112 protein-coding genes and 3 tRNA genes (2 of these 115 cut by a window edge) are annotated in these 114,445 nt (G+C 68.5%); 50 read left to right on the forward strand and 65 right to left on the reverse strand.

What is annotated here, in order from left to right; translation table 11 throughout:
• The 3 genes from ABIC53_RS06740 to ABIC53_RS06750 all read right to left on the reverse strand — a co-directional run.
• On the reverse strand, positions 1-1,205 hold the 5' portion of the coding sequence (locus ABIC53_RS06740) for a bifunctional 3'-5' exonuclease/DNA polymerase (RefSeq protein ID WP_354450822.1). 484 nt of this gene lie to the left of the window's left edge; the window shows 1,205 of its 1,689 coding nt (coding positions 1-1,205); its start codon is at positions 1,203-1,205; its stop codon lies off the left edge, out of view.
• Positions 1,206-1,212: 7 nt separating this feature from the next.
• A complete protein-coding gene (locus ABIC53_RS06745; RefSeq protein ID WP_112614118.1) occupies positions 1,213-1,944 on the reverse strand; it encodes a zinc ribbon domain-containing protein in 732 nt (243 codons plus the stop codon).
• Between the two features lies 1 nt (position 1,945).
• Positions 1,946-2,019 (reverse strand) — tRNA-Val (locus tag ABIC53_RS06750).
• A gap of 137 nt (positions 2,020-2,156) precedes the next feature.
• Between ABIC53_RS06750 and aceE the strand changes: the two genes are divergently transcribed.
• The 6 genes from aceE to ABIC53_RS06780 all read left to right on the forward strand — a co-directional run bounded on the left by aceE (position 2,157) and on the right by ABIC53_RS06780 (position 9,750).
• On the forward strand, positions 2,157-4,886 hold the full coding sequence (gene aceE / locus ABIC53_RS06755) for a pyruvate dehydrogenase (acetyl-transferring), homodimeric type (RefSeq protein WP_114587859.1): 2,730 nt from the start codon (positions 2,157-2,159) through the stop codon (positions 4,884-4,886).
• 7 nt (positions 4,887-4,893) lie between these two features.
• Positions 4,894-6,096 (forward strand): PucR family transcriptional regulator, encoded by a 1,203-nt coding sequence (locus ABIC53_RS06760; protein WP_112614114.1) that lies wholly within the window; start codon positions 4,894-4,896, stop codon positions 6,094-6,096.
• Positions 6,097-6,220: 124 nt separating this feature from the next.
• On the forward strand, positions 6,221-7,138 hold the full coding sequence (locus tag ABIC53_RS06765; protein ID WP_354450824.1) for an ACP S-malonyltransferase: 918 nt from the start codon (positions 6,221-6,223) through the stop codon (positions 7,136-7,138).
• A complete protein-coding gene (locus ABIC53_RS06770; protein WP_274177674.1) occupies positions 7,135-8,136 on the forward strand; it encodes a beta-ketoacyl-ACP synthase III in 1,002 nt (333 codons plus the stop codon). The genes ABIC53_RS06765 and ABIC53_RS06770 overlap by 4 nt, the downstream gene beginning before the upstream one ends.
• Before the next feature lie 75 nt (positions 8,137-8,211).
• On the forward strand, positions 8,212-8,460 hold the full coding sequence (locus ABIC53_RS06775; RefSeq protein ID WP_023951379.1) for an acyl carrier protein: 249 nt from the start codon (positions 8,212-8,214) through the stop codon (positions 8,458-8,460).
• Positions 8,461-8,511: 51 nt separating this feature from the next.
• Positions 8,512-9,750, forward strand: a complete 1,239-nt coding sequence (locus tag ABIC53_RS06780) for a beta-ketoacyl-[acyl-carrier-protein] synthase family protein (protein ID WP_114587862.1) — start codon at positions 8,512-8,514, stop codon at positions 9,748-9,750.
• Between the two features lie 158 nt (positions 9,751-9,908).
• Here ABIC53_RS06780 and ABIC53_RS06785 read toward each other — a convergent pair whose 3' ends face one another.
• The gene (locus ABIC53_RS06785; protein WP_274177673.1) at positions 9,909-10,412 is read right to left on the reverse strand and encodes a DUF3145 domain-containing protein; all 504 of its coding nucleotides are present in this window, start codon (positions 10,410-10,412) and stop codon (positions 9,909-9,911) included.
• A gap of 206 nt (positions 10,413-10,618) precedes the next feature.
• On the opposite strand from ABIC53_RS06785, the gene ABIC53_RS06790 reads away from it, so the two are divergent.
• Entirely contained in the window at positions 10,619-10,810 is a 192-nt protein-coding gene (locus ABIC53_RS06790; RefSeq protein ID WP_354450827.1) for a hypothetical protein, read from the forward strand.
• A gap of 53 nt (positions 10,811-10,863) precedes the next feature.
• On the opposite strand, the gene ABIC53_RS06795 is transcribed toward ABIC53_RS06790, so the two are convergent.
• Both ABIC53_RS06795 and ABIC53_RS06800 read right to left on the reverse strand, forming a co-directional pair.
• Positions 10,864-10,937: transfer RNA gene (locus tag ABIC53_RS06795), tRNA-Ile, on the reverse strand.
• A gap of 47 nt (positions 10,938-10,984) precedes the next feature.
• Positions 10,985-11,974 (reverse strand): DMT family transporter, encoded by a 990-nt coding sequence (locus ABIC53_RS06800; protein WP_112614102.1) that lies wholly within the window; start codon positions 11,972-11,974, stop codon positions 10,985-10,987.
• A gap of 43 nt (positions 11,975-12,017) precedes the next feature.
• Between ABIC53_RS06800 and def the strand changes: the two genes are divergently transcribed.
• Both def and glsA read left to right on the forward strand, forming a co-directional pair.
• Entirely contained in the window at positions 12,018-12,584 is a 567-nt protein-coding gene (gene def / locus ABIC53_RS06805; protein ID WP_112614100.1) for a peptide deformylase, read from the forward strand.
• Between the two features lie 4 nt (positions 12,585-12,588).
• Positions 12,589-13,515 carry a glutaminase A gene (gene glsA / locus ABIC53_RS06810; protein WP_274177672.1) on the forward strand — a complete coding sequence of 309 codons (927 nt, stop codon included), beginning with the start codon at positions 12,589-12,591 and terminating at the stop codon, positions 13,513-13,515.
• Between the two features lie 159 nt (positions 13,516-13,674).
• Here glsA and ABIC53_RS06815 read toward each other — a convergent pair.
• The 5 genes from ABIC53_RS06815 to dusB all read right to left on the reverse strand — a co-directional run bounded on the left by ABIC53_RS06815 (position 13,675) and on the right by dusB (position 19,084).
• Positions 13,675-13,747, reverse strand: a tRNA-Asn gene (locus tag ABIC53_RS06815).
• Positions 13,748-13,841: 94 nt separating this feature from the next.
• Positions 13,842-14,609 (reverse strand): ATP-binding cassette domain-containing protein, encoded by a 768-nt coding sequence (locus ABIC53_RS06820; protein WP_112615079.1) that lies wholly within the window; start codon positions 14,607-14,609, stop codon positions 13,842-13,844.
• 53 nt (positions 14,610-14,662) lie between these two features.
• Positions 14,663-16,558: a DNA primase gene (dnaG, locus tag ABIC53_RS06825; RefSeq protein WP_274177671.1), complete on the reverse strand. Its 1,896-nt coding sequence runs from the start codon at positions 16,556-16,558 to the stop codon at positions 14,663-14,665.
• A complete protein-coding gene (locus tag ABIC53_RS06830) occupies positions 16,558-17,931 on the reverse strand; it encodes a deoxyguanosinetriphosphate triphosphohydrolase (RefSeq protein WP_112614094.1) in 1,374 nt (457 codons plus the stop codon). The genes dnaG and ABIC53_RS06830 overlap by 1 nt, the downstream gene beginning before the upstream one ends.
• On the reverse strand, positions 17,921-19,084 hold the full coding sequence (dusB, locus tag ABIC53_RS06835) for a tRNA dihydrouridine synthase DusB (RefSeq protein WP_274177670.1): 1,164 nt from the start codon (positions 19,082-19,084) through the stop codon (positions 17,921-17,923). The genes ABIC53_RS06830 and dusB overlap by 11 nt, the downstream gene beginning before the upstream one ends.
• 57 nt (positions 19,085-19,141) lie before the next feature.
• Here dusB and ABIC53_RS06840 point away from each other — a divergent pair, with 57 nt between their 5' ends.
• Entirely contained in the window at positions 19,142-19,642 is a 501-nt protein-coding gene (locus ABIC53_RS06840; protein ID WP_114587865.1) for a glutathione peroxidase, read from the forward strand.
• A gap of 25 nt (positions 19,643-19,667) precedes the next feature.
• Here the strand turns inward: ABIC53_RS06840 and ABIC53_RS06845 are convergent, their stop codons facing one another.
• Genes ABIC53_RS06845 through recO form a run of 3 tightly spaced genes read right to left on the reverse strand, consistent with a single transcriptional unit; the run spans position 19,668 to position 21,966 of the window.
• Complete coding sequence (locus ABIC53_RS06845) at positions 19,668-20,345, reverse strand: DsbA family oxidoreductase (protein WP_112614088.1); 678 nt, start codon at positions 20,343-20,345, stop codon at positions 19,668-19,670.
• Between the two features lie 46 nt (positions 20,346-20,391).
• Positions 20,392-21,195, reverse strand: a complete 804-nt coding sequence (locus ABIC53_RS06850; protein WP_112614086.1) for an isoprenyl transferase — start codon at positions 21,193-21,195, stop codon at positions 20,392-20,394.
• A gap of 42 nt (positions 21,196-21,237) precedes the next feature.
• Positions 21,238-21,966, reverse strand: a complete 729-nt coding sequence (gene recO, locus ABIC53_RS06855) for a DNA repair protein RecO (RefSeq protein WP_112614084.1) — start codon at positions 21,964-21,966, stop codon at positions 21,238-21,240.
• Positions 21,967-22,002: 36 nt separating this feature from the next.
• Between recO and ABIC53_RS06860 the strand changes: the two genes are divergently transcribed.
• Positions 22,003-22,689: a trimeric intracellular cation channel family protein gene (locus ABIC53_RS06860; RefSeq protein ID WP_112614082.1), complete on the forward strand. Its 687-nt coding sequence runs from the start codon at positions 22,003-22,005 to the stop codon at positions 22,687-22,689.
• A 75-nt stretch (positions 22,690-22,764) separates the two neighbouring features.
• Here the strand turns inward: ABIC53_RS06860 and ABIC53_RS06865 are convergent, their stop codons facing one another.
• The 3 genes from ABIC53_RS06865 to glgA all read right to left on the reverse strand — a co-directional run bounded on the left by ABIC53_RS06865 (position 22,765) and on the right by glgA (position 25,089).
• Positions 22,765-23,016 carry a type B 50S ribosomal protein L31 gene (locus ABIC53_RS06865; protein WP_018186539.1) on the reverse strand — a complete coding sequence of 84 codons (252 nt, stop codon included), beginning with the start codon at positions 23,014-23,016 and terminating at the stop codon, positions 22,765-22,767.
• Positions 23,017-23,100: 84 nt separating this feature from the next.
• Positions 23,101-23,886: an ABC transporter ATP-binding protein gene (locus tag ABIC53_RS06870; protein WP_274177669.1), complete on the reverse strand. Its 786-nt coding sequence runs from the start codon at positions 23,884-23,886 to the stop codon at positions 23,101-23,103.
• A gap of 9 nt (positions 23,887-23,895) precedes the next feature.
• Entirely contained in the window at positions 23,896-25,089 is a 1,194-nt protein-coding gene (glgA, locus tag ABIC53_RS06875; protein WP_274177668.1) for a glycogen synthase, read from the reverse strand.
• A gap of 47 nt (positions 25,090-25,136) precedes the next feature.
• Here glgA and glgC point away from each other — a divergent pair, with 47 nt between their 5' ends.
• Genes glgC through ABIC53_RS06890 form a run of 3 tightly spaced genes read left to right on the forward strand, consistent with a single transcriptional unit; the run spans position 25,137 to position 27,776 of the window.
• Positions 25,137-26,381: a glucose-1-phosphate adenylyltransferase gene (gene glgC, locus ABIC53_RS06880; RefSeq protein WP_112614076.1), complete on the forward strand. Its 1,245-nt coding sequence runs from the start codon at positions 25,137-25,139 to the stop codon at positions 26,379-26,381.
• Between the two features lie 26 nt (positions 26,382-26,407).
• Entirely contained in the window at positions 26,408-27,043 is a 636-nt protein-coding gene (serB, locus tag ABIC53_RS06885; RefSeq protein ID WP_274177667.1) for a phosphoserine phosphatase SerB, read from the forward strand.
• Positions 27,044-27,086: 43 nt separating this feature from the next.
• Positions 27,087-27,776, forward strand: coding sequence for an alpha/beta fold hydrolase (locus ABIC53_RS06890; protein WP_274177666.1), 690 nt, complete (start codon positions 27,087-27,089; stop codon positions 27,774-27,776).
• Between the two features lie 14 nt (positions 27,777-27,790).
• On the opposite strand, the gene ABIC53_RS06895 is transcribed toward ABIC53_RS06890, so the two are convergent.
• Positions 27,791-28,501: a beta-ketoacyl-ACP reductase gene (locus tag ABIC53_RS06895; protein WP_064956815.1), complete on the reverse strand. Its 711-nt coding sequence runs from the start codon at positions 28,499-28,501 to the stop codon at positions 27,791-27,793.
• 103 nt (positions 28,502-28,604) lie between these two features.
• Between ABIC53_RS06895 and ABIC53_RS06900 the strand changes: the two genes are divergently transcribed.
• From ABIC53_RS06900 to ABIC53_RS06915, 4 genes are read left to right on the forward strand one after another with little or no spacing between them, the layout of a single operon-like run.
• Positions 28,605-29,054, forward strand: coding sequence for a DUF4190 domain-containing protein (locus ABIC53_RS06900; protein WP_240309659.1), 450 nt, complete (start codon positions 28,605-28,607; stop codon positions 29,052-29,054).
• A gap of 42 nt (positions 29,055-29,096) precedes the next feature.
• Positions 29,097-29,447: a DUF3099 domain-containing protein gene (locus ABIC53_RS06905; protein WP_114587870.1), complete on the forward strand. Its 351-nt coding sequence runs from the start codon at positions 29,097-29,099 to the stop codon at positions 29,445-29,447.
• The gene (locus ABIC53_RS06910; RefSeq protein WP_112614068.1) at positions 29,444-29,659 is read left to right on the forward strand and encodes a hypothetical protein; all 216 of its coding nucleotides are present in this window, start codon (positions 29,444-29,446) and stop codon (positions 29,657-29,659) included. The genes ABIC53_RS06905 and ABIC53_RS06910 overlap by 4 nt, the downstream gene beginning before the upstream one ends.
• Complete coding sequence (locus ABIC53_RS06915; RefSeq protein ID WP_274177665.1) at positions 29,656-30,582, forward strand: SURF1 family cytochrome oxidase biogenesis protein; 927 nt, start codon at positions 29,656-29,658, stop codon at positions 30,580-30,582. Before ABIC53_RS06910 ends, ABIC53_RS06915 begins: the two co-directional genes overlap by 4 nt.
• A gap of 53 nt (positions 30,583-30,635) precedes the next feature.
• Here ABIC53_RS06915 and abc-f read toward each other — a convergent pair whose 3' ends face one another.
• A complete protein-coding gene (gene abc-f / locus ABIC53_RS06920; protein WP_112614064.1) occupies positions 30,636-32,234 on the reverse strand; it encodes a ribosomal protection-like ABC-F family protein in 1,599 nt (532 codons plus the stop codon).
• 184 nt (positions 32,235-32,418) lie between these two features.
• Here abc-f and ABIC53_RS06925 point away from each other — a divergent pair, with 184 nt between their 5' ends.
• Genes ABIC53_RS06925 through ABIC53_RS06945 form a run of 5 tightly spaced genes read left to right on the forward strand, consistent with a single transcriptional unit; the run spans position 32,419 to position 37,300 of the window.
• Positions 32,419-33,459 carry an iron-siderophore ABC transporter substrate-binding protein gene (locus ABIC53_RS06925; protein ID WP_114587872.1) on the forward strand — a complete coding sequence of 347 codons (1,041 nt, stop codon included), beginning with the start codon at positions 32,419-32,421 and terminating at the stop codon, positions 33,457-33,459.
• A 25-nt stretch (positions 33,460-33,484) separates the two neighbouring features.
• Positions 33,485-34,537, forward strand: a complete 1,053-nt coding sequence (locus ABIC53_RS06930) for a FecCD family ABC transporter permease (protein WP_274177664.1) — start codon at positions 33,485-33,487, stop codon at positions 34,535-34,537.
• Positions 34,534-35,580: a FecCD family ABC transporter permease gene (locus ABIC53_RS06935; protein WP_269266565.1), complete on the forward strand. Its 1,047-nt coding sequence runs from the start codon at positions 34,534-34,536 to the stop codon at positions 35,578-35,580. The genes ABIC53_RS06930 and ABIC53_RS06935 overlap by 4 nt, the downstream gene beginning before the upstream one ends.
• The gene (locus tag ABIC53_RS06940; protein WP_274177663.1) at positions 35,577-36,398 is read left to right on the forward strand and encodes an ABC transporter ATP-binding protein; all 822 of its coding nucleotides are present in this window, start codon (positions 35,577-35,579) and stop codon (positions 36,396-36,398) included. Before ABIC53_RS06935 ends, ABIC53_RS06940 begins: the two co-directional genes overlap by 4 nt.
• Positions 36,395-37,300, forward strand: a complete 906-nt coding sequence (locus tag ABIC53_RS06945) for a siderophore-interacting protein (RefSeq protein ID WP_274177662.1) — start codon at positions 36,395-36,397, stop codon at positions 37,298-37,300. Before ABIC53_RS06940 ends, ABIC53_RS06945 begins: the two co-directional genes overlap by 4 nt.
• Positions 37,301-37,324: 24 nt before the next feature.
• Here ABIC53_RS06945 and ABIC53_RS06950 read toward each other — a convergent pair whose 3' ends face one another.
• The 6 genes from ABIC53_RS06950 to sufB all read right to left on the reverse strand — a co-directional run bounded on the left by ABIC53_RS06950 (position 37,325) and on the right by sufB (position 42,668).
• Positions 37,325-38,503, reverse strand: coding sequence for a MalY/PatB family protein (locus ABIC53_RS06950; RefSeq protein ID WP_274177661.1), 1,179 nt, complete (start codon positions 38,501-38,503; stop codon positions 37,325-37,327).
• A 109-nt stretch (positions 38,504-38,612) separates the two neighbouring features.
• On the reverse strand, positions 38,613-38,942 hold the full coding sequence (locus ABIC53_RS06955) for a metal-sulfur cluster assembly factor (RefSeq protein ID WP_023951434.1): 330 nt from the start codon (positions 38,940-38,942) through the stop codon (positions 38,613-38,615).
• Positions 38,943-38,951: 9 nt separating this feature from the next.
• Complete coding sequence (gene sufC / locus ABIC53_RS06960) at positions 38,952-39,722, reverse strand: Fe-S cluster assembly ATPase SufC (protein WP_112614050.1); 771 nt, start codon at positions 39,720-39,722, stop codon at positions 38,952-38,954.
• A 15-nt stretch (positions 39,723-39,737) separates the two neighbouring features.
• The gene (locus ABIC53_RS06965) at positions 39,738-40,067 is read right to left on the reverse strand and encodes a non-heme iron oxygenase ferredoxin subunit (RefSeq protein ID WP_112614048.1); all 330 of its coding nucleotides are present in this window, start codon (positions 40,065-40,067) and stop codon (positions 39,738-39,740) included.
• A complete protein-coding gene (gene sufD, locus ABIC53_RS06970) occupies positions 40,064-41,248 on the reverse strand; it encodes a Fe-S cluster assembly protein SufD (protein WP_274177660.1) in 1,185 nt (394 codons plus the stop codon). The genes ABIC53_RS06965 and sufD overlap by 4 nt, the downstream gene beginning before the upstream one ends.
• A 1-nt stretch (position 41,249) precedes the next feature.
• The gene (gene sufB, locus ABIC53_RS06975) at positions 41,250-42,668 is read right to left on the reverse strand and encodes a Fe-S cluster assembly protein SufB (protein ID WP_023951442.1); all 1,419 of its coding nucleotides are present in this window, start codon (positions 42,666-42,668) and stop codon (positions 41,250-41,252) included.
• A gap of 245 nt (positions 42,669-42,913) precedes the next feature.
• Between sufB and ABIC53_RS06980 the strand changes: the two genes are divergently transcribed.
• Together ABIC53_RS06980 and ABIC53_RS06985 are read left to right on the forward strand one after the other, a co-directional pair.
• Entirely contained in the window at positions 42,914-43,882 is a 969-nt protein-coding gene (locus ABIC53_RS06980; RefSeq protein WP_354450839.1) for a COX15/CtaA family protein, read from the forward strand.
• Between the two features lie 79 nt (positions 43,883-43,961).
• On the forward strand, positions 43,962-44,438 hold the full coding sequence (locus ABIC53_RS06985; RefSeq protein WP_112614042.1) for a dinucleotide-utilizing enzyme: 477 nt from the start codon (positions 43,962-43,964) through the stop codon (positions 44,436-44,438).
• 279 nt (positions 44,439-44,717) lie between these two features.
• Here ABIC53_RS06985 and ABIC53_RS06990 read toward each other — a convergent pair whose 3' ends face one another.
• A complete protein-coding gene (locus tag ABIC53_RS06990; RefSeq protein ID WP_112615075.1) occupies positions 44,718-45,650 on the reverse strand; it encodes a heme o synthase in 933 nt (310 codons plus the stop codon).
• Between the two features lie 222 nt (positions 45,651-45,872).
• Here ABIC53_RS06990 and tkt point away from each other — a divergent pair, with 222 nt between their 5' ends.
• The 6 genes from tkt to pgl are packed head-to-tail and all read left to right on the forward strand — an operon-like array spanning position 45,873 to position 53,944.
• On the forward strand, positions 45,873-47,951 hold the full coding sequence (tkt, locus tag ABIC53_RS06995) for a transketolase (protein ID WP_112614040.1): 2,079 nt from the start codon (positions 45,873-45,875) through the stop codon (positions 47,949-47,951).
• The gene (gene tal, locus ABIC53_RS07000) at positions 47,948-49,054 is read left to right on the forward strand and encodes a transaldolase (protein ID WP_274177656.1); all 1,107 of its coding nucleotides are present in this window, start codon (positions 47,948-47,950) and stop codon (positions 49,052-49,054) included. Before tkt ends, tal begins: the two co-directional genes overlap by 4 nt.
• The gene (locus tag ABIC53_RS07005) at positions 49,051-50,670 is read left to right on the forward strand and encodes a glucose-6-phosphate isomerase (RefSeq protein ID WP_274178021.1); all 1,620 of its coding nucleotides are present in this window, start codon (positions 49,051-49,053) and stop codon (positions 50,668-50,670) included. The genes tal and ABIC53_RS07005 overlap by 4 nt, the downstream gene beginning before the upstream one ends.
• 13 nt (positions 50,671-50,683) lie before the next feature.
• Positions 50,684-52,231 (forward strand): glucose-6-phosphate dehydrogenase, encoded by a 1,548-nt coding sequence (gene zwf, locus ABIC53_RS07010; RefSeq protein WP_112614034.1) that lies wholly within the window; start codon positions 50,684-50,686, stop codon positions 52,229-52,231.
• Positions 52,228-53,169, forward strand: a complete 942-nt coding sequence (locus ABIC53_RS07015; protein ID WP_112614032.1) for a glucose-6-phosphate dehydrogenase assembly protein OpcA — start codon at positions 52,228-52,230, stop codon at positions 53,167-53,169. Before zwf ends, ABIC53_RS07015 begins: the two co-directional genes overlap by 4 nt.
• 1 nt (position 53,170) lies before the next feature.
• Entirely contained in the window at positions 53,171-53,944 is a 774-nt protein-coding gene (pgl, locus tag ABIC53_RS07020; RefSeq protein ID WP_274177655.1) for a 6-phosphogluconolactonase, read from the forward strand.
• A 71-nt stretch (positions 53,945-54,015) separates the two neighbouring features.
• Here pgl and ABIC53_RS07025 read toward each other — a convergent pair whose 3' ends face one another.
• The 11 genes from ABIC53_RS07025 to ABIC53_RS07075 form a co-directional block, all read right to left on the reverse strand.
• Entirely contained in the window at positions 54,016-54,372 is a 357-nt protein-coding gene (locus tag ABIC53_RS07025) for an RNA polymerase-binding protein RbpA (protein WP_112614028.1), read from the reverse strand.
• Positions 54,372-54,620 carry a preprotein translocase subunit SecG gene (gene secG / locus ABIC53_RS07030; protein WP_036304945.1) on the reverse strand — a complete coding sequence of 83 codons (249 nt, stop codon included), beginning with the start codon at positions 54,618-54,620 and terminating at the stop codon, positions 54,372-54,374. Before secG ends, ABIC53_RS07025 begins: the two co-directional genes overlap by 1 nt.
• 114 nt (positions 54,621-54,734) lie before the next feature.
• Positions 54,735-55,523, reverse strand: coding sequence for a triose-phosphate isomerase (gene tpiA / locus ABIC53_RS07035; RefSeq protein ID WP_114587882.1), 789 nt, complete (start codon positions 55,521-55,523; stop codon positions 54,735-54,737).
• Entirely contained in the window at positions 55,514-56,728 is a 1,215-nt protein-coding gene (locus ABIC53_RS07040) for a phosphoglycerate kinase (RefSeq protein ID WP_112614024.1), read from the reverse strand. Before ABIC53_RS07040 ends, tpiA begins: the two co-directional genes overlap by 10 nt.
• A 5-nt stretch (positions 56,729-56,733) precedes the next feature.
• Complete coding sequence (gene gap / locus ABIC53_RS07045; protein WP_094261864.1) at positions 56,734-57,738, reverse strand: type I glyceraldehyde-3-phosphate dehydrogenase; 1,005 nt, start codon at positions 57,736-57,738, stop codon at positions 56,734-56,736.
• Positions 57,739-57,875: 137 nt separating this feature from the next.
• The gene (locus tag ABIC53_RS07050) at positions 57,876-58,496 is read right to left on the reverse strand and encodes a superoxide dismutase (protein ID WP_023951473.1); all 621 of its coding nucleotides are present in this window, start codon (positions 58,494-58,496) and stop codon (positions 57,876-57,878) included.
• Between the two features lie 156 nt (positions 58,497-58,652).
• Positions 58,653-59,630 carry a DNA-binding protein WhiA gene (gene whiA / locus ABIC53_RS07055; RefSeq protein WP_023951475.1) on the reverse strand — a complete coding sequence of 326 codons (978 nt, stop codon included), beginning with the start codon at positions 59,628-59,630 and terminating at the stop codon, positions 58,653-58,655.
• Positions 59,631-59,671: 41 nt separating this feature from the next.
• Positions 59,672-60,547 carry an RNase adapter RapZ gene (gene rapZ, locus ABIC53_RS07060; RefSeq protein WP_274178020.1) on the reverse strand — a complete coding sequence of 292 codons (876 nt, stop codon included), beginning with the start codon at positions 60,545-60,547 and terminating at the stop codon, positions 59,672-59,674.
• A gap of 33 nt (positions 60,548-60,580) precedes the next feature.
• Positions 60,581-62,479, reverse strand: a complete 1,899-nt coding sequence (gene uvrC / locus ABIC53_RS07065; protein ID WP_274177654.1) for an excinuclease ABC subunit UvrC — start codon at positions 62,477-62,479, stop codon at positions 60,581-60,583.
• A 1-nt stretch (position 62,480) separates the two neighbouring features.
• Complete coding sequence (gene uvrA, locus ABIC53_RS07070) at positions 62,481-65,366, reverse strand: excinuclease ABC subunit UvrA (protein WP_354450845.1); 2,886 nt, start codon at positions 65,364-65,366, stop codon at positions 62,481-62,483.
• 52 nt (positions 65,367-65,418) lie between these two features.
• Positions 65,419-65,865: a MarR family winged helix-turn-helix transcriptional regulator gene (locus ABIC53_RS07075; protein ID WP_205289228.1), complete on the reverse strand. Its 447-nt coding sequence runs from the start codon at positions 65,863-65,865 to the stop codon at positions 65,419-65,421.
• A 60-nt stretch (positions 65,866-65,925) separates the two neighbouring features.
• Between ABIC53_RS07075 and ABIC53_RS07080 the strand changes: the two genes are divergently transcribed.
• Positions 65,926-66,162 carry a hypothetical protein gene (locus ABIC53_RS07080; protein ID WP_447659733.1) on the forward strand — a complete coding sequence of 79 codons (237 nt, stop codon included), beginning with the start codon at positions 65,926-65,928 and terminating at the stop codon, positions 66,160-66,162.
• Between the two features lie 29 nt (positions 66,163-66,191).
• Here the strand turns inward: ABIC53_RS07080 and uvrB are convergent, their stop codons facing one another.
• Both uvrB and coaE read right to left on the reverse strand, forming a co-directional pair.
• Complete coding sequence (gene uvrB, locus ABIC53_RS07085; protein ID WP_112614014.1) at positions 66,192-68,273, reverse strand: excinuclease ABC subunit UvrB; 2,082 nt, start codon at positions 68,271-68,273, stop codon at positions 66,192-66,194.
• Positions 68,274-68,336: 63 nt separating this feature from the next.
• Positions 68,337-68,945 (reverse strand): dephospho-CoA kinase, encoded by a 609-nt coding sequence (gene coaE, locus ABIC53_RS07090; RefSeq protein ID WP_354450849.1) that lies wholly within the window; start codon positions 68,943-68,945, stop codon positions 68,337-68,339.
• Positions 68,946-69,036: 91 nt separating this feature from the next.
• On the opposite strand from coaE, the gene ABIC53_RS07095 reads away from it, so the two are divergent.
• Entirely contained in the window at positions 69,037-69,765 is a 729-nt protein-coding gene (locus ABIC53_RS07095) for a response regulator transcription factor (protein ID WP_354450851.1), read from the forward strand.
• 17 nt (positions 69,766-69,782) lie between these two features.
• Here the strand turns inward: ABIC53_RS07095 and ABIC53_RS07100 are convergent, their stop codons facing one another.
• The 4 genes from ABIC53_RS07100 to ABIC53_RS07115 form a co-directional block, all read right to left on the reverse strand.
• Entirely contained in the window at positions 69,783-70,946 is a 1,164-nt protein-coding gene (locus ABIC53_RS07100; protein ID WP_354450853.1) for a diguanylate cyclase domain-containing protein, read from the reverse strand.
• Positions 70,943-72,619 carry a sensor histidine kinase gene (locus tag ABIC53_RS07105; RefSeq protein ID WP_354450855.1) on the reverse strand — a complete coding sequence of 559 codons (1,677 nt, stop codon included), beginning with the start codon at positions 72,617-72,619 and terminating at the stop codon, positions 70,943-70,945. Before ABIC53_RS07105 ends, ABIC53_RS07100 begins: the two co-directional genes overlap by 4 nt.
• Before the next feature lie 124 nt (positions 72,620-72,743).
• On the reverse strand, positions 72,744-74,201 hold the full coding sequence (gene rpsA / locus ABIC53_RS07110) for a 30S ribosomal protein S1 (RefSeq protein ID WP_023951490.1): 1,458 nt from the start codon (positions 74,199-74,201) through the stop codon (positions 72,744-72,746).
• 233 nt (positions 74,202-74,434) lie between these two features.
• On the reverse strand, positions 74,435-74,965 hold the full coding sequence (locus ABIC53_RS07115; protein WP_354450857.1) for a YchJ family protein: 531 nt from the start codon (positions 74,963-74,965) through the stop codon (positions 74,435-74,437).
• On the opposite strand from ABIC53_RS07115, the gene ABIC53_RS07120 reads away from it, so the two are divergent.
• The 7 genes from ABIC53_RS07120 to ABIC53_RS07150 all read left to right on the forward strand — a co-directional run bounded on the left by ABIC53_RS07120 (position 74,945) and on the right by ABIC53_RS07150 (position 82,111).
• Positions 74,945-75,493, forward strand: coding sequence for a hypothetical protein (locus tag ABIC53_RS07120; protein WP_282502390.1), 549 nt, complete (start codon positions 74,945-74,947; stop codon positions 75,491-75,493). The two genes, ABIC53_RS07115 and ABIC53_RS07120, sit on opposite strands and share 21 nt — an antisense overlap.
• Before the next feature lie 107 nt (positions 75,494-75,600).
• A complete protein-coding gene (locus tag ABIC53_RS07125) occupies positions 75,601-76,185 on the forward strand; it encodes a hypothetical protein (protein ID WP_282502388.1) in 585 nt (194 codons plus the stop codon).
• A gap of 104 nt (positions 76,186-76,289) precedes the next feature.
• On the forward strand, positions 76,290-77,816 hold the full coding sequence (locus ABIC53_RS07130) for a recombinase family protein (protein ID WP_354450859.1): 1,527 nt from the start codon (positions 76,290-76,292) through the stop codon (positions 77,814-77,816).
• Positions 77,817-78,871: 1,055 nt separating this feature from the next.
• On the forward strand, positions 78,872-79,846 hold the full coding sequence (locus ABIC53_RS07135; RefSeq protein ID WP_354450861.1) for a major capsid protein: 975 nt from the start codon (positions 78,872-78,874) through the stop codon (positions 79,844-79,846).
• A 93-nt stretch (positions 79,847-79,939) separates the two neighbouring features.
• On the forward strand, positions 79,940-80,332 hold the full coding sequence (locus ABIC53_RS07140; protein ID WP_354450863.1) for a hypothetical protein: 393 nt from the start codon (positions 79,940-79,942) through the stop codon (positions 80,330-80,332).
• A complete protein-coding gene (locus tag ABIC53_RS07145) occupies positions 80,329-80,598 on the forward strand; it encodes a hypothetical protein (protein WP_354450865.1) in 270 nt (89 codons plus the stop codon). Before ABIC53_RS07140 ends, ABIC53_RS07145 begins: the two co-directional genes overlap by 4 nt.
• 736 nt (positions 80,599-81,334) lie before the next feature.
• The gene (locus ABIC53_RS07150; RefSeq protein WP_354450867.1) at positions 81,335-82,111 is read left to right on the forward strand and encodes a hypothetical protein; all 777 of its coding nucleotides are present in this window, start codon (positions 81,335-81,337) and stop codon (positions 82,109-82,111) included.
• 820 nt (positions 82,112-82,931) lie between these two features.
• Here the strand turns inward: ABIC53_RS07150 and ABIC53_RS07155 are convergent.
• Entirely contained in the window at positions 82,932-83,615 is a 684-nt protein-coding gene (locus tag ABIC53_RS07155) for a DUF6338 family protein (RefSeq protein ID WP_354450869.1), read from the reverse strand.
• Between the two features lie 933 nt (positions 83,616-84,548).
• Here ABIC53_RS07155 and ABIC53_RS07160 point away from each other — a divergent pair.
• Together ABIC53_RS07160 and ABIC53_RS07165 are read left to right on the forward strand one after the other, a co-directional pair.
• Entirely contained in the window at positions 84,549-85,325 is a 777-nt protein-coding gene (locus ABIC53_RS07160) for a hypothetical protein (RefSeq protein WP_354450871.1), read from the forward strand.
• Positions 85,326-85,359: 34 nt separating this feature from the next.
• Positions 85,360-86,298 carry a 5'-3' exonuclease gene (locus ABIC53_RS07165; protein ID WP_354450873.1) on the forward strand — a complete coding sequence of 313 codons (939 nt, stop codon included), beginning with the start codon at positions 85,360-85,362 and terminating at the stop codon, positions 86,296-86,298.
• A gap of 16 nt (positions 86,299-86,314) precedes the next feature.
• On the opposite strand, the gene ABIC53_RS07170 is transcribed toward ABIC53_RS07165, so the two are convergent.
• From ABIC53_RS07170 to trpD, 3 genes are all read right to left on the reverse strand, one after another.
• The gene (locus ABIC53_RS07170) at positions 86,315-87,313 is read right to left on the reverse strand and encodes a PHP domain-containing protein (protein WP_274178018.1); all 999 of its coding nucleotides are present in this window, start codon (positions 87,311-87,313) and stop codon (positions 86,315-86,317) included.
• Positions 87,314-87,361: 48 nt separating this feature from the next.
• Positions 87,362-87,853 (reverse strand): aromatic ring-opening dioxygenase LigA, encoded by a 492-nt coding sequence (locus tag ABIC53_RS07175; RefSeq protein WP_269266583.1) that lies wholly within the window; start codon positions 87,851-87,853, stop codon positions 87,362-87,364.
• Positions 87,854-87,946: 93 nt separating this feature from the next.
• Positions 87,947-88,996, reverse strand: a complete 1,050-nt coding sequence (gene trpD / locus ABIC53_RS07180) for an anthranilate phosphoribosyltransferase (protein ID WP_274177645.1) — start codon at positions 88,994-88,996, stop codon at positions 87,947-87,949.
• Between the two features lie 121 nt (positions 88,997-89,117).
• Here trpD and ctaE point away from each other — a divergent pair, with 121 nt between their 5' ends.
• From ctaE to ABIC53_RS07205, 5 genes are all read left to right on the forward strand, one after another.
• The gene (gene ctaE, locus ABIC53_RS07185) at positions 89,118-89,762 is read left to right on the forward strand and encodes an aa3-type cytochrome oxidase subunit III (RefSeq protein ID WP_112613998.1); all 645 of its coding nucleotides are present in this window, start codon (positions 89,118-89,120) and stop codon (positions 89,760-89,762) included.
• An 18-nt stretch (positions 89,763-89,780) separates the two neighbouring features.
• Entirely contained in the window at positions 89,781-90,581 is an 801-nt protein-coding gene (gene qcrC / locus ABIC53_RS07190) for a cytochrome bc1 complex diheme cytochrome c subunit (RefSeq protein WP_112613996.1), read from the forward strand.
• 36 nt (positions 90,582-90,617) lie between these two features.
• Positions 90,618-91,694: a cytochrome bc1 complex Rieske iron-sulfur subunit gene (gene qcrA / locus ABIC53_RS07195; RefSeq protein ID WP_112613994.1), complete on the forward strand. Its 1,077-nt coding sequence runs from the start codon at positions 90,618-90,620 to the stop codon at positions 91,692-91,694.
• The gene (gene qcrB, locus ABIC53_RS07200) at positions 91,691-93,538 is read left to right on the forward strand and encodes a cytochrome bc1 complex cytochrome b subunit (protein ID WP_354450876.1); all 1,848 of its coding nucleotides are present in this window, start codon (positions 91,691-91,693) and stop codon (positions 93,536-93,538) included. The genes qcrA and qcrB overlap by 4 nt, the downstream gene beginning before the upstream one ends.
• Positions 93,539-93,618: 80 nt before the next feature.
• Positions 93,619-94,026, forward strand: a complete 408-nt coding sequence (locus ABIC53_RS07205) for a rhodanese-like domain-containing protein (protein WP_269266586.1) — start codon at positions 93,619-93,621, stop codon at positions 94,024-94,026.
• Positions 94,027-94,610: 584 nt separating this feature from the next.
• Here ABIC53_RS07205 and ABIC53_RS07210 read toward each other — a convergent pair.
• From ABIC53_RS07210 to ABIC53_RS07230, 5 genes are all read right to left on the reverse strand, one after another.
• Positions 94,611-95,048, reverse strand: a complete 438-nt coding sequence (locus tag ABIC53_RS07210) for a cytochrome c oxidase subunit 4 (protein ID WP_112613990.1) — start codon at positions 95,046-95,048, stop codon at positions 94,611-94,613.
• A 3-nt stretch (positions 95,049-95,051) separates the two neighbouring features.
• Positions 95,052-96,818, reverse strand: a complete 1,767-nt coding sequence (gene ctaD, locus ABIC53_RS07215; RefSeq protein ID WP_112613988.1) for an aa3-type cytochrome oxidase subunit I — start codon at positions 96,816-96,818, stop codon at positions 95,052-95,054.
• Positions 96,818-97,726 carry an aa3-type cytochrome oxidase subunit II gene (gene ctaC / locus ABIC53_RS07220; protein WP_114587897.1) on the reverse strand — a complete coding sequence of 303 codons (909 nt, stop codon included), beginning with the start codon at positions 97,724-97,726 and terminating at the stop codon, positions 96,818-96,820. The genes ctaD and ctaC overlap by 1 nt, the downstream gene beginning before the upstream one ends.
• Positions 97,727-97,835: 109 nt before the next feature.
• Positions 97,836-98,195, reverse strand: a complete 360-nt coding sequence (gene erpA, locus ABIC53_RS07225; protein WP_023951519.1) for an iron-sulfur cluster insertion protein ErpA — start codon at positions 98,193-98,195, stop codon at positions 97,836-97,838.
• A 98-nt stretch (positions 98,196-98,293) separates the two neighbouring features.
• Positions 98,294-99,688 carry a dipeptidase gene (locus ABIC53_RS07230; protein WP_323987506.1) on the reverse strand — a complete coding sequence of 465 codons (1,395 nt, stop codon included), beginning with the start codon at positions 99,686-99,688 and terminating at the stop codon, positions 98,294-98,296.
• 47 nt (positions 99,689-99,735) lie between these two features.
• Between ABIC53_RS07230 and ABIC53_RS07235 the strand changes: the two genes are divergently transcribed.
• Positions 99,736-100,305, forward strand: coding sequence for a DUF3043 domain-containing protein (locus ABIC53_RS07235; RefSeq protein WP_112613982.1), 570 nt, complete (start codon positions 99,736-99,738; stop codon positions 100,303-100,305).
• Here ABIC53_RS07235 and ABIC53_RS07240 read toward each other — a convergent pair.
• The 5 genes from ABIC53_RS07240 to dnaE are packed head-to-tail and all read right to left on the reverse strand — an operon-like array spanning position 100,280 to position 108,005.
• Complete coding sequence (locus ABIC53_RS07240) at positions 100,280-101,323, reverse strand: quinone-dependent dihydroorotate dehydrogenase (RefSeq protein WP_282502384.1); 1,044 nt, start codon at positions 101,321-101,323, stop codon at positions 100,280-100,282. The two genes, ABIC53_RS07235 and ABIC53_RS07240, sit on opposite strands and share 26 nt — an antisense overlap.
• An 11-nt stretch (positions 101,324-101,334) precedes the next feature.
• Positions 101,335-101,817 carry a transcriptional regulator NrdR gene (gene nrdR, locus ABIC53_RS07245; protein WP_269266590.1) on the reverse strand — a complete coding sequence of 161 codons (483 nt, stop codon included), beginning with the start codon at positions 101,815-101,817 and terminating at the stop codon, positions 101,335-101,337.
• Between the two features lie 12 nt (positions 101,818-101,829).
• The gene (hisD, locus tag ABIC53_RS07250) at positions 101,830-103,128 is read right to left on the reverse strand and encodes a histidinol dehydrogenase (protein WP_274177640.1); all 1,299 of its coding nucleotides are present in this window, start codon (positions 103,126-103,128) and stop codon (positions 101,830-101,832) included.
• 31 nt (positions 103,129-103,159) lie between these two features.
• A complete protein-coding gene (locus tag ABIC53_RS07255; protein WP_282502382.1) occupies positions 103,160-104,437 on the reverse strand; it encodes a hypothetical protein in 1,278 nt (425 codons plus the stop codon).
• A gap of 49 nt (positions 104,438-104,486) precedes the next feature.
• The gene (dnaE, locus tag ABIC53_RS07260) at positions 104,487-108,005 is read right to left on the reverse strand and encodes a DNA polymerase III subunit alpha (protein WP_269266593.1); all 3,519 of its coding nucleotides are present in this window, start codon (positions 108,003-108,005) and stop codon (positions 104,487-104,489) included.
• A 47-nt stretch (positions 108,006-108,052) separates the two neighbouring features.
• Here dnaE and ABIC53_RS07265 point away from each other — a divergent pair, with 47 nt between their 5' ends.
• A complete protein-coding gene (locus ABIC53_RS07265; protein ID WP_112613972.1) occupies positions 108,053-108,526 on the forward strand; it encodes an NUDIX hydrolase in 474 nt (157 codons plus the stop codon).
• Positions 108,523-109,119 (forward strand): cyclodeaminase/cyclohydrolase family protein, encoded by a 597-nt coding sequence (locus ABIC53_RS07270; RefSeq protein WP_274177638.1) that lies wholly within the window; start codon positions 108,523-108,525, stop codon positions 109,117-109,119. The genes ABIC53_RS07265 and ABIC53_RS07270 overlap by 4 nt, the downstream gene beginning before the upstream one ends.
• A gap of 33 nt (positions 109,120-109,152) precedes the next feature.
• On the opposite strand, the gene ABIC53_RS07275 is transcribed toward ABIC53_RS07270, so the two are convergent.
• From ABIC53_RS07275 to ABIC53_RS07310, 8 genes are all read right to left on the reverse strand, one after another.
• Positions 109,153-110,073 carry an RluA family pseudouridine synthase gene (locus ABIC53_RS07275; RefSeq protein WP_112613968.1) on the reverse strand — a complete coding sequence of 307 codons (921 nt, stop codon included), beginning with the start codon at positions 110,071-110,073 and terminating at the stop codon, positions 109,153-109,155.
• Between the two features lies 1 nt (position 110,074).
• A complete protein-coding gene (lspA, locus tag ABIC53_RS07280; protein ID WP_439117169.1) occupies positions 110,075-110,653 on the reverse strand; it encodes a signal peptidase II in 579 nt (192 codons plus the stop codon).
• Positions 110,654-110,656: 3 nt separating this feature from the next.
• The gene (locus ABIC53_RS07285) at positions 110,657-111,235 is read right to left on the reverse strand and encodes a DivIVA domain-containing protein (RefSeq protein ID WP_112613964.1); all 579 of its coding nucleotides are present in this window, start codon (positions 111,233-111,235) and stop codon (positions 110,657-110,659) included.
• 121 nt (positions 111,236-111,356) lie between these two features.
• Entirely contained in the window at positions 111,357-111,659 is a 303-nt protein-coding gene (locus ABIC53_RS07290) for a YggT family protein (RefSeq protein ID WP_354450883.1), read from the reverse strand.
• Between the two features lie 6 nt (positions 111,660-111,665).
• Positions 111,666-112,127: a cell division protein SepF gene (locus ABIC53_RS07295; protein WP_112613960.1), complete on the reverse strand. Its 462-nt coding sequence runs from the start codon at positions 112,125-112,127 to the stop codon at positions 111,666-111,668.
• Between the two features lie 31 nt (positions 112,128-112,158).
• Positions 112,159-112,845, reverse strand: coding sequence for a YggS family pyridoxal phosphate-dependent enzyme (locus ABIC53_RS07300; protein WP_274177637.1), 687 nt, complete (start codon positions 112,843-112,845; stop codon positions 112,159-112,161).
• Positions 112,846-112,857: 12 nt separating this feature from the next.
• On the reverse strand, positions 112,858-114,009 hold the full coding sequence (gene ftsZ / locus ABIC53_RS07305; RefSeq protein ID WP_112615065.1) for a cell division protein FtsZ: 1,152 nt from the start codon (positions 114,007-114,009) through the stop codon (positions 112,858-112,860).
• Between the two features lie 194 nt (positions 114,010-114,203).
• Positions 114,204-114,445, reverse strand: partial view of a cell division protein FtsQ/DivIB gene (locus ABIC53_RS07310; protein ID WP_274177636.1) — the final stretch only. 688 nt of this gene lie beyond the right edge of the window; only the last 242 of its 930 coding nucleotides appear in the window; its start codon lies off the right edge, out of view — the gene reads right to left on this strand; the stop codon is at positions 114,204-114,206.

Here is a 114,445-nt window from a genome sequence, read left to right on the forward strand (position 1 = left end):
GCGCGCGGGTACGCGCGGCGCAACGACGGCACCAGCCGCCCGCTGTCTCCGGTCGTCGCGCCGTACATCGCGCCGAGCAGCGCCATCTTCGCCTCCTGACGCGAGGGCACGGTGCCGCGGGCGACGATGCCCTCGTAGAGGTCGCGCCCCCGCGCGGCATCGGCGAGGGCGAGGTCGCCGGACATCGCCGCGAGGATGCGCGGCTCGAGCTGAGCGACGTCCGCGACCACCAGCTGCCATCCGGGGTCGGCTCGCACCGCGGGGCGCAGCATCCGCGGCAGCTGCAGCGCTCCCCCGCCGGACGACGCCCAGCGGCCCGTGACGACCCCTCCCGGCACGTAGACCGGACGGAACCGGTCGGTCGGGATCCATTCGTCCATCCACGCCCAGCCATTGGCGCTCAACAGCCGCATCGCGCGCTTGTAGGCCAAAAGCGGCTCGATGACCGGGTGCTCGTGACGTCGGAGCTCCCACTTGCTCGTCGACTCGACGAGCACACCCACCCGGTGCAGCGAGCGCAGCAGGCGCGGCTGCGAGTCGAGGCTCGCGGTCGGGTCGCCGAGCGCCTTCCGCACCCGGTCGGCCAAGTCGCGCACGAGGCTCGGAAGCTCACCCGGTCGCGGACGGGGGCCCAGCGCGTCCGCGAGGATCGCGTCGTGCACCTCGCGACTCCACGGGACACCGGCGCCATGCAGTTCGACCGCGACGAGCGCTCCGGCGGACTCCGCGGCCGTCAGCAGCCGCAGACGACCGGGGTCGGTCGCGCTCTCGATCGCCCGGGCCTGACGCGCGAACTCCGCCAGCGTCGCGTCGAGGTCATGCGGAAGGGCGTCGGCAGCCGGCTCGAGCGAGAAGAGGACGTCGCGGTCAGACACCGGGTCTTCGGGCGCGGCGTCCCAGGAGGTCGCGGCCCGCAGCTGTGCCGGTTCCGTGACGAGCGAGCTATCACGGAGGATCGCATGGCACAGGCGCAGGTCGTGACACCGCGCCACCCGGACGCCGGCGGCCAGGATGTCGTGGTACCAGGCCGTGGTGTCGGACCAGATCCACCGCGCATCGGGGTCGGCTGCGATCTCACCCGCCAGCTCGCCGGCGGCGACACGGCCGCGCTCGATCACCGCGCCGGCGGCATCCACCACCGCGATGTCGACGTCTCCGTCATTGCGGCGTCCCACCGCGCGCCACCGGGCGCGCGGTGTGGTCATCGACGGGTCACAGACCGGATTCGTCGGTGCGGACGAGGATGCAGCCGCACTCGGGGCACGTCACGACCTCGTCGGCGGCAGCCTGCCCGATCGCCTTGAGGTCGGTTCCGGAGAGCTCCATGTGGCACCCGCCGCACGTGCGGCGCTGCAGGAGGCCGGCGCCCGGCGTCCGCTCGGCGAGCGACTCGTAGCGTGCCAGGAGATCCGCGGGCACCTTGGCCGCGACCGCCGCGCGGTCACGGGTGGCCGCGTCGAGACGGGCCTGGGCGTCCGCGACGGCGGCCTTACCCTCGGCGCTCAACCGCCCGCCTTCGGCATTGACCTCGGCGATCAGGGCCTGCTGTGCGGAGACCGCGGTTTCCGCGGCCTCGAGGCGCTCCATGGCTTCGAGCTGCGCGTCTTCCAGCTCGCTCTTACGGCGGGCGAGCGAAGCGATCTCGTGCTCGAGGCCCTGGGCGTCCTTCGGGTTCGAGGTCGCCGCGAGTCGATCGGCATCGCGAGCCGCTCGAGCGTCGACGACAGCGACGTCCGATGCGATGCGCTTGAGCTCGGCCTCGATGTCGTCGCGATTGCCGAGCAGGCCGGTCAGCTCGACGGAGAGCTCCTGACGGCGTGCGAGCAGCTCGTTGACACGCGCCGCCTGAGCCGGATTGCGCTTCGCGGCCTCCGCTCCGCGCGCCTGCGCGTCGAGGCGGGCGATGTCCAGCAGCAGCAGCTGATCTGCGGGGGTGGCTTTCATGTGGGCCCAGAGAGACTCGAACTCCCGACTCCCTCGGTGTAAACGAGGTGCTCTAACCAACTGAGCTATAGGCCCCTGCTCTCAGTGTACGAGAGCGCCGACCCCTCCGAGCGTGAGTAGGCTGTCGTGCGGTGCTTGTGCGCGCCCGACAATGCCCGCGCCCTGCCCGTGGTGATTACCTGGCACGATCTGCCATACGAGAAAGGTCGCCCGTGACTGTCAACGATCAAGACCCCTACTCCCAGGACGCCCTGGACAGCGACCCGGAAGAGACCGGTGAATGGCAGGAGTCGCTGCGCCAGCTGGTCGATGCGAAGGGCTCGGGTCGCGGTCGCGAGATCATGCTGAGCCTGCTCCAGGCCTCGCACGAGCTGCAGCTCAACGTCCCGCAGGTGCCGGTGACGGACTACATCAACACCATCGCGCCCGAGAACGAGCCGGAGTTCCCCGGTGATGAAGAGCTCGAGCGTCGCTACCGTCGCTGGATCCGCTGGAACGCCGCGGTCACCGTGCACCGCGCCCAGCGTCCCGGCATCGGTGTGGGCGGACACATCTCCACCTACGCGTCGTCGGCCTCGCTCTACGAAGTCGGCTTCAACCACTTCTTCCGCGGTCCCGACCACCCGTCCGGCGGCGACCAGATCTTCATCCAGGGCCACGCCTCACCCGGCATCTACGCCCGCTCGTACCTCGAGGGACGCCTCAGCGAGAGCCAGCTCGACGGCTTCCGCCAGGAGGCTTCGAAGGCGCCCGACGGCATCCCGTCGTACCCGCACCCCCGTCTGATGCCGGACTACTGGCAGTTCCCGACGGTCTCGATGGGTCTCGGTCCGATCAACGCCATCTACCAGGCGATGAACAACAAGTACCTCACCAACCGCGGCATTAAGGACCTGTCCGACTCGCACGTCTGGGCCTTCCTCGGCGACGGCGAGATGGACGAGGTCGAGAGCCGCGGTCAGCTGCAGGTCGCAGCCAACGAGGGACTCGACAACCTCACGTTCGTCATCAACTGCAACCTCCAGCGTCTCGACGGCCCGGTCCGTGGAAACGGCAAGATCGTCCAGGAGCTCGAGGCGTACTTCCGCGGCGCGGGCTGGAACGTCATCAAGGTCGTCTGGGGACGCGGCTGGGACGAGCTGCTGTCGCAGGATGACGAGGGCGCCCTCGTCCGCCTGATGAACACCACCCCCGACGGCGACTTCCAGACCTACCGCGCCGAGGACGGCGCGTTCATCCGCGAGCACTTCTTCGGGCGCGACGAGCGCACGGCGGCGCTCGTGAAGGACTGGTCGGACGACGACATCTGGGGCAAGCTCCGCCGCGGCGGTCTCGACTACCAGAAGGTCTACGCCGCCTACAAGCAGGCGATGGAGCACAAGGGCCAGCCGACCGTCATCCTCGCGAAGACGATCAAGGGCTATGGTCTCGGTCACCACTTCGAGGGTCGCAACGCGACCCACCAGATGAAGAAGATGACGCTCGAGAACCTCAAGCACTTCCGCGACTCGATGCGCATCCCGATCACCGACGCGCAGCTCGAGGAGAACCCGTACCTCCCGCCGTACTACCACCCGGGCGCCGAGGACGAGACGATCCGCTACATGCTCGAGCGTCGCCGTGAGCTCGGCGGTTTCCTGCCGCAGCGTCGTACGAAGCACGCGCCGCTGACGCTGCCCGGCGACGAGTCGTACGCGCTGCCGAAGAAGGGCTCGGGCACGCAGGAGATCGCCACCACCATGGCGTTCGTCCGACTGCTCAAGGACCTGCTGCGTGCGAAGGACTTCGGCCACCGCATCGTGCCGATCATCCCCGATGAGGCGCGCACGTTCGGCATGGACGCGTACTTCCCGACCGCGAAGATCTACAACCCGCACGGGCAGAACTACACCTCGGTCGACCGCGAGCTGCTGCTGGCGTACAAGGAGAGCCCGCAGGGTCAGATCCTCCACGTCGGCATCAACGAGGCCGGCGCCGTCGCGGCGTTCACCGCGATCGGAACCTCGTACGCCACCCACGGCGAGCCGCTCATCCCGGTCTACGTCTTCTACTCGATGTTCGGATTCCAGCGCACCGGCGACGCGCAGTGGGCCGCGGGCGACCAGATGGCCCGCGGGTTCATCATGGGCGCGACGGCCGGCCGCACGACCCTGACCGGCGAGGGCCTGCAGCACGCTGACGGCCACTCGCACCTGCTCGCTTCGACCAACCCCGCCACTGTGTCGTACGACCCGGCCTACGGGTACGAGATCGCCCACATCGTTCGTTCGGGTCTCGAGCGCATGTACGGCGGGAACCACCCCGACCCGAACGTCATGTACTACATCACGCTCTACAACGAGCCGCTGGTGCAGCCGAAGGAGCCTGAGGATGTCGACGTCGACGGCATCATCCGCGGCATCCACCGCGTGAGCGTCGGCGAGGGCGACGGGCCGCGCGCGCAGCTGCTCGCGTCGGGCGTCGGCGTACCGTGGGCCTACGAGGCGCAGAAGCTCCTCAAGGACGACTGGGGTGTGATCGCCGACGTCTGGTCGGTCACGAGCTGGACCGAGCTGCGTCGTGACGGTCTCGCCGTCGACGAGCACAATTTCCTGCACCCGACCGACGAGCCCCGCACGGCCTTCGTCACGCAGAAGCTCAACGACTCCGAGGGCCCGGTCGTCGCGGTCAGCGACTTCATGCACGCCGTGCAGGACCAGATCCGGCCGTGGGTGCCGCGTCGCTTCGCGACGCTGGGCGCGGAGGGCTTCGGCTTCTCCGACACCCGCCCGGCCGCTCGACGGTTCTTCAAGATCGACGGGCCGTCGATCGTGGTGCGCACACTCCAGGCTCTGGCCGAGGACGGCGTCGTGGACCGCGGTCTGTCGGCGCAGGCGATCGAGCGCTACCGTCTGCACGACGTGACGGCGGGCACGAGCGGAAACGCGGGCGGCGAGAGCTGACCCTTCGGTGACCGACGACAGCTCGAAGGCGGAGACACTCGCGTGGCTCCGCCGGATCTCGGGTGATCTGGCCACAGCCACGATCAATCGGCTCGAGGAGACGCTGCCCTGGTACGCCGAGATGCCGCCTGCGCGCCGGTCCTCCGTAGGACTGGTCGCGCAGGCGGGCATCACCTCGTTCATCCAGTGGTACGAGGATCCGACCTCGACCCCGCGCATCGCGGCCGACATCTTCGCCGCGGCTCCGCGCGAGCTGTTGCGCAGCGTCAGCCTGACGCAGACCCTGCAGCTCGTGCGGGTGACCGTCGAAGTCACCGAGGAACGGGTGGCGCACCGCGGCGACGATGTCCGCGAGGCGATCCTGAAGTACTCGCGTGACGTCGCTTTCGCAGCGGCAGACGTGTACGCGCGCGCCGCCGAGGCGCGCGGGTTGTGGGATGCCCGCCTCGAGGCGCTCGTCGTCGATTCCATCCTCACGGGTGAGACCGACGAGGAGCTTCCGAGCCGGATCGCCGCGCTCGGCTGGCACGGGCACGGTGCGGTCGCCGTCCTCGTCGGCACCGCTCCCCCGCAGTTCGACGTCGACCAGCTGCGCCGTGCCGCGCGCAAGATGGGCGTCGACGTCCTCGTCGGCGTTCAGGGCCTTCGCCTGGTGATCGTGATCGGGCGTGCCGACCTACCAGGCCGGGCGGAGCCGGTGCCCGAGCTGACCTTCCTCGAGATAGCGGCGAGACTCGAGCCCGGTTTCGGCCCGGGTCACCTGGTGCTCGGCCCCACCGTGCCCGCCCTGGTCGATGCGAGCCAGAGCGCTCGCGCGGCTCTCGCCGGCTTCGCGGTCGCGAGTGCCTGGCGTCATGCGCCGCGACCCGTCGAGGCCGACGATCTGCTTCCCGAGCGCGCGCTGGCCGGCGATCCCGTCGCCAAGGCAACTCTGGTCGAACGGATCTATCGTCCGCTGCTCGCCCACTCTGCGGACCTCGTCGCTACCCTGTGGAGCTACCTCGACAACGGTCGTTCCCTCGAAGCGACGGCCCGCGAGCTCTTCGTGCATCCGAACACCGTCCGGTACCGGCTGAAGCGCGTGTCGGACGTCATCGGCTGGGACGCGACCGGGCCCCGTGAGGCGCTCATCCTGCAGACTGCGCTCATCCTGGGCTCTATCGGCAATGACCTCACGAGACGACGCGCGCCGCAGTCGCGCCGGAGCTGACGAGGCCGCGCCTCCGTCGGACGCTCCTCATGACCCGTCGACTGTACGGTCGACACAAAGGTTCGCCGCATTGTTGTGCGATCGTCGCCAGCGGTCGACCGACTGAACTTGGAAGGATGTAACAGTGATCATCGCCGTGTTCCCCGGGCAGGGGTCGCAGTCCCCCGGCTTCCTCGCCCCGTGGCTCGAGCTGGAGGGTGCGCGTGAACGCCTCGAGCGCTTCTCCGAGCTCGCCGAGGTCGACCTCGTCGCCGCCGGTACCGAGTGGGATGCGGATCGCATCCGAGACACCGCCGTGGCCCAGCCGCTCATCGTCGCCGCCAGCCTGCTGTCGTACAGCGCGCTCGTCGCCGACGGCGCTCGCCCGGCAGGCGTCGCCGGCCACTCGGTCGGCGAGATCGCGGCACTCGCCGCCGGCGGCGTGCTGAGCGACGATGACGCGATGCGTCTGGTCGGACTCCGCGGCCGCGCCATGGCGGATGCCGCGACCCGCGAGCAGACCGGCATGAGCGCCGTGCTCGGCGGCGACCAGGATGCCGTCGTCGCCCGTCTGGAGGAGCTCGACCTCACCCCGGCCAACTACAACGGTGGAGGACAGATCGTCGCGGCCGGCGCACTCGACGCTCTCGCGAGCCTCGCCGCCGAGCCCGCCGCTGCGACCCGGGTCATTCCCCTCCAGGTCGCCGGCGCGTTCCACACGCGGTACATGGCGCCGGCCGTCGACACGCTCGCCGCGGCGGCATCCGCCACCTCGGTGAACGACCCCGACCTCACGCTGTGGTCGAACCGCGACGGCGCCGTCGTCGCCGAGGGCCGTGACGCTCTCGACCGTCTGGTCGCCCAGGTCGCGTCTCCCGTGCGCTGGGACCTGTGCATGTCCTCGTTCGCCGAGCACGGCGTCACCGGCATCATCGAGTTCGCCCCCGCCGGCACCCTCGTGGGCCTCGCGAAGCGTGCTCTTCGCGGCGTCCCCTCGGTCGCCGTCAAGACCCCCGACGACCTCGTCGCCGCATCCGCTCTCATCTCCGGAGGTGCCGCATGACCGCCGCCATTCGCCAGGCCACCGGCCCCGCTCACACCCGCATCTACGCGTACGGCGCGGCTCGCGGTGAGAACGCCGTACCCAACGACGACCTCGTCGGACCGATCGACTCGAGCGACGAGTGGATCCGTCAGCGCACCGGCATCGTCACTCGCGTGCGCGCGGACAAGGAGACCACCGTCATCGACTTGGCCGCGGATGCCGTGGCCGAGGCGATCGAGCGCAGCGGCGTTCCCGCCGACCAGGTCGACGCCGTCATCGTCTCGACGATCTCGAACCCGAAGCAGACCCCGTCGGTCTCGGCGATCGTCGCCGACCGCGTCGGGGCGAACCCGGCGGCGGCGTACGACGTCAACGCGGCGTGCGCAGGGTTCTCCTACGGAGTGACTCAGGCCGACGCGCTCGTTCGCGCGGGTGCGGCCCGCTACGTCGCCGTCGTCGGCGCGGAGAAGCTCAGCGACATCGTCGACCCCACCGACCGCACGATCTCGTTCCTGCTCGGCGACGGCGCGGGCGCGGCGATCATCGGGCCGAGCGACACCCCGGGCATCGGTCCGACGGTGTGGGGCTCGGACGGGTCGAAGGCCGACGCCGTCGGCATGAACCACACACTCGTGGAGTTCCGCGACGGGACTGCGCCGTGGCCGACACTCCGGCAGGAAGGCCCGACGGTGTTCCGCTGGGCGGTCTGGGAGATGGTCAAGGTCGCACGGCGAGCCATCGAGGAGGCCGGCATCCAGGCGGGCGACCTCGCCGCCTTCATCCCGCACCAGGCGAACATGCGCATCATCGACGAGTTCGCCAAGCAGCTCGGGCTGCCCGAGACCGTCGCGATCGGTCGTGACATCGAGACCACCGGCAACACGTCGGCGGCATCCATTCCCCTCGCCACGCACCGCCTGCTCGAGGAGAACCCCGAGTTGAGCGGCGGTCTGGCCCTCCAGATCGGCTTCGGCGCGGGGCTCGTCTTCGGCGCGCAGGTCGTCGTCCTTCCCTGATCGGGCGGGTCCCCGCACCTAGACTGAACAGCGGCCCGCGTCCGGGTCGGTCCAGAGATAACAAGGAGAAACCCCATGGCATTCAGCAACGACGAGGTCCTCGCAGGACTCGCCGAGCTCATCACCGACGAGACCGGCATCTCGGCCGACGAGGTCGCCCTCGAGAAGTCCTTCACCGACGACCTCGACATCGACTCGATCTCGATGATGACGATCGTCGTCAACGCCGAGGAGAAGTTCGGCGTCACCATCCCCGACGAAGAGGTCAAGAACCTCAAGACCGTCGGCGACGCCGTCACCTACATCACGTCCAACCAGGCGTAACCCCCACCGGCGGGGGCACACGCCCCCGCCGGGGTTCCACCGAGGAGATCCATGAGCACCCCGCGTATCGTCGTCACCGGAATCGGAGCGTCGTCGCCCCTGGGCGGCACCGCACCCGAAAGCTGGGAAGGCCTGCTCGCCGGCCATTCCGGCACGCGCACACTCGAGCACGAGTGGGTCGAGAAGTACCAGATTCCGGTTCACTTCGCCGCCGAGGCCATCGTGCGCCCCGACACCGTGCTGGAGCGCCCTGTCTCCAAGCGTCTCGACCCCGCGTCGCAGTTCGCGATGGTCGCCGCGATGGAGGCGTGGGCGGATGCCGGCAGCCCCGAGGTCGACCCCGAGCGTCTCGGTGTCGACTTCGCGACCGGCATCGGCGGGGTGTGGACGCTGCTCGATGCGTGGGACACGCTGCGCGAGAAGGGACCGCGACGCGTTCTGCCCATGACGGTTCCGATGCTCATGCCCAACGCCGCCGCCGGTAACCTCTCGCTGCACTTCCGGGCGCGCGCCTTCGCCCGGACGGTCGCGAGCGCCTGCGCCTCGAGCACGGAGTCGATCGTCAACGCGATCGAGCACCTGCAGGACGGCCTGGCCGACATCGTCATCGCCGGTGGCACCGAGTCGGCGATCCACCCCATCACGATGGCGTCCTTCGCTTCGATGCAGGCACTGTCACGCCGCAATGACGACCCGGCGACGGCCTCGCGCCCGACGAGCATCGATCGCGACGGCTTCGTCATGGGTGAGGGCGCCGGTGTGCTGATCCTCGAGACCGAAGAACACGCCAAGGCTCGCGGCGCGAAGATCTACGCCTACGCGGTGGGCGGCGGCGTCACCGCCGACTCGTACCACATCACGGCCAACGACCCCGAGGGCGCCGGCGCCTCGCGCGCGGTCCGCGCTGCTCTCGAGCAGGCCGATGCCTCCCCCGATGATGTCGCGCACATCAATGCGCACGCGACCTCGACCCCCGTCGGCGACCCCAACGAGTACCAGGCGCTGCGCAGCGTCTTCGGCGACCGCATCGACGAGATCCCGGTCTCGGCCACGAAGGCGTCCACGGGTCACCTGCTGGGTGGTACCGGTGCCCTCGAGGCGATCTTCACGATCCTGGCTCTACGCGAACGGATCGCGCCGCCGACGATCAACATCACCGAGCAGGACCCCGCCGTCCCGTTCCGGGTCTCGGGCGAGACCCAGAGCCTCGGCGACGGTGATCTGCTGGCGATCAGCAACTCGTTCGGCTTCGGCGGACATAACGCCGTCGTCGCGTTCCGTTCGGCCTGACCGGTCTCGGAACACGAAACAGACCCCCGCGGACGGCGTTCCGCGGGGGTCTGTTCTTCTTTCGGGTCAGTCGTCCCGTACGTGCTCCCGTTCCCCGGGATCATTCCACCGGGGCTCGGTACGAACGCACGGGCCGACTGCGTCTGTGCGACTCGGAATCAGCCCACCTTGTGCAGCCACACCACGGCAGCATCGTCGCCGGCGTGACGGAAGGGCTCGAGCTCTTCGTCCCAGGCTGCGCCCAACGCGACGTCGAGCTCGCGCTGCAGCTCGCGCACATCGCCCGCCGCGATCTCCATGGCGTAGCGGATGCGGTCCTCACCGATCACGACGTTGCCCGTTGCATCGGTCTGGGCGTAATGGATGCCGAGGCTCGGGGTGTGCATCCACCGGCCCCCGTCGCTGCGCGGCGTCGGATCCTCCGACACCTCGAATCGCAGGTGCTCCCAGCCCCGTATCGCCGTTGCGAGTGCTGCTCCGGTTCCGGCGGGGCCCTCCCAGTAGAACTCCGCGCGACGGCTGCCGTCGAGCACCGGCTGGTCCTCCCAGTCGAAGCTGACCGCGCGTCCGAGCGCGCGCCCCGCCGCCCACTCGAGGTGCGGGCACAACGCGCGTGGCGCGGAGTGGATGAAGATCACTCCACGCGCCTGTGGTATCGCCATGACTTCTCCGTTTCATCAGGTACGTCTTCCCCTACGACCTGAGCCCGGATGTCGGCGATGTGTTCGGTTATGGCGTCGATTATCGCGCACGAACCTGAAGAATCACAACCGTGTCACGATTTCTCCCGGCATCCGATGTCAAGCGCCTTCCTCGCGACCCACCCGAGCGGCAGGCTGGATCTCACACCCCGAGGAAAGGATGCCGCATGTCCGACAGCACTCCCCACCACCGCGACGCCGATGACGCACACGCCGACAGCGCCGCGCCGACGGATGCCGCCAGCGATGAGGTGAAGGCCGACGCGGCTCGCGCGGGCTCCGACCTCGGCGACACCGATCTCAAGGCGGGCGACGACAACACCCACTTCCCGCAGGATCCCGCGATCACGCACCCCTGACGCTTCACGCCCCTGTGCGTGCGAATGGCCGCCCGCGGGCGGCCATTCGTGCGTAGGGCGGGTGGGACTTGAACCCACGATCGTCGGGTTATGAGCCCGCTGCCTTGACCAGCTTGGCCACCGCCCCGTGCCGTATCGAGCCTAGCGCGAGCCGCCTCGAACCGACGCGACCGCTCAATCGTCGAGGCGCTTGCCCTTGCTCCCGCGCGGAATCGGCAGCTGCTGACTGTCGAGCACGACCTGCGGATGGTTCCGCGCCAGCGACGTCACGCCATAGACCGCGATGGCTCCGGCGACGACGAAGCCGACGAATGCCGGCAACGGCGCCGTTGCGGCCTCACGCAAGATGGCGATGCCGATGATGACGGCGACGATCGGGTCGATGACGGTGAGCCCGGCGATGACGAGATCGGGAGGCCCGACGGAGTAAGCGGTCTGAACGAAGTACGCACCGACCGCGGTCGCGGTGATCAGGCCGACGAGGCACAGGAGCGTCAACCACTCGAAGTCGCCGTTCTGGATGCGCGAGATCACGACCTTCGCGAGCGTCGCGACGAAACCGTAGATGATTCCCGAGGCCGCGATGTAGAAGAGCGGCTTCGCGCCCTTGCGCACCAGCATCCACACGGCCCCCGAGATCAGCAGCACGCCCGCGAGCAGAGCGAGGATGGTGATGAGCTGCGCCTGATCGATCGGCTCCTCCGTCGCGACGAGCGCGGCCACCGTGACGAAGGCGAGGATGCCTCCGACGCACAGGATGATCGAGCGAACCGACCGCTTCGTCGGCTTGACGCCGGTGATGCGTGCATTCAGGAGGGTCGTGATCACGAGAGAGATCGCACCGAGCGGCTGAACGAGGATGAGCGGCGCGAAAGTCAGCGCTGCGAGCTGACACACGATCGCGAGCCCGAGCATGATCGTCCCCGCCACCCACGACGGACGCTTGAGCAGACTCAGCAGCTGCGAGCCGTTGAGCCCGGCGCTTCCCGACGAGTTGGTGAGACGCTCGACCTTCTGCACACCCCGGTGCTGGTAGAGCGCTCCGAAGGACATGAACACGGCGCCGAGCAGCGCGAGCGGGATTCCGATGAGGATTCTGGGTTCGCGGAAGACTCCGATCAGCTGGTCGGTGACGTCATCGAGGGACGCGACAAACGGAATCACCTTTCGACCATAACGGCGAAGCGGGCTCGATTAGGCTCGCAACGTGCCCGTTCTTCCGATTCGCATCATGGGCGATCCCGTGCTGCACGCCCCCGCCGAGCCCGTCACCGAGATCACGGACGAGATCCGCCAGCTCGTCGCCGACATGTACGAGACCATGGATGCCGCCCCCGGGGTCGGCCTGGCTGCTCCGCAGGTCGGCGTCGGCCTGCGGATCTACGTCTACACGTACCAGGACGACGACGGCGAGCCCTGGCGCGGCGAGATCATCAATCCCGAGCTCTGGATGCGACCCCTCGAGCCCGGATCACCCGATCCCGACGACGAGTCGGAGGGGTGCCTCTCCTTCCCCGGTGAGCGGTTCCCGCTGCGGCGCTCCGAGGAGGTGCTCGTGACCGGCACCGACCTCGCCGGCTCCCCCGTCGAGATCCGCGTCGATGGCTGGCGCGCGCGCATCATGCAGCACGAGTTCGATCACCTCGACGGCATCCTCTACGTGGACCGCCTCGACGACTCGGACTGGAAGACGACGCAGAAGATCGCGAAGAAGCGCGGCTGGGGCCGTCCGGGCAACGCCTGGATGCCGGGCGTCGACGATCTCGACGCCTGACGCCATGAGCGACGCCAGCGGTCCGCGTGCATACGATCTCGACGCTCTGCGTGGACGGTTGCTGCCGGCGCGCGACGGTGAACGCTCGACGAGCATTCCGGAGCTCGCCGACGCCGACCGCGACCTGTGCGCGATCGCACTGGCTCTGCCCGACGGCTCGGTCCGATCGTCGGTGGATGGGGAGGTCCCGTTCAGCATCCAGTCAGCCGTCAAGCCGTTCCTGTTCGCCCTCGCTCTGGCCGACACCGACGGCGCAGCTCTAGACCGGGTCGGCATCGAGCCGACGGGCGAGGCGTTCGACGCCATCAAGCTCGAGAGCGGCACGGGAAGACCCCCGAACCCGATGGTGAACGCCGGCGCCATCCTGACCTGCGCACTGGTCGATGGAGACGATCCCGACGAGCGGGCGAGCCGCATCGTGGCCGGGCTGTCGGGATTCGCCGGTCGCCGACTGGAGGTGGACGACGATGTCGCCCACAGCGAGCACCTCCTCGGCGACCGCAATCATGCACTCGCGCATCTGATGCGCGATGAGGGAACGCTCGCCGTCACGGCCGATGACGCTGTCGCGGTCTACGCCCGTGCGTGCGCCGTGCTGGTGGACGCGCAGACCCTGGCCGTCATGGGCGCGACGCTCGCTCTCGGCGGGGTGAATCCCGTGACCGGCGAACGGGCGGTGTCTGCGCGGATCGCGAGAGACGTCGTCGCCGTCATGGCCACGTGCGGCGTCTACGACGGATCGGGTCGCTGGATGCGAGCCGTCGGCGTCCCCGCGAAGTCCAGTGTCTCCGGCGCGATCGTGTTGTCGGCTCCGGGCAAGCTCGGCGCTGCCATCGTGAGCCCGCCTCTCGACGAGCACGGGACGAGCGTGCGCGGTCGCATCGGCGCGGAGGCGCTGAGCGACGACCTCGGACTGCACGTCTTCGGCTGATCGTTCGCGCGATCGCACGTCTCCGGTTGGCACTTCGCGCCGCTTCGAGGCCGAGGAACGGGCATCGAGTGCCAGGCGAACCTCAGACACATGAGTAAAGGCCCGGGGTGGAAGCCCGGGCCTTCGGTGAGAGCCGCGGTAGATAACGCGGGTCTCTCGCTCCCCGGCTTGGACTCGAACCAAGAACCTATCGGTTAACAGCCGATTGCTCTGCCAATTGAGCTACCGAGGATCAGCCGCCCCGCTCGCGCCGGGCAACCCGTCTATATTAGCAAAGCTCCGGGGGTGCTCACGACATCGGCCGACCGCCGGGCGGGTCGCGGCCGTCAGGACGCTCGCGATCGCCCGTCCGGCGTCCAGACCACATCCGATGCGGTCTGCCCGTATCCCACGGGCCGGCCACCGTGCAGGACGAGAGCCGCGGCATCCAGCTCGTCGGCGGTCTCGACGTCGTTCGTCGCGATGACGATCGCCATCCCCGTGTCGTCGCGACGCGAGAGCAAGGCCTCTCGAGCCGCGATACGCACCTCGATGTCGAGGTTCGCGTACGGGTCATCGCCGATGAAGACCTTCGGGTCGAGCACGAGAGCGCGCGCGAGGGCGACGCGCTGGCGCATGCCCGCGCTGAGCTCGTAGGGATACTGCGAGGCCGCCCCCAGCGGAAGGTGCAACTCGTCGAGGAGCGAGGCGACCCGAAGCGACAGAGCACGCTGACTCACCCGCCGGTCACGCGAGGTGATGGGCTCGGCGATGACTTCGGCCACGGTCAATCGAGCCGGGAGCGAAGCGCCCGCCGCCTGTGGCATGTGCCCGGCGTAATAGGTGAGCATGCGGCGCGAACGGCCACCCTTCCGCACCGAGAGGCCGGCCACCTCCGCAGCACCGCCGACGACCCCGACATCGGCCGGCGCATTGCCGGCCAGGACGGAGAGCAGCGTCGACTTGCCGGATCCGGTCGCGCCCATCACGGCGAGGGCTTCTCCCGCCCGGACCGTGACGCTGACGCCCTCGACGACGCGATCGGAATCGCCCGTCCGCGCTATCGACAGATCGTCGCAGCGCACCGCGATCTCCGCGTCGGGTCGTCGGGACATGCGCATCATCCTGCCGTTTTCATCGCTCGACCGCTACTCGTCGCCGACGGCGGCTACTCCGACTCCATGAGCTGCCGCAGCCGAAGGTCGAGATCGCGGATGGCGACGCCGATGGAACGGAACTCGGGCGATCCCGGTTCCAGGCGCTGCTGCGCGCTTCGCAGCTCGGCCTTCTCGCGTTCGAGCGCCCGCTGGCGGAGTTTGCGCAGCGACTCCATCGCCGTCGTCTGCGCGATGCGTTCGGTTCCCGCGGGGAAGTCCGCCGTGAGCAGTTCGATCGCGAGCGTGCGATAGGGCTCCCGAGTCGCGTCCACCGCAGCCGAGGTCCATCCGGGCCGGGTGAGATCGGTCTGCATCGAGACGGCCTGACGGACGGCTTCGAGAGCCGGATGCGGCATGGGCAGACCCAGCGCGATGTCGACGGCCTGCTTGTCGAGCAGGTGCCCGTACTGCAGCACGCCCATGAGCGCGCGCTTCTCGAGCTCGAGGGCGGCCGGCAGTGAGGCGAGGGTGACACGGACCGACACGGGCGGCGGTTCGGAGGCCGCGCCGGGCGCACCGGAGGGCTGCGCTCGGCCTGCGCCCGGTGCCTCGCCGCGAGTGCGCTCCCCTGCGCTCCCGGACGCCGACGCGCGGCGCGCGGCCCGCTCGACCTCGGGCTGCACCTCCGAAAGGTCGAGCCCGAGCTTTCCGGCGAGGACACGCGTGTAGCCCGGTCGAAGCGCGGCATCGCGGATGTCGGCGACGATCGGTGCCGCTGCTCGCAGAGCGCCGATGCGTCCTTCGACGGTGGAGAGGTCGAACGTCGACAGACGCTGATCCATGACGAACTCGAACATCGGCGCCTTCGCCTCGATGAGCGAGCGCACGGCCGCGTCACCGCGGTTCAGACGGAGATCGCACGGGTCCAGCCCCTCGGGGGCGACCGCGACGTACGTCTGCGCCGCGAAGCGCTTCTCGTCGCCAAAAGCGCGCAGCGCGGCCTTCTGGCCGGCGGCATCCGGGTCGAACGTGAAGACGACCTCACCCGAGCTGCCCTCGCTGTCGCCCATGACGCGACGCAGCACCGTGATGTGATCGGTACCGAAGGCCGTGCCGCACGACGCGATGGCTCCGGTGACCCCGGCGAGATGGCACGCCATCACATCGGTGTAGCCCTCGACGACGACGACGCGGTGCTCCCGCGAGATCGACTTCTTCGCGAGGTCGAGGCCGTAGAGGACCTGCGCCTTCTTATAGATCGGCGTCTCTGGCGTGTTGAGGTACTTCGGACCCTGATCGTCGTCGTACAGGCGGCGAGCGCCGAAACCGATCGTCTGACCGGCGACGTCGCGGATGGGCCAGACGACCCGTCCCCGGAACCGGTCGTAGACGCCGCGCTGCCCCTTCGAGACCAGTCCCCCGGTGAGCAGCTCCTCGTCGGTGAATCCCTGCGACCGCAGTGCGTCGCGAAGCGCCGACCAGCCTTGGGGCGCGTATCCGACCCCGAAATGCGCGGCTGCACCGGCGTCGAAGCCTCGTTCGCCGAGGAACTGACGTGCGGCCTGCGCGTCCGGGGCGGACAGCTGCGACCGATAGAACTCGGCCGCGGCGGTGTGGGCGGCGTACAGCCGGGAACGACCGCTCGTCTCGGGAGCCGCAGCGCCGTCCTCGTAGTGCAGTGAGTAACCGATGCGCGCCGCGAGGCGCTCCACGGCCTCGGTGAACGAGAGGTGGTCCATCGCCCGCAGGAACGAGTAGACGTCGCCCGACTCACCGCATCCGAAGCAGTGGTAGTACCCCACCTGCGGCCGGACGTGGAAACTGGGGCTGCGTTCGTCATGGAACGGGCAGAGCCCCTTCAGCGAGCCGACGCCGGCGGACTTCAGGGCGACACGCTCGCCGACGATGTCGCCGATGTTCGTGCGCGCCTTGACCTCTTCGATGTCGGTCTGCCGGATCCGTGCCATCAGAGCCCTTCGATGGGCTCGGGCAGCGCGAAGTGGCTCGGCGCCGTCGCGCGCGGATCAGACGACCACAGGCCCAGCTCGCGAAGGTCGACCGGGCCCACCAGGCGGCCGTGCCACTCGATCGCGAAGCGGTCGGTGAGGGTCGCCACCTGGTCGACGATGACGCGGCGGCGGGCGGCATCCGTCACCGCCGCGGCGAAGTCCTCGGCGTGCAGCGCGTCGAGGTGCTCCGGACGCTCCCACAGGGCGTCGGCGAGGCGGCGCAGGACGCGGCGCTGCTCCTTGTAGAGCCCCTTGCGTCCCTCGATCGAGACGACGAAGGCGCCGATGACTCCCTTGAGCACCGCCATCTCGACCTCGATGACGCGCGGAACGATGACCCGACCGCGGAAGCGGGTCAGGACGGGGATGTCGTAGTGCTCGCGGGTCGCCGCCGTGGCGGCGCGCGCGAACCGGCCGATGAGATCGGAAGTGAGGTTCTTGAGACGTGCCATCGCCGCGCGCGAGCCGTCGTACGACTCGAGCCACTCGGGAAGCAGTGTCAGACGGTACAGCGCATCGCCGAGCTCGTCCTTCGTGAAGCCGTAGCCCACCCAGCTCTGGATCGCGGTGAGCAGCGCCTCGCGTTCGCGCGGATCCCCGAGCCGCGCCGGATCGAGGTAGCCGTTCAGGACCGCGTCCTCGAAGTCGTGCACCGAGTAGGCGATGTCGTCGGAGAGATCCATGACCTCGGCCTCGATGCAACGCAGGCGACCCGGGGCGCCCTCACGCATCCACTGGAACACCGCCTCGTCCTCGGGGTAGACGCCGAACTTCTGCCGTCCGCCCGGGTCGGGGATGGCGTGCTCGACCGTCCACGGGTACTTGCACGTCGCATCGAGGCTCGCCCGCGTGAGGTTCAGGCCCGCGCTCTGACCGAACGCATCGACGACCTTCGGCTCGAGACGCGAGAGGATGCGCAGCGACTGCGCGTTGCCCTCGAAGCCGCCGATGTCCTCGGCCCAGTCGTTGAGGGCCCGCTCACCGTTGTGGCCGAACGGCGGGTGTCCGAGGTCGTGGCAGAGACAGGCGGTATCGACGACGTCGGGCGAGAGCTCCAAAGCGATGGCCAGCTCGCGCCCGACCTGGGCGACCTCGAGCGAGTGCGTCAGGCGGTTGCGCGCGAAGTCGGCCGGGCTCGCCGGACTCAGCACCTGCGTCTTGGCGGCGAGACGGCGCAGGGCGCCGGAATGCAGCACACGGGCGCGATCGCGGGCGAAGCTGTCGCGGCGCGAGCGGTGCTCCTCGCGGTGGAAGCGGGCGGCGTCGTGGTCGTTGTAGCCGGAGGGGCGTCCCGCCGAGACGCCGACACCGCTCGTGACCTCAGCCCCCACTGTTCTCGACCTCCGCTGCGGCGATGGCCGACGACTCGGCCGCGTCGACGTCGCGGGAATCCAACCAACGATCCGGCAGCGCCGGACGCTTGGGGGTTCCCGCGCGACCACGCTGCCCCTCCGCAGCCGAGCCGGGGTAGGGCGCTGCCCAGTCCAGCGTCGCGAGGATGTCGTCGATCTCGGCGAGGCTCGACGCGGTCGCCAGCCGCGCCCGCGTGTCACCGCCGACCGGGTAGCCCTTGAAGTACCACGCGACGTGCTTGCGGATGTCGCGGCATCCCCGGCCCTCATCCTCGAAGAACTCCACGAGAAGCTCGGCGTGCCGGCGGAAGGCGGTCGCGACGAACCCGAGCGTGGCATCGACCTCGGGCCCAGCTGAGCCGGGTTCGCCCAGCGCTCGCGCGAGGTCTCCGAAGAGCCACGGTCGCCCGAGGCATCCGCGACCGACGACGACGCCGTCGCAGCCGGTCTCCGCCATCATGCGCACGGCGTCGTCGGCGGACCAGATGTCACCGTTGCCGAGAACCGGAACGCTCGTGACGGCTTCTTTCAGCGCGGCGATGGCCGACCAGTCGGCGTGCCCCGAGTAGAACTCCGCCGCGGTGCGTGCGTGGAGCGCGACCGCCGAGACCCCGGCGTCCTCCGCGATGCGACCCGCGTCGAGGTAGGTCAGGTGGTCCGAGTCGATGCCTTTGCGCATCTTGACCGTCAGCGGGACGTCGCCGGCCGCGCGCGCGGCGCGCGTGACGATGTCGCGGAACAGGTCGAGCTTCCACGGCAGGGCGGCTCCCCCGCCCTTGCGCGTCACCTTGGGCACGGGGCATCCGAAGTTCAGGTCGATGTGGTCGGCGCGGTCCTCCTCGACAAGGAGCCGCACCGCGGCCTCGGTCGTGGCGGGGTCGACGCCGTAGAGCTGGATGGAGCGCGGCTTCTCCGACTCGTGATGGGTGATCAGGCGCATGGTGGTGGCGTTGCGCTCGACGAGTGCGCGGGTCGTGATCATCTCGCTGACGTAGAGACCAGCGCCGTACTCGCGGCACAGCCGACGGAAGGCGGTGTTCGTGATCCCGGCCATCGGCGCCAGGACGACGGGTGCATCCAGGGCGATCGGGCCGATCCGCAGGCGCGGGGAAGCGGAAACGACGGTACTCACCAGATCATTCTCCCAGAAGGACGGATGCCGGAAGGCGGCCGGGCGTAGCCTGGGGACGTGACCGAAGCGACCACCGACATCCGTTCGATTCCCTTCTCCGCAGCCGACGGCACCGCCACCACGCTGGAGGAGCTCGGCGACGGTGTGCTGCTCGTCGTCAACGTCGCCTCGAAGTGCGGCCTGACGCCCCAGTACGAGCAGCTCGAGCAGCTTCAGCGCACCTACGGCGAGCGCGGGCTCCAGGTCATCGGATTCCCCTGCAACCAGTTCATGGGTCAGGAGCCGGGCTCGATGGAGGAGATCCTCGATTACTGCGCGATGACCTGGGGAGTGAGCTTCCCCATCATGGACAAGATCCGGGTCAACGGCTCGCACGCCGCTCCCCTGTACAAGGCGCTGAAGAAGATCCGCAACGAGGAGGGTGCGCGAGGCCCGGTGATGTGGAACTTCGAGAAGTTCGTCATCACGCCGAGCGGTGAGGTGCACCGCTTCCGCCCCCAGACGAAGCCCGACGCGCCGGAGATCGTCGCGGTCATCGAGGCGAACCTCCCGCGCTGACCCTGCGCGCGTGTGCGGACCGCGCTCAGCCCGCGGTTTCGACGCCGTTCCGCTCGGCCCACACCTGACGGGCGATCTGCGCGAACGCCTCGGCAGGCTGCGCTCCGGAGACGCCGTACTTGCCGTCGATGACGAAGAACGGGACGCCGTTGATGCCGTACGAACGCGCCTGATCCTGATCGGCGCGAACGGCCGGCAGGTGCTCGCCCGACTCGAGCGCGGCGCGGATCACGTCGCGGTCGAGTCCGACCTCGGCCGCGAGCTCGACGAGATCGTCGATCCGTCCGACGTGGCGGCCCTCGGTGAAGTACGCCGCCATCAGGCGCTCGGCCATCTCGTGCTGACGGCCCTCCGCCTTCGCGGCGTGCAGCAGCTCGTGCGCCTTGACCGTGTTGGTGTGCTTGAGGATGTCGAAGTGGTAGTCGAGGCCCGCGTCCTTCGCGACGCCGGTGACGTTGTCGAGCATCTGCTGCACCTGCTCGCGCGGCATCCCCTTGTGCGTCGAGAGGAAGTCCAGCTCGTCGCCCTCGAAATCGACCGGAGTGTCGGGCGAGAGCTCGAACGAGTGGAAGGTCACCTCGACGCGCGGAGCGTCTTCGTCATCCGCCGTGGCCGCGAGGCCCGACTCGAGGTTGCGCTTGCCTATGTAGCACCACGGGCAGGCGATGTCGCTCCACACGTCGATCTTGATTGCGTCCGTCACACCGGGTGCAACGTCCTGGCGCGCGCGGGCTATTCCCGCTCGCGCATCACGCGGTGGGAGCGTCGACAGCGCCGCCGAACCGGCGGTCGCGCGAGAGATACAGCTGAATCGCACCCCACAGGTCCGAACGAGAGAAGTCGGGCCAGAGCGTGTCGAGGAACACCATCTCGGCGTAGGCCGCTTCCCACAGGAGGAAGTTCGAGGTCCGCTGCTCTCCGCTCGAACGGATGAACAGGTCGACGTCGGGCATGTCGGGCACATAGAGGTGCCGGCGCAGGGCCTTCTCCGTGATGGCGGAGGGCTTCATCCGCCCCGCGGCGATCTGCTCCCCCATCGCCCGCATCGCATCGATGATCTCGTGCCGGCCGCCGTAGTTGACGCACATCGTGAGCGTGAGGACGTCGTTGTCGCGGGTGAGCTGCTCGGCGTACTGCAACTCGGAGATGACCGAGCCCCACAGGCGCGGCTTGCGCCCGGCCCACCGCACACGCACGCCCCACTCGTTGAGCTGATCACGACGACGGTGGAGGACGTCACGGTTGTAGCCCATGAGGAAGCGCACCTCATCAGGCGACCGCGACCAGTTCTCGGTCGAGAACGCGTAGACGCTCAGGTGCTTGACGCCGGCCTGGACGGCGCCGGCGACGACGTCGAGCAGCACCTCTTCGCCCGCGCGGTGCCCCTCGATGCGGGTGAGTCCGCGGCGGTTGGCCCATCGTCCGTTGCCGTCCATGACGATCGCGACGTGGTTCGGGACACCGCCTCGCGGGAACGCCGGCGGGTACACCCCGGTCCAGTCGAGGGGGCGATAGGGAACCGCGTCGCGGTGCGTGTACGGCTTGGGACTCATCGGTTCGAGCCTAGGCGTTCGAGCTGCCCGCCATCACCGTGGTCAGCGCGCCGCGCCGATGTGTCCGAGTGACCGGATGCCGCGCTCGAGATGCCACTGGGCATACGCGGCGATCAGCCCCGATGCCGCGTTGGCGGTGCCGGGGCTGCCCGCGTCAACGGTTTCCCATTCGCCGGCGATGAGAGCGCGGAGCCGGGCGCCGGTCTCCGGTGCGATGCGGGCCGATCCCGCCGGAGCGCAGGCATCGCAGACCGAGCCCCCGAGGGGCGCGACGAACCCGTCGTGCGGCCCGGTACGACCGCAGCGGGCACAGGCGTCGAGCGAGGGCGCCCACCCCGAGAGCGCCATGGCGCGAAGGAGGTAGGAGTCGAGCACAGCGCGACTGTCGTGCTCGCCACGCGCGAGCGCGCGGAGGCCGCCCACGAGCAGCAGGTACTGCTGCGGCGTCGTCTCGGCCTCGTTCAGACGGTCGGCGGCCTCGACCATCGCCGACGCCGACGTGTACCGGTCGTAGTCGGTCGCGATGTCGGCCCCGTACGACCCGAGCGACTCGGCCTGCTGCACGATGTCGAGCGACCGTCCCTTGTACATCTGCACGTCGGCGACCATGAACGGCTCGAGGCGCGCCCCGAAGCGCGACGACGTGCGACGTACTCCCTTGGCGACGCCACGGAGCTTGCCGTGCCGACGGCTGAGCATCGTGACGATGCGATCCGCTTCACCCAGCTTGTGGGTGCGGAGGATCACGACCTCGTCGCGGTAGGTGGGCACCCTCCAATTATCGCGCCGACCGACGACAATGGTTCCGTGACGCAGTCTCAGTTCGTGATCCCGCTCTGGGCGGATCTGACCGCTGTCGGCCTCGGCGGGGTGCAGGGCGCTCTGTTCGCCTCGGGGTTCGTGGGCAAGCAGCGGCTCGACCCTCTCGGCGTGGTCATCATCGGGATCCTGATCGGGATGGGCGGCGGCCTCATCCGCGATCTGCTCCTCGGCGTCCAGCCGGTCACGCTGCAGAGCAACTGGTACCTCATCACCGCTACCTCGGCAGCCCTCGTGGGAATGCTCCTGTCGAACGTCTTCCGACGGCTCAACGCCGTCATCATCGGCCTCGACGCCGTCGTCATCGGCTTGTTCGGCGCATTCGGAACCAGCAAGGCCCTCGTGCTGGGACTTCCGATCGTCCCGGCGATCTTCATCGGCTCGTGCGCGGCGGTCGGCGGCAGCATGTTGCGCGACGTCATCCTCGGGCTTCCCGTCGCCATCATGCACGTCGGCTCCCTCTACGCCGTCGCGGCAGCGGTGGGGTGTGCGGTGCTCGCCGGCGCATCGGCGCTCGGAGCCCCGATCGTGGCGGCGGCCATCGTCGGCATCGCTGTCACCACCGTCATCCGTCTGCTCGCCGTCGTGTTCGACATCTCCCTGCCCGAGCAACGCGCCCTGCACCGCCGCAAGGTCGCCGCCGAGACGGCGTCGATCCCGATCGTCAAGCCGTGATCGCGTGAGCGGGCACAGCACACCGCCGAGAACGACGAAGGCCCCGCCGAAGCGGGGCCTTGATCGAAGAACGACTTACTTGGAGCCGAAGTTCTTGAAGCGCTGGTTGAACTTCTCGACGCGACCGGCCGAGTCCATGATGCGCTGCTTGCCCGTGTAGAACGGGTGCGAGGCGGACGAGATCTCGACGTCGATGACGGGGTAGGTCTCACCGTCCAGCTCGATCGTCTTGTCGCTCGAGACCGTCGAACGGGTCAGGAAGGTCTCGCCGGAGCCCAGGTCGCGGAACACGACGGCGCGGTACTCGGGGTGGATGTCAGTCTTCATGGGATTCCTTACGTGGTGCCCTGGATTTTGCCAGGGCGAGGGAAGTCTGCGATGCGTCTGCACCAAAGAGCGATCTTACCAGGTTCACGATGCCGCCCGAGCCGCGTAGCGACCGCCCTCCTCGGTGAGCGTGATGGACAGCCCGAACGTCTCGGTGAGGTTCTCCGCGGTGAGCGTCTCGGGCAGCGGACCGGCAGCGACCACTCCACCCTCGCGAAGAAGGAGCACGTGCGTGAACCCGACCGGGATCTCCTCGACGTGGTGAGTCACCATGATCATCGCGGGCGTGGTCGGGGCCTGGGCATAACCGCCCAGGAGAGCGAGCAGCTCCTCGCGGGCGCCGAGGTCGAGGCTCGCCGTCGGCTCGTCCAGAAGCAGGAGCTCGGGGTCGGTCATGACGGCGCGGGCGATCTGGACGCGCTTCTGCTCACCGTCCGAGAGGGTGCCGAAGGTGCGCTCGGCCAGACCGTCGAGCTTCCATTCTGCGAGCACCCGCATGGCGCGCCGCTCATCGATGTCCTCGTAGTCCTCGCGCCAGCGCCCGGTCACCGCGTAGGCGGCGGTGAGGACCACGTCGAGTACGGTCTCCTCAGCCGGGATGCGGCGGGCCATCGCCGACGAGGCGAACCCGATGCGCGGGCGGAGCTCGAACACGTCGGTGCGCCCCAGGCGCTCGCCCAGGATCTCGACGGTCCCCGAGGTGGGGTGGAGCAGGCTCGCCGCCAGCTGGAGCACTGTCGTCTTGCCCGCGCCGTTGGGGCCGAGCACCACCCAGCGCTGATCATCGGAAACCGACCAGTCGACCCGGTCGATGATGTTCCGGGCGTTTCGGCGGACGACGACGTCGGAGAACTCCAGGACCTGCGGCATGGGTTCAGCCTAGCGGCCGAGCCCCGCCACTCTCGCGTACAACGCGGCGGTCTCGTCCGCGATCGCAGCCCAGCTGAACGAGTCGGCGGCACGCTCGCGGCCCGCGGCGCCGTAGCTTCGCGCCGTCTCGGGATCCGAGACGACCTCGGTCAAGGTGGCGGCCAGATCGGCGACGAACCTGTCGGGATCGAGCGGCGTCCCGGTGCCGTCGTCCGACTGCTCGATGGGAACGAGGCGCCCGGTCACGCCGTCGACGACGACCTCCGGGATGCCGCCGGTCGCGGTACCGACGACGGCGGCGCCGCACGCCATCGCCTCGAGGTTGACGATGCCGAGCGGCTCGTAGACCGACGGGCAGACGAACGTCGTCGCGGCGGTGAGGATCGCACAGAGCTCGTCGCGCTGAAGGAACTCCTCGATCCAGACGACACCCGAGCGCTCGGCCTGCAGCTCGCGCACGAGCCCCTGCACCTCGGCCATGATCTCGGCCGTGTCGGGCGCGCCCGCGCAGAGGACGACCTGGACGTCGGCGGGCAGGAGACGAGCCGCGCGCAGGAAGTAGGGCAGCCCCTTCTGCCGCGTGATGCGGCCGACGAAGACCACCGAGGGGCGTGCGGGATCGATGCCGTGGCGCTCGAGGACCGCGGGATCGTCGACGGGGCGCCACGACTCGACGTCGATGCCGTTGTAGATCACCGAGACCTTCTCGGGATCGAGATCCGGATAGCTGCGCAGGATGTCGCGGCGCATGCCGTCGCTCACGGCGATGATCGCGGCCGCGTTCTCGTAGGCCGTCTTCTCGATGTAGCTCGACACGGCGTAGCCGCCGCCGAGCTGCTCGGCCTTCCAGGGACGCAGCGGCTCGAGCGAGTGCGCTGTGACGACGTGCGGGATGCCGTGCAGGAGCGAGGCGAGGTGACCCGCGAAGTTGGCGTACCAGGTGTGGCTGTGCACGACGTCCGCGCCGGCGACATCCCCCACGATCTCGAGGTCGGTGCCGAGCGTCTGCAGCGCGCCGTTCGCGCCGAGGAGTCCGACCGGGGTGGCATAGGACGTGGTGTCGGGCTCCTCCCGGTCGGCCCCGAAGGCGCGCACCTGCACCTCCATCGACGCGCGCAGGGCGCGGACGAGCTCGGTGACGTGCACCCCCGCTCCCCCATAGATCGCGGGAGGATACTCCTTCGAGACGATGTCTACACGCATGTCTCGAACGCTAGTACAGGAGCGTTCGGCGGGCCTAGTGTGGTGCCATGCCAGCAGCGCCCAAGGTCTTCGGAATCGTTCTCGCCGGCGGCGAGGGAAAGCGCCTGATGCCGTTGACGGCAGACCGCGCCAAGCCCGCCGTCCCGTTCGGCGGCCAGTACCGCCTGATCGATTTCGCGATCTCCAACCTGATCAACTCGGGCCTGCGCCAGGTCGTCGTGCTGACCCAGTACAAGTCGCACAGCCTCGACCGCCACGTGTCGCAGACGTGGCGCATGTCGGCCCTGCTGGACTCCTATGTGGCTTCCGTTCCCGCACAGCAGCGTCTGGGAAAGCGGTGGTTCTCCGGCTCGGCCGACGCGATCCTCCAGTCCCTGAACCTCATCAACGATGAGAAGCCCGACATCGTCGTCGTGATCGGCGCCGACCACGTGTACCGCATGGACTTCCGTCAGATGCTCGACGCGCACATCGCCTCCGGCGCCCGCGCGACAGTCGCCGGCATCCGCCAGCCCATCGGGCTCGCCAACCAGTTCGGGGTCATCGACGTCGACCCCGCTGACGAGACCCGCATCCGGGAGTTCCTCGAGAAGCCGCAGAGCCCCGCCGGGCTGCCCGACTCGCCGCACGAGGTGCTGGCCTCGATGGGCAACTACATCTTCGACACCGACGCCCTCATCGAGGCGGTCGAGGCCGACGGCGAGCTGCCGACGTCGAACCACGACATGGGCGGCGACATCATTCCCTACTTCGTGAACCGAGGCGAGGCGGCCGTCTACGACTTCAAGCGGAACGACGTGCCCGGCTCGACCCCGCGGGATCGCAACTACTGGCGCGACGTCGGCACCATCGAGTCGTTCTTCGACGCCCACATGGACCTCATCTCGACGCTGCCGATCTTCAACCTGTACAACACCGACTGGCAGATCCACTCCCAAGCCGTCAACTCGCCGCCGGCGAAGTTCGTCCGCGACAGCGTGGGACGCATGGGCAATGCGATCGACTCGATCGTCTCGCTCGGCTCCGTGCTGTCGGGGACCCATCTCGAGCGCAGCGTCGTCGGCCCGTGGACACTCTCCGGGGGCGGCGCGACCATAACCGACTCGGTGCTGTTCGACTACGTCAGCGTCGGCGCGGGGGCGCGTGTGCACCGGGCGATCCTCGACAAGAACGTCGTGCTCGAAGACGGTGCCACGGTGGGCGTCGACCGTGAGCGCGATCTCGCCCGCGGTTTCACGGTGACCGACACCGGCATCACCGTCGTCGGCAAGAACGCGCGCGTCGAGCGCTGACGCGCGTTCCCGCTAGCGTGGTGGTCATGCCCCACGCGCGTTTCCTCGTCGTCTTCGATGCCGACTCGACCCTCCTGCGCAACGAGGTCATCGAGCTCATCGCCGACGAAGCAGGACGCGGCGCGGAGGTCGCCGCCGCGACGGAGGCGGCGATGCGCGGGGAGGTCGACTTCGCGTCGAGCCTGCGCTCACGCGTCGCACAGCTCGCGGGAGTGCCGCTCACGGCCTTCGAGCGGGTGCGGTCGCGCGTCGAGCCGACGCCGGGCGCGGCTGAGCTCATCGCCGCCATCCACGAGCGCGGCGGCGCTGCCGCTGTCGTCTCCGGGGGCTTCCACGAGGTGCTCGATCACATCGCTCCCGGGCTGGCGGTCGACCTGTGGCGCGCCAATCGGCTCGGCACCGACGGCGCGACGCTGGACGGCACGGTCGCGGGCACCATCGTCGACGCGGAGGCCAAAGCGGCGTCCCTGCGCGAATGGGCGGATGGTCACGAGGTCCCTCTCACCCGGACGATCGCCATCGGCGACGGGGCGAACGACCTGCGGATGATGGCGGCTGCCGGCCTCGGCGTCGCGTTCAACGCCAAGCCCGCGGTGCGCCGCCAGGCGGACGTCGTGGTCGGCCCGGTCGACCTGCGAGAGGTCATCCCGCTCCTCCCCTGAGACGAGGCTGTCGCGTGTCCGGGCCGAGCGCTACGGTCGGGTCATGCACGTGATCGTCATCCCGGGCCTCTGGCTCGACGCCTCGTCCTGGGACGATGTCGTCCCCGCCCTCCACGATGCCGGACACCACCCGCACGCCCTCACGATGCCCGGTGTCGGTGACACCGCCGGAGCGCCCTCGACGACGCTCCGCGACTGGGTCGACGCGGTGGTCGCCCGTATCGACGACCTCCCCGGCCAGCTCGCTCTCGTGGGGCACAGCGGTGGCGGGAACGTCGCGTGGGCGGCCGCTGACCGGCGCCCCGATCGCATCGCGCGGGTCGTCCTCGTCGACACTCTTCCGCCCGCGCCCGGCGCCGAGATCTCGGCGTTCCCGGTCGTCGACGGCGTCGTGCCGTTCCCCGGTTGGGAGTTCTTCGACGAACCGGATGTCGCCGACCTCGACGACGGCACGCGTGCCCGGTGGGCGGCTCGCACGCACCCGGTTCCGGCCGCGGTGCCGACCGACGCCGTCGAGCTGCGCGACGCCCGCCGACACGGCATCCCGGTGACTGTCCTGTCGGGCTCGGCCGACGAACCGGGAGTCCGCGAGATGCTGACGGCGTGGCCGCCGTTCCTCGAGGAGTTCGACGCTCTCGACGACGTCACGGTCGTCGAGCTCGGTTCAGGTCACTGGCCGCAGTTCTCGCAGCCCGACCGCCTCGGGCGCGAGATCGTCGCCGCGCTCATGTGACGCTCGACGGCGCGTCAGTGTCCCATTCCGAGGCCGCCGTCGACCGGGATGACAGCGCCGGAGATGTACGCCGCGTCATCCGAGGCGAGCCAGGCCACAGCCCCGGCCACCTCGGCAGACGAGCCGTAACGACCCGCCGGAATGCTGCGCTTGTACTCGGCCTGTGTTTCCTCGGGAAGAGCCGCCGTCATGTCGGTCTCGATGAACCCCGGCGCGACGACGTTCGCGGTGATGCCGCGCGCGCCGAGCTCTCGGGTGAGCGAACGGGCGAAGCCGACGAGCGCGGCCTTCGACGAGGAGTAGTTGATCTGCCCCGCCGAACCGAACAGCCCGACGACGCTCGAGATGAGGATGACGCGGCCCCACTTCGCCCGCAGCATGCCCTTCGAGGCGCGCTTGACGACACGGAAGGCGCCACCGAGGTTCGTCGCGACGACGGAGTCGAAGTCGTCCTCCGTCATACGCAGCAGAAGCGTGTCCTTCGTGATCCCGGCGTTCGCGACCACGACCTCCACGGGACCGAGTTCACTCTCCACCTGGGTGAACGCTGCGTCGATGGATGCCGCATCCGTCACGTCGGCACGAACCGTCAGCGCACCCTCGGGGCCTTCGCCCGACCGTGCCGTCACAGCGACGCGGTGACCGTCGGCGATGAAACGCTCCGCGATCGCGCGGCCGATGCCGCGGTTTCCTCCGGTGACGAGAACGACTCGGGACGTGGACATGCGACTCTCCTGTGTCTGCGGCGGGAACCCCGCAAGCCTAGCGGGAGCGTGCGCGAGGCTGACGACCGATAAGCTGGCGGCCCGACGTCGACGAGGAGCAGATGTGAGCGACCAGCCCCAGCCGCAGCAGCCGTACCCCGCGCCCGGACAGCCCGCCTCCGGCGCGCCGGTCCCGCCCCCGGCGCCGCCGTACGCCACCCCGCCCCAGCAGCAGGCGTACCAGCCGGCGGGGTATCCGCCCCCGGCGTACGGCCACGGCGGTTACCAGCCGCAGAAGACGAACACGCTCGCGATCGTGTCGATGATCGCCTCGATCGTGGGCTTCATCTGGCTGCTCCCGGTCATCGGGTCGGTCGCCGGTGTGATCATGGGCCACATCTCGCTGTCGCAGATCAAGCGGACCAACGAGAACGGGCGAGGAATGGCGTTGGCCGGCCTCATCGTCGGCTATGCGGGCCTCGCTCTCGCGATCGTCGGCATCATCATCGTCGCGTCGTTCATCGGCTGGGCCATCGAGCAGGACAGCTACACCAGTTACTCGTCGAGCTTCTGAGCCCGGCCGCACCACTCACCGCGGGCGTATCCTTGATGCACCGTGAAGCATCAGACCGCCACACCGTCGGCGACCTCGCTCCCGCGAGCCCCGCACGACGACTCGAACCGTCGCATGACGAAGTACTTCATCATGATGGCGGTGCGCGTGGTGTGCTTCGTCCTCATGGTCGTCATCGCCCCCTACGGCTGGCACACGGCCGCCCTCGCGGTCGGTGCGATCTTCCTCCCCTACTTCGCGGTGGTCATCGCGAACGTCGGCGACGACGTGCGCGAACCCGCGGCCGTCTCACCCCTCGCGGCGCTGCCCGAGCGCCCGGAGGAGTCGCCGAGCAAGCCGCAGGAACCCGCGAAGCCGACCGTGATCGAGATCCGGGAGTCGCGGCCGGAGTGAACGACATCGAGTGCTCCCGCGCCGGATGCCGCGCGTCGGCACGGTGGCGGGTCATCTGGCGCAATCCCCGCATCCATACCGCCGACCGGCGGAAGATCTGGGTGGCCTGCGACGACCACGTCGCATACCTGAGAGAGTTCGTCGCCGCACGCGACTTCCCCGTGAGCGTGGAGCGTCTCGTCGTCGACAACAGCGAAGCAGGTGGGTCGTGAGAGGCAAGACCGCTGTGCGCTGGACGGGCTATGTCGCCGTCGCCGTGGCTTTCGCGATCGCCTGCGCCTACCTGTCGAACTGGCAGTTCACGCGCAACGAAGAGCGCAGCGCTCAGCTCGAGCTCGTCGAGCGGAACTACGACGCCGACCCCGCGCCGCTGTCCGACATCCTGCCGTCAGGCGCGGAGCTCGACCCGGCGGACGAGTGGCACCCCGTGGAGCTGATCGGCCAGTACCGCGCCGACGATCAGGTGCTCGTTCGCAACCGCCCGCACGGGGGCACATCGGCCTTCGAGGTCCTCGTGCCGTTCGAGACGACGGACGGTCGCATCTTCGTCGTCGATCGCGGCTGGGTTCCACCGGCGTCCGACAGCCCCGTGCCGGCCGCGATAGCCGCACCGCCCTCGGGCACGGTGACGGTGGTGGCCCGGCTGAAGCCCGCCGAAGCCGCCCCCACCTCGGGGCGCTCGGCGCCCGACGGCCAGGTCCCGACGATCAACGTCGACCTCGTGGCCGGAGAAGCGGGCCTCGCCGGCGATGTCGTGACGTCGGCGTACGGGCTCCTCGTCTCCGAGGACCCCGCCCCCGCCGACAGCCTCGGAGCCATGCCGAGCCCGTCCGAGGATCCGGGACCGCACCTGTCGTATGCGATCCAGTGGATCCTGTTCGCGATCATGGGCTTCGTCTTCATCTGGTACATGATCCGCACCGAGCGCCGTCACCGGCGTGAAGACGAAGAGGATGCCGCAGCCGCCGCCGCGCTCACCGCCCCGGTCTCCGAGGAATCACCGGCGCCTGCCGGCACGGCATCCGGTCCGCACGAGTCGTCGGTCGTCCCGCCCAGCCTGCGTCGCCGTCGCGACACCAAGCGCGACCGCGACATGGAGGACGAGGACGCGATCCTCGACTCGTCGCGCAGCTGATCGCGCGGCCCGGTCGGCTCAGGCCCGGCCAGGCCAGGTCAGGTCAGGTCAGGTCAGGCCAGGGTGATGAGCTCGAGGTAGTCGCGTCCCCAGATGTCCTCGACGCCGTCGGGCAGGATCAGCACTCGCTCGGGGTTGAGGGCCTCCACCGCGCCCTCGTCATGCGACACCAGCACGACAGCGCCCTCGTAGTGCGCGAGCGCTCCGAGGATCTCGTCGCGTGAGGCGGGGTCGAGGTTGTTCGTCGGCTCGTCGAGCAACAGCATGTTCGCCGACGAGACGACGAGGGTCGCGAGCGAGAGCCGTGTCTTCTCTCCGCCGGAGAGCACACCCGCGGGCTTGAGCACGTCGTCTCCGGTGAACAGGAACGACCCGAGCACCTTGCGCGCCTCGGTCTCGGTGATGTCCGGCGCCGCGGACATCATGTTCTGCAGCACGGACCGCGCCACATCGAGGTTCTCGTGCTCCTGCGCGTAGTAGCCGATACGAAGCCCATGCCCCGGCTCCAGCACTCCGGTATCGGGCTGATCGACGCCCGCGAGGATGCGCAGCAGCGTCGTCTTGCCGGCACCGTTGAGCCCCAGCACGACCACCTTCGAGCCGCGGTCGATCGCGAGATCGACGTCGGTGAAGATCTCGAGCGACCCGTAGGACTTGGACAGCCCTGACGCCATCAGCGGCGTCTTGCCGCACGGGGCGGGCTTGGGGAAGCGCAGCTTCGCGACGCGGTCCTCCTGGCGCACCTCGTCGAGACCGGAGAGCAGCTTCTCAGCGCGTGCCACCATCTGGTGCGCCGCGGCGGCCTTGCTCGCCTTCGCACCGAACCGGGCCGCCTGCTGCTGCAGTGCGGTGGCCTTCTTCTCGGCGTTCGCACGCTCCTTCTTGCGGCGCTCCTCGTCGGCGACCCGCTGGCGCAGGTAGTTCTTCCAGTTCATGTTGTAGACGTCGATGACCTGGCGCATGGCGTCGAGGTAGAAGACGCGGTTGACGGTCTCGCCGACCAGCTCCACATCGTGGCTGATGACGATCAGTCCGCCCTTGTATCCCTTGAGGAACTCGCGCAGCCAGACCACGCTGTCTGCGTCGAGGTGGTTCGTGGGCTCGTCGAGGATCATCGTCTGCGCGTCCGAGAACAGGATGCGGGCGAGTTCGATGCGTCGCCGCTGCCCACCGGACAGGGTCTTCAGCGGCTGGTCGAGGATCCGATCCGGCAGCGACAGGTTGTGGGCGATGGATGCCGCTTCGGCCTCGGCTGCATAGCCGCCGAGCGCCTCGAAACGCTCCATGAGGTTGCCGTAACGGCGCATGGCTTTTCCCGCCACGGCTTCGTCTTCGGAACCCATCTCGAGCGACGCGCTCTGCATCTCCACCGCGATCGTGCCGAGGCCGCGCGCGTCGAGGATGCGCGTGCGTGCGAGCATCTCCGGGTCACCCGATCGGGGGTCCTGCGGGAGGTAGCCGAGCTCGCCCGAACGTTCGACCTTGCCGTCACTCGGCAAGAGGTCACCGGCGAGCACCTTGGTGAGAGTGGTCTTGCCCGCGCCGTTGCGCCCGACGAGTCCGATCTTGTCGCCGTCGGAGACGCGGAAGGACACGTCCGCCATCAGCGTGCGCGCGCCCACGCGGATTTCGAGGTCGTGCACGGCGAGCACAGCGAACGTCCAATCGTCAGGAACAGGGAGGTCGGCCGAACGGCCAGCCTCTCATCCTACTCGGTGTCAGCGCTCCGCTCCGCGGGTCCCCTGACCTTCAGGGCGACTGCAGCGGATTGGCGGGATCGGCATGGCGGACGTAAAGTAAGCCTGCCCTTACTCACCTCTCCTCTTGGAGGCCCCTGTGCCCCGCATCCGCACAGCCGCCGCAGCCCTGATCGCAGCCACGCTGCTCCTCGCCGGCTGCGGTTCGACCGCCGCTCCCGACTCGGCACCCGCCGCCTCCGGTGACGCATCGTCCGACGCCTTCCCCGTCACGATCGACCACGCGTTCGGTCAGACCACGATCGAGAGCAAGCCGACGCGCGTTGCGACCGTCTCATGGGGAAACCAGGAGGCCGCGCTCGCCCTGGGCGTCGTCCCGGTCGGCATGCCCGCCGTCACCTGGGGCGACGATGACGGCGACGGGATCCTCCCCTGGGTGGAGGACAAGCTCGACGAGCTCGGCGGCGAGACTCCCGTGCTCTTCGACGAGGCCGAGGGCATCGACTTCGAAGCCGTCGCGGACACGCAGCCCGACGTCATCCTCGCGGCCTACTCGGGTCTGACGCAGGACGACTACGACACCCTGACCAAGATCGCGCCGGTCGTCGCGTACCCCGACATCGCGTGGGGCACCAGCTGGCAGGAGCTCACCGTCATGAACGGTACGGCGCTCGGCCTCAAGGACGAGGCGGAGGCGCTCGTCGACGAGCTCACGGCGCACCTGGACGAGCTGACGGGCGCCTACCCCGACATCGCCGGCAAGACGACGCTCTTCAGCTCCTTCGACGCGACCGACCTCAGCCAGATCGGCTTCTACTCGACCGCCGACCCGCGGCCCCTCTTCCTCGAAGACCTGGGGCTCACGCCGGCCGCGACCGTTACTGAGCAGTCCCAGGGCACCGACCAGTTCTGGATCACCAACAGCACGGAGGAGATCGAGCGGTTCTCCGACCTCCAGGTGCTCGTGACCTACGGCGACGATTCCACGCTGGCCGCCATGCAGGCCGATCCGCTGCTGTCGCGGATCCCCGCCGTCGCCTCGGGAGCCGTGGTCGTGCTGCCCGCGGCGAACGACCCGCTCGCCGCGGCGGCCAACCCCAGCCCCCTCTCGATCACCGACCCACTGACGTCGACGTACGTCGACATGATCGGCGCGGCGGCCGCGAAGGCGACCTCGTGACCGCAGTCGATCCTCGTCGGATGCCGTGAGCGTCACGACCGTGACGACGGCCCCCGCCGCCGTGAGCGCGCCCCCGCGGCGCCGCTCCCGGCGGCGGCGGGTCGTCTGGCTCATCGTTCTCGCTCTGCTCGTCCTCGCGGCCGGCATCGTCTCGGTGACCTTCGGAACGCGAGCGGTCAGTTTCGACGACATCGTCGCCGGGCTCAGCGGAAGCATCGAGAGCACCTCCGCGGCCGCGGTCGCCAAGCGCGTTCCGCGCACCGTGCTCGCTCTCGTCGTCGGAGCCGCCCTCGCCGTATCGGGCGCCGTGATGCAGGGAGTCACGCGCAACCCCCTCGCCGACCCGCAGATTCTCGGCATCAACGGCGGTGCGTCGCTCGCGGTCGTCATCGGGCTCGCGTTCTTCGGCGTCACCGGCGCGTTCGGCTACATCTGGCTCGCGATGCTCGGCGCGGCGATCGCGGCGGTCTTCGTCTACACGATCGGCTCGCTGGGCCGGGGCGGCGCGAGCCCCCTCAAGCTCGCCCTCGCCGGAGCCGCCACAGCAGTCGCCTTCAGCTCCCTGATCAGCGCCATCCTCCTCCCCCGCATCGACGTCATGAGTGTCTTCCGGTTCTGGCAGATCGGCGGCGTCGGCGGTGCCACCGTCGAGAAGATCCTGCTCGTGCTCCCCTTCCTCGCCGTCGGCATGGTGATCTGTCTCGCGGCCAGTGCCGCGCTCAACTCCCTCGCGCTCGGCGACGAGCTCGCCGCGGGCCTGGGCGAGCGTGTGCGCACCGTACGTCTGATCGCCGCGCTCGGCGCCGTCATCCTGTGCGGCGCGGCGACCGCCGTCGCCGGCCCCATCGGCTTCGTCGGGCTGATCGTGCCCCACATCTGCCGCCTGCTCGTCGGTCCGGACCATCGGTGGCTCCTGCCCGTCTCAGCTCTCGTCGGCGGGGGCCTTCTGATCGTCGCCGACGTCGTCGGCCGTGTGATCGCCCGGCCTCAGGAAGTCGAGGTCGGGATCGTGACCGCGCTCATCGGCGCTCCTTTCTTCATCGCGATCGTCCGCCGACAGAAGATGCGCGCGCTGTGACCGCCGCCGCTCCCCGCACGACAGTCGACATCGTCGTCTCCGGCCGCGCCCGCCGCGCCTGGCGCCGACGCATCGTCCTCGGCTCCCTGCTGACGGCCGTCGTGGTCATGTACGCGGTCTCGCTCATGGTCGGTCAGACCTTCTACACTCCCGCCGAGGTGTGGGGCGTCATCACCGGCCAGACCGTCCCCGGCGCTTCGTTCACCGTCGGCGAGCTGCGACTGCCCCGAGCCACCGTCGCTCTCCTCACCGGCCTGTGCTTCGGCATGGGCGGCGCGGTGTTCCAGACGATGCTGCGCAATCCGCTCGCCAGCCCCGACATCATCGGCGTCAACGCGGGTGCGAGCGCGGCCGCCGTGGTCGGCATCGTCTTCCTCTCGCTCAGCGAGACCGGCATCTCCCTGCTCGCCACCGTCGCCGCCCTCGTGACGGCGCTGATGATCTACCTGCTCGCTTTCAAGGACGGCGGGGCCGGGGCTCGCTTCATCCTCATCGGAATCGGCGTCGCGGCGATCTTCAACAGCGTCGTGTCCTACGTGCTCTCGCGCGCGGCGGAGTGGGACCTGCAGGCGGCGATGCGGTGGATCACGGGCAACCTCAACGGCGCCTCCTGGGACCAGGCCATCCCCCTGGCCCTCACGATGATCGTGGTCGTCCCGGCCCTGCTCTGGCTGACCCGCGATCTCGAACTCATGCGACTCGGCGACGACACCGCGGCAGCACTCGGCGTTCCCGTCGAACGCCGTCGCGTCCTGCTGATCATCGCCGCGGTTGCGCTCCTCGCCTTCGCGACCGCCGCCGCCGGCCCGATCTCGTTCGTCGCATTCCTCTCCGGCCCGATCGCCGCACGGATGCTCGGGCCCGTCGGCTCCCCCGTCTTGGCCGCCGGACTCTTCGGGTCGCTGCTCGTCCTCGTCGCCGATCTCACGGCGCAGTACCTGCTCGGAATCCGTCTGCCCGTCGGAGTCGTCACCGGGGTGCTGGGCGCCCCCTATCTCATCTTCCTGCTCATCCGCAGCAGCCGCTCAGGAGGCTCACTATGACCGCGGACCGCTCACTCGAAGCACGCGGCGTGCGCCTCGGCTACGGCGACCGCATCATCGTCGACGAGCTCGACCTCGTCGTACCCGGGGGCCGCGTCACCGCGATCGTCGGCGCCAACGCGTGCGGCAAGTCGACGCTGCTGAAGTCGATGGCACGCCTGCTCACCCCCCGCACCGGCAGTGTGCTGCTCGACGGCAAAGACATCCACCGGCTGCCCACGAAACAGGTGGCCCGCGATCTGGGTCTGCTGCCGCAGTCGCCGATCGCGCCGGAAGGCATCTCGGTCTCCGACCTCGTGAGCCGCGGACGAACCCCGCACCACGGGCCCCTGGCGCGGTGGACGCGCACGGACGACGAGGCAGTGGCCCGGGCCCTCGACGCCACCGACACCGCCGCCATCGCCGATCGCTCCGTCGACGAGCTGTCGGGCGGCCAGCGTCAGCGCGTCTGGATAGCGATGGCCCTGGCGCAGCAGACCGATGTGCTCCTGCTCGACGAGCCCACGACGTTCCTCGATGTGAGCCACCAGATCGACGTCCTGGACCTTCTCACCGACCTCAACCGCAGCCGCGGGACGACGATCGTGATGGTCCTGCACGACCTGAACCTCGCGGCGCGGTACGCCGACCACCTCGTCGCCATGGCCGGTGGACGCCTCTACGGTGCCGGAGATCCCACCGAGGTCTTGACGGCCGAGACCGTGCGCGCGGTCTTCGGGCTCGACAGTCGCGTCATCCCCGACCCGCTCACGGGGCGGCCGCTCGTGCTGCCGATCGGCCGTCACCACGTGCCTGCAGAGCTGATTGGAAAACCATGACTCGTCCCGCACTCGACTTCTTCCGCGTATCCGTCGCGGCGATCACCGACCTGACCCCCAGCTTCCGCCGGTTCACCTTCCGCGGCGAAGACCTGGCCGAGTACGGTGATCCGGGCTTCGACCAGCGGGTGAAGATCCTCTTCCCCACAGACACCGCGTCGATCGACACGATGCCCACGGGCCCCGACTGGTACGAGGGGTGGCGCGCCCTCTCCCCCGACGCCCGCCCCGTGATGCGGACGTACACGACGCGCGCCGTCCGCCCCACCGTGCAAGAAGTCGACATCGACATGGTCGCCCACGACGTCCTCGGGCCGGCGTCGGCATGGATCGCGAACGCACGCGTCGGCGACGAAGTGCTCATCCTGGCGCCGACGACCACGCACGTCGGAGTGAGCTACGGGATCGATTTCGTTCCGCCGGCGGATACCGACGCGATCCTGCTCGCCGGCGACGAGACAGCAGCGCCTGCGATCGCGACGATCCTGGAGCAGTTGCCGCTCGACGCTCGCGGCACCGTGGTGCTCGAGGTCCCCACGGTGGCTGATATCGACTACCTCCCCCACCACCCCGGGTTCGAGCGTCGCATCGCCGCGCGCAGTGATGACGGCGAACGTCACGCGCATCTGATCCCGGCGGTGGAAGACACCGCTGCGCGCCTCGCCCCCGCGGGCATCGGCGCCGAAGTGGAGGAGATCGACATCGACGCCGACATCCTGTGGGAGGTGCCGCGTACGGCGAAGGGCGGCGCCGCCCTGAAACGCGCGCCGCTGTACGCCTGGCTCGCGGGAGAGGCATCCGCGATCAAGACGCTGCGACGCCACCTGGTCGGCACCGTCGGGGTCGACCGCCGAGCCGTCGCCTTCATGGGCTACTGGCGTCTCGGGCGCTCCGAGAACTGACGACGCGCGTGCGGCGCCACCGATTCAGCCGCGGGTGAGCACCGTCTGACGCGCGAACGCACCGACACGGCTGACGGCGTCTCGCAGTACGTCGGGCCCACAGCCGAAGTTCAGGCGCACGTGCCCGATGCCCTCCGTACCGAAGAACGGGCCGTGGTGGAGGGCGACACGGGAACCTTCTCGGATCGGGTCGGCTGGATCATCGCCCCAGCCGTACGCCGACACGTCGATCCACGCGAGGAATCCCGCGTCGGGGATGCGAAAGCGCGCCAGCGGAAGGTGCTCGGTCAGCAGCTCGCCCAACAGCCGCCGGTTGACATCGAGGCGCGCGAGCAGGCCGTCGAGCCAGGCATCGGATTCCGGCGAGAAGGCGGCGATCGCTGCGAGCGCGCCGAAGAGACCCGTGCGCCACTCCACCTCCCAGGGCAGTCCCCGAACGACGTCAGCGTTCGTCTCGGATGCCGTCACGAGCACGGCGCATTTCAGCCCAGCGAGGTTGTAGGCCTTCGACGCGCTCGTGACCGCGAAGCCGACGGCGGCGGCTTCCGGCGATGCTGTGAGGAACGGGGTGAAGACGACGTCGGCTGCCGCGAGGGGACCGTGGATCTCGTCGCTGATCACGACGGCGCCGTACCGGTGCGCGAGGGTCGCGAGCGCACGGAGCGATTCCAGCGAGTGCACGGTTCCCGTGGGGTTGTGCGGATTGCAGAGCAGAACGGCCCGCGCGCCCCCGGCGAGGGCTCGCTCGATGCCGTCGAGGTCGAGCTCCCAGGCCGTGCCGGTGTCGACGAGGGGCACCTCTTCGACGATGGCGCCCGCCTCGGCCACCGTGTCGAAGAACGGCGGATACACCGGAGGGTTGACGACGACGCGATCGCCCGGCGAGACCGTGGCGCGCAAGAGCTCGACGACGCCCATCATGACGTCCCCGGTCCAGCGGACCCGGCTCGGGTCGACCGTCCATCCCCATCGCCGCTGGGCGAACCCGACGAACGCCTCCGCGATACCGGGCTGCGGAGGCGTATAACCGGTGTCGCCGATCTCCACCGCGTCGCGCAGAGCCTGCGTGATGGGCTCCGCGAGCGCGAAATCGGTCTCCGCGACGAACATCGGGATGACGTCGTGCGGGTACGATCGCCATTTCGTGCTCGACCGTCGCCGCAGCGTCTCGAGCGGGAGGGCGTCGAGGGGCTGGATGCTCATTCCGCGAGCCTAGTCGCGGGTCCGGGCGCGCCGCCGGCAGGTGTCGCCGCATGACGAAAGCCCCCGTCTCCGCCGTCCGGCGGCCACGGGGGCTTGTCTGCGGAAGTCGTCAAATCGCGAAACCGAGGGCGCGCATCATGTCGCGGCCATCGTCCGTGATGCGCTCGGGGCCCCACGGCGGCATCCACACCCAGTTGATGCGGAAACGGTCCACGACGTTGTCGAGAGCCTGAGCCGTCTGCTCCTCCAGCACGTCCGTCAGCGGGCAGCCCGCCGAGGTCAGCGTCATGTGGATGATGAGAGCGTCGTTCTCGTCGTCCCACGCGAGGTCGTAGATGAGGCCCAGGTCGACGACATTGATCCCCAGCTCGGGATCCATGACGTCCTTGAGAGCCTCGGTGACCTCGTCGTACTTCTCGGGCGCGAGTGTTGCGGTCATGTAACGATCTTACGCGTCGACGGGGGTGTCGGCGTCGAGGAAGCGGTCGTAGCCCTCTTCCTCGAGTCGGTCGGCGAGCTCGGGGCCGCCCTCCTCGACGATACGTCCCTTGACCATGACGTGGACGAACTGCGGCTGGATGTAGCGCAGGATGCGGGTGTAGTGCGTGATCAGCAGCACGCCCAGGTCGGTGTCGGCCTTCGCACGGTTCACACCTTCCGAGACGATCTTGAGCGCGTCGACGTCGAGGCCGGAGTCGGTCTCATCGAGCACCGCGATCTTCGGCTTGAGCAGCTCGAGCTGGAGGATCTCGTGGCGCTTCTTCTCGCCGCCCGAGAACCCTTCGTTGACGTTGCGCTGCGCGAACTTCGGGTCCATGCGCAGGTTGGCCATCGCCTGCTTGACATCCTTGGTCCACGAGCGGATCGCCGGAGCCTCGCCCGCGACGGCCGTCTTGGCCGTGCGGAGGAAGTTGGTGACCGTGATGCCGGGCACCTCGACCGGGTACTGCATCGCGAGGAAGAGGCCCGCGCGGGCGCGCTCGTCGACGGACATCTCGAGGACGTCCTCGCCGTCGAGCGAGATCGAGCCGCCGGTCACGGTGTACTTGGGGTGTCCGGCGATCGCGTAGGCGAGCGTCGACTTTCCGGAGCCGTTGGGCCCCATGATCGCGTGGGTCTCGCCCGTGCGCACCGTGAGGGTGACACCGTTGAGGATCGGGGTGGCCCCCGCCTCGGTCTCGACCGTCACGTGCAGGTCGCGGATCTCGAGAACAGACATGTCGGGTTCCTTACTTCACTTCACATCGCGGGTCACGGCGGGGTCGATGAGGATGTCATCCCCGTCGATCGTGACCTCGTAAACGGGGACCGGCTCGTAGGCCGGAAGATTCAGGGGCTGGCCGGTGCGCAGCGAGAATGCCGAGCCGTGCGCCCAGCACTCCAGCGTGTCGCCCTCCACGAAGCCCTCGGCGAGCGAGATGTCGCCGTGGGTGCAGGTGTCGCCGATCGCGTGCACCTCGCCGTTGGCGTCGAGGACGACGGCCATGGGGACCTTGTCGATGACGACGCGCACCGCCGTGTCCTGCTCCAGCTCGCTGAGCTTCAGGACCTTCTGCGCGGTCACGCGCCGGCTCCGGCTGCGAGCTCGGCCTCGATGGCCCGCAGCAGCTCGTCCGCAAGCTCGTCCACGCCCATCTTCTGGACGATCTCGGCGAGGAATCCGAGCACGACCAGGCGGCGCGCCTCGGCCTCGGGGATGCCGCGCGCCTGCAGGTAGAACAGCTGCTGGTCATCGAACCGGCCGGTCGCGCTCGCGTGACCCGCGCCCTGGATGTCGCCGGTCTCGATCTCGAGGTTCGGGATCGAGTCGGCACGCGCGCCATCGGTGAGGACGAGGTTGCGGTTCGCCTCGTAGGAGTCGGTGCCCACGGCGTCGGGGCCGATCAGCACGTCGCCGATCCAGACGCTGTGAGCACTCTCGCCCTGCAGCGCACCCTTGTACAGGACGTCGCCGACGGTCTGGGGGCCCTTGTGGTGGAGGTACACCTGGCTCTCGAGGTGCTGGCCGGAGTCGGCGAACGACAGACCGTACATCCGCCCCTCGGCCCCGGAACCGGCGAGTTCGAGCGACGGGTTCACGCGGACCACCGCGCCACCGAGGCTCACCACGACGTGGGTGAGCGAGGCGTCCCGGTCGACGCGGGCCTGGTGCGCCGCGGCGTGGACAGCGTCGTCGTCCCAGCGCTGCAGCGACACGACCGTGAGGGCCGAGCCGTCGCGAGCGATGATCTCGACGTTCTGCGCGTGGGCGGCGGTCCCCTCGTGGCGGAGGATGACGGTGCCCCGCGCGTTCGGCATGGCTTCGATCACGACGTGCGCGTGGGCCAGGCCGCCGTTGCCGCGGAGGCTGACCACGACCGGCTCATTCAGCTCGACGCCTGCGGGGATCCGCAGCAGCGGCGCCTCGGCCTCTTGCGACCACGCGATGGCACTCGGCAGGTCCTCGGGACGGAAGACCTCGCCGCGGGGCGCGTCGCCGACGCGGAGCCGGGCCTGCTCGACCTCGGCGGGCGCGCTCACCTCGACCGAGACGACGCCGGTCGGGCCGGCCTCGTCGACCAGCAGCGGGGCCAACCGGTCGACGGGGGTGTGCTTCCAGTTGACCTCGCGGCCCGTCGGGGCGCCGAAATCGGCCGGGTCGTACGACGACGGCCGCTCGGACCGCGTCTGAACCGGAACGAATGCCGCTGCAGGGTCGATGTGGCCCTTCTCGCCGGTGGCGGGGGCCTGGGTGACGCTCGTCATATCAGCCGACGCTGCCTTCCATGCCCATCTCGATGAGCTTGTTGAGTTCGAGGGCGTATTCCATCGGGAGCTCGCGCGCGATCGGCTCGATGAAGCCGCGCACGATCATGGCCATCGCCTCGTCCTCGGGCATACCGCGGCTCATGAGGTAGAACAGCTGCTCCTCGGACACCTTCGAGACGGTGGCCTCATGCCCGAGCTGGACGTCGTCGACGCGGATGTCGATGGCGGGGTACGTGTCGGACCGCGAGATGGTGTCGACGAGCAGGGCGTCGCAGCGCACGGTGTTGGCCGAGTGATGCGCGTTCGCGTCGACCCGGACCTCTCCGCGGTAGCCGGCTCGGCCGCCGCCGCGCGCGATCGACTTCGAGACGATCGACGACTGGGTGTAGGGCGCCATGTGGATCATCTTGGCGCCGGCGTCCTGATGCTGACCGGGACCGGCGAAGGCGACCGACAGGGTCTCGCCCTTCGCGTGCTCGCCCATGAGGTAGATCGACGGGTACTTCATCGTCACCTTGGAGCCGATGTTGCCGTCGACCCACTCCATCGTCGCGCCTTCGTGGGCGACGGCGCGCTTGGTGACGAGGTTGTACACGTTGTTCGACCAGTTCTGGATCGTCGTGTAGCGAACGCGGGCGTTCTTCTTCACGATGATCTCCACGACCGCCGAATGCAGCGAGTCGCTCTTGTAGATCGGCGCGGTGCATCCCTCGATGTAGTGGACGTAGCTGTCCTCATCGGCGATGATCAGCGTCCGCTCGAACTGCCCCATGTTCTCGGTGTTGATCCGGAAGTAGGCCTGCAGCGGGATCTCGACGTGGACGCCCTTGGGGACGTAGACGAACGAGCCGCCCGACCACACGGCGGTGTTCAGGGCAGCGAACTTGTTGTCGCCTGCGGGGATGACGGTGCCGAAGTACTCCTCGAAGAACTCCGGGTGCTCCCGCAGGGCCGTGTCGGTGTCCATGAAGATGACGCCCTGCGCCTCGAGGTCCTCGCGGATCTGGTGGTAAACGACCTCGGACTCGTACTGGGCGGCGACGCCGGCGACGAGACGCTGCCGCTCGGCCTCGGGGATGCCGAGCTTCTCGTACGTCTCGCGGATCTCCTCGGGGAGGTCCTCCCACGACTGCGCCTGCTTCTCGGTCGAGCGCACGAAGTACTTGATGTTGTCGAAGTCGATGTCGCTGAGGTCGGCGCCCCACGTGGGCATCGGCTTGCGGCCGAACAGCTGATAGCCCTTCAGACGCGTCTTCAGCATCCACTCCGGCTCGTTCTTGAGGGCCGAGATCCCGCGGACCACGTCCTCGTTGATGCCGCGTTGCGCGACAGCGCCCGCGGCATCCGTGTCGTGCCAGCCGAACTCGTACACCCCCAGGCCTTCGAGTTCCGGTCGGTCGATCAGCACATCCGACATGACTTTCCTCCTCTTCGCACCGCAACGGTGTCATCCGTCCCGGCATTCCCGACTCCGACGGGAGTCACGTGGACGGGGATGCCGATTCGCGGGCCTGATGGACGCGGATGCCGCGCCTAGACTATGAGGGACGACGTGCACACGCGCCGCCATCCCGAACACACCCGATTCTACAGGCAACGCCCCCATCCGCGGGCCTGCCCGGAACGTACGAGGCGCGAATCGAGCGCCCCCGGAGGAGTCCGATGTCACTGGTCCGAACCCGCCCCGGACTCGTCGCGACGATCATGCCCGCCGCCATCACGCGATGGACGCGCGTCATGGGATGGCTTCTCGTCATCACGAACATCGGCATCGTCGGCACCGGCGGCCTCGTGCGGCTCACCGGATCGGGCATGGGGTGCGAGACGTGGCCGTACTGCACGGAGGGCTCGCTCACGCCGACGCCCGAGATGGGCATCCACGGTCTCATCGAGTTCGGCAACCGCACCCTCACCGGCGTGCTCGTCATCGTCGCCCTGCTCGCTTTCCTCTCCGTCGTCCGCCTTCGCGCGACGCGACGCGAGCTGCCCGTCCTGAGCTTCCTGGTCGGCCTCGGGATCATCGTGCAGGCCGTCGTGGGCGGCATCACGGTCTGGCTTCACCTCCACCCGAGCATCGTCGGGCTCCACTACCTCATCTCGGCGGCGCTTGTCGCGCTGGCGACAGCGTTCCTCGTGCGCGTCTATGCGACGCCCGGCCCGCGCGCGCGGATCGTGCCGCGGGCGTACGCCATCACCACGCACGTGACGACGCTCGCGGTGACCGTGACGGTCGTCGTCGGCATCCTCCTCACCGGAGCGGGGCCCCACGCCGGTGACGACGCCGCCGCCCGCAACGGCCTCGACCCGATCTTCTGGCAGCACGTGCACAGCTGGCCCGCATACATCACCCTCGTGCTGACGCTCGTCCTCGTGTCGGGCGCCATCCGGCTCCCCCGCACGACCGGCTTGCAGCGCTGGACGGGCCTCTTGCTCGGCATCGAGCTGCTGCAGATCGCGGTCGGCCTGTGGCAGGCGCGCACGGGCCTGCCGATCGCGCTCGTGAACATCCACATGGTGCTCGCCGTGGCCCTCGTAGCCGCGATGGTCGCCGTCGTGATGTCGCTGAAGGCTCCGCTGTCGAGCGTGGCGCCCGCGACCGAACGAGAGGTCGCGCACACAGAAGCCTCATAGGCTTCGGAAGGGGCACGCAGAGGTCGATCCCCCAGAGTGTTCGAGGCCGCCGACAGCGGTCGCGACACGAAGGAGCACCATGAGCGTTCACCCCCGCATTGTCCGCAGCATCCCGTTCTGGATCCTCGTTGCCGGATCGGTTGCCGCGATCGGCGGTGGCACCTACGTCCTGGTCGAGAAGCTCAGCCACATGGAGGCGACCATTCTCGACAACACCGCCACGGGTGTCGACGTCTACGTCGGCCAGATCTGGGGCGTGTTCGGCGGCATCCTCCTCGGCGCCGGCGTCGTCGGTCTGGCTCTGGCCCTCGCCACCGCGGCGCTGAGCTCGGTCTTCCCGCGGGAGCCGCGCCGCACCGCCGGAGAGCAGGATCGGCATGCAGCTGTGCCCGCCTCGGAGCATGTCATCTCGGAGCCCGTGGTCTCGGAGCGCGCGGCCTCGGAGCCGGCGGTCTCGACCGAGACGACCGCGGTTTCGGCCGCAGACACGACGGCGCCCGACCCGGCCACGACCTCGACCCTGGAGTCGCCGTCCAACGACCCGCAGCAGCGCTGACCCGCGCCGCCACACCCTCAGAACGGCCGTCCTCCGCGGCACTCGGGCTTCCCGGGTGAGGAGGGCGGCCGTTCTGCGCGCGCCAGCACTCGGGTCGACCCCAACCGGGTTCACCTGGCAGCTCGCGCCCCCACCCATGCGCTGAGGGGGCGCCCCTGCCAAGTGAGCCCAGCGACCCCGGGCCTGCAGATCCAGGTGGCAGCTCGCGCCCCTACCCACGCGCCGAAGGGGCCCCACCTGTCAAGTGAGCCCAGTGAGCCCAGCCGCGCGGGTGCGGCCTCAGAAGGGCAGCAGCGGGTCGACCGCGATGGCCACGAAGACCAGCGTCAGGTAGGTGATCGAGGCGTGGAACACGCGCATGGGGCGAGCCTGCTCGCCGCGGACGGCGCGGTTGTACAGACGGTGCGACTCGTAGAGGAACCACCCGCCGAAGACGATCGCCGAGACGGTGTACACGAGCCCCATCGGCGCCACCGGGATGAGCAGCAGCGAGCACGCGACGGTCGCCCACGCGTAGAGGATGACCTGAAGGCCGACCTGCGATCCGTTGCGGGTTGCGCCCAGCATGGGCACGTCGACCTCGTCGTAGTCGTTCTTGTACTTCATCGACAGCGGCCAGTAGTGCGGCGGCGTCCAGAGGAAGACGAGAACGAACAGGATGAGCGCCGCCCACGAGAGCGAGCCGGTCACGGCCGACCATCCGATCACGACCGGGAAACAACCCGCGATGCCGCCCCAGACGATGTTCTGCTCCGTGCGGCGCTTCAGGATCATCGTGTAGATCACGACGTAAAAGAAGATGGCGAAGACGCTGAGGGATGCCGCGACCCAGTTCGTCGTCACGGCGAGCCACACCGTGGATGCCACCGCGAGCGTCCACGCGAAGATCAACGCGCCGCGGGCCGAGACCTCGCCCGTCACGATGGGTCGGTTCTCGGTGCGCTTCATGTGCGCGTCGATGTCGCGGTCGAGGTACATGTTGAACGCGGCGGCGGACCCGGCGCTCATCGCGCCTCCGACGACCGTCGCGAGCACGAGCCAGAGATTCGGAAGACCGCCGGCCGCGAGGATCATGACCGGCACCGTCGTCACCAGCAGCAGCTCGAGCACGCGGGGCTTCGTGAGCGCGACATACGCGCGGACGGTCGCACCGAACGACGTGCCACGAGAGGTGTCGACGGAGGCCGAACCGGCAGTCGTCGTGATGTCCATCGCTCCCCGCATCTCACCGCTGTGAACCTGTCCAGTCTAGGGCATCCGCCGAGGAGGGCCTCCGCGGGGCCGCCCTACCACGACTGTCACATGACGACGTGCGCGCCCCGGCCGTCTGGCGTCCTCGCTATGCTGAGGTCATACGCGCGCCGGCGCCGAACCCCTCCCTTCCTGACTGCGGAGCGGCATGCGCAGGCGCTGCCTCTCGAGAAAGGCGACCGAGTGTCGGAACTTCGTTGGGACGAGATCGATCGGCGCGCGGTGGACACCGCCCGCGTCCTGGCCGCGGATGCGGTGGAGAAGGTGGGCAACGGCCACCCGGGTACGGCCATGAGCCTCGCCCCCGCCGCCTACCTCCTGTATCAGCGCGTGCTGCGGCACGACCCCACGGACACCGACTGGCTCGGGCGCGACCGCTTCATCCTGTCGGCGGGTCACTCCTCCCTCACGCAGTACGTGCAGCTCTACCTCGGCGGCTTCGGTCTCGAGCTCGATGATCTGAAGGCGTTGCGCACCTGGGGCTCACTGACCCCGGGACACCCCGAGTACGGCCACACCAAGGGCGTCGAGATCACGACCGGCCCGCTCGGCCAGGGCCTCGCCACCTCCGTCGGCTTCGCCTACGCGGCTCGCTACGAGCGCGGTCTGTTCGACCCCGAGGCGCCGGCCGGCACCTCGCCGTTCGACCACTTCATCTACGTGATCGCGAGCGACGGCGACATCCAGGAGGGCATCACGGCCGAGGCCGGATCGCTCGCCGGACACCAGCAGCTCGGCAACCTGATCGCGATCTACGACGCGAACCAGATCTCGATCGAGGACGACACGAACGTCGCCTTCACCGAGGATGTCGCAGCGCGCTACGAGGCCTACGGCTGGCACGTGCAGACGGTCGACTGGAAGAGCACGGGCGAATACGTCGAAGACGTCGCCGCCCTCTACTCCGCGATCGAGGCGGCGAAGGGCGAGACCGACAAGCCCTCCCTCATCGTCCTCAAGACGATCATCGGCTGGCCGGCTCCCGGCAAGCAGAACACCGGCAAGATCCACGGCTCCGCGCTCGGCGCCGACGAGCTCGCCGCCACGAAGAAGGTGCTCGGGTTCGACCCCGAGAAGAGCTTCGAGGTCGCCGACGACGTCATCAGCCACACCCGTTCCCTCGCCGAGCGCGCCGCAGCCGAGCGCGCCGAATGGCAGAAGTCGTTCGACGCCTGGGCCGAGGCCAACCCCGAGCGCAAGGCGCTGCTCGATCGCCTCGAGTCCGGCGAGCTGCCGGCCGACGTCTCGGTCCCGGCGTTCGAGGCGGGCAAGGCCGTGTCGACCCGCGCCGCGAGCGGTCAGGTCATCAACGCGCTCGCCGACCAGCTCCCCGAGCTCTGGGGCGGATCCGCCGACCTCGCCGAGTCGAACCTGACGACGATCAAGTCGGGCAAGAGCTTCATCCCCACCGAGTGGTCCACGCACGAGTGGTCGGGCGACCCGTACGGCCGCGTCCTGCACTTCGGCATCCGCGAGCACGCGATGGGCGCGATCGTCAACGGCATCGTCCTGCACGGCAAGACGCGCGCCTTCGGCGGCACCTTCCTCATCTTCAGCGACTACATGCGCCCCGCGGTGCGCCTGGCCGCCCTGATGAACATCCCGTCGATCTACGTGTGGACGCACGACTCCATCGCCCTCGGCGAGGACGGCCCGACGCACCAGCCGATCGAGCAGATCTCGTCGCTGCGACTCATCCCCAACTTCACGGTCGTCCGTCCGGCCGACGCCAACGAGACGGCGGCCGCGTGGCACGAGCTGCTGCGCCGCCAGGCCGGCCCCGCGGGCATCGCCCTGACGCGACAGAACATCCCGGTGTTCCCGCGCGGTGAGGACGGCTTCGCAACCACGGACGGCGTGGCGAAGGGCGCGTACGTGCTCATCGATGCCGAGGGCGGCCAGCCGGACGTCATCATCATCGCCACCGGTTCCGAGGTGCAGCTGGCTGTCGAAGCCCGCGAGGCTCTCGCCGCGGACGGCATCCAGGCCCGCGTCGTCTCGGCCCCCGCGCTCGAATGGTTCGCCGAGCAGGACGAGGCGTACCGCGAGTCGGTGCTGCCCGCAGCCGTCCGTGCGCGCGTCTCCGTCGAGGCCGGTGCCACCCCGCTGTGGCGCTCCATCGTCGGCGACACCGGACGCTCGGTCGGCATCGACCACTTCGGCGCTTCGGCCGACTACCAGACCCTGTTCGAGAAGTTCGGAATCACCACCGAGGCCGTCGTCGCGGCCGCCCGCGCAACCGTTGAGGAGAACAACGCATGAGCACGCCCACCCAGGACCTCTCCGACGCCGGCGTCAGCATCTGGCTCGACGACCTGTCGCGTCAGCGCATCACGACCGGCAACCTGCAGGAGCTCATCGACACCCGCAACGTCGTCGGCGTGACGACGAACCCCTCGATCTTCCAGGCCGCCATCAGCGCGGGCGTCGGATACGAGGAGGCCATCGAGGCGCAGGCCAAGGCCGGAGCCTCCACCGACGACACGATCTTCGAGCTGACGACGACGGACGTGCGCAACGCGTCCGACATCTTCCGCCCGATCTTCGACCAGACGGGCGGCGTCGACGGTCGCGTGTCGATCGAGGTCTCCCCCGACCTCGCGCACGACACCGACGCCACCATCGCCGAGGCCAAGAAGCTCGCTGCCGCGGTCGACCGCCCGAACGTCCTGATCAAGATCCCCGCGACCAAGGCCGGCCTGCCCGCGATCACCGAGGTCATCGCAGCCGGCATCAGCGTCAACGTCACGCTGATCTTCTCGCTCGAGCGCTACAGCGAGGTCATCGACGCCTACCTCGCCGGCCTGGAACGCGCCCGCGAGGCGGGCATCGACCTCGGTGGCATCCACTCGGTCGCGTCGTTCTTCGTCTCGCGTGTGGACACCGAGGTCGACAAGCGCCTCACGGCGATCGGATCGGATGCCGCGAACGAGCTGAAGTCGCTCGCCGGTGTCGCCAACGCGCGCCTGGCTTACGAGCTCTTCGAGAAGAAGTTCGCCGAGCAGCGCGCCCAGGACCTCGTCGCCGCCGGCGCGAACCTGCAGCGTCCGCTGTGGGCCTCGACCGGTGTCAAGGACCCCGCGCTGCCGGACACCCTCTACGTCACCGAGCTCGTCGCCCCCGGCACCGTCAACACGATGCCCGAGAAGACCCTCGAGGCGACCTTCGACCACGGTGTGATCTCCGGCGACACCGTCACCGGAGCCTACGAGGCCGCGCACAAAGTCTTCGCCGACCTCGCCGAGGTGGGAATCGACCTCGAAGACGTCACCCAGTTGCTGGAGGACGAGGGCGTCGACAAGTTCATCGCGTCGTGGCACGACCTGCAGGGCACGGTGACGGCGGCTCTGGAGAGCGCCCGTTGAGCTTCGAGATCCACGTCTCGGGGCACGTCTCCGACGTCGTCGAGAAGACCGTGCCCCGACTCGTGACCGATCTAGTGGCGAGCGGCATCACCGCCGGTGACGCCGACCTGTGGGGTCCTGATGCCGCCGCCGAGGCGTCCCACCGACTCGGCTGGGTGCAGGCCGTCACCGTGTCGCGTCCGCTCGTCGCCGAGATCGAGGCGCTGCGCTCCGAGCTCCTCGGCCGGGGTATCACGCGCGTCGTGCTGGCCGGGATGGGTGGCTCGTCGCTCGCTCCCGAGGTCATCGCCCGCACGCACGGTGTGCCGCTGACGATCCTCGACTCCACCGCCCCCGGGCAGGTCCTGGCGGCCATCGACGGCGACCCGGAGACAGGCGGTCTCGCCGAGACCGTCCTCGTCGTCTCCTCGAAGTCGGGTTCGACGGTCGAGACCGATTCGGCGCGTCGCGCCTTCGCTGCGGCGTGGAGCGATCTCGGTATCGATCCGGCCGATCGCATCGTCGTCGTCACCGACCCGGGCTCTCCGCTCGAGCACGAGGCGCGCGAAGCGGGACACCGGGTGTTCACCGCCGACCCGACGGTCGGAGGGCGCTATTCGGCGCTCACGGCCTTCGGCCTCGTGCCGGCGGGATTGGCGGGGGCCGACATCGGGCAGCTGCTCGACGAAGCCGACGCGACCCTGCTCGAAGTGGCCGTGGACGACCCGCGCAACCCCGCTCTCGTGCTCGCCGCGGCGATCTCGGGCGGCGAACCGCGCCGCGACAAGCTGGCCCTCATCAGCGACGGGACCCACATCGTGGGACTCCCCGATTGGATCGAGCAGCTGGTCGCCGAATCGACCGGGAAGGCCGGCACCGGCATCCTGCCCGTCGTCGCCACCCCGCTCTCCCCCGAGCTCGACCTCCTTCCCGATGACCTGCAGGTCGTGCGACTCGTCGGCGACGCGGTCCACTTCCAGATCCTCGAGCAGCACCCCGGCGAGGTGCTCGTCAGCGGTTCCCTGGGCGCTCAGTTCCTGGTGTGGGAGTACGCCACAGCGATTGCCGGTCGCCTGCTCGGGATCAACCCCTTCGACCAGCCCGACGTCGAGGCGGCGAAGACCGCCGCGCGTGGCCTGCTCGATGCGCAGCCCGCGTCGACCGCGCCGCTGTTCGTCGAGGACGGCGTCGAAGTGCGGGTGTCCGATCCCGCCCTCGCGGCGGATCGCACGCTCGCGGGGGTCCTCGCGAATCTGTGGCGGGTCGTCCCGGCCGACGGATACGTCGCAGTCCAGGCCTATGTCGATCGCACCGCCGTGCCGCAGCTGGCCGGCGTGCGCGAACTGATCGCCGCCGACTCCGGCCGCCCCACCACGTTCGGGTGGGGACCGCGGTTCCTGCACTCGACCGGTCAGTACCACAAGGGCGGCCCCGCGAACGGCGTGTTCGTCCAGATCACCGAGCGCACGGACGTCGACCTCGAGATTCCGGGTCGTCCCTTCACGTTCGGCCGTCTGATCGAAGCGCAGGCCTCCGGCGACGCCGCGGTCCTCGCCGAGCGCGGCCGCCCCGTCGTGACGCTCACCCTGACGGACCCCGCGACCGAGGTCCTCACCCTTTTCGAAGCCGCCCAGTAGGAAGACCCCTCCCATGACCGTGGAGATCTCGCGCGCCCACAACCCTCTGCGCGATCCCGACGACCGCCGCTTGAACCGCATCGCAGGGCCCAGCGCTCTCGTGATCTTCGGCGTCACCGGCGACCTGTCGCGCAAGAAGCTCATGCCCGCCGTCTACGACCTCGCCAACCGCGGGTTGCTGCCCCCCGGGTTCGCCCTGGTCGGCTTCGCCCGACGCGACTGGGAGGACCAGGACTTCGCGGAGGTCGTGCACTCGGCGGTGAAACAGTACGCGCGCACGCCGTTCCGCGAGGAGACCTGGAAGCAGCTCCTCCAGGGCATCCGCTTCGTCTCCGGCGAGTTCGGCGACGCCGATGCTTTCCGTCGACTCCGCGAGACGGTCGAGAAGCTCGATGTCGATCGCGGGACGATGGGGAACCACGCGTTCTACCTGTCGATCCCGCCGAAGGACTTCCCGATCGTCGCGAAGCAGCTCAAGGACTCCGGCCTGGTCGACGAGCACGCGGATGCCGACACCTGGCGCCGCGTGGTCATCGAGAAGCCGTTCGGCAGCGATCTGAAGACGGCCCGCGAACTCAACGAGGCGCTCGAGGTGGCCTTCCCGGCCGACTCGATCTTCCGGATCGACCACTACCTCGGCAAGGAGACGGTGCAGAACATCCTCGCACTGCGCTTCGCGAACGAGCTGTTCGAGCCGATCTGGAATGCGAACTACGTCGACCACGTGCAGATCACGATGGCCGAAGACATCGGCGTCGGCGGGCGTGCGGGATACTACGACGGCATCGGCGCAGCGCGCGACGTCATCCAGAACCACCTTCTCCAGCTCCTCGCCCTCACCGCGATGGAAGAGCCCATCTCGATGGAGGCCAACCACCTGCGGGCCGAGAAGGAGAAGGTGCTCGCCGCTGTCCAGCTGCCGGCCGATCTCTCGACCGCGACCGCCCGCGGACAGTACGCCGGCGGGTGGCAGGGCGGCGAAGAGGTCACCGGCTTCCTCGACGAGGACGGGATGAATCCCGAGTCGACGACCGAGACCTACGCCGCCATAAAGGTCGACATCGCCACGCGCCGCTGGGCAGGTGTGCCGTTCTACCTCCGGACGGGCAAGCGTCTGGGCCGCCGCGTGACCGAGATCGCGGTCGTGTTCAAGCGGGCCCCGCAGCATCTGTTCCTGCGCAATCAGACGACGGAGCTCGGCCAGAACGCCCTGGTGATTCGCGTCCAACCCGACGAGGGCGTCACGATCCGATTCGGCTCCAAGGTGCCGGGGGCCGCCACCGAGGTCCGCGACGTCACGATGGACTTCGGCTACGGCCACGCCTTCACCGAATCCAGCCCCGAGGCATACGAGCGGCTCATCCTCGATGTCCTCCTGGGCGATCCGCCGCTCTTCCCGCGGCACGAAGAGGTCGAGCTCTCGTGGCGCATCCTCGACCCCGTCGAGGAGTTCTGGGCGAAGCAGGGCGGTCCGCTCGAGCAGTACGCGCCCGGCTCCTGGGGCCCCACTTCCGCAGATGAACTGCTGGCCCGCGACGGCCGCGTCTGGAGGCGTCCATGATCGTCGATCTGCCCGACACGACCGTGTCGAAGATCGCCCGCGAACTCGTCAACGTGCGCGAGGAGGGCGGTGCCGTCGCCCTCGGACGCGTCCTGACACTCGTCATCGCGACGTCGCACGGGCTCGAAGAAGACGCGATCGAGGCGGCCAACGACGCCTCGCGCGAGCACCCGATGCGCGTGATCGTGCTGATCACCGATGCGAAGGGCGAATCGAAGCTCGACGCGCAGATCCGGGTAGGTGGCGACGCCGGTGCAAGCGAGGTCGTGGTCCTGCGCGCCAGCGGTGGCGCAGCGAGCAACGACGAGGCTCTCATCACCGGCCTCCTGCTGCCCGATGCGCCTGTTGTGGCCTGGTGGCCCGACCACCCGCCCGCAGACCCGTCGCAGTCCCCCATCGGCCGTATCGCGCAGCGGCGGATCACCGACGCCGCCACGCTGCCCTACGACAGTGGACGGCTCGCCGCGCTGGGCGACGGCTACGCGCCCGGAGACACCGATCTCGCGTGGACACGCCTGACGCACTGGCGCGAGCAGCTCGCGGCCGTCCTCGACCAGCCTCCCTACGAGCCGGTGACCGAGGTCGAGGTCGTCGGCAGCGGCAGCTCGCCGTCGACAGGACTGCTCGCCGCCTGGCTGTGCTTGATGCTCGATGTACCGGTGAACTGGCAGTACGCTCCCCGCGACGAGTGGGAGCACGGCATCCGCAGTGTCCGCCTCAAGCGGCCGAGCGGTGACGTCCTGCTCGAGCGCACGACGACCGTCGACGCGACGCTGACCCAGCCGGGCCAGCCCTCGCACGATCTCGTCCTCCCCCGTCGGACGCTCCGCGAATGCCTCGCGGAAGAGCTCCGCCGCCTCGGGCCCGACGTCCTGTACGGCCGGGTCATCACGGACGGCTGGGCGCGGCTCCACCGCTCGCCTGCCGGAGACGCCTGAGATGCCGACCGCTGAGAAGCGCGTCGTCATCAGCCCCGACGTCGACACCCTCACCGGCTCGATCGCGGCACGTTTCCTCGATCGCGTGGCGAAGTGGGGAACGGACGGAAGAACCGTCAACGTCGGTCTCGCGGGCGGCGGTATCATGACGGATGTGCTCGAGCGGCTCGGGTCCCACCCCGAGCGCGACACTGTCGACTGGTCGCGCGTGCACTTCTGGTGGGTCGACGAGCGCTTCGTCGCCCGCGACAGCGAGGATCGGAACGAGGCGGTCGCACGTCGCGCCTTCCTCGACGCGATCGAGCTGCCGACATCGAACGTGCATCCCATCGCTGCGTCAGACGAGGCGCCGGATGCCGAAGCCGCCGCCTGCGCGTACGCCGCCGAGCTCGCTACGGCGGGCATCGACGGCGCGGCCTGGCCCGTCTTCGACATCTGCTTCCTGGGCGTCGGCCCCGACGGCCACATCGCCTCGCTGTTCCCGGACCGCGGCGAGATCCGCATCACCGACAGCGCGGTCTCAGCCGTCCACGACTCCCCGAAGCCCCCGGCCGAGCGCGTGACGCTCACTCGGCCGGTGATCAACGCGTCGAAGCGGGTATGGATGGTGCTCGCCGGTCCGGACAAGTCAGCCGCGCTCGGGCTCGCGCTTGCGGGTGCCAGCTACCACAGCGTGCCGGCAGCCGGTGCGAAGGGCACCCGTCGCACCATTCTGTTCACGGATGAAGCGACCGCCGCGCAGGTTCCGCCGGAGCTCATCGACGACGAGTACTGACTCGCGCGCACATACGAAGAGAGCGGATGCCGTGGCATCCGCTCTCTTCGTATGTTGCGACGTGTGCCGCGTCAGTTCAGTCCGCGGCGTTCGCGAAGCTGCTGCAGCGCTTCGTCGAGAAGCTGCTCGGCCTCTTCGTCGGAACGGCGCTCCTTCACGTAGGCGAGGTGCGTCTTGTACGGCTCGGTCTTGGCGACGGCAGGCGGATTAGCCTTGTCGCGACCGGCCGGCAGCCCCGAGTGGGGCGAGTCGATGGTCTCGGGGATCTCTTCGTCCGCGATGCCGGCGGCGAAGTAGCGCACCGTCTCGTTGCCGAGAGCGTCCCAGTACGAGATCGCCACGCGATCAGCGTGGTGACCGTGGTCCTGCTCACCCATGGGGCCCGCACCGACGCGGGTGCCGCGAATGGCGTTTCCTCCGGTAGCCATCAGAGCACCGTGAACTTCGTGATGAGGCCGAGGGCGACGATGGAGAGGAACCACGCCAGCGCGAGCACGATCGTGAAGCGGTTGAGGTTGCGCTCCGCGAGGCCCGACGAGCCCATGGCGGAACTCATCCCGCCGCCGAACATGTCGGACAGGCCGCCGCCGCGCCCCTTGTGGAGCAGGATCAGCAACGTCAGGAGCAGGCTGGTGATGCCCAGAAGCACCTGCAGCACGAACTCGAGGATCTGCACGGTGGTCGTCACCTTTCCGGCGATCGTTCCGATCGCACGAGGGTCAAGTATATCCAGCAGCCGCACGGATACGCGTACGGCCCGGCGACCGGTGGGTCGCCGGGCCGCACGACGTCACACGCCGACGTGCTTCTGGTAGCGGATGATCGCGGCGAACTCGTCTGCGACGAGGCTCGCGCCTCCGACGAGAGCGCCGTCGACATCGGGCTCGCGCATGAAACCGGCGATGTTGGCCGACTTCACCGATCCCCCGTAGAGGATGCGGGTGCGCGCAGCCGCATCGGCGCCGAGCACGGAGCCGACGACCTCACGGAGCTTCGCGCACACGTCCTGCGCCTGCTGCGGGGTCGCAGCCTGGCCCGACCCGATGGCCCACACCGGCTCGTAAGCCACGACGATGTCGGCATCCGCCGCCACGCCTGCGAGGGCCGCCTCGAGCTGCGCCACCGGAACAGCCGACGCGCCGTGCTTTTCCAGGTCCTCCGCCGTCTCACCGACGCAGATGACCGGCGACAGACCGTGACGGAGGGCCGCCTGGACCTTGGCCGCGACGACCTCATCGGTCTCGGCGTGGTACTCACGACGCTCCGAGTGCCCGATGATCACGTACCGGCAGTCGAGCTGCTTGAGGAACGCTCCCGAGATCTCGCCGGTGTATGCGCCGGAGTCCTTCGTGGAAAGATCCTGGGCACCGAGAGCGAAAGCGATCTTGTCGGCGTCGAGCAGCGTCTGCACTGTACGCAGATCGGTGAAGGGCGGGAAGACCGCCACCTCGACGGAGTCATCCTCGTGCTTGGCGTCCTTCAGCGTCCAGTGCAGCTTCTGCACGAACGCCACCGCCTGCAGGTGGTCGAGGTTCATCTTCCAGTTGCCCGCGATGAGGGGCATACGGTTCATGCCCATCCGAGCACCTCCAGACCGGGCAGCTTCTTGCCCTCCAGGAATTCCAGCGACGCACCGCCGCCGGTCGAGATGTGACCGAACGACGAGTCGGCGAACCCGAGCTGCCGCACCGCGGCCGCCGAATCTCCGCCGCCGACGACGGACAGCCCGTCGACCTCGGTGAGCGCCTGAGCCACGGCTCGCGTGCCTGCCGCGAACGCGGGCATCTCGAACACGCCCATCGGGCCGTTCCAGAACACGGTGCGCGAGCTGCGGATCGCGTCGGCGAACAGCTCTGCGCTCTTCGGGCCGATGTCGAGGCCCATGCCGTCGGCACCGAACGGGGTATCCTCCAGAGCATCGGCCGCCGCGACCACGTGGTCGGCGTCCGCCGCGAAGCCGGAAGCCATGACCGCGTCGACCGGGAGCACGAGTTCGACGCCGCGCTCCTTCGCCGTGGCGATGTAGCCCTTCACGGTCTCGAGCTGGTCGCTCTCGAGCAGGCTCTTGCCGACCTTGTGTCCGAGCGCGGCGAGGAAGGTGAACAGCATCCCCCCGCCGACGAGGATCTTGTCGGCGCGCGGAAGCAGGTGCTCGATGACACCCAGCTTGTCGCTCACCTTCGACCCGCCGAGCACCACGGCGTACGGACGCTCGGGGTTCTCGGTGAGGCGGTCGAGGACGTCGACCTCCTTCTCGATGAGGAAGCCGGCCGCCGACGGCAGGATCTCCGCGAGGTCGTAGACCGAGGCCTGCTTGCGGTGCACGACACCGAAGCCGTCGGACACGAGCACATCGCCGAGCGCGGCGAGCTGCTCGGCGAACGCGCGACGCTCGGTCTCGTCCTTCGCCGTCTCGCCCGCGTTGAAGCGCAGGTTCTCGATCACTGCGACGTCACCGTCGCCGAGCGACGAGACGACCTGCTGCGCCGACTCGCCCACCGTGTCGCCGGCGAAGGCGACGGGCTTGCCGAGCAGCTCCGACAGACGCTGTGCGACGGGTTCGAGCGAGTACTTGGGGTCGGGGGAACCGTCGGGACGTCCCAGGTGCGAGCACGCGATGACGCGAGCTCCCTGGCCGATGAGGTGGTCGATGGTGGGCAGTGCCGCACGCACACGGCCATCGTCCGTGATGACTCCGTCCTTCAGGGGGACGTTGAAGTCAACACGGACGATGACGCGCTTTCCTGCGAGCGGGCCCAGCGAATCGAGGGTTCGCAGAGCCATGGTCGTCAGAGCTTGCTGGCGACGAGCTCGGTGAGGTCGACGAGGCGGTTGGAGTAACCCCACTCGTTGTCGTACCAGCCGACGACCTTGACCTGGTTGCCGATGACGCGGGTCAGGCCGGCGTCGAAGATGCAGGAGTGGTCGTCGGTGACGATGTCGCTCGAGACGATCTCGTCCTCGGTGTACTTCAGGATGCCCTTGAGCGGACCCTCGGCAGCAGCCTTGTACGCAGCCTTGATCTCCTCGACCGTGACCTCGCGCTCGAGCTCGACCGTGAGGTCGGTCGCCGAACCGGTGGGAACGGGCACGCGAAGAGCGAAGCCGTCGAGCTTGCCCTTCAGCTCGGGGAGGACGAGGCCGATGGCCTTGGCCGCGCCCGTCGAGGTGGGGACGATGTTGAGGGCGGCGGCGCGGGCACGGCGGAGGTCGCTGTGCGGGCCGTCCTGCAGGTTCTGGTCGGCCGTGTAGGCGTGGACCGTCGTCATGAGGCCCTTGACGATGCCGAACTCGTCGTTCAGGACCTTCGCCAGCGGCGCGAGACAGTTCGTGGTGCACGACGCGTTCGAGATGACGTTGTGGTTCTCGGGGTCGTACAGGTCCTCGTTCGCGCCGATGACGAACGTGCCGTCCTCGCCCTTCGCGGGAGCCGAGATGAGAACCTTCTTAGCGCCGCCCGCGATGTGCTTCTTGGCGTCCTCGGCGTTGGTGAAACGACCGGTCGACTCGATGACGATGTCGACGCCCAGCTCGCCCCAGGGGAGGTTGGCGGGGTCGCGCTCTTCGAAGACCTTGATGGTCTTGCCGCCGACCGTGATCGAGTCCTCCGAGTACGTGACCTCGGCGTCCAGGCGACCCAGGATCGAGTCGTACTTGAGCAGGTGGGCGAGAGTCTTGTTGTCGGTGAGGTCGTTCACCGCCACGATCTCGAGGTCCGCGCCCTGAGCGAGGGCGGCGCGGAGGTAGTTGCGTCCGATGCGGCCGAAGCCGTTGATGCCGATCTTGACAGACACGATGTCTCCCGTTTCTTGTCGCGCCGGAAAAGCCCGTGCTGGCTGACCGAAACGCGATCTGATGAAAAAGAAGAGGATGCCGGGTTCGGCTCCCGTTGCCGGGAGGAGCCCGGCATCCTCACCTGTTTATGACCCTACTACGCGAGCAGGCCGGCCGTCTTCTCCCGAGCCGTCACAAAGCGCTCGGCGACGTTCTGCCAGTTCGCGATGTTCCACGCCGCCTTGACGTAGTCCGCCTTGACGTTGAGGTAGTCGAGGTAGAAGGCGTGCTCCCACATGTCGAGCTGGAAGATGGGGATGGTTCCCTGGGCGGTGTTCGACTGCTGGTCGAACAGCTGCTGGATGATCAGCTGTGCACCGATCGGGTCCCAGCTGAGCACGGCCCAGCCGGAGCCCTGGATGCCGGTGGCGGCAGCCGTGAAGTGCGCCTGGAACTTGTCGAATCCGCCGAAGAACTCGTCGATCGCCGCGCGGAGCTCGCCCTCGGGCTCGCCGCCGCCCTCGGGCGAGAGGTTCGTCCAGAAGATGGAGTGGTTGACGTGCCCGCCGAGGTTGAACGCGAGGTCCTTCTCGAGCTTGTTGACGTTCGCGAGGTTGCCGGTCTCACGGGCCTCCGCGAGCTGCTCGAGAGCGGTGTTGGCGCCGTTCACGTACGTCTGGTGGTGCTTGGAGTGATGAAGCTCCATGATCTTGCCGCTGATGTGCGGCTCGAGTGCCGCGTAATCGTATGGGAGCTCGGGAAGGGTGTACTTCGTCATTCTCTATCTCCTGTCAGCACCGCGCAGCGCGCGGCTCGTGCTGTCGAAGGCGCGCGACCGCACGCCTCGTGGACGTTTCTCATCCTATTGAGGGGCAACGCGTCGCACACCCCGTTGCTTCCCGCTCGGAACGCGGTGTAACGCGGGCGTGGTCGCTCAGTCGGAGAGTCCCGCGGGAACCGCCGACTCGGTGTCGGGCAGCCCTTCAGCGGCGGCCTTCTTGTCGGCCATCGCGAGAAGGCGGCGGATGCGGCCCGCGACAGCGTCCTTCGTCAGCGGCGGGTCGGCGTGATGACCGAGCTCATCGAGGCTCGCGTCGCGGTGTGCGAGACGGAGATCGCCGGCCTGCTTGAGGTGGTCGGGCACCTCGTCCCCCAGGATCTCGAGGGCTCGCTCGACGCGCGCGCAGGCCGCGACGGCCGCCTGCGCCGAACGACGCAGGTTCGCGTCGTCGAAGTTCACGAGGCGGTTCACGCCTGCGCGCACCTCGCGCCGCTGCCGCATCTGATCCCACGTGTCGGCCGTGCGGGTGGCGCCCATCTCGGCGAGGGTCTGCCGAATCGCCTCGCCGTCGCGGACCACGACGCGCGGGATCCCGCGGACCTCGCGCGCCTTGGCCGCGATGCCCAGACGGTGAGCAGCGCCGACGAGGGCCATGGCGGCCTCGGGAGAGGGGCAGGAGATCTCGAGAGCGGCCGAACGTCCCGGGTCCGACAGCGAACCCGCAGCGAGGAAAGCACCGCGCCACAGGGCGGCCAGGTCGGGACGCGATCCGGTCGTGAGCCGGTTGGGAAGGCCGCGCACCGGGCGGCGCCGCTGGTCGAGAAGGCCGGTCTGACGTGCGAGGGTCTCGCCTCCCTCGCGAACGCGGACGGCGAACGTCGCGCCGTCGCGGCCGCCGGACGCCTGGATGCGGGCGAGCTCGGGCCGCACGCCGTAGATCTCGACGAGTTCGCGCGCCACACGGCGGGCGAGGATCTCCGAGTCGACCTCGGCCTCGACGGCCACTCGGCCCGCGATCGAGTGCAGACCGCCCGCGAAGCGCAGGATCGCGGTCACCTCGGCCACACGGGCGGCGGGTCGAGGGTCGCGCATCGCAGCCAACTCGGTCTTGACGTCAGCGGTCAGCGGCACGGCGCTCCTTCGGGAGGGGGTTCGGGGGACGAAGGGATAGCCTACTCGCGACCGAGGTCGCGGTGCTTGAGTCGCACCGCCACGCCGGGCAGCCCCGACAGCCGCTGCGCGAGTTCTCGAGCCGTGACGACGGAGCGGTGCTTGCCTCCCGTGCATCCGACGGCGACCACGGAATGGCGCTTGTTCTCGTCCTGGTAACCGCGCAGCACGGGGGCCAGCGCCGCGGCGTAGGCGTCGATGAACTCGCGTGCGTTGTCGTGCGAGAGGACCTCTTCGCGGACGGCGTCGTCTTCGCCGGTAAGCGCCTTGAGGTCGGGGTTCCAGAACGGGTTCGGCAGGAATCGCATGTCGGCCACGAGGTCGGCGTCCGGCGGCAGGCCGTACTTGAAGCCGAAGCTCATGACGGTGACGGTGTGGCGAGCCGCACCGTCGTCGGCGAACAGGTCACCGATGTAAGTCGCCAGCTGATGGATGTTGTCGCGGGAGGTGTCGACGATCACGTCGGCACTCTCGCGAATCGGGGCGAGGCGTTCGCGCTCGCGGCGGATGCCGTCGACGAGTGTGCCGTCGCCCTGGAGAGGGTGCGGGCGACGCACCGACTCGAACCGGCGCACGAGCACTTCGTCGGCGGCATCCAGGAACAGGATCCGGAGGGCCCGCCCGTGCCGAAGCGCACGCGTGATCTCGGGCAGTGCGGCGAAGAGCTCACCGCCGCGGACGTCGACGACCGCCGCGACTCGCGGCAACGCATTCCCCGCCAGCTCGCTGAGTTCGAGCAGCGGACGCAGCATCTGGGGCGGCAGATTGTCGACGACATACCACCCGAGGTCTTCCAGGGCGTTCGCGGCCGTGGTGCGACCGGCACCGGACATGCCCGTGACGATGAGAATCTCGCCCGCGGGTACCTCGTCGGTCACCGTCACCACCCCTGTCTGTCGCCGACGTCCAGCCTATCCGTCCGCGAGATGGCGATGGATCGCCTCGGCCAGTCGAGGGCCGATGCCCGGCAGCTCCTGGATCTCCTCTGGCGTCGCCTGCTTGAGCTTGGAGACAGAGCCGAAGTGCCGGAGCAGAGCCTTGATCCGGGCCGCTCCGAGGCCCGGTACCTCGGAGAGGACCGAGGTGATGTCGCGCTTTCGCCGCTTGCGCTGGTGGACGATCGCGAAGCGATGGGCTTCGTCTCGCAGCCGCTGGAGGAGATACAGCGACTCGGACGTGCGCGGGAGGATGACGGGGTACTCCTCCCCCGGCAGCCAGATCTCCTCGAGCCGTTTGGCGATGCCGCAGAGAGCGATCTCGCTGTGTCCGGCGTCGGCGAGGGCTCGCGCTGCCGCTTCGACCTGAGGCTTGCCGCCGTCGACGACGAGCAGCTGCGGACGATAGGCGAAACGCGGGCGCTTGCGTGCCGTCACGACCTCGCCGTCGGCGGTCGCGTCGGGAACCGGCTCATCGTCCTCGTCGGGTCGGTCGAGGTAGGCGAGGCGGCGCGTCAGCACCTGGTACATCGAGTCGGTGTCGTCCGTCGTCTCGTTGACGCCGAAGATCCGGTACTGGTCCTTACGGGGAAGCCCATCCTCGAAGACCACGAGAGACGCGACGACGTTGGTGCCCGACAGGTGCGAGACGTCGTAGCACTCGATCCGCAGCGGAGCCTCCTCGAGGCCGAGGGCCTCCTGGAGGTCGGTCAACGCCTGGCTGCGCGCGACGTAGTCGCTCGTGCGACGGGTCTTGTGAAGCATGAGCGCCTGCTGCGCGTTGATGTTGGCGGTCTTCATCAGATCCGCCTTGCGTCCGCGCTGCGCGACCTGCACGGTGACGCGCTTACCGCGGCGGGTCTGCAGCCATTGCTCCAGCTCGCCGGCATCGCCGGGCAGCGTCGGAACGAACACATGCCGAGGGATGTCACCGGGCGCGGCATCCCCGTACGTCCGCTGGAGCACCTGATCGACCAGATCGGCCCCGGAGATGTCGATCTCTTTCTCGATCGTCGTCGCCCGCACACCGCGAATCCGACCGCCGCGCACGACGAAGTGCTGGACGGCAGCGGCGAGCTCGTCCTCGGCGATGCCGAAGAGGTCGGCATCCATATCGTCCTCCAGCACGAGGGCGCTCTTGTTGAGGACGGCGTCGATCGCCTGCAGCTTGTCGCGGTAGACAGCCGCCGACTCGTAGTCCATCGCCGCGGCCGACTCGCGCATGCGCGTCGTCAGCTCGCGGGCGAACCGCTGATCGCCGCCCGACATGAAGGCGACGAAGTCATCGACCATCGCGCGGTGCTCTTCGATCGTGACCTTCATCGAGCACGGCCCGCCGCAGCGGCCGATCTGGCCGGGGAAGCACGGACGCCCCGAGGCCATCGCCTTCTTGTACGACGAGTCGCTGCACGTGCGGATCGGGAAGACCTTGATCATCAGATCGATGGTCTCGTGCACCGCCCAGACCTTGGGATACGGCCCGAAGTACTTCGCACCGGGAATCCGTCGGTTGCGCGTCACGATCACCCGCGGCGCCTCATCGGCGAGAGTGATGGCCATGAACGGGTAGGACTTGTCGTCGCGGTAGCGGACGTTGAAGGGCGGATCGAACTCCTTGATCCACATGTACTCCAGCTGCAGCGAGTCGACGTCGGTCGCCACGACGGTCCATTCGACCGAGGCCGCGGTGGTGACCATGCGGCGAGTGCGCTCGTGGAGGGTGTGGAGCGGAGCGAAGTAGTTCGACAGCCGGGCCCGGAGGTTCTTCGCCTTGCCGACGTACAGGACCCGCCCTTCCGCGTCGCGGAAGCGGTAGACCCCGGGGTCTGTGGGGATCTCGCCGGCTTTCGGCCGGTACGGAAGGACGTTCGCCACGTCAGCCCGCCTTGCGCGCCGCCGGGGCCCCCAGGATCTCGGCGAGGAACTGACCGGTGTGGCTCTCGGCGACGCCCGCGACCTGCTCGGGCGTACCCGTGGCCACGATCGTGCCGCCGCCGGCACCGCCCTCGGGACCGAGGTCGATGATCCAGTCGGAGGCCTTGATCACGTCGAGGTTGTGCTCGATCGTGATCACGGTGTTGCCCTTGTCGACGAGACCGTTGAGCACCTCGAGCAGCTTGCGGACGTCTTCGAAGTGCAGGCCCGTCGTGGGCTCGTCGAGCACGTAGATGCTGCGGCCGTTCGAGCGGCGCTGCAGCTCCGTGGCGAGCTTGACGCGCTGCGCCTCGCCGCCCGAAAGCGTCGTGGCGGACTGACCGAGCCGGACGTACCCGAGCCCGACGTCGACGAGCGTCTTCAGGTAGCGGTGGATCGCCTGGATCGGCTCGAAGAACTCCGCGGCCTCCGAGATGGGCATCTCGAGGACCTCGGCGATGTTCTTGCCCTTGTAGTGCACAGCGAGCGTGTCGCGGTTGTACCGCTTGCCGTGGCACACCTCGCAGTCGACGTACACGTCGGGCAGGAAGTTCATCTCGATCTTCAGTGTGCCGTCGCCGGAGCACGCCTCGCAGCGACCACCCTTGACGTTGAACGAGAACCGACCCGGCAGGTATCCGCGGACCTTCGCCTCGGGCGTCTCGCTGAACAGGGTGCGGATGCGGTCGAAGACGCCGGTGTAGGTGGCGGGGTTCGATCGCGGGGTGCGGCCGATCGGCGCCTGGTCGACGTGAACCACCTTGTCGAGGTTGTCGAGGCCGGTGACGCGCGTGTGCTTGCCCGCGACGCGGCGTGCACCGTTCAGGCGGGTCGCCAGCACTTCGTACAGGATGCCGTTGACGAGCGTGGACTTGCCCGAGCCGCTGACTCCGGTCACCGAGGTGAGCACACCGAGCGGGAACTCGGCGGTCACGTTCTTGAGGTTGTTGGCCCGGGCGCCGACGACCGTCAGCATCCGCTTCTTGTCGATCTTGCGACGCTTCGTCGGCGTCTCGAGCGACCGGCGTCCCGACAGGTAATCGCCGGTCATGGAGTTCTCGTCGGCCAGCAGAGCGTCGTACGGGCCGGAGTGGACGACGTTTCCGCCTTCGACGCCGGCGCGCGGGCCGATGTCGACCACCCAGTCGGCGGCGGCGATCGTCTCTTCGTCGTGCTCGACGACGATGAGCGTGTTGCCGAGGCTCTTCAGCTTCACCAGCGTGTCGATCAGCCGGCGGTTGTCGCGCTGGTGCAGTCCGATCGACGGCTCGTCGAGGACGTAGAGGACCCCGGTGAGGCCCGAACCGATCTGTGTCGCGAGCCGGATGCGCTGTGCCTCGCCACCCGAGAGCGATCCGGCGGCGCGCCCCAGGCTGAGGTAGTTCAGTCCGACCTCGATGAGGAAGTCGAGTCGGGCGCGGATCTCGCGTAGCACCGCTGCCGCGATCTTGGCCTCGCGCTCAGTGAGCTGGAGCTGGTTGAAGTAGGTCTGCGCCTCGGCGAGGCTCAGCCGCGCGACATCGGCAATGGAATGCTCGTGGACGAGGACCGCGAGCACCTCCGGCTTGAGCCGGTCGCCGTCGCACGCGGGGCACGGGACCTCGCGCAGGTACTCCGCCCAGCGCTGACGCTGCGTGTCCGTCTCGGCCTGGAGATACTGACGTTCGATGTACGGGATGACGCCTTCGAAGCCCGATGCGTAGCGCATCTCGCGCCCGTAACGGTTCTTCCACTTGACCGTCACCTTGTAGTTCTCGCCGCGCAGCACCGCGTCCTGCACCTCCGCCGGCAGCTTGCGCCACGGGGTCTTGAGCGAGAACTTCAAGTCGGATGCGAGCCCTTCGAGCAGCCGCTCGTAGTACTGGAAGAGTCCCTTGCCCTGCGTTGTCCAGGGCAGGAGGACGCCCTCGGCGATAGAGAGCTCCTCGTCGCCCAGCATGAGCTCGGCGTCGACAGACATCCGCGTGCCGAGACCCGAGCACGTCGGGCACGCGCCGAAGGGCGCGTTGAACGAGAAGGTTCGCGGCTCGATCTCGGTGAGCTGCAACGCGTGGCCGTTCGGGCAGGCGAGCTTCTCGCTGAAGCTCTGCCACGCCGCGTCGCCCTCTTCGTCGACGAAGTTGATCTTGATGACGCCGCCGGCGAGTGCCAGGGCGGTCTCGACCGAGTCGGTCACGCGCCCGAGCAGATCGGGGCCGGCGACGAGGCGGTCGACGACCACCGCGATGTCGTGCTTGTAGCTCTTCTTGAGCGTCGGCGGCTCGGCCAGCGAGATCACGTCGCCGTCGACGACCGCCCGGGCGTAGCCCTTCGCGCTCAGCTCCTTGAAGAGGTCGACGAACTCGCCCTTCTTCTGCGTCACGACCGGCGCGACCACCTGATAGCGCGTGCGGTCGGGCAGCTCCATGAGCTGGTCGGCGATCTGCTGGACGGTCTGACGCTGGATCCGCTCGCCGCACTCGGGACAGTGCGGCACGCCGATCCGCGCCCACAAGAGGCGCATGTAGTCGTGGATCTCGGTGATCGTGCCGACCGTCGACCGCGGGTTGCGGTTCGTCGATTTCTGATCGATCGAGACGGCGGGGCTCAGGCCCTCGATGAAGTCGACGTCGGGACGATCCACCTGACCGAGGAACTGTCGCGCGTACGCGCTCAGCGACTCGACGTAGCGGCGCTGCCCCTCGGCGAAGATCGTGTCGAAGGCGAGACTCGACTTTCCCGAGCCGGAGAGGCCGGTGAAGACGACGAGACTGTCGCGCGGGATGTCGAGATCCACGTCCTTGAGGTTGTGGACGCGGGCTCCGCGGACGCTGAGTTTCGATGAGGAAGCGACGGGGACGATGGGCACCGCACAAGTCTAGGTCGGGCCTCCGACACCGGCTCCGCGGTTCGCCCTGGGCTCACTCTTGCGCTACAGGCGGCTGCTCCCGAGGGACCCGCCGCCCGGCGAACGGCTCGAGTCCGTCGCGCAGAGCGGTCACCTCGTCGACCGTCATTCCGACCGCCGCCATGACCTGTTCGGGGACACGCACCGCGTCCGCGCGCAGCGCTCGGCCCGCAGCGGTCAGTCCGATCTCGAGCACGCGTTCGTCGCCTCGCCGCCGCGCGCGCGTGACCAGCCCCTGGGCCTCGAGACGTTTGACGAGCGGAGACAGCGTCGCCGGCTCCATCGCAAGGTCGGCCGCCAGCTCCCCCAGCGCCTGCGGTGACGATTCCCAGAGGGCGAGCATGACGAGGTACTGCGGGTGGGTCAGGCCGAGCGGCTCGAGAATCGGCCGGTAGATGGCCACGACGTTCCGGGCCGCGGTGACCAGCGCGAAGCAGAGCTGGTTGTCGAGCTTCAACATGTCGTCGGCGGAGTCCACCCTCGCATCCTATACGCCCTAATCGTTAGTACACTGATGATCATGACCGAGCACGACCGCCGCCCACCCCTTCGCACGCGCGTCCGCGAGGCGGGCGGCTGGTACGCCTATCTGAACTCGCGGCTCATCCGTGCCGCCGGGCCGGCGTCCGTCGGCCCGTACGAAAGCGAGCCCGAGCCCGAGCGCACCGGCCGCGCGTGTCCGTTGTGCGGCCACCCGATGACCGAGCACGACGTGGACCGGACCGGGCCGAAGCCCCTGCTCCACTGCCCCCGTTGACCCGGCGCCGCCGCTGACACCTCTCGCGGTCAGGCGTGCCCGGCTCGCTCCATCGCACGCAGCTCCTTCTTGAGGTCCTGCACCTCGTCACGGAGGCGCCCTGCCAGCTCGAACTTGAGTTCCGCTGCCGCGGCGAGCATCTGCTGCGAGAGGTCTTCGATCGTCGCCTCGAGCTGCTGAGCCCCTTCTGCGGCGATCCCCTCACGGCGCAGCTGCGGGGTCGGGCTCTTGCCCTTGCCCGACTTGTTGCGAGCCGTCGCCTTGCCGTTCAGCAGGTCGCGGGTATCGGATGCCTCTCGCGCGAGGGCATCCGTGATGTCGGCGATCTTCTTCCGCAGCGGCTGCGGATCGATGCCGTGCTCGAGGTTGTAGGCGATCTGCTTCTCACGGCGACGCTCGGTCTCCTCGATGGCTGCGGCCATCGAGTCGGTGATCTTGTCGGCGTACATGTGCACCTGGCCCGAGACGTTTCGCGCCGCGCGCCCGATCGTCTGGATGAGTGAGGTTCCCGAACGCAGAAACCCCTCCTTGTCGGCGTCGAGGATCGCGACCAACGACACCTCGGGCAGGTCGAGTCCCTCGCGGAGCAGGTTGATGCCGACGAGCACGTCGTACGCGCCCTGGCGCAACTCGGTGAGGAGCTCCACACGTCGGAGCGTGTCGACGTCGGAGTGCAGGTAGCGCACCCGCACACCGTGCTCGCCGAGGAAGTCGGTGAGCTCTTCGGCCATCTTCTTGGTGAGTGTCGTCACCAGGACGCGCTCGTCGCGCTCCACGCGTAGCCGGATCTCTTCGAGCAGATCGTCGATCTGACCCTTCGAGGGCTTGATGATGATCTCGGGGTCGACGAGACCGGTAGGCCGGATGATCTGTTCGACCACGCCGTCGGCGATGCCCATCTCGTAGCGCCCCGGTGTCGCGGAGAGGTACACGGTCTGCCCGACGCGCTCCTTGAACTCGTCGAAGCGGAGCGGCCGGTTGTCCATGGCGCTCGGCAGACGGAACCCGTGGTCGACGAGGGTGCGCTTGCGGGAGGCATCCCCCTCGTACATCGCTCCGATCTGGGGAACGGTCACGTGCGACTCATCGATCACGAGGAGGAAGTCGTCGGGGAAGAAGTCGAGCAGCGTGTGGGGCGGGTCACCCGGGGAACGACCATCGAGGTGCCGCGAGTAGTTCTCGATGCCCGAACAGAAGCCGAGCTGCTGCAGCATCTCGAGGTCGAACGTCGTCCGCATCCGCAGACGCTGCGCCTCCAGCAGCTTTCCCTGGCTCTCGAACTCCTTCAGACGCTCACCGAGCTCGTGCTCGATCGTTCCGATGGCGCGCTGGACCGTCTCGGTGCCCGCCACGTAATGCGACGCCGGGAACACCGGGACGCTGTCCAGCTTCTGGACGACGTCACCCGTCAGCGGGTGGAGCATGTACAGCGCCTCGATCTCGTCGCCGAAGAGCTCGATGCGGATGGCGTACTCCTCGTACACCGGGATGATCTCGATCGTGTCGCCGCGCACCCGGAAGTTGCCGCGCGAGAAGTCCACGTCGTTGCGGTTGTACTGCATTGCGATGAACTTGCGGATGAGGGCGTCACGGTCGTATCGCTCGCCCACCTGAAGCGCGACCATGGCGCGGAGATACTCCTCCGGCGCACCGAGGCCGTAGATGCACGAGACCGTGCTCACCACGACCACGTCGCGACGACTCAGGAGCGAGTTCGTGGTCGAGTGGCGCAACCGCTCGACCTCGGCGTTGATCGACGAGTCCTTCTCGATGAAGGTGTCGGTCTGCGGGACGTACGCCTCGGGCTGGTAGTAGTCGTAGTAGCTGACGAAGTACTCGACCGCGTTGTTCGGCATGAGGTCGCGGAACTCGTTCGCCAGCTGCGCGGCGAGCGTCTTGTTGTGCGCCATCACGAGCGTCGGACGCTGCACCTGCTCGATGAGCCACGCCGTCGTCGCCGACTTGCCCGTACCCGTGGCACCCAGCAGCACCACGTCGGTCTCGCCCGCGTTGATCCGGCCTGCGAGCTCGGCGATCGCCTGGGGCTGGTCACCGCTCGGGACGTATTCGCTGATGACCTCGAAGGGCCTCACGGAGCGCGTGGTCTGCATGATTCCAGCGTAGGCGGGGCCACCGACATCGGGCCCGACCTTCGCTCAGAGCGTGCGCGCGTGCTACGAGGCCGGCGCCGCGGTGAGCTCGGCCCAGAGGGCGTCGACCTGCGCCAGCGTCGCCTCGAGGTCACCCGCGGTGTCGATGACGACGTCGGCGATTGCGAGCCGCTGGTCATCGTCGACCTGCGCCGAGATCCGCCGATCGGCCTCCTCCGCCGTCATCCCGCGAAGGCGCTGCAGACGCTCACGGCGGACGGATGCGGGCGCGTGCGCGACGACGACGGAATCCCAGGGGTCGTCGACGCGAGCCTCGATGAGCAGAGGCACGTCGTACACCACGACGGTCCCGTCCCCTCGGCCGAGTGCTTCGTCGAAGCGTCGCTGCGACTCCGCACGAACCGGCGGGTGAACGATCTCGTTCAGCCTGGTTCGCGCTTCCGGGTCGGCGAACACGATGGCCGCCAGCGCGGCGCGGTCGAGTTCGCCGTCAGCCGCGATCACGCCGAACCCGAACTCGGCGCTGATGGCCTCGAGCACGCGAGACCCGGGGCGCTGGACGTCCCGCACGATCGCGTCCGCGTCGACGACAACGGCCCCGTGCTCGGCCAGCCGACGCGCGATCGTGGATTTGCCGGACGCGATCCCGCCTGTCAATGCGATCAGAGGCATACACCCGAGGATGCCACGGGCGCTAGGCCGAGCGCGAGGCCGCCCGGTCGATACGATGGATTCCACACAACCCGCGGAAGGTGGGATCACCGTGGAACGCACCGCCGTCATCGTCGAAGACCAGGCCGACATCCGCAGCCTGCTCTCGGCGATCCTCGAATCGAGCGGATTCTCGGTGCACGCGACCGAGAACGGCCTCGACGCGGTCGAGCTGATCCGATCGGTATCCCCCGACGTCACGACCCTCGACGTCAACATTCCCGGCATCGACGGGTTCGAGGTCGCGCGTCGCGTCCGCGAGTTCAGCGACACCTACATCATCTTCATCTCCGCCTTCGTGGAACCGGGCGACGCCGAGCGCGGCAGGGCAGCCGGCGGTGACGAGTACCTCGGCAAGCCGTTCCGGCCGCGCGATCTCAAAGCTCGCCTGGCCGCTATTCCGTCACAGCGGCGACGCGAGGAGGCGCCCGTCGTGGATGCCGCACCGCCCGCGACCCAGACTCCGGCCGCCCAGAACCTCTCCTATGGCGACGTATCGGTGACCGACGGTGTGTTCCGCCTCGCGGGCGTTCCGATCGAGCTCGCGCAGACGGAATCGTCCGTGCTCCGCGCCCTGCTCCTCGCGCAGGGACGCACCCGGACGAAGCACGACCTCGCACTCGCTCTCCGGTCCCGGTCACGCGCAGACGCTCCCGATCCCGACGAGGTGCGGGCGATCGAGCGCAGCGTCGAGGCGCTGCGCGGGACGTTCGCAGCCGCCGCGATGTCAACCCTGATCGCCTCGGATCAGGGCACGGGGTACCGGCTCGACCAGCGCTGACAGCGGCGCGGACAGCGTCAGGACGGTTCGGCGAGCAGCACAGCCGAAGCCACCCCCGACGAGGCGCGGGTCGCCGCGGCCGCGGCCGCCTCGATCAGGGCATCCGCGTCGTAGCCGACGGCGTCGCTCAGCGCGACGCCGATGCCGATGGCGGGAAGCACGCCGCCCTCGACCGAGCCGAGCGCCTCGAACAGGGAGCGGTAGAGCGCCAGCGCCTGCCGTCGCGCGTCCGCCGCGGATCCGACGACCGTGATGACTCCGATCCGCTCGGCCCCGACCTCGCCCAGAACAGCGAGCGTCGGCGCGTTCGCCGCCATGGTCTTCCGCCACGTCCGTACGACCGCATCGCCTACGTCGAGACCGAATGCGGTGGCGATGTACTCGAGGCCGTCGAGCTCGATGACCCAGACCGCAACCAACTCGCGCCGTGCGCTGGCCCGCTGGGCACTCACGCCGACCGCGCGCCGGAAGCCCGCGATCGTCGCGATCTCGCCCGAACCGGCATCGCGCCCCTCCGGCGAATCGGACCCGCGCACACCGACCCGGCCCGCGCGGAGGACCGACGCACTGACGACCGCCGTGATGGAGAGGACCACGGTGAGGATGCTCGTGGGTATGGAACCCGCCCACAGGTCGAAGACCTCGCCGTATCCCAGCGTCGCGACGATCACGACGCGCACGAGGTAGAACAGCGCCTGCACGCCGAAGACGATGCCGAGCGGGAGCGCGGTACGGGAGGCGCCCAGGGCACCGCGGAAGCACTCCACCGACGCGGCCGCGGCCAGCACGCTCAGCGCTCCGAACATCACCACGGCTCCGGACCAGTCGTCGCCGCCCAGAGCGAACTCGACGGAGGCGGCGACTGCGGCAGCGGTGCCGCCGAGCGCGACGACGACACCGGCTCCGCGCACCGGCCGCCGGTTGTAGGCGCGGCATCCGAGCCACATGAGACCCGTACCGACGACGGCAGCGGTGTTGCCGCACACGACGGCCCAGGCGGTTTCAGGGGCACTGGCCCAGACGACGTAGAACATCGTGGTCAGCACGGCGGAGAGGAATCCGACTGCCCAGAATCGGCCGCTCTGCTCGGGCCGACGCAGCAGAGTATCGAAGATGAACAGCACGGCGCACACCAGCACCACGACGGCGGTCACGAGCGAAACGGAGAACTGATCGATCATGATGTCGCCGTCCCGGGCCGCCGCGCCGGAAGCGTCACCGAGAAAGTCGAACCGACGCCCAGAACGCTGGTGACCGTGATGTCCCCGCCGTGCCTGCGCACGATATCGCGGCTGATCGCCAGACCGAGCCCGTTGCCGGTGACGGACGAATCGCGGACGGCTGCCCCCCGGTAGTAGCGCTGGAACACCGAGCCGAGGTCCTCCTCGTTCAGCCCGACCCCGGAGTCCTGCACGGCGATCAGCGCCCACTGGTCACCGACCGAGGTGGCGACCGAGACACGACCGCCCGGTCGGTTGTACTTGACCGCGTTCGAGAGGAGGTTGTCGAGAACTTGCCGGATGCGAACGGGGTCCGCATAGGCCCGAGCTGGTTCGACGCGGGACACGTCGATCACGATGCCGCGCTCCCCCGCGCTCACGAGGATCGACTCCACGGCAGCGTGGACGATCTCGACGAGATCGATGTCCGCCGGTGAGACGGTGAGCTGCGCCGCGGATTTGTGCTGACTCGACGCCGCCAGCACGTCTCCCACGAGGCGGAGCAGCTGGTCGGCGTTCCGATCTGCGACGCGCAGGTTCTCGAGCGCCGCCTCGGGAACACCCGGCGTGTCGATGGCCAGTTCGAGGTAACCCAGGATGGACGTCAAAGGGGTCCGCAGCTCGTGCGAGACCGACGACACGAGGGCGTCGCGCTCACGCAACGCGTCGGTTTCGGCCGTGACGTCGCGCGTCACGACGACCGCGCCGGAGTCCCTGCCGTCCGGCTCGATGATGCGCCGCGCCGACACGCTCAGAACACGGCGGTCCTCGCCCTGGCCGACCTGGATTCGCGCGTCGGTGAAGGCTTCGCCGTGCCGGACGCGCGCCAGTGGATGCTCGTCAGCAGCCAGCAGTGTCGAGCCGTCGGCCGAGAACACGTCAGGCTGTCCGCTGGTGCGCGACCCGCGCTGCAGGCGCGCGTGGGCGTCATTGATGATCGAGGCCGAGCCGTCCGACTCGATCCGAGCGACGCCGAAGTCGACGCGGTCGAGAGCCTCGGTGAGCACCTGCTCATGTCGGCGCGCTCGCTCGAGAGATTGCGTCAGCACCGTCGCTTGACGGTCGAGGAGCAGCCGCTGTGCGCTGGCGCGCCGGCTGCTGAGGAACGTCGACGTGCTCACGGCGATGAGCAGGAGAGGCAGAAGCAGGAAACCGAAGGATGACGGCGACGACCGGATCACCGCGTCCGTCACGCCGTATGCGGCGAGAGCGAGGAGGATGCCCCCGAGCCAGCCGGCGGCGCCGAAACCCGCCGCGAGCCAGATGACCGGGAAGACCCAGAGCAACCCGAATCCACCGGTCGGCTCGGCGACGCGCATGACGCCGATCGCGACGATGTCGCCCAGCGGGATCAGAGCGAGCCACAGGGGCGGGAGATGCCCCCACGGGACGATGATCGATGCGCCGGTCAGCACGAAGACAGCGGTGACGGCGAGGAAGAACAGGGCCGTGTCACCGCGGAATCCCACCATGAGGCCCGCAATTGCAACGACGAGCACGACGGACGTCGTCACGATCTGATTGAGCATCGCCGACCGCGCGCGGTCACCGTCTCCGAGGACGGCATCCACCCACCGCGGGGGCGCGGGGAGAACGTAGGTCGCGCGCGTTCGTTGCGGCGTCTCGTTCTCCATGCACTGAAACTATCGCGTCACGGACGCCCGCGCGCACGGCACGGCGGAATCTCGTTCCGTCGCCCGGAAACGGCGAAAGGGCCGGAGCGCGAGGCTCCGACCCTTCCGTCGTATCAGTGTGGGCTCAGCGACCCGAGAGCTTCTCGCGCAGAGCGGCGAGAGCCTCGTCGTCGGCCAGCGTGCCGCCGCCGGTGCTCGCGGACTGGACGTCCGACGAGAACGACGAGCCGTTGTCGGCGGGAGCAGCCGCCTCGGCCTCGAGGGCCTTGACGACAGCAGCCTTGTGCGCCTCCCAGCGACCCTGAGCTGCCGCGTACTCGGCCTCCCAAGCCAGACGCTGCTCGTCGAAGCCTTCCTTCCACTGGTTGGTCTCCGGGTCGAAGCCCTCGGGGTACTTGTACTCCCCGTTCTCGTCGTACTCGGTGACCATGCCGTAGAGGGCGGGGTCGAACTCGGTGCCGTAGGGGTCGACCGACTCGTTCGCCTGCTTCAGCGAGAGCGAGATGCGGCGACGCTCGAGGTCGATGTCGATGATCTTGACGAAGACCTCTTCGCCGACCGACACGACCTGCTCGGCGAGCTCGACGTGCTTGCCCGACAGCTCGGAGATGTGCACGAGGCCCTCGATGCCGTCAGCGACGCGAACGAACGCACCGAACGGAACGAGCTTGGTGACCTTGCCCGGCGCGACCTGTCCGATCGCGTGGGTGCGGGCGAAGACCTGCCACGGGTCCTCCTGCGTCGCCTTGAGCGACAGCGAGACGCGCTCGCGGTCGAGGTCGACCTCGAGGATCTCGACGGTGACCTCCTGGCCGACCTCGACGACCTCGGAAGCGTGCTCGATGTGCTTCCACGAGAGCTCGGAGACGTGCACGAGGCCGTCCACGCCGCCCAGGTCGACGAACGCACCGAAGTTGACGATCGACGAGACGACGCCCTTGCGGACCTGACCCTTGTGGAGGTTGTTGAGGAACGTGGTGCGCGACTCGGACTGCGTCTGCTCGAGCAGGGCGCGGCGCGAGAGCACGACGTTGTTGCGGTTCTTGTCGAGCTCGAGGATCTTGGCCTCGATCTCCTGGCCGAGGTACGGCGTGAGGTCGCGGACGCGACGCAGCTCGATGAGCGATGCCGGCAGGAAGCCGCGCAGGCCGATGTCGACGATCAGACCACCCTTGACGACCTCGATCACGGAGCCGGTGACGACACCGTCGTTCTCCTTGATCTTCTCGACGTCACCCCAGGCGCGCTCGTACTGCGCGCGCTTCTTGGAGAGGATGAGGCGACCTTCCTTGTCCTCCTTCTGGAGAACGAGGGCTTCGACCTCGTCGCCGACCTTGACGACCTCGTTGGGGTCGACGTCGTGCTTGATGGAAAGCTCGCGCGAGGGGATGACACCCTCGGTCTTGTAGCCGACGTCGAGGAGGACCTCGTCGCGGTCGATCTTCACCACGGTGCCTTCGATGAGGTCACCGTCGTTGAAGAACTTCAGAGTCTTCTCGACCGCGGCCAGGAAGTCCTCAGCAGATCCGATGTCGTTGATAGCGACCTGCTTGGTGGCCGGGGCGGTCGTTGCGTTAGTCATGTAGTGGGTTGTCCTTGTTGGGTCAGGGTGTCGGGCCGCGAATCCGGGGCTCGTCGTCTCGGGGACGACGGCCGCGATCGAGGCGGATGGTTGTGGATGATGCGTCAGATGCGCATGGCGACGAAGCCACACGAGTGACGATCCAGGGTATCAGAGCGAACCCGCTCGATTCCAGTCCTCCAGCGCTTCCTGCTCGCCGCGGCGGCGCCGGGTGCCCGGCCCGTCCCGATCGGTCACGCGGAGGGGTCGACGACACCACCGACGTAGAGCCATCGGCCGCGTACTCGAGTGAATCGGCTGACCTCGTGGAGCTCTCCGGAATCGGAACCGGAGCGCCACCGGGCCCGGAACTCGACGATGCCCGTGGCGTCGTCCGCGCCGCCGGCGGCCCGAACGACCGTGAGCCCCGTCCACTCCTCCGGGCCGTCCGCCTCGAGATCGTCGGGACGCGTCGCAGGGTGCCAGGTTCGCGCGAGATGGGTACGGTCTCGCACGGCGAACGCGGTGTAGCGCGAACGCATGAGCTGCTCCGCAGTTCCCGCCGCCTGCCCATCGAGGATGGGACCGCAGCAGGCGCCGAACGCGCCGCCGCCGCACGGGCAGGGCGCCGCGTCCGTCGGACGCCGCCTGAGCGCCGCCTCACCGAACGACATGTGCACCACCACTCCGCATCCCTCCAGGCTACGAGACAGCCCTGTGGAAAGTTCCCGCGGGCGGAGGATCGGGCTCGCTACGTTCGGGGCATGTTCGTCCGACGCCGCCATGCTGTCGCCGCCGTCCTCGCCGTCGCACTGCTGACAACCGGATGCGGCTCCCCCGCGTCCTCGCCCACCCCCGAGCCAACGGCGACGGCGCCCTCCCCCACCGACAGCGACACCGCCGCTTTCGCCGCCGCCGAAGCGACCTACCGCGCCTACGTCGACGCCCTCAATGCCGTGGACCTCTCCGACCCGACGACGTTCGAACCCGTCTATGCCCTGACTACCGGGGCGATACTCGAATCCGATCGGAAAGCGCTCAGCGAATACAACGCCTCCGGCGTCACTATGAGCGGCCGGACGGAGGTGCGGCAGGTCTTCCCGCGAACTGTTGACCACAGCTCCGTCGAGCTCTACATCTGCATCGATGTCACATCAGTGTTGCTCTCGGATGCAGAGGGCCGGAGCATGGTGCCGCCGGACCGCGATCCGGTCCAGAAGATGCTCGTAACAGCTGAAATCGACATGCTGAGCCCAACCGGAGCGCGACTAGTCGATGTTGTCAGCTCCACTCAGGGGCCAGCATGCGGCTAACGCCCGTCCTCGTTGCCGTAGTCAGTTTCATTGGCTTAGCTGCACCTCCGGATGAGCCTCCACGCGGGACCATCGGAAGCTGGTCGGCAAGCGCAAGTGGCAGCGAGGTGCTAGTGGGAGCAACTAGTAGGCAACCCGGGTCTGCGCACGGTAACCAGCCTCGCGACGAAACCGACACCCAGCCAGCCCCACCGAGAGACTGCGGGGCGCTGAACCGGTGCGACGACTTCACCGTCTCGCTTCTGCCGCAGGCGACGATCGCCGATGTCGCGTCCTTCGCTCCGCAACCGGGTGCGCTCAGCAGCCAGCCGGCCCGCTACGGTGTCGCCGGGCTCCCGCTCGACTTCCTGATCGCGGCGTCGCAGCACACGGCCACGGGAACGCTGTTCGACCTGCCGGTCACCGTGCGCTTCACGCCGGACGAGATCGTCATCGCTCCCGGCGACGGCAGCACCCGCACCGTCGCAGCCACCGCTCGGACACCGGCGAGCCACACCTACCGCTCGCGAGGCAGCTATGTCGCGACCGCCACCATCCGCTACCGCGCGGAGGTCGATTTCGGCCGCGGCTGGCGACCGGTGCCGGGCGCCCTCGAGATCCCGACCGCCGGGTACACCGTCGAGGTGCTCGAGGCACGGGGAACGCTCGTCGATCGGGTCTGCACCGAGCCGCCGTCGGGGCCCGGATGCTGAGCAGTCTGGGTCAGTACGATGCTGCAGGGTCCGCCTCCCGTGCCAGGATGATGCGATGAGCGACCGACTCATGCTGCTCGACAGCGCATCGGTAGACTTCACCTATGACCCCTACTCGCGTTGTCGGCTATGTGCGGCTCTCTCGGGAGACCGCCGACTCGACCTCGGTAGCTCGGCAACGGCGGATCATCGACAGCCATGCGACCGCCCACGGCTGGACGCTGGTCGACGTCATCGAGGATGTCGACGTCAGCGCGTCAAAGCGTCGTCTCGACCGCCCCGGCCTCGATCGGGTGCGGGCGCTGATCGCTCAGGGCGGCGCTGACGCTGTCCTCGTCTGGCGACTCGACCGCCTTGCGCGCTCGGTTGTGGACTTCGGCACGCTCCTAGACGAGGGGCTTAACGTCGTCTCCTGCACCGAGCCTCTCGATACGACGTCGGCAATGGGTCGCGCGATGGCTGAGGTGCTCCAGGTGTTCGCGGCGCTGGAGTCGAGGACTATCGGCGACCGTCTCCGCTCGACCATCGCCTACCGTGTCGGCCAAGGCGACCGCTGGCGCGGTGGCCCAACACCGTACGGATACAAGTCAGTGCCCCACCCGTCGGGCGACGGCAAGACACTCGTCATAGACCCCGCCGAGGCCGCCTACCTCCGTCAGGCCGCGGACGTCGTGCTCTCGGGCGGCTCGCTCTACAAAGCCATGACGACGCTGAACGCGAGTGGCTCGACTCCGCGTCGCGCGGCGGCGTGGTCGCTATCGAGCCTTCGCGTGGTGCTGACAGGCGATTCGGCGCTCGGGCGCCAATCGAGGCACGGTGCCCCACTTCGCGACGAGGAGGGTGTGATCGCCACGCCCTGGGAGCCCATCCTCACTGTCGGCACGGTCGAGCGACTCCGCGCCATCTTGCAGACCCGTCCGCTCACGATGACTCGACGCAAGGCGTCCCGGCTCCTCTCCGGTGTGCTGACGTGCGCGTCGTGCGGGAGCCGCCTACGCGTCAACTCTCGGCGCACTCAGGGCGCACAGGTCGAGTCCTACGGGTGCCGTGCCAACGGCGACGGCAAGGTCTGCCCACGCCCGGCGAGCATCAACGCGGATCAAGTCGAAACGTTCCTCGTGGGCGAGTTCCTCGCGGTGCTTGGGCGACGCCAGGTTGTCGAGCGACGCGCCGTCGTCCGCGACGTGGTCGGCCTCGCTGAGATTGAGGAGGCCATCGGGTACACCACGGACGCCATGCGTGAGCCCGGCGCCGACATCGCCGCTCTCGTCGAGCGGCTTAACGCTTTGACCGAGTCACGAGGCAAGCTGTCAGCGCAACCCGTCGAGCCGGTGGTCGAGATAGTGGAGACGGGCGAGACCTACGCCGAGCGCTGGGAGCGCTCTGACACCGACGGGCGCCGCGCGATGCTGGAAGAAGTGCTTGGCGGCCCTGTTCCGGTCGTCGCCATCGGGCGAGGGCATAAGCGGATCGACGCCGACCGTGTCGCCGCCCCCTGGCCGTGGCTCGATGAGTCCGCCGCCCGCTACATCGAGCCCGATTGGAGCGACGGCCAAACCTCCCCGAGCGGTCTGGCGTGGCTTCGTGCTCGCGAGACGGAGCGGGCTGGCGCGCCGATCAAAACAACGTAAAGGGCTCCCACCAACGTTATGCACCTAGTGCGCGAGCACCGAGTCGTAGACCAACAGACACCACCGTCATGTGCGTTATGCACCTAGTGACACCCCCTGAGTGCCGCTCCTCAGGAGCACCGGCACTCAATAGTGCCGCTGCTCTGAGGGCCAGCGGCACTGTCAGAATCCGCGCAATCACGGTCGAAAACGGGGCAACAGTGCCGCTGGTCGCTGCTCCCTGACCACTAATCTCTAGTCCGTTCTCCGCCTCATGATTACTAGGTGCATACGACGTCCGCGTTATGCACCCAGTGACACGGCACTAGGGGTCACCGTCCCTGCACCGTCCCTGGCACCGTCCCTGGGCACCGTCCCTGAAAGTTCCGCGTGATGACGGGGTTCTCCGCTCAATAGGGACGGTGGACGGTGCCCCCGCACCACTAATCTCTAATCCCTTGCCCGCCCCATGATTACTGGGTGCATACGACTCGACGTGAGAGCGATTCATGGGCACGCATGGGCACCAAGGCGGTATATACAAGTACTCCACCCGTTACGTATCGGCTAGTCAAAGGAGGTCGCGTGAACGAAAGCCCGGCACCCGTCCTTGTGAGCCGTTCGTGCGCGTCGTGCAAGCGCTCATTCCATGTCAAGCGGAGTGACGCCGTGACGTGCTCGGGAGCATGCCGCAAGCGCCGCTTCGACGCGCGCCGAGCCGCCCTCATCGCTGACCTCTCCGTGTTCGCGCACGAGGCCGCCACCGTCAAGCTCACCGCCTGAACGCCCCACCCCACGACTCCCGCGTCGCTACCCTGCGACGCGTTCCACCCGCCCGCCTCACCGCCGCTCGCGACGGCACGAGGGACAGCGGGCACCGCCAATGCCGGTCGCTCCGGCACGGCTCCCCCTGGCGTCCTCGTCACGGCCCCAAGTGGGCGCCGTGACGAGGACGCCGCCGTCTTACCGACGCCGCCGCCAAGGCGTGGCGCCGTCACCAACCGCTACACGCGGTCTCCACCCTTCCAATCCCAGGCGCATCCGCGCGCCCACCACTCCCTAGGAGACCGGCCACCATGGCTAACACCTTCCAAACCGACGCCGTCGCCGTGGGCGACGTCGCCATCCGTCTCGCGCTCGGCAACCTTCACCTCGGCGAGGTCGCCCAGCGCTTCAACTCCTCCGACTTCGTCGCCGGTCGGGGCGACACCGTCTACCTGACCGTCTCGGGCGCGCTCACGGCACACGGGCGCGCGCTCGACGACATCACCAACGCCATCATCAGCGAGCGCCTCTCCGAGCTCCGCGAGCCGATCAAGCTGGCAACCCACGCCTACTCGTCGGTCATCCTCTCCGAGGCCGACCTCAGCCTCGACATCCGCGACCTCGGCAAGCAAGTGCTCACGCCGCAGGCCGCAGCCGTCGCCGCCAAGATCGAAAAGGCACTCGCCGATGTCGTCAAGGGCATCAGCACCGACGCCTCGATCACGTTCGACGAGGCCAACCCCGTCGCCCTATTCACCAAGGGACGCGCCGCGCTCCGCGCCAAGGGCATCGACGTGGCGGGCGAACCGCTCGTCGCGCTCGTCGGCTCGACGGTCTACGACGCCCTCCTCGACTCCGGCGCACTCGACGCCGAGAAGCTCGGCGGCGACGCCTCGGCGCTCACCAAGGGCGCCGTAGGCGCCCTGCGCGGCTTCGAGGTCATCGAGGACGCATCCGGCGCCGCACCCGGCGAGGTGGTGTTCATGACTAAGCGCGGCTCGCTGTACCTCGCCAACCGCGCCCCCGAGGTGCCGACCGGCGTGACGGGCAACAAGTCGACGCACGAGGGCTTCGAGCTCCGCACGATTCAGGACTACGACGCCGCCTACACGGCGCAACGGTCGGTCGTGTCCACATTCGTCGGCGCGGGCATCCTCCCCGCCTACAAGGCGACCCGCACCGAAGATGTCGCCATCCAAGGCGAGGAGGACTTCGTCGCCGGGTCCGTGACGCTCTCGCCCATCCCGGGCGGCGCGACCGTCAAGGCCAGCATCACGAGCATCTAACTGGTGCTCACCCCGGGCGCCCCGGCGCCACTCGCGAGCCCGCCCAACCGCGCGGGCGGGCTCGCGCCCCACACACGACAGGACACCCCCAACATGCCCTCCACCGCGCTCCCACTCACCGACCCCACTGGCACCCGCCGCGAGGCGTTCCTCGCCCTGGTGCGCGACGAGGACATCATGCATACGCTCGACGGCATCGCCGACGACACCATCGTCGGCCTCGGCCTCGGCCTCGCGGTCGAGGCTTATGAGCGCCGGTGGGACGGCACGCGCGGACTCGCCGCCGCCCGCTTCGGCATCCCCGCCGACGTCGTCGAGCTCCTCGCCGCCGCCGCGCTCACCGCACTCCTCCCGACGATGGGCGCCGTCGTTCTCTCCCACCCCAACGAGGCCACCCTCGCCGAGCTCCGAGCCTGGCTCGCCTCGCACGGCTACCGCGCCACTCCTGCGCGCCGCTCCGCCAAGAGCGAGGGGCGCCGCCGATGAGTGACTCGCACCGCGTCACCGTCGACGACCTCGACGCCATCGCACCTCTCCTTCCCCGCCGCGAGCGGCACCGCCTCGCCCACCACCTCAACCGGCGCCTCCACTACGCGACCGAGTCGCCCCGGCGCGCGCCCCTGGGCTACCGCCGCCCGTACTCGCCTCGCCAATGGGAGGCCCTCCCCGAGGCCAAACGGGTCGAGGTACTCACCGGCCACCTCGTCGCCCAATGGATCGAGGACGGCCATGCCCGTCACCGGGAGGTCTGAGCGCCGACCCACTCAAACCGCACGACGCCGCTTGTCATGGCGCGAGTCGTGACCTCATGGCCCGTCACGGCTTGACGGGCGCGGTGAGTGCACACGGCGGGACTCGTGACCCCGCGCGGTGTGTGCCCGGGGTCGGCTGAATACCGGTGCGACGGGCAACCCCACTCCCATCGACGTCTGACTCCCCCATGGTCGCCTCGTCGAGCTCCGAGCCGGCGGAGACCCGTCTTACCGCCACCGGCTCACCACGAGCTGTCAGCGTCGACGGCCCGCCCCCTCGGGGGCCTTGTAAACGCACGTTCACCCCGAGCGTCGCCGCTCTCGCTGCCCGATCCCACCGCACACACCTCTAGGAGGCACGAAACGAGCACGCCCGCATCCCATGCCCGACTCGTTCCCATCCGACCGGGGACACGCGCGCCGCGGCGACCCTAGCCGAGCTTCGCACCTGGCTCGCCTCGCATGGCTACCGCGCCACCCCGGCGCGCACCTCGGCCAAAGGGCAAGGCCGCCGTCGATGAGAAACTTGCATCGCGTCACCGCCGACGACCTCGACGTCCTCGCCCTGCTCGTCCCGCGCCGCGAGCGGCACCGACTCGCCCACCACCTGATCGCCGCCTCCGCTACGTGACAGGATCACCCCGACGCGCCCCACTCCGCTACTAGCCCGCAGGACGCTCGCTGATCGCAGAGCATGTCGCCCGCATGCTTGGGCGTCCCGCGCTACATTCGGCCCATGACGAACGACGACAGCATGGCCTTCGCCACCTGGCTTCAGGTTGCAGCTTCGCTTCTCTCGATCGTCCTCGCGCTAGCGGGCCTTTGGATCGCTGTTCGGGTGGCGCGCGAGCAGCGCAACAACCGAGATTTCCAGCTTGACCGCGAGCTCGCCGACGAGTTCGGCCGACGCCTCGACAAACTCCTCGCTGAGTTGCAACGCGGACGCATAGATGTGACAACCGCCAGCCTCGGCTACAGAGACGCGCTGAGAGAATGGGCCAGCCGAGCAACCCATACTTCGATCGGTCGAGAGCGCCGCGAAATCGAGTCGTTCCTCACGGACATTGAGATGAGTGCAGCGCGAGGCATGCCCGCCAGTCGCCAAGAGCGTGCAGACGTTCTCGCCGCCCTGTCCTATTCAGGCGCGTTCCACCGTGCGCAGCACATCACGCGCGCGTGGTCCTATCCTGAGCAGCGCCGTGATGTGCTTACAACCGTTCTCCGCGACCGTGCTGCTGCGATGCCGAATCCACGATCCAGCCCGGACGTTCAAGCGCAACGCTGGCTCCTCGTGTCTGACCCACATAGTTGGCGAACGATTCGAGCATTTCGCACGGCTCGCGTCTACTGGCTCATGGCCCTCGACGACATTCGGCGAAAGCGAGTCCGACAGTCCGTGCGCGAGTGGACCATCGAGCGTCGCGGGGAGCGAGCCGAACGAGCCGCCTTCAAACGACAGCAGCGCGCCGCTCGCGCAGGACTGACAATCGCCCGACCGGACAGGCCCGAGTAGTCGCGGCGGCAGGAATACGATGTGCTCGTGGACGCCCGCAGCCTACGCGCTCAACTCCAAGCTGACCTTGAGTCTGCGATGATGCGGGTCGCGGTCGCTAGCGGCGCTCGCGACGAACTGCGGCGCGCGTTAGTAGAGACTCTGGCTCACCTGTATGCCTGGCGGGAGCATGAGCGTCGCGAGTACGCACGGAGGACTGGGACACACGTTCGAGGTTTCGCCGACGTTGCGGAACCAACCGGTCAGATCTTAGAAGCACTGCTGCTCTGGCGCATCGTTGCGCAGCACCATCCAGAACAGTTGGTCGAGCTACGCGTTCTGCCCCTGCTGTCAGGGCCCGGCGTTTACCCCAGCAAGTGGCTCATGGCAGGGGCGAATCTCTGCTTGGCGGACTGGAGTTATGCCCCCGCGCGGATTCGGGATGACCCTTCGCCCTCAGCAATCGCATTCCGGGAGAGATTGGCGGGCCAGCCGCTCCTTCCAGCGCTGGAGGTAGCCGCGCGGTTCTTGTCGACCGTCAATGGTCAGCGATGATCGCCAGGCGTCACGAAGCGTTGTCCCACTCGGTAACGGCCACCCGCCGTGCAATCTCCGACCACGCAGGCCTGCGCCTACTTGCGGTTCGCGTCGGGCTTACCCTGCCCACTAGCGCTTGCGCTTGCGCTTGACCCTCCCGCGGAACCGGAGGGTCCCACCTTTGGCCGCGCTGAGTTGAGGACAGGGCGGGCCCCCTCCTGAATACGGATGAACCCGGCGCCTCCGGTGATCGCGTTCGGCGCGTCCTTGTGTTCGTCTGCCATGTCATCGCTCCTTTGGACCGCTATGCGCTCTTATCGTCGCTCGGCTCAAGCAGCCAGTCAACAACGCAGCGGTCGGTGAGCGGCACCCACAGACCGAGCGAGTCTTCGATTGGCTCCACGAACGCACCGTCGACCCCCATCTTCCACTGAGCTTCGATGAAGATGTCGCGCTCGTGAGGATAAGTGCTGATATACGAAGTACCGCCGAACCACCCGCCGTAGTACTCGCCCGACTCAGTCTTGATCCGCACGAACCGAGACGTGACGGCGCCGTAGGCCATTACGTCCCACGCGCGCGGAATCGGACGGTTGCGTGTCGCGAGCTTACGCACCGTCTTGTCCTTGCCCCTCCGGCTGACCAGCACCTTTCGGTACCGAGCGTTGATTATCCAAGCCGCTGCCGCAGGTATGAGGAGCAAAAAGAGCACGATACCCGCGCCCGTCCACCACCCTCCGAGGTTGCTCGCAGTCGTGAAGAGCCACGCCTCAGCTTTGCTCAGCCCGCCAGCTAGAGCGGATGCAATGCCCGCATAGAGGACCATGAACACGGCACTCGCGCCGAGTAGTTCGAGCAGCCGACTGGCCGCCCCGTTGTCAGGTGACCGCCATCCGACGAACCACGTCCGTACTGTGGCATAGCTGAAGCCGGGCAGCAGCATCGTGACGAACACGAGTGCTTGTGGCAGGGTCTGAGGCACGCTCACAGCCGTCACGCTATCGCTCGCCGCGTAGATGCAGCGTGATCGACGTTGCAGGAGTTTCGCGCAAACCGCCAGCAGTGCGCGAAATGCCACAGGCGCACCCACCTTGCAGGGCAGGGGGGTGACTCCCCCCTGCCCCCTCGCTTCTCTCCCGGTGCGGCATAGCGTCTGCCGGTGACTACGTATCGCCCGTTTGTTTTTCCTTAGCCACGTATCCCCCGCCGTTTCCGGGTACGAATCCCCCGCTCACCGCCCCGGTTTCGCACCGCCTACACAACGCCCCCGACCGCTCCAGGAAGAGCGCGCCGGGGGCGTTTCGTCGTTTGTAGCCTGCTAAGCGGTGAGCGCGCGCCTCGGGCGCAACGTTCCCCTGCGGCGGTGCGACCGCTTCCGAATCGTTCCTCTGCCACCGCCGCGATGGCCGCTAAGTCGCGCGGCGAGAGCACCGTCAGCGGGAAAGATGATGGCCCGCCGCTGTGCGAGTCGAGCGCCCTAGTGAGCCTCGACCATCGAGCGACAGCATCGTCTAGCACGTTGGCCCGCGGGACCGGCGTCTCGACACCGCGGACGACTCGCTCAGCGAGGTCGAAGAGCCCACCTGCGCCGCCTGCCGCCACGAAATCCTCCACAACGTCGGCCAGTGCCCGACGCCGAGCCGCCACGAGCGACGGGCACCCATCCTCACGCCGCCTCATCCGGCCCGCCCAGGTGAACGCCGCCGCCTCGATCTTCTCCCATCCGAAGTGCGCGACCGCGAGCTCGAACTCCGACATTGCACTGCCCCAATCTTGCCGCCGACCATCGGCGATGAGGATGAAGCTAGCACCCTTTTTTCCTGATGAAACCACATAAATCGACCCACGCAAGTCGACACACGCGTGAGGATCACACTTCGAGCAGCCCACGACGACTGGCGGGCGCGGATAGCATCCATCCATGTATTGGCTCTTGACTGACGAGACCAACAAGCCGCCGCGAGCAGACCAGTTCTTTATCTACGGCGGACTCATGCTCGACTCTGCCGTCGCTGGCGCGGTCGACGCTGCGGTCAGCGACGTTCGGCGCGAGTACGGGTACGCACAGGACGCCAGTTTCAAGTTCTCAGTTGGCGGCTCTGGACTCGACGCCGAGACCCACGAGGCGGCGAAACTGGCCTTGCTCGACAGGCTGCCGGAGCTCGGACTCAAGTTCGTGGCGACCGTGGTCCACTATCGAATCAAGGGCGACGCACACATCAACGCCGTGATCGAGTTGGCGATCAATACCTTGACCATGGCGTACTGGGAGTTTCTCGGGGACGAAAGACGACAGGGAATCATGCTCATCGACCGCGTCGATACCGCCCGCGGACACGATGAGTTCCGCAACTTCGCGCGACGCTTCACGGAGGGTTTGCAGTTCGACCAACGCTCGCGTCGAGTCGACGACCGCATCCTGTTGTTCGGCATGACCAACAACAACTCATCGAGGCTGAGCTCGGCGGTCGACATTGCCATTGGAGCGTTCCGTACGTGCGTCAACGCCTCAACGACTAACTCGGCTGACGACGGCACCGCGGCCACCTATTGGAGACGCCTGGACCCGCTCGTGTGGCGCCGAAACGGGCGCCGGACTGCGGGCGGCTTCCGTCCTCGCCCCGTGGATGTGCGGGCACCATCCATACGCCGCGTGTACGACAAGTTGGAGGCAGACCTTCGCAGTTGGTCCGAGTAGAGCGACCCTGACGTCGTAGTGGGAAGCTTGACGAATGAGTGTCGACAACACGACCCGCTGCGAAAAGTTGCTTTTACTCGACAGCGCATCCCTGTACTTCCGCGCGTTCTACGGCGTCCCCGACACCGTCAAGGACTCCGAGGGCCGGCCGGTCAATGCGGCCCGCGGCTTCCTCGACATGATCGCGAAGCTCGTCACGACGTACGAGCCGACTCACCTGATCGCCTGCTGGGATGACGACTGGCGACCGCAGTGGCGTGTCGACCTGATCCCGACATACAAGACGCACCGCGTCGCCGAGACGGTCGAGACCGGTCCCGACGTCGAGGTCGTGCCCGACCCGCTCGAGGCGCAGATCCCGACCATCCGCGAGAGCCTCGACGTCCTCGGCATCCCGATCGTCGGGGCACCCGACCACGAGGCCGACGACGTGATCGGCACGCTCGCGACGCGCGCGACGATGCCCGTCGACGTCGTCACCGGCGACCGCGACCTCATCCAGCTCGTGGACGACACGCGGCAGATCCGCGTCGTCTACACCGGCCGGGGCATGAGCAACCTCGATGTCCTCACGGGCGAGGCGGTCGTGGCGAAGTACGCCGTGCGCCCCGACCAGTACGCCGACTTCGCCACGATGCGCGGTGACGCTTCCGACGGACTTCCCGGAGTGGCCGGTGTGGGCGAGAAGACCGCGGCGACCCTCCTCGCCGCTCACGGCGACCTCGACGGCATCCTGGCGGCGGCCGAGAGGGGCGAGGGCATGAGCGCCGGGGTTCGCTCGAAGCTCGCCGCGGCAGCGGATTACCTCGCGGTAGCTCCGCGGGTCGTCCGGGTGGTGCGCGACCTGGACCTCGGCGCTGTCGAGGGACGCATCCGCGGCACCGATGCCGACATCGTCGCAGAGGTTGCCGATCGCCGTGGGCTGGGCGGTTCGCTCGCACGCGCGGCATCCGCACTCCGCGACCGCACCTGACTCCACCGCCGCGTTCTCAGGAGCGGGTGCGACCAGTCCACTCCCGCAGCCGGTCGAGAGGCCATGTCGTGACGATGCGATCGGCGGGAACCCCCAGCCGCTCCGCGCGCTCGGCCCCGTAGTCGATCAGCGACAGCTGCCCTGGGGCGTGAGCGTCGGAGTCGATCGAGAACAGGCACCCCGCCGCGATCGCCTGTTCGATGAGGTCGTCTGGCGGGTCCTGCCGCTCCGGCCGCGAGTTGATCTCCACCGCCACCCCGTGTTCCGCGCACGCCGCGAAGACGGGCTCCGGATCGAACTCGGACGGCGGCCTCGTCCCCCGGGAACCTTCGACCAGTCGGCCGGTCACGTGCCCGAGCACGTCGACGCGGGGATCGGATGCGGCGGCCACCAGGCGTCGCGTCATCGCCCCACGGGCCATCCGCAGCTTCGAATGCGCCGACGCGACCACGATGTCGAGGCGCTGCAGCAGCTCGTCCTCCTGATCGAGCGCCCCGTCGTCGAGGATGTCCACCTCGATGCCGCTGAGCAACGTGAACCCCTCACCGCTCATCCCGGCGACGACGTCGAGCTGATCGCGCAGGCGCTCGGGAGACAGCCCGCGGGCCACCCGGAGTCGCGGCGAGTGGTCGGTCAACGCGAGGTACTCGTGCCCGAGATTCCGGGCCGCGGCGACCATCTCGGCGATCGGGGTCGTCCCGTCCGACCAGTCGGAGTGGCAGTGCAGGTCGCCGCGGAGTCGACGTCGGAGCTCGCCGGCGACGACCACACCGCGCCGCTCCCGCAGATCCGCGAGGTATGCGGGCACCCCGCCGGCGCGGGCTTCCACGATCACGGTCAGCGTGCGATCGCCGATCCCCGGACGTCGGCGCAGCGCGGAGACGTCGTCGAGAACGTCGTTCGGCAGGTCTCGAATCGCGTCGGCAGCGGCGCGGAACGCCTTCGACTTGTACTTCGACGACCGTTCGCGCTCGAGCAGTTCGGCGATCTCGGTCAGGGCGTCGACAGGTTCCATATGCATGCCGGAGGCCCGCGCCGCGGCGCGGGCCTCGCTCCTCCCTGTTCAGCCGGAGGTGACCGCCGACCGGCGGACGACCACCGGGGCCGAGGCCAGGCGGTGAATCGCGAAGCCGAAGATGATCGACAGGATACCGACGCCCATGGCGAAGGCGGCGACGCCGAACGACACGACGGAAGTGAACAGCGACGCGCGCAGGAACGACGCGTTCATCATGGTGGCCCGGACGGGATCGTCCTTGTCCAGCTCCGCATACGTCTTGCCGCCGGACGCGTCGAGTGCGTGGTGCTGGATGATGTCCGCCTGCACGTATGCGGTGAACGGCCCAGCCACGGTCTGGCCCTGGAAGGCGGCCGCGTCTTCGGGGACGGTGATGTTCTCCGCGCGGAGCTGACCCGACACGATCGACCAGACGACGAGCCCGCCGATGATCAGCACGACTCCGCCCAGCATCCCGAGCACGCCCAGGATCTTCACGAGGCCGGCTCGGCGGACGGGCGCTTCGACCGTATCGGCGGTGGGGGTGGTGTGTGACATCGGGTCCTCCTCGGGTGCGTTGCGCCTCACGCTATGCATCCGGGCTCTCGGCGCCGTGCGCGCGATGCCGTGAAAAACCGATGTGGTCTGACCTCAACCGGCCGACGCGGAGATCCAGCGCTCCAGAGTGCCGGCAGCGGCGCCGGAGTCGAGGGCCTGCGACGCATCGTCGGCCGCCTCCGCGAGGCGCTCGAGGATCGGGCGCTGCACCTGGGCAGCATCCCGCCACAGGCGGTACGCCACGATTCCCGCCGCCGCGTTCAGCACCACGATGTCACGCACCGGCCCGGTCTCTCCGGACAGAACCCGGTGGACGACCGCGGCGTTGTGCTGCGGGTCCCCGCCCAGCAGATCCTCGATGCGCGCGAGCGGCATCCCGAGATCGCGCGGATCCAGATCGTGCTCGTGGATGTCGCCGCGGCTGACCTCCCAGATGCGGCTGTGGCCGGTCGTCGTCAGTTCATCGAGCCCGTCGTCACCGCGGAAGACCAGGGCGGTCGCACCGCGAGTGCGGAACACGCCCGTGATGAGCGGCACCCGGTCGAGGTGCGCGACGCCCACCGCGTTCGCCTCAGCGCGCGCCGGGTTGCAGAGCGGCCCGAGGAAGTTGAAGACAGTGGGGATGCCGAGCTCAGCTCGGGCCGCGCCGGCATGCCGGAATCCGGGGTGGAAGGCCGAGGCGAACGCGAAGGTGATCCCCGCTTCCTGCAGCACCCGTGCCACATCATCGGGGTCGAGCGAGAGGTCGATGCCCAGCGCGGCGAGGACGTCCGACGAGCCCGACTTGGAGCTCGCCGCCTTGTTGCCGTGCTTGACGACGGGAACGCCGGTGGCAGCCGCGACGATGGACGCCATGGTCGACACGTTCACCGTGCCGAATCGGTCGCCCCCGGTCCCCACGATGTCGAGCGCGTCGGTCGGAACGGCGAGAGGGAGCGCCGCCTCGAGGATCGCGTCGCGGAATCCGACGATCTCGTCGACGGTCTCCCCCTTGGCGCGAAGAGCCACGAGGAACCCGGCCAGCTGAGCGGGGGATGCGCGACCGGCCATGACCTCGCGCATCGCCCAGGTCGCCGCCGACACGCTGAGATCGCGCTTCTCGAGAAGGTCGGTCAGGATGTCGCGCCACGCGTACTGAGCCATGACACACGATCCTATCGGCCGGTCGTCGGGCGACTTTCGGCTGATTCTTAGGTCGCCCTAACCGCGGCGCGATCCGACCAGACCTTCAGCGATGCAGAAACCACCCTCCAGATCGGCCATAATGGATGCCGTGACGACCACTCCAGCGACGTATTCCCAGGCCCTGCGCTCGGTCAAGCGGCCGGACCCGGTCGCTGTGGGCACCATCGTGTGGCTCGGCAGCGAGGTGATGTTCTTCGCGGGGCTCTTCGCGATCTACTTCACCCTGCGCAACACCTCACCTGAGTTGTGGGCCGACCGCACCGAACTGCTGAACATCCCGTTCGCCGCGGTCAACACGCTCATCCTCGTGTTGTCGTCGGTGACGGCGCAGATCGGTGTCCACAACGCCGAGCACTTCCGCCCCTACCGGTCGGGCTCCTTCTGGAACCTCCGCAAGTGGGGAATGGTGGAATGGTTCTTCCTGACCTTCATCATGGGAGCGATCTTCGTCTCCGGCCAGGTCTGGGAGTACGCGACGCTCGTCGCCGAGGGCATGCCCATCCAGGCCGACTCGTACGCTTCCGCGTTCTACATCACCACCGGCTTCCACGCCCTCCACGTCACCGGTGGTCTCGTGGCGTTCCTCCTCGTCATCGGGCGCGCCTTCGCCGTCAAGAACTTCGGCCGGAAAGAGATGACGTCCGCCATCGTCGTGTCGTACTACTGGCACTTCGTCGACGTGGTGTGGCTCGTCCTGTTCGCCGTCATCTACTTCCTGAAGTAAACCGGAGCTGATTCACCCATGGCATCCAAGAACCCGCGCCGCAACGGCGGTCGTCGCAGCAAGTGGGCTGCCGCCGCGCTGATCGGCATCGGACTGCTCGTCACCGGCGGAGGCTACGCCGGCGCCACCGCCGCGATGGCGGCGGGCGACACGACGCAGACGGCATCCACGCTCACGGTCGAGGACGGCAAGAAGCTGTTCCAGGCCAACTGCGCCACCTGTCACGGTCTCGACCTGCAGGGCACGAACGACGGCCCCTCGCTCTACGGCGTGGGCGAGCTGTCTGTCGAGTTCCAGGTGGCCACAGGACGCATGCCGCTGCAGATGCAGGGGCCGCAGGCTCCGCAGAAGCCCGTTCAGTTCACGCAGGAGCAGATCGAGGCCATGGCGGCCTGGGTCCAGTCCGAGGCCCCCGGCCCGACCTACCCGGCTTCCGAAACGCTCGACGGTGAAGGCGACGTCTCACACGGTGCCGAGCTCTTCCGCATCAACTGCGCGATGTGCCACAACGTCGCCGGCGCCGGTGGTGCACTCACCGAAGGCAAGTACGCACCGCCGCTGACGACCACGTCGCCCCTGCACATGTACGCAGCCATGGTCACGGGCCCGCAGAACATGCCCGTCTTCAACGACATGACCCTCACCACCGAGGAGAAGCGCGACATCATCAGCTACCTGATGATGCGCCCGACCGAGAACTCGCCCGGCGGCTTCTCGCTCGGTTCGCTCGGCCCCGTCTCGGAGGGTCTGTTCATCTGGATCTTCGGCATCGGCTCGCTCGTCGCCATCTCGGTGTGGATCACCGCGAAGTCGAACTGAGAACCGTGACGATCGAAGCAACGCACAAGGAGCAAAATGGCTGACGAGAAGGCGCCCGAGCAGGTTCCTGCTTCCCCGGTGCCCTCATCGGGGCTCGCCGTAGCGGTGTCCGACCCGGTGCACAACCCCGGGCTCGCACCCCACCGCAAGCGCATGACCGACAAGGACCCCGCCGCCATGACGCGCGCGGTCCGCACGGTGTACACCCTGTTCTACCTGTCCGCAGCGGCAAGCATCTGGGCCATCGCGGCGTACCTGATCTTCCCGATCGAGAGCGGGATGATCAGCGACATCCGTCGCAATAACCTGTTCATCGGTCTGGGCATCGCGACCGCCCTCCTCGCCATCGGCATCGGCGCGATCCACTGGTCGAAGGCCGTGATGAACGACACCGAGTTCATCGAGGAGCGCCACTCGACGCGTGGCAGCGAGAAGACCCGCGCCGCGGCGGTTCAGGTCTTCGCGGACGCGAACAACGAGTCGGGCTTCGGCCGCCGCACGATGGTGCGCAACTCGCTCTTCGTCGCGCTCGCGGCGTCCGTCCTCCCGGGGATCACGCTGTTCCGCGGTCTCGCGCCGCACAGCTCGCCCGAGCACCCGCACGCGGGCGACCCGGTTCACCTGCTCAAGCACACGATGTGGGAAGAGGGCATGCGCCTGGCGCACGACCCGACCGGCAAGCCGATCCGCGCCGCCGACCTGACGCTCGGCTCCGCCGTGCACGTCATCCCCGAGTCCCTCGCGACGCTCGCGCACCACGACGGCTACCTCGAGGAGAAGGCCAAGGCCATCGTCCTCCTCATGCGTCTGCTCCCCGAGCAGCTGAACGAGGCGGATGACCGCAAGGACTGGTCGTACGACGGCATCGTCGCGTACTCCAAGGTGTGCACGCACGTCGGATGCCCGGTCGCCCTCTACGAGCAGCAGACCCACCACCTGCTGTGCCCGTGCCACCAGTCGCAGTTCGACGTGACCAACGCGGCGGCCGTCATCTTCGGCCCCGCAGCACGTCCGCTGCCGCAGCTCCCGATCACCGTCGACGACGAGGGCTACCTGATCGCACGCAGCGACTTCACCGAACCCGTCGGCCCGAGCTTCTGGGAGCGTCATTGAGCACCTCCACCCACCCCACGGAGAACGTCACGACCGCACCCGCGGTCCACGCTGACGGCCCGACCCGTCCCTCGGACAAGCCGCTCGGCGGCAAGTTCGTCGGCGGCGTCGCGAACTACCTCGACGAGCGCACGAGCATCTCGGGCCTCGTCAAGGAGCTGGGCCGGAAGATCTTCCCCGACCACTGGTCGTTCATGCTCGGCGAGATCGCGCTGTGGTCGTTCGTCGTCGTCCTGCTCTCGGGAACGTTCCTGACGTTCTTCTTCGAGGCGTCGATGGCGGAGACGCACTATTACGGCGCTTATGCACCGATGCGAGGCCTCGAGATGTCGGCGGCCATGGCCTCGACCCTCGAGATCTCGTTCGACATCCGCGGCGGCCTCCTCGTGCGTCAGCTGCACCACTGGGCGGCGCTCGTGTTCGTCGCCGGTATCGGCGTGCACATGCTGCGTGTCTTCTTCACCGGTGCGTTCCGCAAGCCGCGTGAGCTCAACTGGGTCATCGGGTTCATCCTCTTCATCCTCGCGATGGCAGAAGGCTTCACCGGATACTCCCTGCCCGATGACGTTCTGTCGGGCAACGGTCTGCGCATCATCGACGGCATGATCAAGGGCATCCCGCTGATCGGAACCTGGACGTCGTTCCTCCTGTTCGGCGGCGAGTTCCCGGGCACCGAGATCGTGGGGCGCCTGTACGCGCTGCACATCCTGCTGCTGCCGGCCATCCTGGTCGCGCTGCTCGCGCTGCACCTGATGCTGATGATCGTGAACAAGCACACGCAGTTCGCCGGCCCCGCGCGGACGAACAACAACGTCGTGGGCTACCCGATGATGCCGGTCTACATGTCGAAGATGGGCGGCTTCTTCTTCATCACCTTCGGCGTGCTGGTGCTCATCGCGGCCCTGTTCACGATCAACCCGATCTGGAACTACGGCCCGTACGACCCCTCCCCAGTGTCGGCCGGTACGCAGCCCGACTGGTACATCGGCTTCGCCGACGGCGCGCTGCGCCTCGTCCCGCCGCACTGGGAGTTCGTGCTGTTCGACCGAACCTGGTCATTCAACATCCTGGTCCCGCTCGTCGGACTCGGTCTCTTCATCGTCATCGTCATGCTCTACCCCTTCATCGAGGCGTGGGTCACCGGTGACAAGCGTGAGCACCACATCGCCGAGCGCCCGCGCAACGCGGCGACCCGCACCGCGATCGGTGCAGCCGGTGTGACCTTCTACGCCGTCCTCTGGGCAGCTGCATCGTCGGACATCATCGCGACGCACTTCCACCTGACGATGGAAGGCGTGATCCACACGCTGCAGGCGCTGCTGATCCTCGGACCGGTGATCGCGTACTTCGTCACGAAGCGCATCTGCATCGCGCTGCAGAAGAAGGACCGCGAGATCGCTCTGCACGGCTACGAGTCGGGTCGCATCGTGCGTCTGCCCGGCGGCGAGTACATCGAGGTGCACCAGCCCGTCGACGAGTACGAGCTCGTCAAGCTGGTCGACTACACCACGAACGCTCCCCTGGTGGTCCGCCCGAACGACAAGGGTCAGATCCCGTGGCATGAGAACCTTCGTGCCGGACTCTCGCGCTGGTTCTTCGAAGACCGTCTCGCGCCCCTGACTCAGGCAGAGATCGAGGCTACGCGGGCACACGCCCACCACGACCTCGAGCACATCAGCGAAGAAGAGGACGCCGAGATCCAGGGCGCCCACGAGCGCGCCGGTGTCCCGAACGCTCCGCATCAGCCCATCGATGATGGCAAGGGCGTCGAGACCGCGAACCGTCCGTCGAACATCATCGTCCCCGATGAGGATGCCGACGGCGAGGCGCCGAAGAAGAGCTGACCCGGACCTGTCCGGATTACGGCGGGGTGTGACCGATCGGTCACACCCCGCCGTTCGTCTGTCTGCGTAGCGTGTCCACCATGACTGATGCACTCGCCTACTTCACCGCCAAGCTCGAGCATGAGACGGATGCCTCCGACGTCTACGAAGCGCAGCGCGCGGACGAGCCCTTCACGCTCGTCGATGTCCGCAGCGCCGAGGCATGGGCGCAGGGGCACGCTGTCGGAGCCGTGCATCTCCCCCACCGCGAGATCGCAGTGCGCGCCGCGGACGAGATCGACCGTTCACTCGACGTCGTCGTCTACTGCTGGAGCCCCGGCTGCAACGGCGGCACCCGCGCCGCGATCGAGTTCGCCAAGCTCGGATACCGGGTGCGTGAAATGATCGGTGGCTTCGAGTACTGGGCTCGCGAGGGCTACCCGGTGGCGAACGCGCACGGTCCCCTCCCCCGGCTCTCCGACCCCCTGGTGGCCCTCGTACGCTCCTGAGCGTTCCACGGCCTCACGTCGGCCGCCTGACGTCGCGGAGGCTGACCTGGCGACCCGGCTCGCTGCAGGCGACCCCGTGCCGCCGGGTCGCCTGCAGCGGCATCCCTGCCGGCGCGTGTGCCGCGATGCAATGGTTCAGGCGCAACACCCCGTTCCGTCCGTGCCCGACACGGGGTGTCGGTGCTGTTCCATTGCATCGCGGCGTGCCCCCGCCTCCGGGCAGCCGGCACGGTGACGTTCCGGCCGGCGGGGGCTCGCTAGCCGGCCACCGAGTCATGTCGCACCAAGAACGTCATCCCCCGGGCAGCCCTGCCCGCTGTCCATCGGCCGGGCCTGGATGCAACAGAGCAGCGGCGACGCGCTGAGCCCCAGCGCTACGACGCGGCGTATTGCGGCGACGACCTTGCGTCCCGGGACAGCGATCAGCGCGGGCCTTCACACGTCGCGGGCGAGGCGCGTGAGGCGGGCGAGGCGCGTGAGGCGGGCGAGGCGCTTGAGGCGACGGTCCTACCGACGGCGCAGAAGGTCGGAAACGGCGACGGCCACCGCACCGGAGTGCGATGGCCGTCGTGCAGCGCGTGGGATCAGCGCGCGAAGTAACCGCGGTAGTACTCGTAGACCCATCCGACGATCGCCACGATGAAGATCGCGAACCCGATCGGCAGGAGGAACTGGCCGACCGCGAGTCCGATGATGAACACCGAGGCAGCGAAAGCCAGCACGAGCGGCCACCAGGACCACGGGCTGAACTCGCCGACCTCGGGGTCGCCGTCGTCGATGTCAGCGGTGAGCGAGTCCTCCGGGAGCTCGCCGCCCTGCGCCTTGTGCACGCGCGAGACGTAGAACGCGATCATCGCGCCCATGAAGCCGGTGAACAGGAGGGCGGTCGAACCGACCCACTCGATGCGGTGCCACCAGACACCCTGGTCGGTATGAGCAACGAGGTTCCACACGGTGTAGGTGATGAACACCGCGAAGAAGAACCAGGTGAGCACCCACCACAGGTTGATGTTGGTCTTCACGGCTTACTTCACCTCTCCATCGGCGACATCCACAACCGGTGCATCGGGGGCGTCCTTCGCGGGGCCCACGCCGACCGGGATGGCGGCCTCGGGGTGGTTCAGGTCGAACGCCGGCCGCTCGCTGCGGATACGCGGGATCGACGTGAAGTTGTGTCGCGGCGGCGGGCAGCTCGTCGCCCACTCGAGCGACGCTCCGTAGCCCCACGGGTCGTTGACCGTGACCTTGGGGGCGGTGCGCGAGGTGATCCAGACGTTCAGGAAGAACGGGATCATCGAAGCGCCGAGGATGATCGCGCCGATGGTCGAGACCTGGTTCTGCCACGTCCAGCCGTCAGCCGCCGAGTAATCCGCGTAGCGACGCACCATTCCGTCGACACCCAGCCAGTGCTGGATGAGGAACGTCATGTGGAAGCCGATGAACAGCATCCAGAAGTGCACCATGCCGAGACGCTCGTTGAGCATGCGCCCGGTCCACTTCGGCCACCAGAAGTAGAAGCCCGCGAACATCGCGAACACGACGGTGCCGAACACGACGTAGTGGAAGTGAGCCACGACGAAGTACGAGTCGGAGAGGTGGAAGTCGAGCGGCGGCGACGCGAGGATGACACCGGTGAGACCGCCGAAAACGAACGAGACGAGGAAGCCGAGGGTGAAGACCATGGGCGTCTCGAACGTGACGGAGCCCCGCCACATCGTTCCGATCCAGTTGAAGATCTTCACACCGGTCGGAACCGCGATGAGCATCGTCATCAGCGCGAAGAACGGCAGGAGCACAGCACCCGTGACGTACATGTGGTGCGCCCACACCGCCACCGACAGGGCAGCGATCGCGATGGTGGCGTAGATCAGCGTCTTGTATCCGAAGATCGGCTTGCGGCTGAAGACCGGGAGGATCTCGGAGACGATGCCGAAGAACGGCAGCGCGATGATGTAGACCTCGGGGTGGCCGAAGAACCAGAACAGGTGCTGCCACAGCAGGACTCCGCCATTGGCGGTGTCGTAGATGTGCGAGCCGAGGACACGGTCGGATGCCGCCGCGAAGATCGCAGCCGCCAGAACCGGGAACGCCATCAGGATCAGGATGCTCGTGACGAGGGTGTTCCACGAGAAGATCGACATGCGCCACATGGTGAGGCCGGGCGCGCGCATCGTGATGATCGTGGTGATGAAGTTCACCGCGCCGAGGATCGTGCCGAAACCGCTCATGCCCAGACCGAGCATCCAGAGATTTCCTCCGGCTCCCGGCGAGAACGTCGCGTTCGCGAGCGGCTGGTACGCGAACCAGCCGAACGACGCGGCGCCCTGCGGGGTCAGGAAGCCCGAGATCGCGATGATCGAGCCGAAGAGGAACAGCCAGAAGGCGAAAGCGTTCAGACGCGGGAAGGCGACGTCGGGCGCGCCGAGCTGCAGCGGCAGGATCGCGTTCGCGAAGCCCGCGAACAGCGGCGTCGCGAACATCAGCAGCATGATCGTGCCGTGCATCGTGAAGAGCTGGTTGTACTGCTCCTTGGTCGGCACGATCTGCATGCCGGGCTCGAAGAGCTCAGCACGGATGATGAGTGCCATCACGCCGCCGAGAAGGAAGAACATCACCGAGGCGATGAGGTACATGTACCCGATCGTCTTGTGGTCGGTGGAGGTGATCCACTTGACGATGATGTTGCCCTTCTGCTCGACGCGCGATGCGCTGAGCAGGGCCGCCTGGCGCGGCGGCAGGGTCGTGGGGCGGCCTGCGGGCTGTTCGCCCTGAAGCGGAAGTGTCGTAGCCATCAGTGGCTTCCCTCACCGGAGTCGTCGGTGACCGCGCCCGTTCCCGGAGCGTTCTGGAGGCGGTCATATGCCGTGTTGATGTCGCCGGTCTGGCCGCTCTCGCGCAGGGACTCGAGGTACTCCTCGTACTCCTGCTCGGACACGACCTTGACGTTGAACAGCATCATCGAGTGGTACTCGCCGCACAGCTCGGCGCACTTGCCGGCGTACGTTCCCTCGCGGGTGGGGACGAAGGACCACGAGTTGGTGTCGCGGTGCGGGTACATGTCCTTCTTGTAGAGGAAGTCGATGACCCAGAACGAGTGGATGACGTCGCGCGACTGGAGGTTGATCTTGACCTCCTTGTTGACCGGCAGAACGAGCGTCGGCAGCTCTGCCTGGTCGATGTCGCCGTTGGCGTCGGGCTGCGCCTGGACGCCCATCGTCCAAACCGCGTCGGAGTTGTCGGACTCGTCGCCGTTGTACTGGAAGTCCCACGCCCACTGCTTGCCGATCGCCGTGATCGAGACCTCGGGATCGTCGTACTGCGTCTCGAGGATCGATTGGTCGCGCGCCGTGAAGGCGAAGAACCCGATCACGAGGATAAGCGGCACGATCGTGTAGAAGATCTCGATCGGCATGTTGTAGCGCAGCTGGACCGGCAGACCCGTCTGACCGCGACGGCGGCGGTACGCGATCGCGGCGAAGGCCATGAGGCCCCACGTCAGCACGCCGACGGCCAGGAGCACGATCCAGGAGTTCACCCAGAGGCCCGACACCATCTCGGTGCGGTTCGTCGCCTGCGTACCGTCGTCGGTGAAGCCCGGGAGGTAGCCGTTCAGCTCCGTCGGTGTACAAGCTGCGAGGGAGACTGCCGTGACGATCCCGAGTGGGATCACGGCCCAGCGGAGGCGGCGTTTGAAGCGCACAGTGCACCTTTCCGGGACGAATGGTTCGACCTTCAGTCTAGGGCAAGCTTTCACCCTATTCAGGCCATCCATTCAGGATGTCGGAGACGGGGGATGTCGCGGGCGAGGCTCAGTGGAAGCTGTCGCCGCACGCGCACGAGCCCGCCGCGTTGGGGTTGTCGATCGTGAAGCCCTGCTCCGAGATCGTGTCCTTGAAGTCGATCGTCGCGCCGTCGAGGTAGGGCACGGACATGTCGTCGACGATGACCTCGACGCCGTCGAAGTCGACGGCCTTGTCGCCGTCGAGGAACCGCTCGTCGAAGTAGAGCTGGTAGATCAGTCCGCTGCAGCCGCCGGGCTGGACGGCGACCCGAAGACGCAGGTCGTCGCGGTTCTCCTGCGAGAGGAGGCTCTTCACCTTGAGCGCCGCCTCATCGGTCAGCGAGACGCCGTGGGCACGGACGGTGTCGGACGTGGCGATGTCGGTCATGATTCTCCCGAGGTCTCGGGCCGCGAGACACGCGGCCGGTGCCACGATTCTACGCGTGAGCACCGGCCGCGGGTCGGTCCGAGACGACGTCGTGACTGTCAGCGCGAACTGGCGTCCAACCGCTCGAGCAGCAGCGCCTCGGACACGAGGGCGTGCCGGAAGGTGTCGAGGTGGAGCGACTCGTTCGGGCTGTGGGCGCGGGCGTGCGGGTCTTCGACACCGGTGACGAGGATCTGGGCCGCCGGGAACTCCCGCACGAGGTCCGCGATGAACGGGATGGACCCGCCCACACCGATGTCCACGGGATCGACCCCGTAGCCCTCAGCGAGGGCCGCGCGAGCGTGCGCGACGGCGTCTCCGCTGGTGTCGACGAGGAACGGATTCCCGGTCTCGATGTCGCGGAAGCTCAGTTGGGCCCCGAACGGTGCATGGGCGCGCAGGTGCGTCTCGATCGCTTGGTACGCCTCTTCGGCGGACTGTCCCGGAGCCACGCGGGCGGAGATCACCACGGAAACCTCGGGACTCAGCGTGTTCGATGCGTTGCGCACGCTGGGAGCGTCGATGCCCGTCACCGTGATGGAGGGCTTGTTCCAGATGCGCGAGAGGATCGTTCCCGATCCGATCGGCGAGACACCCGGCGGGAGACCGGCCTCGGAACGGAGCGTCTCCTCCGAGTACTCCGGCGTCTCCGCGTCGCGCTCGGACAGTCCCTCCACGGCGACGCCGCCGTCGTCGTCCCAGAGCGTGGCGAGCAGCTTCACCGTCGCCAGCATCGCGTCCGGGACCGCTCCCCCGAACATCCCCGAGTGCGACGCGTGCTCGAGCGTGCGCACCGTCATCGTGAAGCGCGCGTTGCCCCGGAGCGAAACGGTGAGCGCAGGCGTGGTCGCATCCCAGTTGCCGGAGTCGGCCACGACGATCACGTCAGCACGCAGGGCGTCGGCGTTGTCGGACAGGAAAGCCGCGAAGGACGCCGACCCGGCTTCCTCCTCACCCTCGATGAAGAGGTTGACGCCGAGGTCGAAATCTTCGCCGGCCGCCTCGACGAGAGCACGCAGGGCGCCGATGTGTGCCATGACCCCGGCCTTGTCGTCGGCTGCGCCGCGACCGTACAGGCGACCATCACGGACGGTGGGCTCGAAGGGAGCGGAGTCCCACAGGGCCTCCTCGCCGACCGGCTGCACATCATGGTGCGCGTACAGGAGGATCGTCGGTCGGCCATTGCGCGCAGCGCGAGTCGCCAACACCGCCGGCATCCCCTCCTCGCCCGTCTCCGGAATGGTCGCCGTCGCCACCTCGACGCGATCGAAGATGCCGAGCCCGCGCGCCAGATCGGCGACGGCCGCGGCGCTGCGCTCCACTTCAGCCCGGTCGAATCCGGGGAACGCGACCGAGGGGATCCGCACGAGCGCGCCGAGATCGGCGAGGGCGGCGGGGACGGCGGAGAGGGCGGCGTCGCGCACAGCGACGGACCGAGGAGATTCGGAGGTCATGCGGGTAATCTTAAGAGGCACGTTCGTCGCAGAACCCGAGGATCCCCGTGGCCAAAACTCCCGCTGCCCCTGCTCCGGACGACGCCGCTCAGGCGTCGACGGGCTCCGGCAAGAACCGTCCCACCCCCAGCCGCGCCGCCCAGGAGGCGGCCCGCAAGCGCCCTCTGGTGCCGGACACCAAAGAAGCGAAGGCGCGCGCTCGCGCAGAGCTCGCCGAGCGCCGCGACAAAGCGCGTATCGGTATGGCCAACGGCGACGAGCGCTATCTGCCGATGCGCGACAAGGGACCGCAGCGTCGTTTCGTCCGCGACTACATCGACGCCGGATGGCACCTCGGCGAACTCGTCATGGGCGCGATGGTGCTCGTCATCATCGTGACGTTCCTCGGCTCGAACGCGGTGACCTTCTACGCGTTCATCGCCCTGTGGTCGTTCATCCTGCTCGTGATCGGCGACATGGTCATCACCAGCATCCGCGTGAAGAAGGCCGTTCGAGCGAAGTTCGGCGCAGAACGCATGGAGAAGGGCCTCGGCTGGTACGGCGCGATGCGCTCGATCCAGATGCGCTTCATGCGTCTGCCGAAGCCTCAGGTCAAGCGCGGCCAGCGCCCCGTCTGAGCTCGACCAGACCACGGTTGATCTGCCGTGCCCACAGGGGGCCGCGGTAGATGAACGCGGTGTACCCCTGAACCAGATCGGCGCCCGCGGCCAGCCGCTCCTGCACGTCCACCGCGGTCTCCACTCCCCCGGCTGCGATGACGCAGAAATCATCGGGGACGGCCGACCGCACCACGCGCAGCACCTCGAGCGCGCGACGGCGAAGCGGCGCGCCCGAGAGTCCGCCGGCGCCGATCTGCTCGATAGTCGCCTCGTCCGTCAGCAGGCCGTCGCGAGAGATCGTGGTGTTCGTGGCGATGAGGCCGGCCAGGCCGGCGTCGACGGCCATGCGCGCGATGGCCGTCACCTCGTCATCCGCGAGGTCGGGCGCGATCTTCACCAGCAGGGGCGTCATGCCGGCCGCATCCCGCACGGCCTCGAGCAGCGGGCGGAGCGTCTCGACCGCCTGCAGCCCGCGGAGCCCGGGTGTGTTGGGCGACGACACGTTGACGACCAGATAGTCGGCCTCGGGGGCGACCAGACGCGTGCTCGTGACGTAGTCGGCGGTGGCCTGCTCGACGTCGACGACGCGGCTCTTGCCGATGTTCGCTCCGACGATGGCATGGTTCCGGCCGCGACGCAGACGCCGGAGGCGGGATGCCGCGGCCGCCGCGCCGCGGTTGTTGAAGCCCATGCGGTTGATGAGCGCACGATCCGGAATCAACCGGAACAGCCGAGGCCGGGGATTGCCTTCCTGCGGCACAGCCGTCACGGTACCGATCTCGACGTGCCCGAAGCCGAGGGCGCCGAGCCCGCGCACCATGACCGCGTTCTTGTCGAACCCTGCCGCCACACCGAACGGCGAGTCGAAGACGAGTCCCAGCGCCTCGGTCCGAAGCGACGCGTCCGGACGGGTCAGCGCACGGGCGATGGTCGAGAAGGGCGGGACGCCGAGCAGACGGATGACCGGGACCACCAGGTGGTGCGCCGTCTCCGGCTCCATGCGCGAGAAGACGGTGCGGAAGATGAACGGATACATCGCCGTCCAGCCTAGAGCGCGCCCGACCCCTCCGATGTCCGTGCCGCGATGTGATCGGCACGCAGCTGTTCGATCGCTGCTTCGAAATCTTCGAGCGTGTCGAACGCCTGATACACACTCGCGAATCGCAGATAGGCGATCTCGTCGAGATTGCGCAGCGGTCCGAGGATCGCGAGGCCGATCTCGTTCGTATCGATCTGCGACGAACCGGTCTGGCGCACGGCCTCTTCGACCGCCTGCGCCAGTACGGCGAGGTCGGCCTCGGTGACCGGTCTGCCCTGACACGCCTTGCGGACGCCCGACATCACCTTCTCGCGGCTGAACGGCTCGATGACTCCCGAGCGCTTGATGACGTTGAGGCTCGCCGTCTCGATCGTCGAGAAACGGCCGCCGCACTTCGGGCACTGGCGCCTGCGACGGATGCTGAGGCCGTCATCGCTCGTGCGGGAGTCGATGACGCGGGAATCGGGATTGCGGCAGAAAGGGCAATGCATGACGAGCCCAGATTACGCGTCGAACCGCGCCGAGACCGCTTCGCCGTGCGCGGGAAGCTGTTCCGAGTCGGATAGAGCCAGGATGCCGTCGTGCACCGCGCGCAGCGCCTCACGGTCATAGGTGATCACCTGCTGCGATCGCAGGAAGGTCGCGGCACCGAGACCGGCGGCGTAGCGCGCCTGTCCCCCGGTCGGGAGCACGTGGTTGCTGCCGGCGAGATAGTCGCCGAGGCTCACCGGGGTGTGCGAACCGACGAAGACGGCCCCCGCGTTCACGTACTCGTCAGGACGCGGATCGCGCAGGTGCAGTTCGAGGTGCTCGGGCGCGTAGGCGTTCGAGAACGCGGCCGCAGCCGGGATGTCGTCGACGAGGACGATCGCGGACTGGGGGCCGTCCAGGGCGATCGCGACGCGGTCCGCGTGACGTGTACCGGCCGCACGGACTGAGACCCGCTCCGCCACCGCGGCGGCGAGATCGGCGGAGTCCGTGACGAGGACGGCGGCTGCCTGCTCGTCGTGCTCGGCCTGGCTGACAAGGTCAGCAGCCACGAGATCGGCGTCGGCGTCAGCGTCGGCGACGATCAGGATCTCGGTGGCGCCGGCCTCGGAGTCGGTGCCGACGACGCCCGCGACGACGCGCTTCGCGAGGGCGACGAAGTTGTTGCCCGGCCCGGAGATGACATCGACGGGATCGAGCTCGAGAGAGTCGACGCCGTACGCGAACGCGCCGATCGCGCCGGCTCCGCCCATCGCGTAGACCTCCGAGATACCGAGGAGACGTGCCGCCGCGAGGATCACCGGGTGAATACGCCCGCCGTGGTCGCGCTGCGGAGGCGAAGCCAGCGCCACCGTCTCGACACCGGCGACCTGCGCCGGCACGACGTTCATCACGACACTGGAGGGATACACCGCTTTACCGCCGGGGACGTAGACCCCGACGCGCCGGACGGGTCGCCAGCGCTGCTCGACGCGGGCACCCGGGCCGAGCTCGGTGACCCGGTCGGGCGGGACCTGAGCGGCCGACGCCAACCGCACGCGGCGGATTGATTCCTCGATCGCAGTTCTCACGGCCGGGGAGATACCCTCCAGTGCCTCATCGAGGTGTTCAGCGGGAACTCGTACCGCGTGATCTTCGACCCCGTCGAAGCGAGCCGCCTGCTCACGGAGCGAAACCTCTCCGCGAGCGGCGACATCATGCACGATCTCAGCTGCCGTAGCCAGAGCAAGCCCGCGGGCGGCTTCGGCCCGGGGAACGGCGGCGAGCAACTCGGCGGGCGTCAGACGACGGCCGCGAAGATCGATAGTGCGCATCGTTCCAGGCTAGCGCGCGCCCGCGGCGGACTCAGCCGCGCGTGACATCGCTGGTCTCGTGGAGATATCCGACGCGGCCGTCCTCGTGGCGGACCACGAAGACCTCGCCGCGATCCTCGATGACGAGGGCCCATGCCGTCGGCCCGATCCGGAAGAGCGGCGCACCCATCTCGTCGAGGACATCGCGCTCATCCGGGACGAGCGCCCAGAACGCCTGGGGCGCGGCAACGGGCTCGATGACCGTCGTCGCGCCGGTGTCGAACGGCTCCGCAGCGTCGGCCGGTGCCGACTCGGGCGCGCCGGAGGATGCCGGAGCCTCCGCGGGGACGGCGTAGCCGGCCGGAGCCGCGTAGCCGGTGTAGGCGGGGGTGCCGGCGCCTGCTGCGTGCGGAGCGCTGTGCGCCGATGCGGTGTGCGACGGGCCGGTGTGCGGGGCCGGGCGGGCGGATGCCGGCCGGGCGACGACCGGACGCGTCGCCCGCGCCACCCGGTGCGCCGGCGATTCGGGCCGGTGCGCGAAATCGTCGCCGAGAACGGGAAGGTGGGGCGCGACGACGGTGAGCACGACCCCCGCCAGAGCCAGGATCACCTCGACCCACACGACCCAGCTCGCGAGGAACACGCCGGACTGTGCGAGGCCCGCGAACGAGCTCCAGATGATCCCGAGCCACACGGTGGCGGAGACCGAGAAGGCGACCGACGCGAACTGATCGATGCCGAGGGAGCCGACACGGCGGATGCCCTGCGGCGAGAAGCGGCGCAGCAGCACCAGGAAGACCGCGACCGTGGGCACGCCGATCGTCAGGATCCAGTCGATCCCCGCGCCCCACACCGACACCCCGGCACCGAAGCGGCCGTACACGGGGAAGAACGAGCAGATGAACGCGACAGCCCAGACGCCGGCGAGAGCGACCTCGCGGATCGAGAGCGGACCCACGCCGTACTGCGGCGGCGCCTCCCCCGACGAGCCCACGGCGGACTGCGCGCCGCGCTCGTCCGAGCCGGGAAGGACCGAGGTCTGCCCGGCCACGGCGGACGCGGCAGAGGTGCCTTCGGATGACGCCGGCATCTCCGCCGCGTCGTCGACCGGGGCGTGCTCGGCGGGCTCCTCGATCACGACGGGCTCGACCGCGGACTCGTCGATCACGACCGCTGCATCCGCTGCGGGCGCGAACGCGTCCGAGGCCGCGTCGGTCTGCGCACCGTCGAAGTCGTCGGTGGCTGTGGTCTCGTGTGCCGGCTCGGCAACGCCGGGCGCTGCGTCCTCGGGACGGCCGTCGTCGGAGTGGATGTTCTTCTCGTCGGTCACGATGTTCCCTTCGTCGCGGCGGTTGCGCTGCGGTGGAATCCTACCCGGCTCAACCCAGACACTGAGGTCCCAGAAGTCCCTTGAGCTCACCGTAGAGATCGGGCGTGACGCGTACCGGATGCGGCACCTCGAACACCTTCGCCGTACCCGCCCTGTGGAGCTTCAGCGACACCTCGGTCTCACCGCTGTGACGACGCAGGACGGCCGCCAGCTCGCCGATCGTCGACTCCGTCGCACGCTGCTCCGGAAGCAGCAGCACGAGCGGCCCGGCGGCATCGAATGAACCGAGGTCGGGAGAGAACGCGGATTGGCCGTGCAGGTTCAGCCCGTCGTCGCGTCGCGACACCCGCCCTCGGACGACGAGGATCGAGTCGGCCACGAGCATGCTCTGGAACTCCGTATACGTCTTCCCCATGAACATCACGGTCACTTCACCATCGAAGTCCTCGACGGTGATCATGCCGTAGGGGTTGCCGCTCTGCTTGGCGACGCGGTGCTGCACGCTCGTGACGAGCCCGGCGACGGTGACCTGATCGCCGTCCTGGACGTCATCCGACGCCAGCAGGTCGTGGATCGAGGTGGAGGCGTGCTTGGCCAGCGGGATCTCCAGCCCGGCGAGCGGATGGTCGGACACGTAGAGTCCGAGCATCTCGCGCTCGAAGGCCAGCTTGTCCTTCTTCGTCCATTCGGGCCGCTCGGGCACCTTGGCCGGCATGACTTCCTCGGCCTCGTCGTACAGGCTGTCGAAATCGAATCCGATCGCACCGGTCGCGGCCTTGCGCTTCGCGTCGACCGCGGCTTCGACCGCGTCCTCGTGGATCTCCATCAGGGCGCGGCGGGTCGAGCCCAGTGAGTCGAACGCGCCAGCCTTGATGAGGGACTCGACGGTCCGCTTGTTCGCGACGTGGAGCGGGACCTTGGTGAGGAAGTCGTGGAAGCTGACGTAGTTGTCATCGGCCCGCGACGCGATGATGCCGTCGACGACGTTGGCACCGACGTTCCGCACCGCGCCCAGACCGAATCGGATGTCCTCGCCGACGGCGGCGAAGTATCGGATCGACTCGCCGACGTCCGGCGGCAGCACCCTGATGCCCATGCGGCGGCACTCGTTGAGGTACACCGCCATCTTGTCCTTCGAATCGCCGACGCTCGTGAGGAGTGCGGCCATGTACTCGGCGGGGTAGTGCGCCTTGAGGTAGGCCGTCCAGTACGAGACCAGGCCGTACGCAGCGGAGTGCGCCTTGTTGAACGCGTAGTCGGAGAACGGGAGCAGGATGTCCCAGAGCGCTTTGATAGCGCCCTCGCCGAAGCCGCGTTCCTTCATACCGCCCGAGAAGCCCTCGTACTGCTTGTCGAGTTCGGACTTCTTCTTCTTGCCCATCGCGCGGCGGAGGATGTCGGCCTGGCCGAGCGAGAAGCCGGCGACCTTCTGCGCGATCGCCATGACCTGCTCCTGATAGATGATCAGGCCGTAGGTCGTGTCGAGGATGTCGCGCAGCGGCTCTTCGAGCTCGGGGTGGATCGGCGTGATCGGCTGCAGGCCGTTCTTGCGCAGTGCGTAGTTCGTGTGCGAGTTCGCGCCCATGGGGCCCGGCCGGTACAGCGCGATGACAGCCGAGATGTCCTCGAAGTTGTCGGGCTTCATCAGGCGGAGCAGCGATCGCATCGGTCCGCCGTCGAGCTGGAACACCCCGAGCGTGTCGCCGCGGGTGAGCAGGTCGTAGGCCGGGCGGTCGTCGAGCGCGAGATGCTCGAGGTCGAGCTCCTCACCCCGGTTCATGCGGATGTTATCGAGCGCATCCGAGATGATCGTGAGGTTGCGCAGCCCCAGGAAGTCCATCTTGATGAGACCGAGCGTCTCGCACGAGGGGTAGTCGAACTGCGTGACGATCTGACCGTCCTGCTCGCGACGCATGATGGGGATGATGTCGAGCAGCGGCTCCGACGACATGATGACGCCGGCCGCGTGCACGCCCCACTGCCGCTTCAGGCCCTCGAGCCCGAGGGCGCGATCGAACACGGTCTTCGCCTCGGGATCGGTGTCGATCAAGGCGCGGAACTCGCTGGCTTCCTTGAACCGCGGGTGCTCCTTGTTGTACATGCCGTCCAGCGGCATGTCCTTGCCCATCACCGCCGGCGGCATCGCCTTGGTGAGCTTCTCGCCCATGCTGAAGGGGAACCCCAGCACGCGGCCGGCATCCTTCAGTGCCTGCTTCGACTTGATCGTGCCGTAGGTGACGATCTGCGCGACGCGCTCGGAGCCGTACTTCTCGGTCACGTACTCGATGACCTCGCCGCGGCGACGGTCGTCGAAGTCGACGTCGAAGTCGGGCATGCTGACACGATCGGGGTTGAGGAACCGCTCGAAGATGAGACCGTGCTCGAGAGGATCGAGGTCGGTGATGCGCATCGCGTAGGCCACCATCGATCCGGCGCCCGAGCCACGCCCGGGACCGACCCGGATGCCGTTGTCCTTCGCCCAGTTGATGAAGTCGGCGACGACGAGGAAGTAGCCCGGGAAGCCCATCTGGAGGATGATGCCCGTCTCGTACTCGGCCTGCTTGCGCACCTTGTCGGGGATGCCGCCGGGGTATCGGTAGTGGAGCCCCGCCTCGACCTCTTTCACGAGCCAGCTGTCTTCGGTCTCGCCGTCGGGTACGGGGAACCGCGGCATGTAGTTGGCCGAGGTGTTGAACTCGACCTCGCAGCGCTCGGCGATCAGCAGGGTGTTGTCGCACGCCTCGGGGTGGTCGCGGAACAGCTGCCGCATCTCCTGGGCCGTCTTGATGTAGTAGCCGTCGCCGTCGAACTTGAAGCGGTTCGGATCGTCGAGCGTCGAGCCTGACTGCACGCAGAGGAGCGCCGCGTGCGCATCGGCCTCGTGCTGATGCGTGTAGTGCGAGTCGTTGGTCGCGACGAGCGGGATGTCGAGGTCTTTCGCCAGCCGCAGCAGGTCGGTCATCACCCGGCGCTCGATCGACAGGCCGTGATCCATGATCTCGGCGAAGTAGTTCTCCTTGCCGAAGATGTCCTGGAATTCGGCGGCCGCGGCGCGAGCGGCGTCGTACTGACCGAGGCGGAGCCGCGTCTGCACCTCCCCCGAGGGGCAGCCCGTCGTCGCGATGAGCCCCTTGCCGTAGGTCTGCAGCAGCTCGCGGTCCATGCGCGGTTTGAAGTAGTAGCCCTCCATGCTCGACAGGGAGCTCAGCCGGAAGAGGTTGTGCATGCCCTCGGTGCTCTGGCTCCACATCGTCATGTGGGTGTAGGCGCCGGAACCGGAGACGTCGTCGCTCTTCTGCTCGGGCGATCCCCACGCCACGCGCGACTTGTCGCTGCGGTGCGTTCCCGGCGTCACGTAGGCCTCGAGACCGATGATCGGCTTGACGCCGGCCGCCTTCGCGGCACGGTAGAACTCGAAGGCGGCGAACGTGTTGCCGTGGTCGGTCACCGCGATCGCGGGCATGCCGTAGTCGGCCGCCGCCTGAGTCATGGCCGCGATCTTGGCTGCACCGTCGAGCATCGAGTACTCGCTGTGCACGTGCAGATGAACAAAGGAGTCGGATGCCACCAGACGAGTCTACGTTCGGGCTCGGACACCGGTCCTAGGCTGGGCCCATGGCCACTCCCGACTTCGTCCTCGATCTGCGCAAGAAGATCGGCACCGCTCCGCTGCCCCTCGTGGGGGTCACCGCCGTGGTGTTCCGCGATGAGAAGGTGCTCCTGGGCAAGCGCGCCGACAACGGGAGCTGGCAGCCGGTCTCCGGCATCGTCGACCCGGGTGAGGAGCCTGCAGACGCCGCGGTCCGCGAGTGTCTCGAAGAGGCGGGCGTCGTCGTCCGTGCGGAGCGCCTCGCCCTCGTGCACCAGATCCCCCGCATCGTCTACGCCAACGGCGATCAGGTCGACTACCTCGACCTGGTGTTCCGGTGCTCCTGGGTCTCGGGCGACCCGCACCCTGCGGACGGCGAGCTGACCGACGTCGGGTTCTACGACCTCGGACAGATGATCGACGTCGCGCCCGAGCACGTCCGCAAGATCGCCCTCGCCGTCGCCGAGGATGACCCGGCGACGTTCCGGGGCGGCCGGTGAGCTCGCGCGTCGCCCTGGGCGACCTGCTCGACGCCCTCGCGCGGGACAACGGCGACCCCGGCGGCGGAGCGGCCAGCGGAGTCGTGACGGCCGTCGCGGCGGCACTCGCTCAGATGGTGAGCCGCTACAGCTCCGCGGAGCCGGCCGCGGACGGGATCGACGACCGTCTCGCACGGCACCGCGACGCGGCCATCTCCGCGGCTGACGACGACGGCCGGGCGTCGGGCGCGCTCGGTGCGGCGCTGAGGCCGGACGACGACCCGGGCGAGCGCGACCGTCGCATCGTCGATGCGGCGACCCGCGCCATCGAGACGTCGGCTGCCCTCGGCGAGATCGCGCTCGGCGTGTGGGACGAGGTGCGCTTGCTCGCCGACGTCGGCAACCGCCACCTCATGTCGGACGTCGCCGTCGCCGCTGACACAGTCGCCGCGGGCCTGGGCGGCGCGGCGGCGAACCTCCGCGGCGGGCTCGCTCTGCTCCGCGCCCACGGCGATGCCAGTGCCCTCGAGTCTGCGCACGACGGCCTGTCTGATCGACTCATCGCAGGGCGTCGCGAGGCGCGTGCTCTCGCCGATCGGCTCGGCGAGCCGTGATCGCGACGCGAGGGGCGAACGCGGGCCGACCCGTCAGTCGCCGCTGAGGATCTCGAGGGCGCGCGCGAGGTCGGGGGCGTAGGGCGACGTGAACGCCGACCACTCCCCCGTCACGGGGTGTTCGAATGCGAGGCGATGAGCGTGCAGCCATTGACGCGTCAACCCGAGCCGGGCGGACAGTGTCGGGTCGGCACCGTAGAGCGGGTCGCCGACGCACGGATGCCGGTGGGCGGCCATGTGCACGCGGATCTGATGGGTACGACCGGTCTCCAGGTGGATCTCGAGCAGGGAGGCGCCGACGAACGCCTCCAGCGTCTCGTAGTGGGTGACCGAGTCCTTCCCGGTCGGCGTGACGGCGAACTTCCAGGAGTGCGACGGGTGGCGGCCGATCGGGGCGTCGATCGTCCCCGAGAGCGGGTCGGGGTGACCCTGCACCACCGCGTGATAGATCTTCTCGACCTCACGCTCCTTGAATGCGCGCTTGAGGGCGACGTAGGCGGGTTCGCTCTTCGCGACGACCATGAGACCGCTCGTCCCGACATCCAGGCGGTGCACCACGCCCTGGCGCTCGGCCGCCCCGGTCGTCGCGATGCGATAGCCGGCAGCGGCCAGAGCGCCGAGCACGGTCGGGCCGTCCCAGCCGAGCGAGGGATGGGCGGCGACACCCGCCGGCTTGTCGACGACCACGATGTCGTCATCGTCGTGCACGATGCCGAGGTCGGGAACCGCGACTGGGACGATCTGAGCCTCTGCTCGCTCCTCCCAGAACACGTCGAGCCACGCTCCGGCGGCGAGCTTGTCGGACTTCCCGAGCGTGCGACCGTCGAGCGTCACACCACCCGCAGCCGCCACCTCCGCGGCGAAAGTCCGTGAGAACCCGAGCAGCTTGGCCAGCGCGGCGTCGACACGGACGCCGTCGAGCCCGTCGGGAACCGGGAGCGCGCGTTGCGGCATGTCAGCGTTCCGTATCCGCAGTGGCAGCGGCCCCGGCGGCCTCGTCCACGTTGCGGCGCTCGCGTGAGCCGTCGAAACGGACGCCGATCACGACCAGCACGGCGACGGAGATCATCATCGTGACGATGAACATGTCGGCGACGTTGTAGATCGCCGACGGGAACCACAGCCACATCCACGGGGTGTGGATGAAGTCGACGACGTGCCCGACGAGGAAGCCGGGTTCCCGGAGCAGGCGATCGGTGAGGTTCCCGAGGACGCCCCCGAGGAGCAATCCGAGGACGATGGCCCACGACCTCGTGCGCACGCTGCGGACCGTGAGCACGACCACGACGACCGCCACAGCCGCAAGTGCGAGCGTGAAGAGCCAGGTGACCCCCGTGCCGAGCGAGAACGCTGCGCCGGGGTTCTTCGTCAGATACAGCTGGAAGAACTCGCCGAGGACCGGAACCTCACGCTGGTACGGCAGGTTCTCGAGCGCGAGATACTTCGTGAACTGGTCGGCGGCCAGTACCACTGCCGCGAGAATCGCGACGAGGGCACCGGCCGCCGGACCGTTCAGACGCTTGCGCGACGCCAAGGATTACGCGCCGGCCGAGACGCCGGTCGTGTCGAGGTCGCGGAGCTTGCTTTCGATGAAGCCGCGGAGCTGGCCGCGGTAGTCCTTCTCGAACTGCTGCAGCTCGGAGATACGACCTTCGAGCGACACGCGCTCGGCCTCGAGACGCGCCACCTCGTCGCGGCCGCGGGCCTCCGCCTCGGAGATGATCGACGCAGCCTGAGCCTGCGCGTCGGCGATGAGCTTGTCGCGCTGCGCCTTGCCCTCGGCCACGTGCTCATCGTGCAGGCGCTGGGCCAGCTCGATGATGCCGGCGGATGCGGCGGCGGGAGCCATGTCGGCGGCCGGGGCGGGCTGCTCGACGGCGGGAACCGGCGCGGGCACGTCCTCGACGACGGCGTCGTCGGCGGGAGCTGCAGCGGGCGTCTCACCCGACTCGTAGGCAGCGAGCTTCGCCTTGAGCTCGTCGTTCTCGGCGATCGTCTTGCGCCATTCCACGACGATCTCGTCGAGGAAGTCGTCGACCTCATCGGGGTCGAATCCTTCCTTGAAACGCACGTGCTGGAACTGCTTGGTGACGACGTCTTCAGGGGTCAAAGCCATGGTGTTGTCCTCTTTCAGGGCTCACGACGCGGGCCGGTCAGCCGGCACCCGCCGCAGCGGGCCGTACCCACCCAGCATAGTCCGACGCCTTCGCGGTCGCGACGATCCCGCCGCGACCGCCTCAGGAGAAGGCGATCACGCGGGTGATCGACAGCAGGATGAAGCACGCCAGCATGGTGAGCGGGAATGCCAGATCGATTGCGATGACGCCGAGTCGGATCGGAGGGATGACCCGGCGCAGTGTCTTGATCGGGGGGTCCGTGATCGTATAGACGACCTCGGCGAGCACGAGGGTGAAGCCCCGCGGGCGCCACTCCCGGTTGAACAGGGGAATGTACTCCAGGATCAGTCGGACGAACAGAACGAGGATGTACAGCAGCAGAGCGAAGTAGACGAGCGCGGCGATCGGCCGAACGACATCCACGTCAGGTCACTGCGCGAACGGCGCCGCCTCAGGCTCAGCCTGAGCCACAGCGCCGTCGCCGGAGACGGCGATGTTCTCAGGTGAGAGCAGGAACACCTTGCTCGTCACGCGCTCGATGCGGCCGTACAGACCGAGGGAGAGTCCGCTCGCGAAATCGATGAGGCGCCGCGCGTCGGCGTCGCTCATCTGCGAGAGGTTGATGATGACCGGCACACCCTCGCGGAAGTTCTCGGCGATGACCTGCGCATCGCGATACTGCTTGGGGTGAACGGTCAGAATCTCGCTGACGGTTCCCGTGGTGGGCTGACGCACGACCGCCGGACGGTGCAGCGGAGTCACCGGCGCGGCCGGCTTCTCGACGGGCTTGTCACGGCGGGCCTGCTGCTGCTCGGCCTGCGGCTCTTCGTACATTTCTTCCTCATCTGCGAGGCCCAGGTAAACCATGGTCTTCTTCAGCGGGTTCGACATCGCATCCTCCGTTTGCTCGTCTGTTCCGAGGCTATCCGCGGTCCGGGCGCGGTCCCGTGATTGCCGATCCGATCCGCAGGTGTGTCGCACCGGCGGAGATCGCTTCGACGAAATCGCCGGTCATCCCGGCGGAGATCCAGGTCGCGTCGGACGCGACGGAGCGCAGGGCGACGGACGCCTGCGCGAGACGGGCGAAGGCCGCGGCCGGCTCCTCGCCGAGGGGAGCCACAGCCATCACACCGCGCATCCGGAGACTCGTGCAGTGCTCCGCCACGTGGGCGGCGAGGGCCTCGACACCGCTCGGCGCGACGCCACCGCGGCCCGGGTCGTCGGTCAGATTGACCTGCACCAGCACATCGAGCGGCGCCCCCTCGGGAGCCGCCACATGGAGCGCGTCGGCAATACGCGCGCGATCCACCGAGTGGACGACATCCGCTGCGGCTCGCACGGCACGGGCCTTGTTCGTCTGCGCCTGCCCGATGAAATGCCAGTGCATGCCCTCGAGGTCGGCGAGCTCATCGTGCTTGGCGGTGAGCTCCTGCTGTCGGTTCTCCCCCACGTCGCGCACGCCGAGGGCGTGCAGCTCAGTGATGAGCCCCGGAGGGTGGAACTTGGTCACCACGATTCGCGTCACCTCATCCGCGGCGCGACCCGACGCCCGCATCGCAGCTGCGATGCGGGCGTCGACGTCGGCGAGCCGTGCGGCAAGGTCCGGCATGGATCGTTCGGTCTACTTCAGGAAGTCGGGGATGTCGAGGTCATCGTCACCGAAGACCGAGTCGTACGACTCGCTCTTCGCCGAGACCGGCACCGTCTCCTTGGCCTCACGACGCTCGACCGGCTCGGATGCCGCGGCCTGCTCAGCCGGGATCTCGGGGACCACCGGAGGCGCCGACGGCCGGGCGGCGGCGATCGGCTCGATGCGAGCCTGGGGCTCGCCGCCGTCGAAGCCCGCGGCGATGACGGTCACGCGAACCTCGTCGCCGAGGGTGTCGTCGATGACCGTACCGAAGATGATGTTGGCCTCGGGGTGCGCCGCCTCCTTGACGAGCTGCGCCGCGTCGTTGATCTCGAAGATGCCGAGGTTCGATCCACCCTGGATCGACAGCAGGACGCCGTGGGCGCCTTCGATCGAGGCTTCGAGCAGCGGCGACTCGACAGCCAGCTCGGCCGCCTTGATGGCGCGGTCGGCGCCACGAGCGGAGCCGATGCCCATGAGAGCCGAACCGGCGCCCTGCATGACCGACTTCACGTCGGCGAAGTCGAGGTTGATGAGGCCGGGCGTCGTGATGAGGTCGGTGATGCCCTGGACACCGGCGAGGAGCACCTGGTCGGCGGTCGCGAAAGCCTCGACCATCGAGATGCCACGATCGCTGATCTCGAGCAGGCGGTCGTTCGGGACGACGATGAGGGTGTCGACCTCTTCCTTCAGCTTCGACACACCGGCCTCGGCCTGGCTCTGGCGACGACGACCCTCGAACGAGAAGGGCTTGGTGACGACACCGATCGTGAGCGCCCCGATCGACTTGGCGATCCGCGCCACGACAGGAGCACCGCCGGTACCGGTTCCGCCGCCCTCACCGGCGGTGACGAAGACCATGTCGGCACCTGCGAGCGCCTCCTCGATCTCCTCGGCGTGATCCTCTGCGGCGCGGCGACCCACCTCGGGGTCGGCGCCGGCACCGAGGCCTCGCGTCAGTTCGCGGCCGACGTCGAGCTTGACGTCCGCGTCGCTCATGAGGAGCGCCTGCGCGTCGGTGTTCACCGCGATGAACTCGACACCCCGCAGCCCCAGCTCGATCATCCGGTTGACGGCATTGACGCCGCCACCGCCCACACCGACGACCTTGATCACCGCGAGGTAGTTCTGGTTCTGGCTCATGCCGGCCTCCATCTCGTCCCGAACCCTGCTCGTAAACCTTCAACCTCACGTAGAGGTTTAAAGAATTGCCGGGTATGCAATTCCTGAGTTGAAGCTACGCACTCAGGGACTCACCCGCCGGACGTGCGCGGCGTGTCGCGACATCCCGTGTTGCGCGTTTCTCGGAGCAGCGGAAAAGGGGCAGGATCGACGACTCAGCGGACGACTGCCGCCTGCGGCGACGACACGTCGTAGCCGGAGGCATCCGGTCGAGCCGCCATGAGCGCTTCGAGCGCCTGGACCTTCTTGGCCGAGTCGCTCGCCCCGCCCCAGACCACCGAGCGGCCGTCGGTGAGCGTGAGCGTCACGTCGTTCGGCGTCGTCGCGGACAGCACCGTGACCTGGGTCCGCAGGGACTCCGGCAGCGAGCGGAAGACCTGCCCCGCGGCGGCGAAGG

The organism is Microbacterium sp. 1262, from assembly GCF_040544895.1.
GTDB classification, from domain to species: Bacteria; Actinomycetota; Actinomycetes; order Actinomycetales; family Microbacteriaceae; genus Microbacterium; species Microbacterium plantarum.

Coding starts and splice junctions, on each gene's coding strand:
- coaE (WP_354450849.1), bottom strand. CDS start 68,945: ATGCCTCTGATCGCATTGACAGGCGGGATCGCGTCCGGCAAATCCACG.
- ABIC53_RS06780 (WP_114587862.1), top strand. CDS start 8,512: ATGAGCACCCCGCGTATCGTCGTCACCGGAATCGGAGCGTCGTCGCCC.
- ABIC53_RS06775 (WP_023951379.1), top strand. CDS start 8,212: ATGGCATTCAGCAACGACGAGGTCCTCGCAGGACTCGCCGAGCTCATC.
- tal (WP_274177656.1), top strand. CDS start 47,948: ATGAGCACGCCCACCCAGGACCTCTCCGACGCCGGCGTCAGCATCTGG.
- nrdR (WP_269266590.1), bottom strand. CDS start 101,817: ATGCATTGCCCTTTCTGCCGCAATCCCGATTCCCGCGTCATCGACTCC.
- ABIC53_RS07205 (WP_269266586.1), top strand. CDS start 93,619: ATGACTGATGCACTCGCCTACTTCACCGCCAAGCTCGAGCATGAGACG.
- ABIC53_RS07285 (WP_112613964.1), bottom strand. CDS start 111,235: ATGGCTTTGACCCCTGAAGACGTCGTCACCAAGCAGTTCCAGCACGTG.
- ABIC53_RS06770 (WP_274177674.1), top strand. CDS start 7,135: ATGACCGCCGCCATTCGCCAGGCCACCGGCCCCGCTCACACCCGCATC.
- zwf (WP_112614034.1), top strand. CDS start 50,684: ATGACCGTGGAGATCTCGCGCGCCCACAACCCTCTGCGCGATCCCGAC.
- ABIC53_RS07050 (WP_023951473.1), bottom strand. CDS start 58,496: ATGACGAAGTACACCCTTCCCGAGCTCCCATACGATTACGCGGCACTC.
- ctaE (WP_112613998.1), top strand. CDS start 89,118: ATGGATGCCGTGACGACCACTCCAGCGACGTATTCCCAGGCCCTGCGC.
- erpA (WP_023951519.1), bottom strand. CDS start 98,195: ATGACCGACATCGCCACGTCCGACACCGTCCGTGCCCACGGCGTCTCG.
- ABIC53_RS07075 (WP_205289228.1), bottom strand. CDS start 65,865: ATGTTGAAGCTCGACAACCAGCTCTGCTTCGCGCTGGTCACCGCGGCC.
- ctaD (WP_112613988.1), bottom strand. CDS start 96,818: ATGGCTACGACACTTCCGCTTCAGGGCGAACAGCCCGCAGGCCGCCCC.
- ABIC53_RS07080 (WP_447659733.1), top strand. CDS start 65,926: ATGACCGAGCACGACCGCCGCCCACCCCTTCGCACGCGCGTCCGCGAG.
- uvrB (WP_112614014.1), bottom strand. CDS start 68,273: ATGCAGACCACGCGCTCCGTGAGGCCCTTCGAGGTCATCAGCGAATAC.
- ABIC53_RS06790 (WP_354450827.1), top strand. CDS start 10,619: ATGTCCGACAGCACTCCCCACCACCGCGACGCCGATGACGCACACGCC.
- ABIC53_RS07040 (WP_112614024.1), bottom strand. CDS start 56,728: ATGGCTCTGCGAACCCTCGATTCGCTGGGCCCGCTCGCAGGAAAGCGC.
- ABIC53_RS07140 (WP_354450863.1), top strand. CDS start 79,940: ATGCCCTCCACCGCGCTCCCACTCACCGACCCCACTGGCACCCGCCGC.
- pgl (WP_274177655.1), top strand. CDS start 53,171: ATGCCGACCGCTGAGAAGCGCGTCGTCATCAGCCCCGACGTCGACACC.
- sufD (WP_274177660.1), bottom strand. CDS start 41,248: ATGACGAGCGTCACCCAGGCCCCCGCCACCGGCGAGAAGGGCCACATC.
- ABIC53_RS06870 (WP_274177669.1), bottom strand. CDS start 23,886: ATGCCGCAGGTCCTGGAGTTCTCCGACGTCGTCGTCCGCCGAAACGCC.
- ABIC53_RS07165 (WP_354450873.1), top strand. CDS start 85,360: ATGAGTGTCGACAACACGACCCGCTGCGAAAAGTTGCTTTTACTCGAC.
- sufB (WP_023951442.1), bottom strand. CDS start 42,668: ATGTCGGATGTGCTGATCGACCGACCGGAACTCGAAGGCCTGGGGGTG.
- ABIC53_RS06990 (WP_112615075.1), bottom strand. CDS start 45,650: ATGGACATCACGACGACTGCCGGTTCGGCCTCCGTCGACACCTCTCGT.
- ABIC53_RS06980 (WP_354450839.1), top strand. CDS start 42,914: ATGTCACTGGTCCGAACCCGCCCCGGACTCGTCGCGACGATCATGCCC.
- ABIC53_RS07105 (WP_354450855.1), bottom strand. CDS start 72,619: ATGGAGAACGAGACGCCGCAACGAACGCGCGCGACCTACGTTCTCCCC.
- trpD (WP_274177645.1), bottom strand. CDS start 88,996: ATGGCTCAGTACGCGTGGCGCGACATCCTGACCGACCTTCTCGAGAAG.
- ABIC53_RS06955 (WP_023951434.1), bottom strand. CDS start 38,942: ATGACCGCAACACTCGCGCCCGAGAAGTACGACGAGGTCACCGAGGCT.
- ABIC53_RS06895 (WP_064956815.1), bottom strand. CDS start 28,501: ATGTCCACGTCCCGAGTCGTTCTCGTCACCGGAGGAAACCGCGGCATC.
- ABIC53_RS07145 (WP_354450865.1), top strand. CDS start 80,329: ATGAGTGACTCGCACCGCGTCACCGTCGACGACCTCGACGCCATCGCA.
- ABIC53_RS06950 (WP_274177661.1), bottom strand. CDS start 38,503: ATGAGCATCCAGCCCCTCGACGCCCTCCCGCTCGAGACGCTGCGGCGA.
- ABIC53_RS07135 (WP_354450861.1), top strand. CDS start 78,872: ATGGCTAACACCTTCCAAACCGACGCCGTCGCCGTGGGCGACGTCGCC.
- ABIC53_RS06785 (WP_274177673.1), bottom strand. CDS start 10,412: ATGGCGATACCACAGGCGCGTGGAGTGATCTTCATCCACTCCGCGCCA.
- ABIC53_RS06985 (WP_112614042.1), top strand. CDS start 43,962: ATGAGCGTTCACCCCCGCATTGTCCGCAGCATCCCGTTCTGGATCCTC.
- ABIC53_RS07275 (WP_112613968.1), bottom strand. CDS start 110,073: ATGCCGCAACGCGCGCTCCCGGTTCCCGACGGGCTCGACGGCGTCCGT.
- ftsZ (WP_112615065.1), bottom strand. CDS start 114,009: ATGAGCCAGAACCAGAACTACCTCGCGGTGATCAAGGTCGTCGGTGTG.
- tpiA (WP_114587882.1), bottom strand. CDS start 55,523: ATGGGCATGAACCGTATGCCCCTCATCGCGGGCAACTGGAAGATGAAC.
- hisD (WP_274177640.1), bottom strand. CDS start 103,128: ATGCGCACTATCGATCTTCGCGGCCGTCGTCTGACGCCCGCCGAGTTG.
- ABIC53_RS06865 (WP_018186539.1), bottom strand. CDS start 23,016: ATGAAGACTGACATCCACCCCGAGTACCGCGCCGTCGTGTTCCGCGAC.
- ABIC53_RS07100 (WP_354450853.1), bottom strand. CDS start 70,946: ATGATCGATCAGTTCTCCGTTTCGCTCGTGACCGCCGTCGTGGTGCTG.
- ABIC53_RS06820 (WP_112615079.1), bottom strand. CDS start 14,609: ATGTCCCGACGACCCGACGCGGAGATCGCGGTGCGCTGCGACGATCTG.
- glgC (WP_112614076.1), top strand. CDS start 25,137: ATGCCAGCAGCGCCCAAGGTCTTCGGAATCGTTCTCGCCGGCGGCGAG.
- ABIC53_RS07300 (WP_274177637.1), bottom strand. CDS start 112,845: ATGCCGGACCTTGCCGCACGGCTCGCCGACGTCGACGCCCGCATCGCA.
- serB (WP_274177667.1), top strand. CDS start 26,408: ATGCCCCACGCGCGTTTCCTCGTCGTCTTCGATGCCGACTCGACCCTC.
- ABIC53_RS06745 (WP_112614118.1), bottom strand. CDS start 1,944: ATGAAAGCCACCCCCGCAGATCAGCTGCTGCTGCTGGACATCGCCCGC.
- ABIC53_RS07115 (WP_354450857.1), bottom strand. CDS start 74,965: ATGGCGGCGTCGGACGAACATGCCCCGAACGTAGCGAGCCCGATCCTC.
- sufC (WP_112614050.1), bottom strand. CDS start 39,722: ATGTCTGTTCTCGAGATCCGCGACCTGCACGTGACGGTCGAGACCGAG.
- glgA (WP_274177668.1), bottom strand. CDS start 25,089: ATGCGTGTAGACATCGTCTCGAAGGAGTATCCTCCCGCGATCTATGGG.
- ABIC53_RS07025 (WP_112614028.1), bottom strand. CDS start 54,372: ATGGCTACCGGAGGAAACGCCATTCGCGGCACCCGCGTCGGTGCGGGC.
- ABIC53_RS07130 (WP_354450859.1), top strand. CDS start 76,290: ATGACCCCTACTCGCGTTGTCGGCTATGTGCGGCTCTCTCGGGAGACC.
- ABIC53_RS07015 (WP_112614032.1), top strand. CDS start 52,228: ATGATCGTCGATCTGCCCGACACGACCGTGTCGAAGATCGCCCGCGAA.
- ABIC53_RS07295 (WP_112613960.1), bottom strand. CDS start 112,127: ATGTCGAACCCGCTGAAGAAGACCATGGTTTACCTGGGCCTCGCAGAT.
- ABIC53_RS06945 (WP_274177662.1), top strand. CDS start 36,395: ATGACTCGTCCCGCACTCGACTTCTTCCGCGTATCCGTCGCGGCGATC.
- ABIC53_RS07170 (WP_274178018.1), bottom strand. CDS start 87,313: ATGGAACCTGTCGACGCCCTGACCGAGATCGCCGAACTGCTCGAGCGC.
- ABIC53_RS07150 (WP_354450867.1), top strand. CDS start 81,335: ATGACGAACGACGACAGCATGGCCTTCGCCACCTGGCTTCAGGTTGCA.
- qcrA (WP_112613994.1), top strand. CDS start 90,618: ATGGCTGACGAGAAGGCGCCCGAGCAGGTTCCTGCTTCCCCGGTGCCC.
- rpsA (WP_023951490.1), bottom strand. CDS start 74,201: ATGACTAACGCAACGACCGCCCCGGCCACCAAGCAGGTCGCTATCAAC.
- dnaG (WP_274177671.1), bottom strand. CDS start 16,558: ATGGCACGGATCCGGCAGACCGACATCGAAGAGGTCAAGGCGCGCACG.
- ABIC53_RS07265 (WP_112613972.1), top strand. CDS start 108,053: ATGGCCACTCCCGACTTCGTCCTCGATCTGCGCAAGAAGATCGGCACC.
- ABIC53_RS07175 (WP_269266583.1), bottom strand. CDS start 87,853: ATGTCACACACCACCCCCACCGCCGATACGGTCGAAGCGCCCGTCCGC.
- ABIC53_RS07120 (WP_282502390.1), top strand. CDS start 74,945: ATGTTCGTCCGACGCCGCCATGCTGTCGCCGCCGTCCTCGCCGTCGCA.
- ABIC53_RS06940 (WP_274177663.1), top strand. CDS start 35,577: ATGACCGCGGACCGCTCACTCGAAGCACGCGGCGTGCGCCTCGGCTAC.
- qcrC (WP_112613996.1), top strand. CDS start 89,781: ATGGCATCCAAGAACCCGCGCCGCAACGGCGGTCGTCGCAGCAAGTGG.
- glsA (WP_274177672.1), top strand. CDS start 12,589: ATGAGCGACGCCAGCGGTCCGCGTGCATACGATCTCGACGCTCTGCGT.
- ABIC53_RS07160 (WP_354450871.1), top strand. CDS start 84,549: ATGTATTGGCTCTTGACTGACGAGACCAACAAGCCGCCGCGAGCAGAC.
- ABIC53_RS07230 (WP_323987506.1), bottom strand. CDS start 99,688: ATGACCTCCGAATCTCCTCGGTCCGTCGCTGTGCGCGACGCCGCCCTC.
- ABIC53_RS06890 (WP_274177666.1), top strand. CDS start 27,087: ATGCACGTGATCGTCATCCCGGGCCTCTGGCTCGACGCCTCGTCCTGG.
- ABIC53_RS07240 (WP_282502384.1), bottom strand. CDS start 101,323: ATGTATCCGTTCATCTTCCGCACCGTCTTCTCGCGCATGGAGCCGGAG.
- ABIC53_RS06850 (WP_112614086.1), bottom strand. CDS start 21,195: ATGAGTCCCAAGCCGTACACGCACCGCGACGCGGTTCCCTATCGCCCC.